Genomic DNA, 113,585 nt, shown 5'->3' with positions numbered 1-113,585 from the left:
TCATGAGGGCCTTCCGTTGTGCGGAGGTCAGCGTCTTCCCAGGACTCTTCGGATCAGCCGGAAGAGGAAGAACAACACCGCCGCCCAGAGGATGATGCCGATGAGCGAAACGCCGCCCCCGTATCCGCCGTAGCCCCCGAACCCGAACGGGTTCAGCAGGCTGCCGAGGAACGTGCCCGCCGCCAGGCCGCCGAAGAAGCTGCCGAAGCCCGTCCGGCCTGGAGCGGCCGGCGTGCGGGTACCCGGCTGGCCGGCGCCGGGCCGGGTCACGCCCGCTCCCGGCGTCACGGCACGGTTGCCGCCCCGGTACCCGCCGGCCGGGGACCGGTAGCTGCCGCGGCCGGAGCGGTAAGCCTGCGGCTGCAGGCCGTCGTCCTCCGCCGGCTCGTTCACCAGCGGAGGCGGCACGACCGGAGCCGCTTGGACCGCTCTCGGCGTCTCTGCCGCCGGTATGGCGGATGCCGGGGACGTCCAGGCCCCGTTCATTAGAAGCAGCAGGAAAATCGTAAAAACGGCTGCTAAACGCATAAAACTAACCCCCTATCCAATTGGCCAGGATAGGGGTAGTATTTGTCACTTTCTCCTGCTTATTCCGTTCCGCTCCGGCTGTAGACGAGAGGATTGAGCTCGGTCGCGGCGATTTCCCCGGGGGCCGTTCCGGGAAACCAGGTCTTGAGATCGTTTTGTCGTGCAACGCTGTCCGGCTCGATGGCGCGGGTTCCATCCGCATAGTAGATGATGGTCATGACCTCCCTCATCCGGTCGGTCGGATTTCCCGGGGCGCTGTGCAGCGTCCAGCCGGCATGAAACGTAGCGTCCCCTGCGGCCATGGCCCCATACGTCACCGTCTCCAGCTTTTTGCCTTCGATGTAGCTTTTGAAGGTGCGGTGGGATTCATCGGAGATCTGCTCCCGGCTGAGAAAACCGTTCTTGTGGGAGCCGTTGACGAAGGTCATGGAGCCCACCTCCTCCGTTACCGGAACAAGCGGCATCCACATGGTGATGGTGTTCATCGTATCGAGCGGCCAGTAGATCTGATCCTGGTGCCAAGGGGTATGGCCGCCTCCCGGCTCCTTGAAGAGAGCCTGATCGTGATAGATCCGCACCCCGTCCACCCCCATCAGATCGGCGGCGATTTTGCCGAACCGGCGGGCCAGAACGAACCGGCGGACGGCCTCGCTGCGGCGCCACAGGTTGCCGATCTGGATGAAAGCCTTCCCGTACGTGTCCCTTTCGCCGACCGGCTTATCGTGGTAATTAAGCTCTCGGACCAAACTCGCGATAAGCGGCTCATACGAGGCTATCTCCTCCGGAGACGCGGTGCCGGGAAGGTAGATATGGCCTTTGTCGCGATAAGCAGCAAGCTGCTCCTTTGTCAGCGCATATTCCTCGGTCAGGGCGGGCAGGTCGTTGGCTTCGGACTTCCTGATCATGGGCATCCCTCTTTTTCCAATGGTATACTTGTCTTATCCAAGCGAAGCGGTAAGATGCTTCCTGAATTCCATGCTTCCATTATACTTACGGTCATTGGGTTTGGCTTTGTACAACCCGCCTGATCTATTTGTCTAAACCGACTGCCCAAGGAGGCTTCCATGTCCTCTTTATCCGAGTGGATGGCGCGCCATCCCATTGTCCCTTATATCCGCGAAAGCGATTATGCCATTCGGCTTCCCTGGTCATACCCGGAACGCCGCCTTCTCGATTACCTGCTCATCTACATCCAGGAAGGCGAATGCTTGTTTACCGTGGACGGAACGGACCATTCCTTCGTCAGCGGGGAATGGTGCCTGATCCAGCCGGGCAGCCGGAACGCGCTGAAGGGGCTGACCTCGACGATCACCCCCTTCGCTCATTTGGATCTATTCTACAATCCTCTAAGGGAGCAGAGCTTTCCGACACGTGCGGGCCAGATCGACCTGTCCGCCTATTCCGAGCTCATGCAGCCGCGGCTGAACGACATGACGGGCATCCATCTTCCGGTGCGGCTCGTCCCGCGAAATCCCCTTGCCTTCCGGGACCGTTTCTTGGAGACGATCCAGTGCTGGATGCAGCGCTCCCCCTTGCAGCAGCTTAAGGCCCAGTCGCTCGCGACGGACCTGATTCTGACTATGCTGGAGGACCATACGAACGAAGAAAGCGTCAGCCGGACGAATCCGGAATCGATGAACGGAATAACTTCCTTCCTCTCGCTGCGATTATCCGAGCCGCTTTCGGTTGCCGAGATGGCCCGGCGGGCCAACCTGTCCCCGTCCCGATTCACGGCTGTGTTCCGGAAGCGGTTCGGCACCTCTCCCCACCAGTACCTGCTTGAATTAAGAATCCGCCATGCGAGGGAGCTGCTCGAAACGACGCCGCTCAAGCTAGAAGAAATCGCCGAATACTGCGGCTTCTCGGACATCCATCACTTCTCGAAGGCCTTTAAGAAGAGAACGGGAATCTCTCCGGGAAACTGCCGCCCCTCTCAAGGGGATCGGCGGTAAGCCGAGGTTTGTCCCCGTTTACGGCCTGTCCTCCATAGCGCGGGACACGTAGTCGAACAACAGAGCTTTGGACAGAATGGCGTTATGCTTGCCGGCCAGCGCTTTACGGACAACCATGACCAAGTCCCGGGAGGGAACGACGAACAGGTACTGTCCTCCGAACCCCAGAGCGAAGTAACAGTCGAATCGCCCGTTATGGTCCTCCGGTGACACCCACCAGTGGTAGCCGTAATGACCGTAGATGGGCGGTTCGTAATGAACGAGCCCCTTGTGCTGGATCGAGGTCGATTCCCGGACCCACGCCTGCGGAATCAGCTGATTCCCGAACCAGTCGCCCTCCCGTAAGTAGAGGAGGCCGAATTTGGCCAGGTCCCGCGAGTAGAGCTGAAGGCCCGCTCCTCCTTCGTTCACGCCGTCATGGCTCTTCCACCTGGGCGACCGGAAGCCTAACGGACCGAACAGATGCTGGCGGGCGTAGGCCAGAGCGCCAAGCCCGGTAGACCGGGTTAGAATATCCGAGAGGAGCTGGGAGGCGCCGGAATTGTAGGTGAACGCTTCGCCCGGCTCGTGCCCGATCGGCTGCTGCAGCACATAGCGGGGCCAGTCCGCTTCCTTCCGCATCTGGAAATAGGGCTTGTCAAAATCCGGCCACTCGAAGCCGGGCGTCATCGTCAAGAGGTGCTTCAGCCGAATGGAGGCCAGCCGGGGATCCGCTTCTTCCCGCGTCCATTCGTAGAACTCGCCCAAAGACCTATCGAGATCTTGGATTTCTCCCCGTTCCATCGCGATTCCGATCAGGGCGGACAGGAAGCTCTTGGTCATGGAATACACCTGGCCCGTCCGGTCCTGCCCCTTGTCGTGCCATTCCCACACCAGCCGTCCGCCGCGAACGATCAGGACGTCTCTCATTTTCCATTCGCGGAGACGTCCTTCCATCTCCTTAAGAATCTCCGGCCGTAACCCGGCGTCTTCCGGCCGTCCCTCCGGCAGAAACGGGTCTTCCCGTTCGCTTATCATGCGGCTCTCCCCCTATGCGTTACTCTCGATTCTCCTTATTACCCGTTCTTTCTTCTCCTTCGTTCATTCGTCTCGAGCCCCGCAGCTTGTTTTCCGTCTAGCGATAATGGGTAAAATTAAACGGGACAAGCGTTTTGATACAGGCAGGATCCCGATTGGAAAGGAGCGTTACCTCATGGACAAATTATACACAGCATCCGCCACCGCCGTACATGGCGGACGGACCGGTTCGGTCCGCAGCTCGGATGGAAAGCTGGACTTTAAGCTCAGTATGCCCAAGGAACTGCAGGGAGACGGAGGAGAAGGCACGAACCCCGAGCAGCTGTTCGCCGCCGGATATGCCGCCTGCTTCGAGAGTGCCCTGCTGATGGTGGCCCGCCAGAAAGGGCAAAAAATCGAGAACGCCGAAGTCACGGCCCAGGTCAGCATTGGAAAAGACCCGGCAGATGGAGGCTTTCAGCTCGCAGCCGTCATGGAAGTGAAAATACCGGGAATGGACCAGGCGACGGTTCAGGAATTGGCAGAAGCCGCCCATCAGGCGTGCCCCTATTCCAAGGCCACGCGCGGCAACATTCAGGTCGACGTAAAGGCGGCGGAATAACGCAGCCGAAGGGGACGAATGCCCAACCGTTCGGCGGAAGCGCGGAATGCGGCGGCACTCGTCCCGTCCGTGCCGAACAGGCTTTACCGGGAGGGGCGGGCCGGATAGGTGGCTTCGCCTGACCAGGCAAGTGGCGAACGAGGCACTGCCCCATCTCCCCGGTAGCCCGTGCCTTCAGCCCTTCGGGCTTCTGATCCAGAAGCCCGAAGGGCTTTTTGGCCCACGCGCTCTTCTCGCCCAACCGAAAAAAGCCCCCGTCTCCTGGAGCTCCAGGAGACGGAGGCATTCGGTACACACGAGAGGTCGGCCGGACGAGAGGCCGGGCTCCCCGAGGATAACGGCCCTGCTTACACCGGGGGGAGCCTATTCGCCGCTCGGGCGGGACATTCTCCACCGGTTGAAATCCAGAAACTCGCGGAACTGCTGTTTGTCCACGCCGGAAGACATCGCTTCCCGGACAATATCATACCATTCCGGGTCTAACTCGATTCCCGGCCTTCCTTCTTCTTCCCCGTCGATCAGGCGATCCACGGGAACTTTAAGGACGGCCGCAATTTTCTCAAGAAATTGGATGGAAGGATTCTTCTGGATGTCCCTTTCCAGGCTGCTTATATACGATTTGGCCACGCCGGCCCGTTCGGCCAGCTCCGTGAGAGACATCCCTTTCTCTTTGCGTAACTGTTGAACTCGTTTACCGATCATTCCGATCTTCCCTTTTAGCATAATGGTAACTGAACAGGTCAATGCTTGCATTATACCAGAGTTCTTTGTAACGAACAATTAGGATTCTGAAGAAAAAGACCCTTTACAGACAGAACTCTCCTACTTTTTGCCCATGTCCTGTTCCCTGCAACCGCTGCCAATGGTTATTCGGGTTGAGTGTTGGACGACTCGATCTTATTCTGTTTGTACCATTTCATAAAATCTATGATAATCTTATATTCATGAATCTGGTCCTTGTCTATTCCCGACCTCTTCAAGGCATAGATAAAGTCCATCCATTCTTTCTCGAATTTATGAGGACTTTCGGCATCCGCGGCAAGCTTCAGCAAGGTTTTGAGATCCACCTTCAGCACCGAAGCAATCTTCTCCATCACATGGATCGAAGGATTCTGCTTAAGATTTCGTTCGATGTTGCTTAAATACGATTTCGAGATTCCGGTTCTCTCCGAAAGCTCGGACAAGGTATACCCTCGCTGCTTCCGGATATCGGAAATGTTTTTACCGATCATGGCGTTAATCACTCCACCGTTATCTTATAATTTCGACCATCCTCTTGCCTTTTAGTAGGTAAACCCGAAACATCTCACCCCCTTTTGGCCAAAGCATACGTACGAAAGCTTTAACATAGGGTTACTAGTAAAGGAGGCTTCCAGCTATGTACGAGAGTATGATTTCCTTTATGAAAAGGTCAAAAACGGCTTACCATAAAGTTATGCATCTTTATCATTCCGTGCTATATAACGATTGCCGGGACCAAGACATGCGGGAAAGCCTGTATATCAAGCTGAAGCAACATGAAAGCAAAATGACCAACCGCTCTTGACCGGTTCGGTGGGGCGGGCAGAATCCGCGTTTAATAGGAATGCGGCTTCCCCAAGTCTTTCTTATCGGACCCCTGCGCGCCCGCGGGCAAGTGTACGAAGAACACACTCGATGACCCTCGTCTGGTCGGGCTCGCTCATGTTCGAGCCGGACGGCAGGCATATTCCCCGCTCAAACAGCCTTTCGGCTACATTCTCCTTCTCGGTGTGCGTGTAGTACCGGGCGCCCCGGAATACCGGCTGCAGGTGGAGCGGCTTCCACACCGGTCTGGCCTCGATGTTCTCTTCCGCCATCATTCCTAGCAGATCCTGAACGGTCCCTTCCGCTTCCTCCTCCAAGGTGAGGGCCGTCAGCCAGCGGTTCGACCGCGTGCCTTCGAGCTCCGGCATGAAACGGATACCGGGAACCGAAGCCAGCTCCCGCCGGTACCGCTCGAAGACGGCACGGCGCGCGTTCACCCGTTCGGGGAGGACCTCCAGCTGCGCCCTTCCGATTCCCGCCAGCACGTTGCTCATGCGGTAGTTGTAACCCGTTTCGCTGTGCTGGTAATGCGGGGCCGGGTCCCGGGCCTGGGTGGCGAGGAAACGGGCTTTACCCATCGCCTCGGCATCGTTCGAAACGAGCATCCCTCCACCGGAGGTCGTGATGATCTTGTTTCCGTTAAACGAATAGATGCCGAAGGTGCCGAAGGTGCCGCTCGCCTTCCCGCGGTACTCCGATCCGAGGGATTCCGCCGCGTCTTCTACGAGGGGAACGCCATAGGACCGGCACAGCGCCACAATTTCGTCCATGCGTGCGCTCTGCCCGTACAGGTTCACGACGATAACCGCTTTGGGAAGGCGGCCGGACCGCTTGGCGTCCTGAAGGGCTCTTTCGAGCGCTGAGGGGGACAGGTTCCAAGTGCCCGGCTCCGAATCGAGGAACACCGGCTCCGCTCCCTGGTACAGAATCGGATTGGCGCTGGCCACGAACGTCAAGGTGGAGCAGAACACCTGATCCCCCTTTGTGACGCCGAGCAGCCGAAGAGCCAGGTGCAGAGCCGCCGTACCGGAGCTGACGGCCGCCGCCGCTTCCACATCGACGAAGGCAGCGAGCTCCTTCTCGAAGGCATCCACGTGCGGACCGAGCGGAGCGATCCAATTGGAATCGAACGCCTCCGTCACGTAGTCCCTTTCTTTTCCGCTCATGTGCGGGGAAGATAAATAGATTTTGGGCTTGTCGCTTGCTGGCATGTGGGTTTCCTTCCTTTCCCCGGGTACCCCGGTTTCACGATACTGCAAATGGCTGAACGGCTAGCGTCGGAGCCGGAACCCCTACAATCCGGGCGGGCGTTCCCACCGCGGTAGAAGCTCCGGGCAGGTCGCACACGACGGTGGCTCCGGCCCCGACCAGGGTCCACTCTCCTACGCTCATGCCCGGAATCACGGTGGCCCCGGCCCCGATCAGGCTGCCTTCCTTCACATTAACGGCGCCCGTGAGCGTAGCCCGCGGGGCAATGTGACAGTAATCCTGAACCCGGCAATCATGTTCGACGATCGCTCCCGAGTTGATAATGGCATGGCTGCCGATTCGGGCATCGGCGTTAATAATGGTGTTCGCCATGACCACGGTCCCCCGTCCCAGCGTGGCGCTCGGGCTGACGACGGCCGTCTGGTGAACCAAGGAAACATAGCTTTCCGGGGGCAGGCCGAGCTTGGCTACAATGGTCTTTCTTACGGCATTATTGCCGATGGCAATCACGACCTGAAAGGGGCCGGCCAGCTCAGAGAGCTGCTCCATAGAGGCAAGAGGGCCGGTATACCGTCCCTGGTCCAGCACCAGCCTGTCGTACCGGTCGTCGAGAACCGCACACAGCCGGTAATGCCGGCTGGCGCGGATCATGTCCTGAATCACCTTGCTGTGTCCGCCATCGCCGATCACGGCAATCTTCATTCGTCCTTCCCCTCTTTTCCTCCCGGATTACGATCCCATAAACTTCTCCATCGTGACGTGATTTCCATGACTGATTCCTTCGGATTTAAACACCTTGCGGACCGTCATCAGCAGAATGGTCAGGTCGAGCCGGAAGCTGCGGTTGTCCACGTACCAGACATCCAGCTTGAATTTCTCTTCCCACGAGAGGGCATTGCGGCCGTTCACCTGGGCCCATCCGGTAATACCCGGCCTCACCTCGTGCCGTCTTGCCTGCTCCTCTGTATAGAGGGGCAGGTAGTCCATCAGCAGCGGCCGGGGCCCGACGAGGCTCAAGTCCCCTTTCAGCACGTTGACAAGCTGCGGGAGCTCATCCAGGCTGTACTTCCGCATCCTCTCCCCAAAAGGAGTCAGCCGAAGCTCATCCGGAAGTTCCCGGCCGCTTCCGTCCCGGGCGTCGCGCATGGAACGGAACTTGTAGAGTACGAAGGGCACCCCGTTTCGTCCCGGACGCTGCTGCTTGAACAGGACAGGCGCCCCCAGCTTCTTCCGGACCAGCACCGCCACCACCAGGATGACCGGGGACAGAAGGAGCAGGAGACCCGCTGCAACGAGGATGTCAAAGATACGCTTCACCTGGGTTCCTCCTTATGGTAATCAATAGATAAGCTTGGCGATCCATCGGCTCAGCTTCCAGGCCGGGTAGCTCATATGCGAGCAGCGGTGGCCGTCCACCGCCACAAGCCACCGTCCGTCCGTGAGCCTTAGCTGGTCGACATGGTGCATGCCGTCCTTGTGCCAATCGCCTTCCCGGTTCGTTGCGCCAAGAACCCGGCCCACTTCCTCTTCTTCATAGTCGTCTACCGTCAGCTTGAGGATCCGGAAAGCGCTCACCGATTCTCCGTAATCCGGATACGCGGATTGGGTATACCGGTAAACCGTCTTTCCGTCCCGAATCACCCTTCCTCCCGGACGGCTGATTCTCTTGTTACGGGTCACAATCGGGCTACAGGCATGTTCGGACCATGGGCCGAACAGGTCCTCGGCATGAAACAGCCGAAGGTCGCCTTCTTCCGTGCCCGCGAACATCCACCAGCGTCCCTCCGAGAAGAAAAGAGAAGGATCCAGGTACCGGACATTCCCGAGCAGCTCCCCGGCCGGCTCCCATTCATAGGGGAAGCTCTTGGCTTTGTAAAGCTGAACCCGGTTGGCTTCAATGGACTCGGGAAGCATATACATCTCTCCATTATGCTCAAAGACTTGCGGATAGGAGAGGTGAAAGCTCTCCTGCAGCACAACCCTTTCGTAAAACCATTCCCGGCCGTCCGAGCTCGAGGCTACCGCAATTTCTCCCCGGCCTGAGGCCTTGTTCAGGACTTCAAAGAACAGATAATACTCCGACTGATGCTGAACCAGGAACGGATCCGCGACGAATTCGGCCGGAACATCTGTGACGTCGGTTGCTGCTAGCGATGGCCGGTGCAATAGGGCGTCATTCGGAGAGGCCGTCAAGCCATTCCCGGCCGGGAAGACGTGTATGGACCAAACCGCCACTTTCATTCCTTTTCGCACAAGTGTTACCCAATGGTGAATCTTCCGGATGCATGGTGCCTGGATGCTTCTCACAAAACTCCTCCGATGTCTACACTGGAAGCAGATACTGTCCGGAATCCGTTCCATTTCGCAGTATGATCTAGTGTCTTATCCGGTACCTTGGTAGGCCGAACCTTAGACGACTACCGCCCCATAGGAGCGGGTCTTTTCACGGGCGATTTCGGTCCCTGGGCTTCGGTAGCCCGCCGGATTGTTCGCCTGCCACCGCCAGGCGTCGACGCACATTTCCTCGATGCCTCTCTCGGCGCTCCATCCGAGCTCTCTCTCGGCTTTGAACGGATCCGCGTAGCAGACCGGTGCGTCTCCCGGCCGGCGATCCGTAAGCGTGTAGGGGATCTTCGTTCCGGTCATTCTTTCGAAGGCGGCTACCAGCTCGAGCACGCTGTACCCCCTGCCGGTTCCCAGGTTATAGGCTTCGATGCCTTTCCCGCCCATTACCTTCTCCAGCGCCTTCAGATGCCCTTCCGCCAGGTCCACCACATGGATGTAATCCCGTACGCCCGTTCCGTCCGGCGTCGGGTAATCGCTGCCGAATACTTTCAATTCTTTATGGCGGCCCGCCGCCACCTGCGTGATATAGGGCATCAGGTTATTGGGAGTCCCGTTCGGGTCCTCCCCGATCCGTCCGCTCTCGTGAGCCCCGACCGGGTTAAAGTAGCGGAGCAGCGCTATGCTCCACTGGGGATCGGAAGCGGCAACATCCCGCAGCATATCTTCAATCATCAGCTTCGTCCGGCCGTAAGGATTGGCGGCACCGAGCGGGGAATCCTCGCGGATCGGCATCTGTTCCGGTCTTCCGTACACGGTGGCGGACGAGCTGAAGACCATGGTCTTCACGCCGTATTTCTCCATGACTCGGCTCAGCACCAAGGTACCGGCCAGGTTGTTGTGGTAATACCAGAGGGGCAGCCGCACCGACTCTCCCACCGCTTTAAGCCCGGCGAAGTGAATGACCGCCTCGATCCGGTTCTCCGCAAAGACATGATCCAGCTCTTTTTCGTCGAGCAGATCGACCAGATAGAAGCTGAAATCCTTGCCGGTCAGCTCCCGGACTCTCTTAAGGGCCTCCAGGCTGCTGTTGTACAGGTTGTCAACCACCACCAGGTCATAGCCTGCGTTCAACAGTTCCACGCACGTATGGCTGCCGATATATCCCGAGCCTCCGGTTACGAGAATGGCCATTCGACGACACCTCCTATTGGATTAAATTCCGTAAACCTTTAACAACTGATTTGAAGAACTTAAACTGTCGTAACCCTTTTGATGAAAGATTTTTTTGATTTGATGAATATCATTCAACTTCGAGGGCTTTGCCTCAATGGCATCAATCCACCTTTGCTCGTCATCCAATGGCAAAAATTGAACCAAGCCCAGCCCAAGATCTGTTCTTAAAGGCACTTTTTCAGACAACAAACATGGTACTCCTCTGGCCTGTGCCTCAATTGCTACAATCCCTAATCCTTCAAAAAAAGAAGGGAGCATGAATATGTCAAATATACTCATCATTAAATGAACATCATCCCGATTTCCAGTCAATCGAACATGTTCCCCAAGGTTTCTTTTACTAACTTCTTCTTCAATTACTGGCTTTAATGGCCCTTCTCCGACTACCACAACCATGATGTCCTTATGTACTTCACATAGTTTTTCTAGTAAACCTATAAAAAAAAGAGGGTTCTTGACCTCTACCAACCGAGAAACGAGTCCGATAACGTAACGATTCTCCGATATTTGAAGTTCCCTCCTTATTATGTCAACTTTTTGCGTTTCAACTTCCAAAAATTTACTCAAATTTATCCCGTTATTAATTACCCTTACTTCACCCGCTTCCACCCTCTTACTACCAAAAAGAAACTGGGCTGCGGTTTCGCTACAAGCTGCATAATCGGTCGAAAACAGCTGAACACAGAGGCGCATAATAAACTGAAAAAGTTTTCGTGATAAGCCGACGAATTCAGCCTGATCATCGGTGCTGTGCGAATGACATACCCTTTTTCGGATACCGACAAGAAATGCAGCCAGCATAACGACCCCAGCATTGAACATAGCATGAGCATGGATGATATCCGGTCTTATTTGTTTGAGGGTCCATATCAAATGCCAAAGGTAGCGGATCGTCCCAATTTCCGTTCTGTCCGGAATTCTATAGATCCTTCCTCCCAGGGACAGAACCTCGTCGTCATAATGGGCCTTGGCCCTTTCGTGAATCAAAAACTCAAACTGAACCTTTTCCCGGTCGATGGATCGGAACATGTTCATGACATATGATTCAGTCCCGCCGCACCACAATCCGCCCATCACATGCAGTACCCTTACTTTCTTCATCATTTCGCACCTGTCTCCAACTGCTTTAAAATTTAAGGAAATCGCTTTTGTAAATAATATTCAAACTAACTACATTCTCGTAATAACAGTAAACAAAGTAGAAAAGTACAATGAGATAATAAATCAGCCTCTGCTCTTTGCGAACAAAAAGCTTCACGATCCAAGGAATCAGAAGAAGATTATACAAGCCGAAGTAGAAGCTAAACCGGGCGAATACCCATTGTTGGGTAGCGATTAACATAATGACGACATTAATTAATGACAAATTCACGATATAGTCAGCTTTGGGGAACAGTTCTCTTAATCGGTGTCTTCCCAGAAAGGCGATGACAAGAGGAACGGCCGTAACGATTACTCGAAGGAAATTTGCTCCATTGGTTTCCAAATTCTGATATTCGCTATATTTGGTATCTTTAATAACGGTGAATAAGGCTCCAGAAAACTGAGCGAAGCCGATCACGAAGATGATCGCGAGCGAGAGCAAAATAAAGGTCTGATAGGTCCATGCCTTTCGTCTTACGATAAAATAAATCGGGATTAGAACCAAAGCGGACTGATGAATGGTGGCAGCCAGTAAGATAACAAGAATGTATTTGTGCCAACTGCCTTCGAAAATGAATTTAGTTGCGGCGAAGGCCAGAGCAGCGGCAAGAAATTGTCGAATCCCATTCATGGACATTAAATAAAGCCCAGTCGTAAAGTACAGATATAAGCTCAATTCGAACAAATTGGAGTATTTATACAAAACATAAATAATGAAAACATTAGTTATCAAAGCTACTGTGAAAATCAATAACTGGGCGTCTTCTGATATCTTTTGCAGCAACAACTGCATCAGATTAAACCCAAAATCAGCTTCAAACTTAATATCTGACCATTCCAATGGGAAATTGTTATAGGAATACATGTAAAAAAAAGTATCGCCTATATTGTTACGTAAGCCTGAAACTACAGCCATGAGAAGCATGGCAAGCAGCATCATAAATCGGTTTGGCTGGAAGGTAATAAACCCGTTGGAAACCGGTTTAGCCAGAAATCTCGAGTAGAAGGCCAATAGAAAAACCAAAAAAAGAGTGATCCATAAAATCCCCATTATATTCCCTCTTATCCGCGGGCAATCTTACCCGAAACGGCAGCTTTGTTAGTATTCGAAATATATAGGTAAAGCAGCACTCCCAAGGGCATGGCCAGCAGCGTAATAAACTTACAAGGAGATTCTTTAAGAAATCCGTATTTTTTGATTAACAAGCTGCTCGAGACATAATGGACCGATTCCCTAAACTTCTCCTTATAGGTCGGAGCGTACCTCATGGCCGCTTGCCGGAAAAAGAGAAAGCCGCGCGGGTTACGCTTGTACTGCCGCAGCATGTTCAAGCTGGAGCCGTCCGTCAAATACTCCACGTGGCAGAGCACCTCGTTCATGACAAGCAGCGGGTAATCCTGATCGATCAGCAAATATTTATAGCTGAGCGGGCAATATTTCTCACCGGGGAACAAGGGATACGGCGGATACCGTCGGGTCAATTCGGACCGGTAAACGAGCTTCTTGTCCCCCTTCACCTTATGAAGGCCGTATAAGCCGGAGAGAGTGGACTCCTTCAGCTCAGCAGGCATTTGCGTTCCAATGATCTGTCCATCCGGTGTGGCGTCCAGCCCGACCAATCCCGCATAACGGTCGCTGCCGTGCTCTCTCCAGAAGGTAACAATCCGTTCTACGGCGTAGTCCGACAGGTAATCGTCGGAATCGATACAGACATTAAGCTCCGTATCGATCAGCTCGTAGGCGGTATTATGAGCCCCGTGCATCCCTTGATTAGCCTGGTAATGGTACCGGATGGGAACGATTCCCTCCGTCATCCATCCCTTCACGAGCTCCTCGGTTCCGTCGGTAGAACCGTCGTCAATGATCAGCCAGACGAAATCCCGGGAGGTTTGACGTTTTAAGCTTTCGTAGCATAGCGGCAAGGTATAAGCCCGGTTATAGGTCGGGGTGAACACCGTCAGTGTAGGTTTCATCTTGAAGTCCTCCCGTCTAAGCCTGCCCGGCCGGCTGGCCTTGGCCCAAATAGAAGCCGGTCAGCCATTCGGCCATCGACCGGGTATCGTAACGCTTTCTCCGCATCATCTCAGCCGTGTCCGCGTGCTCGTAGGTAGAGCCCAGAATGGCATCCGCCCATGCTTCCGGGGAACTCTTCAACGGAGTGAACCGAACCCTGCCCGTCACATCGGTTTCCGGCGTGATGGTATCGGATACCACACAGCGCAAGCCGGCGGCCTGAGCCTCGACCAGCACCACCGGAAGTCCCTCGAACAGGGAAGGAAAAAGGAACAAGTCCATCCCCTGCATCAGATCGGGGATGTCTCCCCGAACACCGAGAAATTTGACGTGGGGGGTCAGCCCCAGCTTCTCGGCCTTCTTCTCGATCGCCGGTCTCAGATGCCCCTCTCCCGCCATAACCAGCATGGCGTCGGGCCGGCGGTTGTGGACGGCCTTGAAAATATCGAGCAGCAGCGTATGGTTCTTCTGCTTGTTGAACCGGCCGACGTGACCGATGACCAACCGGTCCCCAGCCTGCCATTCCTTCCGGATCCGCTCCCGGGCGGCCGGATCGTACCGGTAGCTATCCACATTGACGGCATTGTTTAGGACAACGACCTCTTTGGATGCGGCGGGATCCTTGCCGAACAGCCACTGTCCCGCATGACGCGAGCAGGCAAAGAACCGGTTCGGATGATCCTTCATTGCATAACGCGCGTAGAGCCGGAAAGGCAGCTTCAGGTCGAGCCCCAAATCGCTCAAGTGGCTGTGGGCGATCCGGCATGGTACCCCTGCCTGCTTCGCCGCCCGTAGAACGAAGGAGCTGTTCTCGTTAATATGGGAATGCACAACCGGGTAATTCGGATGCTCCTTGAAGAACAAATCCAGCTTTTGAAAATATAGCCGGTAGCTGCCCGGACGAATGGCCGGCATACGGAAGATGCGGCCGCCCAGGCTGATAATCTCGTCATCATAATGACCCTTTTCTTCCCGGTGAACCATAAAGTCGAATTGGATCCGGCTGCGGTCCATCTGACGGTAATAGTTCATCAGCATCGTTTCCAGACCGCCCCGGTTCATCACGGTCACGACTTGAAGCACACGTATCGTTTTCAGAAGAAGTCACTCCTATTTGACAATCTTTCGTAGCCTTTCCATGGTCACCAGCATGACGTAGAAGCCAGCCGCAAACCGGAGCTTTGCACATAGATAGAACGTTCTCCATACCGCCGGACAGTACGCCATTTCGAACGCCCGGAAAGCCTCCTGGATCCGTTCGTCGTTCAGAATATCGTTCAGCTTGCGGACCTTGGCCACAGCGGCTGCTGTATTACCAGCTCCCACTGTATTCAATCCCAGTCCGAGCGTATTGAGACAGATCCGGTTGTTAAGCGCCTCATAATAGGAAGCGGGAAGTCCGTTTTCGTTCAAGAAGCCTTCGATCATCCCGTACAGACGGAACCATTGGTCCTTCAAGTCCGGCTTATAACCGGAGGTGACAGAAGAGGCATTGGCCCGCCAGTAATGGTAGAACGGCTTGTTCAGCATGACGAACTTCTCTGCATGATAGAAAGCGTGGATGTTAAAAAGCGAATCCTCGTTCGTTCCCACCAAGTGGAGATCCACAAACTCGAGCACGTTATCCTTAAGAAGATCGCTACGGTACAGCTTCGACCAGACGGTTCCCCAAGCATCGAGATAATCGGGCTGGGCGAGTTCTTCCTTGAGAGGGCCCACGAGCCTTCTCATTACTGTTTCCCTCAGCTCCTCCCGGGCATAAGTTACCTTCGCCGGCAGATCGAAAACCTTTTCCTTGCTGTGGGTACCGAACTCCCGGGTGTAGGTGCACATAACAATATCCGCGCCATCCCCCACCGCAGCCCCCAGCATCTCGGCGTACATATCCGGTTCGACCCAATCATCTGGGTCCACGAACCCAATGTAGTCCCCCTGGGCTGCTTCTATGCCGCGGTTACGGGCCGCCGACACGCCGGCGTTCTCCTGTTCGAGGACCACGATCCGCGGATCCCGTTCGGCATACTCCCGGAGAAGGGCTCCCGTCGAATCCGTGGACCCGTCGTTTACGGCAAGGATCTCAATCGGCTTCAGCGTCTGGGCAAGCAGGCTGTCCAGGCACCGGGCCAGATAGGGCTCCATGTTATAGATAGGCACCACTATACTTACCTTCGGCTTCATGCTTATCCTCCAAAGAATAACGCTTGTATATACCGGTCAGTTCTTCCTTGACCTGACGGAGCGAATAGAGTTGAACCCTTCTTGTATTCTCTTCCCCCATCCGACGGCACAGCTCCGGAGATCGGATCAGCTCTAGCAGCCGTGAGGCAAACCGCTGGTCATTCTCATCTGGAATGAGAAAGCCGTTCAGTCCGTCTTCGACGAGCTCGGAATGCCCCCGGTTGACACTGGCCACAACGGGAAGTCCGCAGGCCATGGCCTCCATAATATTGACCGGCAGCCCTTCCCTTCTGCTCGAGGCAACCGCCGCATCACACAAGGGAAGAAGCACGTCGATATCTTTGCGGTGGCCCAGGAAATCCACCCGGTCGGCTACTCCAAGGCGGATAGCGGCGGCTTGGCAAGCTTCCTTCATGGGGCCGTCTCCCGCCAGCAGCAGCCGGGCTTGAGGCGCTTCCTTACGAAGGGCAACCATTGCCCGGATCAGAAGCTCCTGGTTCTTGTTCCCATTGAATTCGGCCGCATAGAACAGCAGGAATTCCTCTGGCCGGAAGCCAAAGGGCTTTCTTGCTTCTATCCTCTTCTCCTCGTTCAGCGGGCGGAACCGCTCCGTATCCACGCCGACCCCATGGACCCGCTCCAGTCGGCCGGCATGAAGCCGTCTCCGGGCAAAAGCGTAATCCTCCTCATTGATGGTAATCAGGCAGTCGGTATACGAGGAGAGGAATTTCTCGATTGGGAAATAGACGAGCCAGTTCAGAAGCGGAGCCCCTTTGCAGAAGTGAAACCCGTGAGCCGTGTACAGCACGCGGGTTCCTTTCTTCCGTTCCCTACGCGCCGCCAAGCGGGCGAGGACTCCTCCCATCGGCGTATGGCCATGAATGAGGTCGTATCCATTCTCCTCTATGATGGTTTTCAGCATGGAATAGGCCTGGAGGTTCTCCCGGCGAAAAGGCGAACGTTGAACGGGAAGCTCGAACTTGCGATCGACATAGGGAAGCTCGCGGGAGCCGCTGGCGGCCACGTGAACCTCCCAGCCCTGCTGCCGGAACCACTGCAAATACGGGAGATGGAAGGCCTCGAAATGATAATCCACTGTCGCACAAAACAAAACCTTTCTGCGCATGCCGGCCATCTAGCGGATCAATTCCTTCTCTACGACCTTGGACAAATAGTCCAGCAGGCCGTACCGCAAATCCTCGCGCCTTAACGCATATTCCAGAGTCGTCTGGATAAAGCCCATCTTCTCCCCTACATCGTACCGGGTTCCTTGGAACTCATACGCATAGACGGCCTCATGCCGGTTCAGCTCGGCAATGCCGTCGGTCAGCTGAATTTCTCCACCCGCGCCAGGCTTCTGGCTGCCGAGAATATCGAAGATAGCCGGGGTCAGAATATACCGGCCGAGAATGGCCAGGTTCGAGGGAGCTTCTCCTTTGGCCGGCTTCTCCACCAAATGACGAATGCTGTGCAGCCCTTTCTCGATCTCCGTTCCATCGACAATCCCGTACCGGGAAACCTCTTCATCGGAAACAGGCTGAACGCCCACGACGGAGGATTCGAAGCGGTCGAACTGCTCGATCATCTGCTTCAGGCAGGGCTTCTCGGCATGAACGATGTCGTCTCCAAGCAGAATGGCGAACGGCTCATTGCCGATGAATTTGCGGGCGCACCAGATCGCATGCCCTAGCCCTCTAGGTTCCTTTTGCCGGATATAATGGATATCCGCCATGGTGGAGGACTCCTGGACGGCATTCAGCAGGTCTAGCTTGCCTTTCTCGAGCAGATTATGCTCGAGCTCGAAGGAGCTGTCGAAATGATCCTCAATCGCCCGCTTGCCTTTCCCCGTCACGATGATAATGTCTTCTATTCCGGATTCAATGGCTTCTTCCACAATGTACTGAATGGTCGGCTTGTCAACGATCGGCAGCATTTCCTTAGGCATCGCTTTCGTGGCCGGAAGGAAACGGGTACCGAGCCCGGCCGCCGGAATAATGGCTTTTCTCACTTTCATACGGTCAACACTCCTTCTAGGCCGATAGGCATCGGTTTCGGTTGGGGGGCCGGCTTCACGCGGTTGTTCGCCAGGTCGAGCAGCCGGGTTCTCAGCGCAGCTTTATCGAGCGACGGGTAGGTCGAGAGAATCTCCTCAATCTCGTCTATGTACAGCTTGGCTGTTTTGCCGATGTAAATTTTGGGGTAAACCTGCTTGTCATGTACCTCGTCCGCCTTCAGCAGCTCCTCGAACAGCTTCTCGCCGGGGCGGATCCCGGTAAACTCAATTCCAATTTCCTCCACCGAGTTTCCGGAGAGCAGGATAAGGTTCTTAGCCAGATCGACGATCTTGACGGGCTCCCCCATGTCCAGGACAAAAATCTCCCCTCCACGAGCCAGCGAGCCGGCCTGGATGACGAGCCGGGAGGCTTCCGGGATGGTCATGAAATACCGGACCATGTCCGGGTGCGTGACCGATACAGGACCTCCCCGCTCAATCTGCTGCTTGAAGCGGGGGATAACGCTGCCCCGGCTTCCCAGCACATTGCCGAAGCGCACGGCGACGAACCGGGTCGCGCTTACCTTGTCCATATGCTGGATCATCATCTCAGCGAGACGTTTGGTCGCCCCCATGACGCTCGTCGGGTTAACGGCCTTGTCGGTAGAGATCATGACGAAGGTCGTGACACCGCATCGGCTGGCCGCCTGGGCTACGTTCATCGTTCCCATCACATTGTTGCGGATCGCTTCATCCGGATTCCGTTCCATAAGCGGTACATGCTTGTGAGCTGCGGCATGATAGACGACGTGGGGACGGTGGGCGTTCATAACCCCCATCATCCGCTTGGCATCCTGGATATCGGCGATCTCGGTAATGAACTCAATCCGGGTGCCGGCGTACAGGTCTTTCAGCTCCATCTCGATGGAGTAAATGCTGTTCTCGCCGTGACCCAGCAGAATCATCTTCTCAGGCTTGAACTTAGCCACCTGCCGGCAAATTTCCGACCCGATCGAACCGCCTGCTCCCGTAACGAGAACCACCTTCCCGGTTATCGACTCCGAGATTCCGTTAATGTCGAGCTCCACCGGCTCGCGACCAAGAAGATCCTCAACCTGAACGTCCCGGAACTGGTTGACAGAAATCTTACCCGTCATGAGATCCTCGAGCATGGGAAGGATTTGCGTTTTGGCGGCCGTCTTGGCGCACTCCTGGGAAATCGCGGATAAGTTTTTGCGGCTCAGCGACGGAATGGCGATCACGATATGATCGATGTTCCATTCCTCGACCGCCTTCTCAATGCACTCCACTCCTCCGATAACGGGAATCCCCATAATATCGAGATTGTGCTTCTTGGCATTATCATCGATAAAGGCCACGGGAAGCAGCCTTGAATCTTGGTTGCGGACCAGATGGCGGGCCACCATGGTGCCGGCCGCGCCCGCCCCGATGATCATCGTCCGTTTCATGTGCGGGTCTTGCTTCGTGTATGTGTCGCGGATCACCCTCCAGCAGAACCGGGAGCCCCCGATCAACAGCATGTGGATCATCCAGGTGACCGCAAGCAGCCGGAAGAACGCTTCATGCACCACGAGCAGCTGAACGGTAGCGGTGATCAGAATGGAGAACGTGACGGCCTTGAAAATCGTCAGAAGTTCTCCGACGCTTGCATATTCCCAGGCTTTTTTGTACAGCTTGTAAATAAAGGAAAAATAATGATGGCTGAGCAAAAGAACGATGGAACTGACGACGACCGGCAGCGTGATGACGTTAAACGTAGCATTGACGAGGAAACGGCTGAAGAAAATGGCAGTCAGGACAATGGTTGAATCGAGCAGGATCAACAGCGAGAATCGTTGGCGGTAAGTCAAGAAGCTCACCCTTTCATCTAGTGAGAATCATTAAAGTTCTTGATTATGGGTTTCCCATGGCAAAACCCATAATCAAGAACTTTATAGAACAAGGGCATTGAACCCATCCTCACACCACACTACCGACGACTCGCGTCTAAGGCCCGAAAGCCCACAGCATGGCCGAGTGACTCCTTGGATAACGGCTAGGAGACATCACCGAATGATTTGGTATGCTAGAGAATTGATTGTTCTTTATACAGAACGTCGAGGCAAAAAAAAACGACAACTCGCTTATTAAATGATCAAATCGCCATTTTCGTCAAAATGACGGGAATTTCCCGAAAGTTCTTACCAATAGTGTAGTTCTTTATAATGAACATGTCAATATGCTTATCGTTTCTCTTGAGCGGCCGCATGCCGGGGCAGTTCGATCAGCTGGCCGGGTGTTATTCTTCCGCTTGATACTTGGACATTGTTGGCTGGAGCTTGCTTGTCCGTCACAATAATGCGGGCTTCCGAGCGATAGGTATATTGTCCTGCTTTAATAAGTGCCATGAGAATGGTCCCCCTCAGGAAAATTTTCGTTCATTAAAAAGAACGTTCTTTATAAAGAATATTTCATTCTCCCCCTTTTTGCAATCTTTATTTTCCTTTTCTTCTGCAATCACCCTCATTTTTTGAGAAGAAATTGACAATCCCAGCAAGAAATCGACAAAAAAAGGAAAAAATATATTGAAATTCGACCCAATTGCCGATAAAGTAAGCAACGGGAGGTAAGATATGAAAACAATTTCAAAGGCAATGCTGTCGTCGCTCTTGGTCCTTGGTTTGCTTCCTGCCGCTAATGCTTCCGCTGAACCCCCGAGTACAAGCCTTACCGCAAGTGCAGCGGTAACCGCTGTCGGGGCTGATGCTCTGCCCCAGAAGATTTACGAGCTGGAGCTGTCCCGCTGGGGAATCTACAACAACAATACCCACCCGGCCGAGACGACCGACGGCCTGAATAAGGCGTTGAAGTGGGCGTCGGAGCAAGGTTATACCGTATTTAAGGTGCCTGCGGGGACCTATCTGATCCGCAAGGAAGATGGAAAGACCTTCGATGATCCCAAAGCGCGCATCAACATGGTCTCCAACATGACCTTCCTGATGGACGATAAGGCCGTTCTCCAGAAGGAGACAAACGGATATCCAAGCTACACTCTCTTCAAGATAGGCCCGGGGGTTAAGAACGTTACCCTTAAGGGCGGGACATACCGGGGAGACAAGGATACTCATAACTATTCCATAAAAGGTACACATGAAGGCGGCTACGGAATCATTACCAGCGGTGCCGAGAAGGTGACCATTGACGGCATCAAGGCCGTTAACTTTACTGGTGATGGTCTGTCGGTCGGATCCATGGGAAGCCTGATAGATGAATATTATGCAGGCGAATTCAAGTCAGGTTCGGTCGATGCCAAAGGCAAGCTCATTCCGGATTCCAGCAAGACCCGATTGGAGAAAATTTCGCTCACCCATCCCTATTTCCAGATTCAGAGAACTTTTCAATTGATGCACCAGCAGAATCTGGCACAAGAAGCGGTGAATTATATCGCTTACTTCTATAAATCAGACGGAACTTTCCTCAGCAGCCTGGATACGAAGGCCGTTAACCGGCCGATGGGCTGGGGAGTGAACGATATTCCCGCGGGTGCGGCCTATATGAATGTGGTCTTCCCAATCGCCAAGGTAGATCCGAAGGTTTACCTGGAGTTCTGGATGCAGGGCGTATCCCGCAATGTGGTGGTCCGGAATTCCGAATTCGCCTATAACCGCAGACAAGGCATCACCGTAGGCGGCGCCCAAAATGTGAAAATCGAGAATAACCGCATTCACGACATGAAAGGAACGGCCCCGCAATCCGGAATTGATCTGGAAGCCGGCTATCTTCTGAATGACGGAGTGCATATCAAAGGTAATGACTTCTATAACAATCAGGCGTACGACGTTGTTCTCTATGATGGACGGAATGCCATTGTGGAAGGTAATCATCTGGGCTCTAGGTCGATCGGACTTGCCACAACAGAGCATTTCAAATATGCTACCATCGTTAATAATCATTTTGACGGATCTAATATAGTTACGTATAACAATGCAGCCTTCCTAAACAACCGGATGAATGACGGCATGGCCTCTTTCCTTGGAAAGGACCTCGTGTTGGATGGAATGCAGTTTACAGATACGCTTGTTAATCTCACCAGTACGGTGCCGTTCGGTATTCAAGTAACGAACATTGCCGTTACCAACACCAAGAAGAAAAATACCCCGTTAACCATTAATATTAACCCATTGAAGTTGACCAACGTGACGATCAAGGGGCAGGCGGCATTTGACAGCCTTTCGGGAAATGCGGCTGACGGAAGTGTCTTTGACCGATTGTCCATTACCGACTTCACCAGAACACAGCTTCCCCGAGGCACTTATAACGACTGTATTTTCGACGCGGCGCTAGGTCAGGTCGGAGCTGCCGTGAACAATACGGGATCTTATGAGTTCAACCGTTGTACATTCACGGCTGCCAAGAATCCCCTGGAGATCAACAGCTATCACGGCATGCCGGATTCCGTCAGTGTGAAAGGATCCACCATTAATGTTACCGGGGATAACAGCATGGCGCTCTCCCTTCAAGCCGGCCGCAAGATTCTGATTGAAAACAATCGGGTCAATGCAGGCAACTATCCGTACGAGACCCTCGCTGCCGTTCAAGTAAACGGCTATTGGGACCGGACGAAGCCCAACAAAATCGGGCAGCTGACGATTAAAGGAAATACGATTCAGACCAAAGGTAAGGCTGTGGGAATTTCGACCATTTATGCAGGGACCGGAGCTCCAGCTTTTACTTTGGAGAACAACACCTTGATCGGGTCCATTGGGAAGTTTAAAGGGAACGATCGGATTACAGGGACCGTCCTTAAGTGATAAGTAAGAGGAACCTTCCATTATGGAGCGGTTCCTCTTTTTCTATACTCTAGGGGTAAGTATTTTCATAGAAAAGAACACAATTCTATCATGAGTTTATGGGGTAGTCTTCGCAGGTACAACCTCTTTCCCAACCGGTACATATATTCCGTATCCTGCTTGTAAATCGCCTCTAGATAATCCCGGGGGAAATACTTAAGGCATCCTTTGTTGTACAAGCATTCTCTTACGTTCTCATGGGTAAGGTAACGGAAAATAAGCTGTTTAATCTGGACCTTATCCAACCTTCCCACAAACAAGTTATATAGGGAACTTCTTAGTAAATTTAACAGCATGATGCAAATCCCGTCGTATTCCTTTTCCTTGGTATCGGGGTAATATCTCTCTACAACCGTTTTCTGGATTTCATAGCCTGTTATCATATCCTCAAAGAAATGGGGCATGTAACGGCAAGTTAGTCCACCCACCCGATAATAGTAAAGGGGAGTATGGATTACTTTAAGCCGTTCCGCATGCAGTAGGATTTCTAAGTTGTAATATAAGTCATCTCCAAAAAATTTGATCTTGCTCAAAAAACTTCCGTTTTCCACAACAATCCTTTTCCTATATATTTTCCCATGGAGTGTTGCAGGGAATGGATGTCCCCATAAATAGGCAGCGGCAAGCTTCTTACGAATTTCTTCCTTGTAATAGAGCTTATCTTCGTTAAAGTACCAGCTATTGTTTCTTTCCCTAGCCCATCCCAGGACCTTGTAGGTATTGCAGACAACAAGATCCAAGTCGTTCTTCACAGCCTCTTCGTACAAAATACGAATCATGTCCCGATCGATCCAGTCATCCGCATCCACGAAAACTACGTAATCCGAGCGGGCCGCTTCCACCCCTCTTCTTCTGCTGGCAATGCTTCCCGCATTTGGCTGACTAATGACTACAATCCGTTCATCCCTCGCACGATATTTCTTACAGATCGCCAAGCTTTTGTCGGTCGACCCGTCATCAACCAGAATGAGCTCCAATCCACGGAAGGATTGTTTTAGAATGGACCGGATGCATTTCTCAAGCGTTCGGGCAGCATTATAGACCGGAACTACAACACTGACTCTGTCCATTGAGTTTCACTCCCTTGGCTAGGGTATTGAATCCATCTATCGGGCATTGGCCAGATGGGGCTTGATTCTTTTGGCCATGGTGGAGAGTAAGCGAGTTATGATCCCCAAGAGATAACGAAACTCCTCCCTCTTCCGAAACAGGAGAATATAAACTAGATTTGGAATCAATGCAGCTGCGCAAGCACGCACCAGGAGCATAGGCCACGTCGAAGCGGAAAGCCAGCCGCAAATCCAGGTGGTAAGCAAGCACGTTGCCACCCCAATGCCCACATATACAGAATATGTCGCGAAATACGAACGCAGCTGACGATTAAAAACCTTACGGTAAACGAAGTACGGTGTCGTCCAGAATGGAACGGCCATGGCGCTGATCAACGTTCCCAGGAACACTCCGGCTATGCCAATCTCCTGAACAAGCCAAATGGAGAATCCCAGGTTAATGACGGCTTGCACCAGAGGGACATAGCGGTCCTCATGAAAAATTCCAGCTGTTGTCTTCATGGTCGTAATGGAATTTCTCATTCCTCTCTCGTAGAACGTGACCATTAGAACGATGAGAACCACGTTGCTCATGAGGTAGGTTGAACCGATCCATAGACGGATAAATGGCTCCAGGATAACATAGAGGAATATAGCGAAGAAGGAATATAACCAGAAATTAATTAGCCAGTAAACCTTATATACACTGTAAATCTTGTCTTTTGTTTCTTTGGCCACCAGGTTACCTATACTGTGATAGAGATTATTGAAGATTTGATTGATAAAGGTCCGGCAGATCTCAATCAGCATATTGTAGTTGGAGTATAAGCCCACCGCGGCCACACTGACAAAGGAAGATATGATAATATTGTCGGTCCCGAAGATCAGGTAAGCTCCCGCATTCTGGAGCACGATCGCTTTGATGTTCCGGATAATGCTGTTCCTTGTTTCCGGATCCAGCTTGCGGGTGACCTTCTCCTTCAAATACGGATACATCCGGTCGACTACGTAGTATAGGAACACACTGCTGATCAAGGTGACGGCGCATTCCACCACCAGGTAGTAAATAAAGTTCTTGGTCCAAGAAAGCACCGCAATCTTAAGCCCCATCGAAACAATGGAAGAGACGGAGAATACCATGGTGATGATGTAGCTTTTCTGATTGACATTCAAGAACGAGCTTTTATGCTGAAACAGGTAAGGCAGACACGTGTTAAGTAGAAAAATCAAAAAAATGAGGTGAATGTGATCAACTTGAGCATCCTTGACGAAAAAGGAGAGGAACGGCATTACGGAGACACCCAAAAGAAAGACGACGGACGCAATCACTAGATAAGCCTTCCTGTAGAGGTTCATAAGAGATTGAATGCGAGTCCGGTCATTCTCAGCTACCGGTTTATACAGGCTGTAGATAATGCTGGACCCGATCCCCGCCTCCGCAAGCGAAAGCATGGCGAGAATGTTGGTGAACAGCCCGTTCACCCCGAGGTATTCTACTCCAAGAATATGAATAAAAACAGTCCTTGAAATAAAGCTCAGCAAGGTGATAATCAGCTGGTTGGCCAGCCCGGCAGAGATGTTAATGATGGAGCTTCTAGTTCTCATAATTATTCTCCGAATCTACTAGTTTATCCAACCTTTGTATCAGAATTCATCAACCGGATGCAGAACCCTTGAGTAAAGGGAAGAATGTTGAAGTTCATGGAGTAAACGCCAATGTCCTTCGTATCCCCCTGCGAGAAATCCACCGCACCGTCTCTTCGTGTGTTCTTCATCAGGAAGGCGATCGCCTTCTCTGCGCTGGCCCGGCACGGCTCCGAAATTTCCTCCATCGCCGATGCCTTCCGCATGTACCAGCCGAGGGTGGCGGTAGCCGAAGAGTCGGGCCGGCATTCCGGCCGGGTGACCGTCCAGTTCCACCGGCCGTCCTCCTGCTGGAAAGCGATCGCCGCTTCGGCAAAGCGCTTCACGCTCGCATCGAGCAGCGGCTTGTAGAGATGATCGGCCGGCAGCTCCCCCCAGGCATCGATGAGCCCGATGGCGAACCAGCCCAGCCCCCGGCCCCATCCGAACAAGCCTAGCGGAACCTTGCTCTCCGTGTGGTAGGCATGGCAGGGAATACAATGTTCCTCCAGCATGCCGTGCTCCTCGTAAGCGAGTATTTGCCGTACCGCCAGGTCCACGCAATCCTTGTGACCATAGCGGATGCCGTAGGAAATCAGAAAAGGGCATATAAATCCGATCGTATCGACATACCGGTAGTTCTTCATAAACTTGCGGTATTGAACGGTACCATCCCCTCCGATATGCTCTCTTATCATCTCCCAGGTGGCATCCAGGGCTTTCCGGTAGTCTCCGGGAACCATTCCGTCCAGCTTCATCAAGGCGTAGGCAAGAATAGCTCCATCCACCAGCTGCGGAAGCTCCCTCCATTGGCCGTTGCCGTCGAATTTGGCATCCAGGTACTTGCCGATCTCCGCCCGGGTGGCAGGATCATCCTTCCTCTTCATCTGCTCCGCAAGGCCAAGCAGCAGGGCAGCCTCCTGCCAGTGCTGGATGGCACTTTTGGTATAGTTGCCCTTCCACATGTCAATGGCGATTAGCCGGGTATTGTCGGTTACTTTGATCTTGGGCGTAGCGTTCAGCCATTTGACTCCGCGGTCGGTGATGGCCGCATTCCAGCCTTCTTGATCCGCATACCTTCCGATGTGAATCCGGCTCACCCAATCCTTGAATATAGGCACCAGATCAATCAAGAAGAGAAGGGCCACCCCTAGAAGCAGCACCAGACTGATGATCGTTACGGCTTGCAGCATGAAGAATTCCTACCTTTCGGGCTAGTTAAACATGGCATATAATTTGTTGATTTCCGACTCGGTGCCGAGCGTTTCGTCCGCCAGACTCTGCTGAAGCCGTCTGCGGAGCCTTTCATCGTCCAATAACGTCCGAATGGCTTGGCTAAGAGCTTTCGGGTTCATCTCCGCTACCCATCCGTTGACTCCATGGGTAATCTGATCCTTGGCGGTGGGGAAGTTCGTGACCACAATCGGCTTCTGCAAAATCTTGGCTTCATCGATTGCTATGGATTTTCCTTCGAAACGGGAGGGCTGTACATAAATGTCCGCTTCCTTAATGTACGGGTAAGGATTTTCCTTAAGCCCCAGGAGATGAAAATGATTCTGCAGTCCGTATTTGTCGATTTTTCTCTGCAGCTTGGCCCGGTCTTCCCCTTCCCCAATGACGGACCATTGGACGGGGTACCCGCCCTGCACGAGTTCACGGCATGCCTCAATGGCAAGCTCGAAGCCTTTTTGGGGGTTCAACCTGCCAACCGACAGCAGGTGGACCTCTTGGCCCCGCCATTGAATCGAAGTCCCCGAAAGCTTGTGAATGGCGGCTGGGGAAATGATATTGTGCATGACCTCGACCTTATGCCGGAACTCGGGAAACCGCTCGCGAAGGATGTGGCCGCACTCTTCGGAAACAGTCACCAGGTAATCCAGCCGATGAAAATACTTCCGGTCCAGATCCGGGTCCATTCCCAGCTTGTTGTAATCGTTATGAATAAACCCTATCGTCTTCTTGGCTTTCACTTTGTCGATGCAGAAGTAAATGGGGTTCTTCTCAAGATACCCGACGGCAATGTCGTAAGTCTTCTCCAGCTGGGGAAGAGACTTGGCTATGTACTTCCAGACCCGCTGCTCGCAGCGGACGCTGTTTTTCTCGCTCTTGAACACATAACCGGCCCGTAAACGGGAGAGGGTGATATCCGGGCGGCCGGACTTCAGGCTTCCCAGCACCGCTTGTTGGATCGGCATGTCGTAGTACCGGAATTCCTTCGGCTCCGGCAGAAGGCGGACCTGGCGGGGAAGCTGAGCCATAAACATGCCCTCCTGCTTAAAAAGCAGCAAATCCACTTCGAACCGGGTATAATCCAGCGTTTCGAACAGAGAGACCAGAGCCTTCTCCGCTCCTCCGCAGTTTAAGTTGTTCATGACAAAGAGCAGCTTCTGTTTCATGGCTTCACCCGCTAACATAATTCGTAAAGTTTATGAACCTCTTCCTCGGTTCCTAGGGATTCCCGGGAAAGTCCGGTGATTAGCCGATTCCTCAACTCCGGGTCACGGAGGAGCGTTTCGATGGTGGCTGCCAATCCTTCTTCACTCCGGTCGGCCAGCAATCCGTTCACCCCGTCTTTGATTTGATCCTTTGCCGTCTCGTAATTGGTGACGACAATCGCTTTTCGCAGGATCTTGGCTTCGTCTATGGCAATGGAACGGCCTTCATAACGGGAAGGCTGCACATAGAGGTCGGCCGACTTGATGAAGGGGTAAGGATTCTCCCGGTTGCCGAGCAGGTGAAAGGTGTCTTCCAGCCCGTGCTCCCGGATCAGCTTCTCCAAATTCCCTCTCTCGCCCCCCTCTCCCAGGACATACCACTGAACGGGATAGCCCTTGGAGACCAAGTGGGAACATGCCTTAACGGCCAGGTCGATACCCTTCTCCGGACTTAGCCGGGCTACCGTTACGAGCTTCATTCCGCCCTTCTCCAAAATCTCTTGATCCAACGGTTCTTTGTCCGATAGCCTCCAAATGGTCGGAGGGGAAACGATGTTCCGAATGATTTTTATTTTGTTATGTACCTCAAGAAAGTGGGTTCTCAGCGATTCCGCACATTCATCCGATACCGTCACCACATGATCCAGCTTTTTGAAATACGGCCCGTCGAATAGGGGATCCATGCCGGAATTGGAATAATTCGTATGGATCCAGCCGATCTTCTTATGGGCTCTAACCTTATCGACGACATAATAGATCGAGGATTTCTCGAGATACCCTATGGCTGCATCATACTCTTTAGACAGTGGTTCAATGGAGCGGCTCTGGTACTTCCACGTATACTGCTCCGATGCCGAGCGGTTCCGGATCACCCGGTTCTTAACCGTAAACAGCAGACGAGAGTAGGCCAGCTTCACTTCCCCCCGACCGAGAAAATGAACGACCGATTTGCCCAGTCCTTGAGAAAATGCCTTATAACTTCGGGATGTCCGCAAAAGGTTGACCTCTTTCGGCAGAGCCTCCAGAAACAGGCCGTCCGGTTGAAAGAGATACAAGTCGACATTGTAGCGGGTATAATCCAGCTGAAGCAGCAAATTCACCAGGCTCTTCTCGCCTCCGCCTGCCTTCAGGCTTGGCATGACGAACAGCAGATTCTTCTTCATACTCCGCTGCCCCCTAATGGACCAAGGTATTCAAGTAATCAACCGCCTTGTAGGACATGGATTGAATCTCGGGAATTGTCGTCTTCAAACGCTGGCGAATCTCTTTCTCCTCGGAGACCATTTCATCAAACTTGGCGATCAGCTTCGAGCTGTTTGAGATTTCCTCAAGGGAAAGCACCAGCTTCTCCTCCCCGAAGAGATCCCGGGCGATGCCCTTGGACTTCACGCTGTATCCGAGCACCATGGTCGGAACACAGTTGGAATAGGCCGCGATGGTCGCATGGGTACGGGCTCCAATGAAGAATCTCATGCGGGCGATATAGCCTTTGTATTGGATGGCGTTCAGGTTATTCGGAAGCAGGAGGACGCGGCCAGTATCCTTCAGCTTTTCGTAGTAAGTCTGCAGCATTTCGGAATCGTCATTGCCAGCTTCAATCACGTGGGGGGTTAAGGCAATGGTCATGTCGGTCGTCTTCAGAATATGGCCGAGCAGCTTGTCTACGGCTGCCTGGGAATCCTTGTTCTTCTTCCATACAAGCGGGGAGAAATTAAAGCCTATCGTGTTGCCTTCCTGCCAGCCGAGGGGAAGCTCGAGCTCCTGCTTCTCCATCGTGAACGCCGCATCCGCGCACAATTTGACGTTCCGCAGCCCCTTGCTTCGGAGCATGTTGTAGGTCAGCGTTTCACGTGCCAGAATAAGGTCGAACTGCTTCAGATCCTCCAGCTTGCGGGGAGACATGTCTTCCTCGCCGATGGAGCACCCCCATAGGACGAGCTTCTTGCCCTGGGCCTTTACCCTGCGGTTGATTTCATACCAGCCCGGCTGTTCTCCATAGCAATAGTTGTCACCGCCAATGGACAGGCAGACGTCCATCTCCGGAATGCGTTTCACGATGTTGTTGTGAATGCGGCCAAGCGCATAGGATTCGTCCTTGAACAGCTTCACCTTGACCGAGGAGAGGAACCAGTCATAAGAAAACTTCTTGATCGGCAGGCTGGCCCCGTCATAGATTCCATCCAGTTTGGTGATGATCTTATCTGTTTCCGGCTTGCCCGAGGCCAAATAAACCTTCGCTCCGCGGATTTTCTCCTTAATGATATGGGTCGAAGACCGGACAATCGCCTCGCATCCCCGGTTCAGGCTCCCGTCATGGGCAAACATCATAATTTTCATCGTCTGGTTCCTCCGTCATCTCTTATTTCTTAACCGGCTGTAGAAGGTGGCGGCATAGAGTCCGGCCGTCGACTTCCGGCGGATCATATCCGCTAGGAACCGGTCATATCTTCCCAAGGTACCGTACACTTCTCCGTAATAATCAGGGAGGGCTTCCTGGACGAGCGGATGACGGATCATCCGGCGGACATACCCGAATCTCTTCGTCAGGCTCCACTCATCGGCGGCCTTGAAATAGACATACACGAACGACATAACGCTATGGATCAACCGGATCGACCGGAGCCGCCGGATCTTATTCTCATCCTTATAATTCGGTAGAAGCTTAGAGTAATCCGTCGTATGGACCTCCAAAGCCCGTTGGAAGTAATCCTTGTCGCGCAGATTGCGGGTTGCGCTCCCCTCTGTTTCCCGGTATTGATACCCGGTGTATCGGAGAAACTTGATTCGCTCGGCCTGTTGAAAGGCCCTCATGTTAAAAATCCCATCTTCCCCAAGCGCCATCTTTAGCGGAAATTCTACCGCGTTGTCCTGGATCATCGTTCTCCGGTACAGCTTCGTGCAAGCCGTGTTGAGCTGGTCGGTTCTTATAAAATAAGGAAGGATCTCTTCCTGAATCTCCTTCTTCCCCATCAGCAGGTCCGCAGGAAATGGGTAGTCTGTCACCACCTTACGGCCTTCCAGTTCGCTCTCGAAGGTCGACACGACAATGTCGCAACGGTCCTTCAACGCCTCCCGGTACAGGGTTTCCAGGAAATCCGGTTCCACCGTATCGTCCGCATCGACAAACCCCAGGTAATCGCCTCTGGCTTGCCGGATCCCCGCATTGCGGGCGGCGCTGACTCCTTGGTTCTCCTGGTGGATCACCCTAAACCGGGAATCCGATTCGCTAAACCGTTCCGCTACCGCTCCGCTGCCATCCGAGGAGCCGTCGTTTACGACGATCACCTCCCATTCCTTCAGCGTTTGGGCGGCCAAGGATTGAAGGCACGGAAGAAGGTAGCCCTCTCCGTTGTAAACGGGAACAATCACACTGACCCGCACATCCATGGAAACGATCACTCCGTTACTCATTGTGGGATACTTCACGAAATCCACTTGTAAAGCTTATCCAGCTCATACCCGTTGCTGTAATTCGTCTGCCGGACATAGGCCGCAAGCCGGCTACGGATCTCGTGGCTCTTGTACAGCTTCTCAATGCCATCGGCCAGGCCTTCAGGAGACGATTGGCAGATAAGGCCGTCCTTCCCTTCCTCCACCTGGCTGGGAGCGGTAGGATAATTGGTGATTAGAATCGGTTTGCCGAGGATCTTCGCCTCCGTTACGGTGACCGCTTTGCCTTCGTACCGGGATGGCTGAACGTATAAATCCCCCGCCTGTATGTAGGGATAAGGATTCGTCTGTTTGCCGAGGAGAATGAAATCCTTCTCCAGCCCATAGCTCGCGATCAGTTCTTTAATCATCGCTTCATCGCCCCCATAGCCAACGATGTACCAGACCAGATCTCGGAGTCCTCTCTCCTTCAGCAGCTTCATGGCCTTGACCGCCTGATCAATCCCCTTGGCATGAGAGAGCCTGGCTACGGTAATGAGCTTGAACCGGTCATCCGCCTGAAGCGGACCGGCATCCCCTTGAGAGGCCATTCGTTTGATGAATTCCGGGGATGTGATGTTCTCCAGGATGTCCGTCTTATCGGCCAGTTCGGGATACTTGGACAGGAAGGAGTCGCGGCACGCTTCGGACACCGCTGCGATCCGGTCGAACTTGGCCCACATTTTGAGGTCCATCGTCCGGTTCGTTTCCACCGTGGAGTAATCCGTATGAATCCAGGCAAATTTGCGCTTGGCCCGGATTTTGTCGGCGACGAAATAATGAGGCCATAGGTAGCTGATGGCGGCGTCATATTCTTCGTCAAGTTTAGGAAGCATTGGCAAGGCGTATTTCCACATGAGCTGCATCTGGAAATACCCCGGCTCCGCCGATTTGCGGAGACGGCCGATCAGGTCGGCGTTCACCTTCGATAACACCCGCGAAACCCCCAGGCCAAACTGCCGTTCCTTGAGAAGCTGGCCGATGGATTTACGGAAGGAGGCGTACTGCGGAACCTCCTCGAGCAGCCGTGCCCTCCGGTTCAGCAGCTCCATAAACTCCCCTTGGTGCTTATACAGCATCAGATCCACCGAGTGGCGGTCATAATCGAAATGATCGAGCATGCTCACCAGGCTTCGTTCGACTCCGCCGACCTCCATATCGTAGGAGGCGATCAGGATTTTCTTCATGGTTCCCTCCCCGGCTTCCGTTCTCTCGGATGCCGCCTACGTTCTTGATACCAGTCTGCGAATGCGGGCGATGTTCTCTCCGCCTATGAGCTTCGAGGCCGCCTTCTTGATCCTTCCCTTCCACCGAGTCGAAGGAGGCAGCCAGCTTTTGTAGAAATGATGCATGGCATACGTCCGGTCCGTCCGGAAGGTTCGGCAGTTGATGTAATCGTAAGGGGAGAAATACGTCTGCGGGTAAAAAGCGCCAAGACCGTCGATCTCCTGGTATTCGCCGTTCGCCTGGATGCCGTATTCCCCTAGAATACGGGTGATCAATCCGACATTCGTGCCGCTGTCGAAGCTTCCGTCTTCCTTTAGAAAGGGCTTGGCGGCATAGGCATCCAGAAACACCTTAATCAGCCGGTTGCCCGGGGCACTCCCTATCGTGCTGGTGGCGATATAATTCTCCTGCTCGAAGCCCCAGAAGGAGTCGTGATGCAGCAAATCGTCAAAGGGACGAAAGACCTCCACATCGGTATCCAGGTAGATGCCCCCGTAATGATAGAGGGCGTAGACGCGGGCGTAATCGCTCACAAACGCGTATTTCCCGGCTGCATAGGCTTCCTTGACATAGGTATTGCTCTCCAGATCGGTATTGGATTCGTTCCACTCCATGAAGGTGTAGCCGGGAAGATGAGCTCTCCAGCTCTCCATGCATTCCCGAACAATATCCGGCTTCTCCCCTCTTCCGAACCAGCAGTAATGAATAAGCTTCGGGATCCGGACCTCGGTCCCGGTACCGGTGGACATTGGGCATTCCTCCTGCAGGAAAGGTTATAAATCGGCGTACCTGGTCCGCATTCTTTTACAACCCCGATTAATTCTTTATAAAGAACAGTCATTCAAAAAAAAGAGGCAATGCCTAAACACTAAAAAGAACAAGGGATAACCGTGTATTTCCTGTATCTAATTACCATAGTAGTTCTTTATAGTGAACATGTCAACTCGAAAAATGTCGATCCTCCGCACGGCCGGTCATCGGCTACCCAATCGCAGCAACCGGCGTATCCTTGGCCTGCTTGCCAAGCATCCGGGAGAACAGGCCTGCCTGCTCCTCCGCCAGTTGAAGATAGCCGCCCTGCTGGACGACCCTCCCCTGGTCCAATACAATGACCTGGTCCGCACTGCGGATGGTGGAAAGGCGATGCGCGATCACGATCAGGGTTAGCCGACCCTTCAAGCTCTCCAGCACCTGCTGGATCTTCGTTTCGTTCTCCGTATCGAGTGCGCTCGTCGCTTCGTCCAGCACCAGGATCAACGGTTGGCGCAGAAGGGCACGGGCCAGAACCAATCTCTGCCTCTCTCCTCCGGAAAGCCGGATTCCCCGGTCTCCGATGACGGTATCCAGTCCCTGGGGAAGCTTCCTCACGAAGTCCGCCGCGGCCGATTGACCGAGTGCTTCCCACATCTGTTCCTCGTCCGCTTCCGGGAGCATCATCCGCAGGTTCTCCCTGATCGTCCCATTAAAGAGAAACGGATCCTGCGGGACATAGCTCATCGACTGGCGGAGCGAGAGGATCCGCTCACCTGTCAGCTTCTGTCCGTCCATGGTAACCTCTCCGCTTTCCGGCTCGAGCATCCCCATCAGCAGGTCGACCAGCGTGCTCTTGCCCGCTCCCGACCGCCCTACGATGGCGGTCATTTCATGGGGCCGGATGCGGACCTGAATGTCCTTAAGAGCATAGCCTCCTTCGCGACTATACCGGAAGGAGACATTCCGGCATTCCAATCCGGTTTGCAGCGGGATGGGGACAGCATTCCCTTTCTCCGTTCCCGTACCGTTCTGTTCCTCGGCTTCTCGTGCCTCCCTTTGCAGTTCGCGGAGGGATTTCAGTGCCGGGATGGAGGCGGCCATGGACTCCAGATTGGATTGAATGCCGGTAAACCGGGGCCACAGGCGGGAAAAGATTAGCATGACGACCAGAAGGGACTGGCCTTCGGAATGGAATAGCATCACAGAGCCGTACAGAAAAAACACAAGAAGCATGGCGGCGGAAAGCTTGTAGAAGAGCTGGGAATCAAGCTTTACCCTAGCCTGGGCCTCACGCTCTTCCCCCATCTGCTTGCACCAGTTCCGCATCCAGGCTTCCTGGGTCCCTTCCAGCCTGTTGCTCTTGATATCTTTGATTCCGTTGAAATGGTCTGACATTCCTCCCATGTAGGAACGGGCTAGTTCGCTCATCCGGCCTCCATGATGTCTGGATTTGCGAATAAAGGTCCGTGAGAAGAAGGCAAGCGCTAAGCCGCATATCAGAACAAATAACGTCAGCTTGGCCGAAAGCCAGAAGGCTATCCCAATCTGGATAACGGTGAACACGAGCGACGTAAGAAACTGCAGAAAGGTGTACGTTCCGTTGGATACATAGCCCAGCTCTTCCGTCATAGAGGTGATAAGGTCCGATTTCCTTTTGCGAATAAAAAAGGCCCAATTGGCCTTAAGCAGAACCCGGTACGTTTCCAGCCTGACGTGGTTAAGAAAGCCGGTATTCAGCCGGCTGTCCCGCATGGATAAATTTCGCTGGATGAGAATCTGGCCGGTTACCAGAACCATATAGCTCCCCAGAATGATAAGCAAACCTGATGAGAGGGGAAGCTCGGCAAGGAAATCAAGCCCGCGGATGTAAGAGGGTAAGCCAGACTCTTGCCCCAGGATGCCTGTCAGGTTTAACAGGGGGATCAGAAGCAGCATCCCTATCCCATCCAGCAGGCTGACAAGAGCCATTCCCATCAAGTTAACGTAAAGAATCTTACCGGCATAATGGTGTAATTGGCGTGTAAAGTATAGAACGGGTTCCATGGCTTTCTCTCCCTATGAAATAGCTGGCTTCTTGGTCTTTCTCCACATCCAAAGAACGGGACGCAGAGGGAAATATAGAAAGTGAAGGGACTTAGGAAGCTTAACTATGGCAATATCTTCCGGGTAAGGATATAGGAAGCTTAATACGAATAAGATCTTTTGTTGGCCGGACATTAGGGAAAAGAGATGACCTTTGTGATACTTCGATACATCTTCCGGAACAGGCTTGTTATGAAGATTCACCATGCGTCGGAGGTAGAATAGGGCCTCTTCCGCCAATTGCCAAGCCCTTTTATGGGAGGTCGTCTTCCGAAGGCCATCGGGTATCGGGGTTCGAAGCAATTCGGAAGCGAGTACCAAGGCTTGGGCGCCGGTGTGCAGTTGACCGTTCTGCTTAAGCAGGTAGATCAAAGCTTTGCTGTCAAGCTCCTGGTGGACCAGCAGGGAGATATCCATCAGCCAGCGCAGGCGGGACCATCCATGCCGGGCTCCATGCGCCGTCAGGAACAGGAACAAGTCTTCCCTGCCCAGGTAATAAACGGGCTCCTGTGTAACGGAACTGCACCTTCTTCTTGCCCACAGAAAATCAAAGTCGGGTTCCTTCCCCGGCCCGGGGCTAAGTCTCCAATGAATTTCCAATGTCATTTTTTTGGCCGCATGATAGAACGTCACATGATGATGTCTCCATTTCCAATCGTTAAGGGTCATGTCAGGTGCTTCCATCTTCTCATACCCCGCCTCGACTAGAAGCTCCTCCGCCTGATCCAAATCGGCTAGAGGAATGAGCAGATCCAGGTCACCGGACGTTCGCAGGGACAAATCCCCATAAAGATCCGCCGCGAGCACTGGACCTTTCAAGGACAGGCAGCGAATGGAAGCCTGGCTAAAAAGCCTAAAAATTTGATCCATTTCCGAACATAGGGTAAGCATTTTGAACGTGTTAGCCTGGTAATCCTTGCGCAAATAATCTATTACATAAGCGGGAATCACCGATGGATCCACTTTGCGAATTTTCGTATACAGGAGGGGAAACAATCTATGGTGCCTTGCTAATTCCAGGAATAATCCCCAATCGAAATCTTCTAGTTCTTCCTTGTGTAAAGCATGAACCAAATCCTGCTCTTTCCGAGATCTGACGATGAGGAGAATCAAGTTTAACTCTTTAGGAAATAAACTCAGATCCAAATGAAGTTCTTTATTCATTCTGGTTCCCTTCATTCCTATTATTTGTCAATCACCTTAGCGAACTTACCGACGACTACGTAGTTGTCCATGCTTTCGTACCCGGTTATGTAATAGGGGCCGCAGCGAAGCCAGGCATGGGCGGCCATCTTCCCCTGATCATCCCGGCCAACACCAAGATACAACGTGCTTTCCAACCCTCTTCTTTCCAGCATTTTCAGGGCGGCAATCGCTTTGACCAGGCAGCGGCTATCCCAGAACGTGTGACGACTCATGAGCAGGATCGCATCATGAACAGGAGACAATACTTTCTTCTCTCCCGTCAACTCCCTGCTGGTCTCTTCCTGTATGACCCCGAGGATAGGGGCTACCCGGGAAAAGGGAAGCAATATTAAGATCCGCGCCAAGGCTAGATAAAAGCAAGCCTCCATTAATCGGAGCATGGTTCTTCTATCTAAATGAAAGAACCGGTACATTCTTCTTACTCGATTCATGGCATCTCCCCGAACTTTAATGCTTACTTGCCGGCTATGGCAATCAATTGTTCATTAATCATATGCTCCAAGAAAGATTGGGTCTGCTCCCGGCAAAGCGCGGCATCCACTTCATATTCGGAAACCAATTCGGCTACCACTTCCTCCATGGTACGCGGCTGCTCCAGCAGCTCCCAGATCCTTCCGCCGATCTCACCCAGATTGTAATACTTCCCGTTCTGGATGCTCAGCATCACTTTCTCTTCTCCCATGTCACTAACGATATTCCCAGGGACTTGACTGAACCTATCACTAAGCGTGTTGATGGAATTGATTTTCACGTTGTACCCCTCCCGTTATAACAGAATCCATAAAGACCCGGACAAGCTCGGTAACCGTAACTTTTGACTCCGGACGCTGCAGCTGGAACATATCGATTCGACCCGCCAATTGGGCGGAGGCTTCAAAGTGCCATCCAGCTAATCCGAGCGGTGGAATGAGAAAAGGTCGGAACGTGTGCCGTCCTAACGTTGGCAAGCGCTCCAATCCGTCTATCTTCCGGATGGACACCTCTTCTGCCCCATTCTTGACCAGCTCCACGATTCCGGCAAGCGGCTGGGGAGTATTCAGAAATTGGCCATTCAGAGGAATGCGGTACTTGGTCATTCTTCCGTAGACGGATTTGTAATCATCAACAGGCATAGCAAGGTGTGCCAAGCTTTCCTGCCAAAGCTTCTGCTGCGGATAAGCAGGTGAAACACGGATTCCCTTGTCTTCGTCAAAGGATAAAGCTATCAGGTCATCACTCAGAAGAGAACAGCCCTCTCTCAATAAGGCGGCGGCCAGCGTAGATTTACCGGCGCCTGATTCCCCGACTAAGGCATATACCTTGCCATCCATCGATAGGGCGCTTCCGTGAAGCGGATAGATCCCTCTTTGCATCAACAGGGCAGCCATACAGGTTCCGAGCAGATACAAGCGGATCATATCGAATCCTTCCTCTTGTTCGCCAACCGGAGAAATCATGATAGTCCGTCCGTCCTTGATGCCATAAAAAGCATTGTCCGGGATATAAAACAAAACCTGTTTGTCCAGAACCATATAGGTATTGGGATTATCCAATAAGATCGGTTTGTAAGCCGACATCTCATCCAGAATAACCTCGGCATCCACCGGCCCCTCGTGCTGATGGTTCGTCAGCAGCTCGGGAAGCGGAATCTCACTGGATATCGTTAATCCGAAAGCGCCGTATACGGTGCCATTTGGGATAATTGACAAGCTGCTTCCCTCCATCTGACTGGGATTGTTATGGTAAAGGCCCTTACATTGTGCTATAAGGGCCTTAAACCATCCTTTATTCAATAAACCTTAGCTCCAGGTAAGCTGGTTACGAGGAGTTCCTTCCGGATAAGCATGATCGAGGTGATTGCCGTTGTTAGGATCCAGGAAAGTTTGATCCACATTCAGAACTTCCAATTCAGGAGCTTTCCATTCTTTCTTCATTTCGTTTCACCTCCTTTCAAGTGGCTTGTTTAATAAACCGGTAGAAGATTAAACTTCTCATAGCGATGCGGTAATCCGGGTCCGTAGCCATCTCAGGGCGAACATTGCTGCTCATCTTGTCGATGGCCCGGTTGACTACGCTGCTGTCCAAATAGTCCATGACTGTCCGATCCGAACGAAGGTGTCTTAGCTCTTCCGTAAGCAGCTTCCAGGACGGGATTAGGCGATGAACCCAATCCGCTCCCTGAACCCCGCGAACCCTTTGATTCAATCGGATTTTGTCAGGCAGCACGGACTCGGTTGAACGTCGGATGAGAGCTCGATCCATTCCATTCTTAACATACTGTTCATCAGGAAGGGAGAGGCAGAACCGAATGACCCGGAGATCGTTCGTTGGATCGGCATATCTCAAGGAATACCGCAAGGATAATTTGGTAGACAAAGTATTGGTAGCATTCCAGTGGAACAGTTCTCCATAATGCTTCTTCCGAAGCTCATGCATGCCGGCACCTGAGTACCATCCTGATTCATCCAATCCATGCTCCCTTAATTTATCAAACACCTTCGACCGTTCTGCGAAGGAAGGGTTTATTAAGGTCGGGAAGCGGTATGTAGTTTCCTCCGGAAAGAAGCGGTCCATTACGGGAAAAGCGGTTCGGGCGATCAAAGGAAGGCTCCGGAACCGGGCCGTTCCCACCTTGTGGCTGTATTGATGAAGCTCATTAGCCAGCTTGATCCACTGGAGTCGTTTAAGCAGGAGAGCATAATAACTTAGAGCCGATCCCCAGGAAATGGACAGGTTGCCCCTGGCCCCATTCAACAATACTCCCATCCGTTCTTGTTGGGCACTCTCGAATATTCCCCTTAACCAGAAGGAATTTTCAAAGAATTTGTAGGGCATTTCCATCATATCCAGCATGCCGTCTACTTCATCCAGAGAGTTCCTTCCATCAAAATCAAGATAATGGGCTTGGATGCCTCCAATATAATCAATGGTGGATTGAATATAAGGCCTTTCATCGGGCATTAAATATTTGGGGGTATAGTCCTTAAAGTCCTTCGAGGGGATATAACTGAAAGTATGCAGCTGCTTATTTCTTTCTTTCAGCATTCTAGCCGCAAAACCAACAATGGATCCCGAATCCAGTCCTCCGCTTAGATGAGCCCCTACCCCCCGATAAGTTCGGGTTCTGGATGAGACCGCCTGGTTGAATACTTCACGGAAAGCTTCGATGTATTCTTCATCCGACTTAAGGCGCAAGGGTTTACCTGGTGACAGGGTGCAATACCTCGTCAGCTTCACCCCGTCTGCCGATACTTGAATGCTATGGGAGGGGGGAAGCTGCTCCACATTCTCGTAGACCGTGGCTCCCATATCAATAACGTCGATGGAACCCGATATGGCAAGGTACTCGGCAAGCCATTGCTCATTTAGCTTCTTGTTGATATAAGGCAGGTTCAGGAGAGGCCGAAGAGTCGTAGAGAATGCGAACCGTCCCTGACTCCGGGTATAATACAAAGTGCGGCAGCCCGAGAAATCCCTAGCTCCAAATAACACCTTGCTTCTCTCATCCCAGATCACAAAAGCAAAGTCCCCCAGCAGATACTTCGGCGTGTCCTCTTTCCACCGTTCATAAGCAAGAAGAATAAGTCGGCTGTCCGGCATTCCCGCCCGTTCGGCATAATCGATCTGCAGCCTGTCAAAAAGCTCTTGCCTGTTATCCAGAATAGCATCAGCCGTAATGGCCAGGCGTCTGCCGCTGTCGTAATACGGCAGCTCTTCTCCCACCGATTCGGGGGTTATCCATTGCGAGCAGCAGGCGAAGAAAAGATTCTCTTGATGCCAGGACTGAATATCATCGGCGGGGAAGGGAAACCAATCATGGATGAGAATCTGCTGCCATTCCGGCTGTATAGGCTCGCCCGATAAGTTGTAGATCCCGGCAATGGCGCTCATGGTTTCCTCCCCGCTTTCTTCTATGGTAGTGTCGTTCTTTTTAAAGAACGATGAGAGATGACTAATTCCCGTCCAGGCGCATCGGCGGACCGGCTGTTCTTCAGCACGGCTTTTCCCGGCCTTTGCGTTCTGTAGGGCCTACGTTGTTGTTCTTTATAAAGAACAACGTTAGAATACCATCTTGCCTATTCGTTGTCAATCGCTTTTCTTTTTTATTTTTCGACTTTTTTTGTTCCCTGGCTCAAGGCCCGGATCAAGTGCCGCCCTCTCTGTAGATAGAGGGGAATCAAGGACCCGTGACGGCTGTCCGTCAGTCCCTTCTCCAGCTCGAAGCCGGCCTCCACGCGGGAAGGAAACAGCCACCGGGCGGCTCCCGGCAGGGCATGAAAGAAGGAGTCAAAGAGCATATGCTGCGTGACCAGCAAATTCCGGTAACGACCGATGGCCCCGGGGGGATGCTGTCCGTGTTCCGGCTCCCAATACAGCCGTTCGGGCAGCTTCCAGAGAAGCGGCTGAATGGCGTGAAGATGCGGAAATTGACGGTAAAGGACGGAAAGGGTCCATTTCAGCCTGCGCGAGGTTCGATCGACAGCCGCATCCCGTAGTAACCTGGAATAGTCCAGACGGTCCCCCAGCACATGAACGAGCTGAACCAGATCAAGCAAATATTTGGCCGAATTCAGGTTATGTTTCCAGCCGTGAAGGGCGATCATATAGAACTCATGATAATCGGAAAGCCTGCGGATATAGCGGAACTTTCCGTACGGCTCGGAAGCAGCCCAGAAGGCGTCCATTGTGAGCGCGGAAGTGTTCTCCTTCAGCAGACCCCAATGAAGCTCCACTGTCAGCGGGACCGGAGTATGCGGCAGCCTGCGGCTGAAGCTCCGGTGAAAGTGGGCGGGAATCCGCTCTTCTTCCTCGTCATATCCGAGGGAACGGACGCATTCTTCCGCTGCCTCCAGGTGAACGGGTTGGATGAGCAAATCGATATCCGAAGTCGGACGCGCACTCGCCCCGCCGAAATAACGCTCGGCAAAAGGCACTCCCTTCAGCGGAATGGCCGGAATCCCTCTCTCCTCCAGGCTCTGCAGCAGCTTCTGCAGGGAACGGCCGAGATAGAGATTCAAGTACAAAGAATCCGACCGGACCTGCTGCAGCCGATTACGAAAGAATGCCGGGACCTCCTCCAGCCGGTTCCGGCTGTGTAGAAGAGAGTACACCTGGCAGCAAATACCGGATTCTTCTATTTGCCGAAGCGCCTCCTGGTACTGAGCGGTCTCCGAAACCGGGGGAAGCTTGCCCGAAGGGTCATACAGCGATCTAAGCAGGGTATACATCAACCGGCATCGGCTCCTTATCCTTGGTCTCCTTCCGATGATGAAGACGGCGGTACAGCCCCTCCGCTTTCACCAGCTCCTCGTGGGTGCCTTCCTGCACCATCCGGCCTTTGTCCAGGACGACGATCCGGTCCGCATCCCGTACAGTGCTCAGCCTGTGGGCGATCACAATAGTGGTTCTTCCCTTCATCAGCCTCTCCAGAGCCGTCTTCACGTCCCGCTCGGTTTCCGTATCCAGTGCAGAGGTTGCCTCGTCGAGCAGCAGCACCGGAGCATTCCGAAGCAGGGCCCGGGCGATGGCCAGCCGCTGCCTCTGGCCGCCCGACAGCTTCGCCCCCAACTCCCCTATCGGAGTATCATAACCATCGGGAAGCGCCATAATCTCTTCATGGAGGCAGGCATTCCGGGCCGCCTCCCTCAGTTCCGCTTCGGTCACACCGGGTCTTGCGCCTAACAGATTCTCCCGGACCGTCCCGTCGAAAAGGAAGGTTTCCTGGGAAACAAGCGAGAAATAGGAGCGGCGTTCCGCCAAATCCATGGAGCTTCCCCTCCTGTCGTCCAGCCAAATCTCTCCTGCCTCAGGCTGCTGAAAACCGGCCAGCAGCTGCAGAAGGGTCGTTTTCCCCGCTCCGCTTGGCCCGACGACGGCCACCGTTCTTCCAGCCGGAACCGTTAGCCGGAAGTCTTCGAACAGCCGTGTTTGTCCCTCATACCGGAAGCAAAGGCCTTCGAAGCGGATGGCCTTCTTAAGCGGGGCCGGCGGTATGTATTCCGGCAGACCGGTTGCCGGGACCGGGGCGGAAAGCAGGGGAGCGATCCGGTCGAGAGCGGCGAGCGACCTCTGGAAGGAGGCCCACTGCCCGGCGAGCCCTGTCAGCGGGTAGACGAGGTGATTGACCAGGTTCAGAAAGGTGAGCAGGCTGCCTACCGTCATCATTTGACGGGAAAGAAAGTAAGCCCCCAGTCCGAGGCTGGTCATAAAAACGACCGAGCTAACCGCGAAGCCCCCCGCCTGAAAGGCTCCGCTCAACTTGGCGTTCTGTCGTTCCAAGCGGTACAGCTCCCGGTTGAAGCCGGCATACTTGCGGTAGAGCATCCTCTCCAGAGCATAGGCCCGCACCACTCCATGGCCGCGAATCGTCTCATTCAGCAAGCTGCTCATCGTGCCGAGCAGCCGCTGGACCTCACGTCCGTTGCGTCGAAGGAGCCAGCCCGACGCCGCCCCGGCGGCAAGGGCTGCCGGAGCCGCGCACAGGCTGACCAAGGCGATGGTGCCGTTAAGCTGATAGAGGTACACGAAGACGGCGGCATACACCACAGGGAGGCGGAGGATCTCCATCAAGCCGCCGCCCAATACCCCACCGATGCTGTGAAGGTCGTTGGCGAACCTCGAGACGAGGTCTCCCGAACGGTGCCCGGACAGCTCGGAGCCGGGGAGGAGAAGCAGTCTTTTGTAAAGAGCTTTTTCCATATCCCGCTTTACACCGGTAGTGGCGGCGGTTTCGGCTAACGCATGCAGGTAAGCGATGGCGGCGCTCGCCGCCAGAAGACCGGCCCCAAGCAGCAGCAGGCTTTTCAAGCGGTCCATTTGCGTATGAATCGCCGCATCGGTTAAGGCCCCGTAGTACCAGGCGTATACGAGCGTCTGGGCAAGCTCCAAGCCGTACAGCACCGCCAAAGCGGCATAAGCCATGCGGTGCCGCCAGAGGTAGGGACGCACCAGAACCATGGTCCGCCTCAGCTCTCCGCCTATTCGTTGTATCCGGGATGTGACCGCGCTCATCAAGATAATAAACGTTCCTTCCAATCCAAGTATCTTCTCATGATCGGAGAAGCGAACGGCAGGTTCATAGCGGCGAACCGCCATACGGCCGCTGCCGCTCGATCCAAGCTTGCTCCAGCGTGCCTTCGGTGAACATAAGCAAGCTTCCCCACGATGCATCGGGCTTCGACCGGTTGATCGTAACCGACATTCGCATCCCCCTTGCAGAGGTATCCGGCCTCTCCGCTATCCTTCGGCAGGCGTAGACATCGATGGGCTACGAGGCGGCCGGCTTGGTCGTGAAACAGCAGGATATCCCCCGGACTTATATCCGAAGCTTTAACGGGAACAAACCGGCAAATCATACCTTGCCGGATGTAGGGGAACATGCTGGATCCCACCGCAGGCAAATCCATGTAACCCTGGCTTCGCAGCCGTTGCCGGATCAGAGCAAGCTCCGGCTCAAGCCGCTTCATGCTCGACGAGTCCGCAGCGCACAAGATGAAGGAGGAACTCCTCCAGCTCCTCGCGGGCCGAGCCGGCCGGTACCGAATAGTGGCTGCCGAGCTTCTCCAGAAGCTCTTCTGCGCTTTGCGGTTCGGCAAGCAGCGACCAATAGAAGCCGCCGGTTTCGTTCAGCTTGGTAACCGTGAACTGATCGGCATCCAGAATGACCCATTCTCCTTCCATATGAACGGTATCGTAGTCCTTGCTCCGTACATAACGGATGGTCATGAAATCAGCTCCCAAAAGGTGTCGTTCTTCTGAAAAAACAGCTCATAAACGGGAACCGCTTCTGTAAGCGTAACCAGAAGGCTGAAGGCTTTACGCGTTTCTTCCGCATCATGGGCCCAGTAGAAAACTTTGTCGGTCAGCTGAAGAAGCGCGCTGGGCTTCGAGATCGGATTGCGGAGATTGATGGGAGACTGCTTCAAAAGCTGGATGCTCGAAAGCGGGCAGACGGGCTGGTCCGGCGCTCCGTGGAGCTCGCTCCGGAAGGGGGAATCGTACACGGTTATTTTTCTTGGCGTAATCCGGACCAGCGTGGCTTCGTCGGAGAGAAGCTCCCTAGGCTGAGACAGCCGGGCGGCGGTCGATTTTCCGGCTCCGGAAGGCCCCGCGAACACTACGGCCCGCCCGCGGTCCACCACACAGGAGGAATGAAGGAGCAGCCCCCATTCGTGATGAATCAGATAAGCGCTGTACAGGTTCATCAAAGCGTGTTTTAAGGCAAGCTCATTATAGGCCGAGATTTCGGAGTGAACGTAGTCGCTCTCCGTCTCGAGCAGGTAATCCGCACGGGCATAGGAGATCACTCCCCCCTGCTTGGTGATTTCCACATGATCGTCCACAAAAGGAACCCCATACCCTTCGTTCACTTGAACGAACAGGTCGGGCTTCCGGCTGCTTGAGAAGCTGAAGCGGAAGCTCTTCTTCAGGCCGGCCAGCAATCTTTCTGACCGGCAGACAAGCTCCACGCAATGCTCGCCGATCGTCGTATACATGGGTATCATAACATCCCCCGGATCTCCAAAAGGAAAGATGGAGGCCAACTAACAGCTGTTGGCCTCATGCTTTGCTTAGTTGCCTTTTCCATTCCCGTTGCCATTGCCGTTCCCGCCGCCGTTATGCGGCCCGGTATAAGGAGGATTGGGATAGCTGATCCCACCGTTTCCCGTCCCCGGGTGATTCAGGTTCCCATGGCCCTTGTTCCAGCTTTGAGCGGTCTCAAAGCGGATCGGCCGATGCTCCAGAACAAGCGGTCGCTGGTACTCTTTCAAGGCTAACCCCTCCATTCGACTGGACTTTTACGTCCATGTTCATTATAGCGAACAATGGCGTTCCTTGTAAAGATCACTCTGCTATTCTCCTACGGAGTGAAGGTGCCGAGCAGCCTTTCGGCTTCCCCGAACGGAGTCTCGACCGTTTCGTAGACACGCAAGGAGAAATCCCTCACGGAACGGATGGAGCGGATATCTATCGTCTGGACTCCGCTTTCCACTCTGCCCTCTCCCGTGAGCGGTAGCAGCTTGGCCCCGAGCGTATTTCCTTGGCTGTCGAGCAGCTCGACCTTCATCCGGGTAAACGTCTGATCCACCACGACCTCGTCCTGGCGGGTGACGGACAGATTCAGGTTTACCTTATACGTGAAGGTAGTAGCCTGCGGCTGGGCCTGCTCTGGAGTTACCGTCCAATCATTAAGCTTCACCTGGAACGGGTAGAAATCGAGTCCTTTGACGGACGGCTTGATTCCGGTCTGAAGAGAAGCAATGGTTGCCTTATAAGGGGCAGCCGTCACTCCGTCCAGCAGCTCCATTCCTACCCGGTCGCCTTTCTCCGATGCCGGGAGAACGAAGGAATAGTAAAGCACATACCCGACATTGGGCATGAGAGAATCGACTTTGGTGCTTTGGCGGGTTCCGGCGTATTTGTTCCCGTCGGCGCTTACCCACTGCGTCTGAAAATTCGGCAGGGGAAGGGGCCGGTCACTCCGGTTGATGAGCTTGAATTTGGCGATTCCGGACTTGAAGCCTCCCCCTTCGCTTTCATTCAGGTGAAGGTCGGCCAGGGTCACCTCCAGCTTCGGATGGATAAGCCGGTTAAGCGAATCAAAGGGGATCCGGCTGTTCCAGTCATAGGCGACGGGCTTCCGGATAAAGGGCTGGGCGTTGCTGTCCTCCGGAAGAGTGACGGCCAGCCGGCCCACATAATAGGTGACGGTCGTTTTGTCGTCAGCGGTAAAGGTTTCCGGTGTCAGCACCATCAAGCTATGAAGGTCGAGCCGATTCTCGATAGGAAAAGAAAAATGAACATACCGCTGCTCTCCGGGCTCCAGGGTAACATTCCCCTGCTCGAGTCTTTGTCCGGTGTAAGCTTTATCGGATAAAGCGTTCAGCCGGAAATCCGGGATCGAGCGCTTCTCTTTGCTCTTGTTCGTCACCAGCAACCGGACGACGGTCGTATTTCCTTGCGGGGTGATCTGCTCATCGAGTCCGTCCGCCTTGTATTCCAAGGCGGTCGTCAAATCCGGAAGGGAGAAGGAATCTCCCCATTTAACAGAAGCGGAGGGCTTGTTCCATACCGTTCCCTCCCCCCTCCATTCCATTCCTCCCACGGGAACAGACTGGATGTAGGTCTCTTTCTTCGGATAGACATACTCATCCACCTCTACCCAAGACAGCTCCTCCAACGAAAACTCGTCTTCCCGGTCAACCGCCATCATATAGCTTACTTCAACTGACGTTCGGGGCTGAATGGACCTAGGATTGGAGGCGCTTGGGCTCAAAGTATAGGAAACCCCGTCCGTCGTCTTGGCCTTCAATTCCAAGTCGGGAACACGGGTCACCCTCGTCCCCTCGTTGTATAATTTCACCACGGCTCCGATGCGGGTGCCTTCGGCCGTTTTTTCGTTCAGGACACTTTTGACAACGGCGCGAACCGAGTTCGGAAGATAATAGCCGGCCGCCTGCATGGAGGCGGAAGGACTCTCCTGGGCAATCGCCAGATATGGCGCGCCGGGCAGCAACAGGGCCCCCGACAGAATCATCACCGCGACAGTTTTGGTACCTTTTCTCTTCACTTTACCGTCACTCCATTTTATGGGCTATTCCGCAGCAGCGGCTTGAACTTTCTCCTTGTCCTTCAGCTGACCGGGATTGGAGACCACAACGGCGTCCCCTTCCTTCAGCCCGGCTACGATTTCCTGGTTGTCCTCGCTGACCCTTCCAAGCTCCACCTTGCGCTTCTCCACCGCTTCGCCGGCCATGACAAAGAGATAATGATTATCTCCTTCGTTTACGACGGCATAGGACGGAACCGCAAGACCGATCTGCTCCTGTTCCTCCGTCAGTTGAACCGCCAGCTTCATGCCGGGATTAAGGCTCATATCCGGATTCGGAACTTCCAGGTTAAGCTCGTAGGTTCTGGTTTCCGGATCCATGATTTTGGAGAGGAAGCTGATCTTTCCCTTCTTGCTTTCCGTCTGGCCCGGAACAGTATAGGTCAATTCCGTTTTGGTGCCGATCAGCTTAACATCTTTCTCCGACAGCTGGGCCTTGATCTTGATGGGATCGACCTTCTGAAGATGCCCCAGCTTGGCCCCCTGCGGTACCGGCATTCCCGGCTCGAGCGTGGTCAAGTCGGAGATGATTCCCGTTAAGGGAGCCTTAACCTTGTAATCCTCCATTCCCTTCTCCACCTGCTGATAAGACAGCTGGGCGTTCACCAGAGCCGTCTCCAGCTCCGAGAAGGAGGAAGCCGGTTCGGCCAAAGCCTGCTGCTTCTGCTTGAGCTGTTCCAGATCCGTCCGGGTATTCAAGAGACGCAGCTCCAGCTGGTACAGCTGCTCCTTCGTGGCCGCTCCCACATCATAATCGTTCCGGGTCTTGTTATAGGTACGGGTGAGCTCGGCGATCGTCTGCTCCAGCTTAACCACCGAATTGCTCATTTCGAGCTTCTGGGCTTCCCACTGCTTCTTGGCATTATCCTTGGCCCGGCTGATCGCGTCCTGGGCGGTCTTGACCGCAAGCTTCGCCCGGTCCCTTTGGGCTTCGGAGTCACCCGAGGTCAAGAGAGCGATGACTTCACCCTGCACGGCCCGGTCCCCCCGCTTCTTCGTCAGCTGGCTTATCGTTCCGCCGGCACGGCTGATGATTTCGAATTCGGCCGAAGCCGCGGCATCCGCCGGCCGCTGGACGGGGTCTCCCAGCTTCTGGCGGGAGGCTTTGATGACCTTCACGGTCTTGACCGTGACCTGCTCGGCGGAGGCGACGGACTCGGCGCTTGGCGTCGTCCCCGAGCAGCCGGACAGGAAGGCGAAGCTGAGAATCAGGATACCGGCTGCTCTCCCGCCGGCTTGGATGCGGTATGGCTTACGTCTTTTCTGCCTCATGACGGTTTAATCCCTTCTTTCTGCAGCCGGCCCGGCTGCCTAGTGCCTTATCCGTAAATGATCTTCTGCTTTCATTAGGCTAGGTATACAGGTACGCCTTCGCTTCCTGCTTACGGATTTTGTTCCACACGATTCCGAGCAGGTTCACTTTGGCGTGCTCCAGTTCGGAAGCGATCCGTTTGGCCGCGCTCCTCTTCACCTTGCCGAATTCAATAACGAGCAGCACCCCGTCGCATTGGGCCGCCACGACCCGGGAGTCGGTGGAGGGCAGGACGGAGGACGTATCCGCAATAATCAGATCGTAGTTCTTCCCGAGCTCGGCCAGCAGCTCCTTCATTCGTTCGGAAGCAAGCAGCTCCGTCGGATGGAGCGGAGGGGCGCCGGCATAGACAACCGACAGATTCTCTACCGGAGATTCTATAACGATATCCGAAACCTCACAGGGACGGCTCAGGAAGTCGGCAAGCCCCTTCCGGCCGGTTTGGCCGAATACGGCATGGAGGGAAGGATGGCGGAGATCGGCATCCACCAGGACCACCTTACGGCCCAGCTGGGCGTAGGCGGCCGCCAGGTTCACGGCGGTGGTGGTCCTCCCTTCCTTTCTTCCCGGGGAGGTGACGACAATGCTCTTCAGCCCCTTCTCCAGGGAACGGTCCAGATTGAACCTAAGCGACCGATAGGCTTCTGAAGTGATAGAGGCCGGGTGGTTCTGCATGACAACGGAGGTTTCAGCGGATGGTTGCGGCATATGTCGTTTCCCCTGCCTTTTCCCGAGATTGGACCCGGCTTGCCGGCCGCCGTTCCTTCGCTTTCATTCGCGGAATGACGGCAAGGGCGGGCTGCCGGAAAATGGTACGGACGTCCTCGTCCGTTTTCAACGTATCGTCCATGGCTTCCAGAAAGAGAATGAGTCCCACCGCCGCCACGAACGAACCGACGAAGCCGAGGAGGATGATCTGATTGGATTTCTTGTTGATGGGAACCGGATGCTCCTTGGATTTGGCCGGGTTAAGAATGGTGACGTTGTCGACCTTCATGATCTTGGGGATCTCCGTACGGAATACCTCCGAAACGGCGTTGACGATCGTAGCCGCCTTATCGTAGGAGTAATACTGCGCCGCAATGGTCATGATCTGGGTATCGTTCAGGCTCGAAACATTGATCATGCCGATCAGCTGTTCCGAGGTAAGGTTGAGGTCCGGGTATCGCTGGACAACCTTGTCCATAATGGCCGGTGTTTTAATGATCTCCTTGTAGGTGCTGATCAGGCCGATGTTGACCCCGATGGCTCCGTAATCGATCTCCTGCCGGCCGAGCTGCTCTTCGGTGACCGTTTTGTTCACGATCAGCTTCGTCGATGCCAAATAAACCGGACGGTAGTTGGTCGAGCTGTAGAGCGAAGCCAGCACGGTCCCTCCGGCAATGAACAGAACAAGAATCCAGAGACGCTTCTTCAGAATAAACAGATACTCTTTAATGTTGATGTCCACCTTCATTTCTTCTCCCTTCGACATTCCGGCTGCGCCTCATATTCTCTATAAAGAACGGCGTTTCAAAAAATAAAGGCCATTTCCATCATCGCCGCATGAAGATAACGGAAATTCCTTTCCCATTCCATACTAGTTCTTTATAGCGAACATGTCAACAGAATCTTGCAAATTTTGCAACCCAGCCGTAAATCATCGCTTTCGGGGAACTCTAGCGCTTTACCGATGCTGAACCGGTAAGTGTTTCTTGAAAAAACTGCCGGATTTCTTCTACCGTAAGACCCATACCTCTCGCTTTCGAAATAAGCTCTATCCATTCCTCATCGATCTCGATTGACTCCCACGTTTCTGCGGACATAAACATTCCCTCCTTTGCTCAGGGGCTAAAAGCAGTGTGTCCAACCGTCCTTTTCTATGTGGTTTCGAGAATGGCCTGCCGGCCGTCCGGCAGGCCTTATGTATTAGTAGCAGAACCACTTCTTCCAAATCTCGTAAGACTCGTCCAGCTGGCATAAGCGATCGTTCTTCTCGCACCAGTCTTTGGCGTCTTCTCCATTTGGCCAATTGATGTGGAATTCCCAGCTGTCGTCATGCGAGAACAAGGACCCGAGCCACTTGCTGAAAAAACCGTATTTCGCGTCAGTGACCTCCAGCCCGCCGGATGATGCATAAGCGCTTACGGGACTCAGCAGGAAGCAAACCAGCACGACAGCTGCTGCCCATCTTTGAAGTCTCCCCAATGGACATTCCCCCTTCGGAAATAACGAACAGATATTGTTCTTTATAAAGAATATACAACAAGCACAAGCTTTTGAGAAGGACTAAATTAGGTCCTTTTCACGTGTCTCGCTAGGCGTGAGACTACGGTACTTCTCCCCATTCAAAAACCGTGATTTCCGGCCGGCAGTGAAGCCGGATGGGAAAGAGCGTCGTTCCGATGCCCCGGTTCGTATAGACGTGAAATCCCTTCTCCTCGAAGGAATACAAGCCGATGGAATACTTCTGCCCGAGCTCGGGCGTGAACAGGCTGCCTACGCCGGGAATCCGGATCTGGCCGCCGTGGCTGTGCCCCGAAAGCTGGAGATCTACAGAGAATTTCATCGCGGTATCGGCAAAATCGGGTTCATGGCAGAGCAGAAGAACGAACTCCTCCTGCCTTGCTCCAATCAGCGCTTTCTTCAGATCGGGCTGCCCGTAGATCATTTCGTCCACTCCGGCCACTCGGAACCGCTCGCCCCCTTTGCTCACGGGCCGGTTTCCGTTAACGAGCACCGTGAAATCGGCCTTCTCCAGGACATCCCTAACGCTATCCGCTCCGAGCCTCATGTCATGGTTGCCCAGCACGGCGAACTTGCCGAACTCCGCTTTCAGCCGCGATAGGATGGGGATGATGCCCGGGTTGACGCGGCCGTACTGGGAATCGAACAGATCGCCTGTAAAGCAGATGAGGTCAGGCTTCTGCCGCTGAACAAGCTCGGCCATATGCGCGAGCCGGTTCACGCTGTAATATTTGCCGAGATGGGTATCGCTGAACTGAACCACCCGCATGCCGTGAAAAGCAGCCGGGAGGCGTCCGGGAGCCAGCTTGATTTTCTGAATCTGGATCCAGTAGCGTTCGCCGAATACTCCGTACAGACCTCCGGCTCCGAGCAGCATGGGCAGAGCTCCCGCCGCGAACAGGCTTTTTCTTAGAAACGTTCTTCGGGTTAACCGTGAATCGGCCATACCGGATACCTCCTTCCTGTCGGGGAATTCCCGCCGTGCCGTTGGCGTCTCAAACGGGATATTAAGGGGGAGAAAAGGCTCGCGCCGCTCCATACTCGTCCATGCGGTTTACGCCGTGCTTCATACTATAATTTACTTCCGATAAATAGGACTTCTCTCCTATACGGGATCCAAAAGGGGTGAGGCTATGTATCTTATTGAATTGAGCCGGTGGGGCATTAAGCAAGGGCTGCCCGCCAAGCCCTACACGCCGGCCGACTATGCCATGGCGGATGCCAACATTCAGGGAATCAACCGCGCGCTTCGTTACGCCAGGGACAACGGGTACCCGGGGGCGGTGCTGCCGGAAGGCTCTTATGCCCTATGCTACCCGCGTGCCATCGAAATGCAGAGCCATCTGACATTCCATCTGAACGGCTCTACTCTGAAGGTGATCTACGACTCGGACACCAAATCTCCCTTCGACCCCCGCACCACGACGGACTACTACAACTTCGGCGGCAAAAGCCTCGTCTTCGACAACGTGACAGACGCCCATCTAACGGGAGGCACGATAATCGGAGACCGGGACGACCGCAGTTTCTTGAGCCCGAATGAGGCCCGAATGGAAGGCACCTACGGCGTCTCGTTTCAGAGAAGCACACGCTTTAGCTCTATCAGCCACTGCACCGTCCGGGATTATATGGGGGACAATGTTACCTTTGCCAGCACAGCCTCTCGGGAATTAGCGGAATTCAATTTAAATCTGACGCTCGGTGCCTTGGATTATACTACAGGACAGCCTGTCCCTTCCAGCAATACGCTGACCTCCGGCTTTCTCTCCCTTCCTGCGAATCCGTCTTACTCTTCCTTTCTCGTGGCCGGCGCCGGTTACGCCCGTCTGACCGCATTGACCACAAGAGAAATCGACGTTTTCTACTACCGGGCCGATAACAGCTACATGGGGGCCCTGCGCCGAAAGAAAATCTATACCGACATCACAATCCCCGACGGGGCCGCCAAGATGCGCCTGGTGTTCTTTAATGAGACCTCTCCGGCCAAAAACATGCAGCTTACGCTGAAATTCGGTTCCATTCCCCATCACAACACGGTGGAATACAATGAGCTCTTCAACGGACACCGGGGCGGCATTACACTCGGGGGCAGCTATAACGTGCTCCAGCACAATGTTATCCGGGACAATGGAAAAGGAAGCGGCCGCTTTCTCGACGGGAAGCCTATCTTCCCCGACTCCACCCGCTATGCCGTCAACCAGGAGGACTCCTACGGAGACAACTGCGTCATCCGCCACAACCTGATGTACGGCAGCAACCACGGCATTCTCGCCGGCTGCTATTCCCTACATGTGGAGAACAATCACATCTATAACATGGATTCCATCGGCATCAACCTGTACAGTCTTCGGTTCGCCGTTCTGAAGGGCAATGTTATCTACAACTGCGGAACGACCCTCGGGCTGATGAATTCGAACTTTGCAGACGCGTACGTGGAGATTACCGGCAATTCCCTTACCGGCGGAAATCTCTCGTTTTTCGGAAACTCCACCTATCAGGTCCATGTAACGGACAATCATCTAACGGATATCCCTAACTTGAATATGGGGGCATCTGAGCTTACTGTCTTCCGCGGCAACCGCATCCGCTATTCTTCCCTGACGTCTACCCCGGTGATCACCATCAACAAGCTGGAAGGCTGTGTTCTGGACTCCTCCGTTCCACGAGACATCACCCTGAAAACCTATCGTGTGCTCGCCAGCACCTTCAACAATGTCCGGGTCAATCTCCAGACAGTTAACGGAACGGCGGCCAGCGAGAAAATCTACATGGAATGCTGCACCTTCCTCGACGGCGCTATAACTAACCACATCTACTTAACTAAAAGCCGGGAGGTCACCATCGTACGCTCCTCCTTCACCGATACCGTTCTGAAAGCCGGCAATATCAATACCCCCGGTTCCCAGGCCGTTACCATCGTGGAAGATTCCGATCTCATCTCGAACAAGCTGACCGCTCTGATAGAGACCGATTTCAACCAGCCGGGCGGCACTATCCGCCTTACCCGCTCCACGGTACTCCTCAACAATTCCAGCTTCGCCTATCTCGTCGACCATACAAAGCCAGGCGTCCGTTTCGTCTTCACCCTGTTTCTTAAGGACTCCACCATCCGCTATACCGGTTCCGTTCCATTAAGCTTGGCTTACTACGACACCGCCAATCCGATGATCCGGGTTATTTCCGTCAACACCGGCCTGGATAATGTAATCCTGCTCCCTCCCGACCCCGCCCTCTATGTGGACTATGATCCGGAAACGACCTACCGGACCACCATTTCGCTTGCGCCGGACGGGCCGGCTTTCTCCGCCACCGTCGTTTATAACCTGAATACTAACGCTCCTTATATCCTTATCCTGACTCCCGATAATCAAGTCATCCAGCCCGCTGTCAAGATTCTTGATCCTAACCGGATTCTGATTACCTCTACGACGGCCCTTCTTGTAAAAGTGATCGTTCAGAAGCTATAGAAAAAAGGACTGAACGGCAAGCTCCTTTCCGCTTTCCGTCCAGTCCCTGTCTTCTTGGTTACTCTTGCTTTATCCGAAAGCGGGACACGAGTGCCCTCAGATCTTCCGCCATTTGGGAAAGCGATGCCGCCGAATGGGTAATTTCCTCCATGGACGCCAGCTGTTCCTCCGCGGAAGCCGCTACATTCTGGCTTTCGTCGGAGTTCGTCGAAGCGATATCGGCTATGGACCGGATCGAAGCGACCATATTTTCCGTTACCATGGAAATTTCCTCCGAATAATCCGACACCTGCCGGACAAGCCCTTCCACCGACGAAATCTGGCTGTGGATTTCATCGAAAAGAACACCCGCCGCGTGAACGGCCTGCAGACCCGATCCCACTTCGAGGATAGCCGCATTCATGGCCTGGTCCGCCTGTCCCGTCTCCGTCTGAACATTCGTAATGAGGCCGCTGATTTGGCGGGCGGACTGATCCGTCTGATCCGCTAATTTGCGAATTTCGGACGCCACGACCGCAAAGCCCCGGCCCGCCTCGCCGGAGCGCGCTGCCTCGATGGCCGCATTCAGCGAAAGCAGGTTCGTTTGCTGGGCAATGGAGGAGATCATGCCGATGATGTGACCGATCTCCTGGGAGCGCTGGGACAGCCCGCTAATCGTCGCGGCCAGCTCTTGAATCAGCCTCTCGATGTTGTCCATCTGGGTTACGGCTCCCCGTACCGCGGCGTCCCCCTTCTCCGCCCGGCTTGCCGCTTCGGTGACCGCGGAGGAGGCCTGTTTGGCATGCTCGGTAATGTGGGTGATTTTATCCGTTACGTTCTCAATCATTCGGGTGCTCAGCTTGATGTTGCCGACCTGGTATTCCGCTCCTTCCGCGACGACTTGAACCGAGGAGGCGATCTGCCCGGTCACGACGGAGCTTTGCTCGGCACCCGCCGTCAGCTGCTGAGAAGAAGCCGCGAGCTGGAGAGAAGCCCCATTTACCCCGCCGAGGATTTCGTTCAGCGTTTCCGTCATCCGGTTAAAGCTATCCGAAGCCCGGCCTATTTCATCCCGGCTGGTGACAGTCACCTTCCCCGTCAAATCTCCGGCTTCCACCGCTTCAATGGCGCCCTTAAGCCGGTTAATCGGCTTGGTCAGCCCGTGGGCAAAGAAATAGGAGAGAACCAGACCGCCGACAAGCACGAGAAGGATCAAGACGATGGAATGGACCGCCATATCCTGAACCGGCTTGCCCAGTTCGCTTGCAGGAGCGCTAAGCATAACGACCCAATTCCCCGAAGTCCTGTGGGCTAACCCAAAACGGGTTTCCCCATTCTCTTGGAAGAAGAAATGCGTAACCTCCCCTTTCCTTGCCGCATCCAGGGCCTGAACGACTTCCGAGGCGTAGTCGGCGGACTTGGTCTTCATCATGCGGTCCTTGTCCGGGTGCTGGATAACCTGGCCCTGGGAATCGAACAGGACGGCATAACCCGAGGCTCCGAAGGTCGACTCCGATATGGGCTTCGTCACCTCCGCAAGCGGCAGGGAGGCCGTATAGGATCCCACGACCTTCTGTCCGTTCAACAGCGGAACGCCCAGAATGACGGACAACGATCCGTCCACCTTCGAAATGACCGGATCGGAAACCGTGGTCCGGCCTTCCGCCAGTTCCTTCATAAAAGGACGGGAGGAGATGTCGACCGCATCTCCTTTGTGGGTCACCGCCTTGGCTCCGGTCAGATCGTGGGCAAAGATAATAGCGGTAAGAGCCGGATTCTGCGCCTGTGCCTGCCGAACGAATTCCAGCTGCTTGGAGTCGCTGCCTATGTACGCCGCCCCCGTTTGGGCCAAGGTTTGCAGAATGGTCAGGTAATGGGACAGGTTGCTGTCTAGCTTCGAGGCAATCATGCCGGCCGTCGCTTCCGCGTTGCCGTTAATTTCTTCTTCTAGCTCCTTGGAGGCTTTGGACAGAGCGATGTACGAGGCTGAGACGAGAGCGGCCAGGAGCACCAGGCAGGTGAACAGCTGCAGCTTCAGCTTGATGCTGCGGAGGCGAAATCGGCTGAGGACGGACGATGAATGCTTTACTTTAGTGGCCAAGGTAATCCCCTTCTTGTTGGTTGTCAGTATTTGGTACATACAGTGTAGAATTTGTGTCGAATGTTGTCAATCGTTTAGTTCTTAAGAATCACCTTTGGAGCGGGAAGGGAAGGGGATGTTCGCTTAAGGAATCTGCCTTCCGGAACGGTAGATTCAAGATCAAAAGAAAAACCGCCACATACCAGACATAGGCAAATGACGGCTTACCGATCATTTAACGCTTATTTGACTGTCAAAAAAGCCTTCAGCCAATCCTCAAAACGGGGGAAAGGTTTGGTAGGGATAAACGGATTAGTTGAACCTAAAGCTTATCTATAGGAGTGACGGTTAGGTATCCATCTTCTGTAAGGAATAGCACTGGCAAGAAGACCGCTGATAGTTTACGCAAAGGAGAAATCTCATGACATGGCCACGAGTATCGCCACTATTATCGCCAGAATAACAAAGTCTGCCGGAAGAAAATCTGTTTATCATTTTACGAGAGCGAAAAATTTAACTTCCATCGCACATTTTGATTCTTTATGGTCAAGCTATCGTATTTTGCCGCACTCCGAAGGCGAACGTCGCTTGACAACTAACGAGGCCTATCATGGAGGGTTTGAAATAACGGTTAATCCGAATCTTCGTATTCCTGCAAATTTAATGAAGAGAGACTGCACCGTGGAACAATTCAGATCTTACCTTGACAGACATGTTTTCTTTTGGCCCACCCGACAAGATTGTTTCAAAATGTTGACTACTTATCAACGAAGAGAGCCTTCCGAACATTTTGCCGTGCTGGAACTGGAAGCGAGTCCGCTGCTGCTGGCCCACTGGAAGTCTGTCCGTTTGTCCAAGTACGACTCCGGTAGTTCGCCCCGATTTCCAAAGAACTGCAAGTACAGAAAAAGCCTCGAAATGTTTTTGCCTCTTGCCGATTTTGGCCGCAAGAACGATTACTCCATTCCCGTAATGCCTTCCGAAATCAAAGAGATCCTAATTGAAAACCAAGCATGTTTCATTAGTCGTTTTTTGAAGGGCGTTTATAGTGACAATCCTGAAGAGGTACCGATCAATTGGTTAGGCTTATCTAAGTCATTACCTGTTCTTTTTGAATGATTAGAACCTAGGACCGAAGTAACGAACACAGCGCGTTTTGGCACGCTTGGTAATGCTTTTATTATGGCCATGTTGATTCCATTGGCAACCACAAAAAAAGAGGACCACGCCAACGGGGCGGGTCCAAGTTATATATTATTAAAAAAGGGGGTCTTGTTTATTATCATAGCCTTTACACATTAAGGAAGCGTAACAGAAATATTTCATTTGTGTTACAAATTTCACCCTCCGCTGCCGGCGTTTCCTGTCGGAATCACGTACTGGGCGTAGGAGATCCACTGTCTCGAGGCGAAATCACGACCTTTTAGGACAACGGCATTCGGGAAGACCTGAACCACCAGACCTTCGCTTTCATCGCCATCCAGCGGTCCTGCTTTCACACTCCAGGGCTCTGAAGCGGAGGAGGTGTTGACCATAAGAAAACGGTCGCGGTACACGCTGTTCGGGCTGCCAAGCAGGTAGTGCGTGTGGCTGTTAAACATGATGACCTGGGGATAGGCGTCCAAGATCTGCTTCAGCTCCTTATGCTGAACCACTCCGCGGGCTTCGTTGCTTCCCGTTACCGTGAAAGGCAGCGGCTGATGAAGAAACACGAAGATCGGCTTGTTAAGCTCCGCCCCTTCCTGCAGCTTCTCCTTCAGCCAGGCAAGCTGGGTTTCCGAGAGGTAGGCGTCATCCCCGTTATCCGGATTCGACTGACGGAACTGCTCCGATCCGAGGAAGATGAAATGGTAGTCTTTGATCCAGGCGTCGTGATACAGCTTGTCCATTCCGGTAAACGTCAAGAAGCGGTTGATGGAGGCCTGCTCCGTCTCTCCGTTCGGGAAGCCGTCCGGGTTCCAGCTGTCTCCCTTTAAGTAAGCCTTATAGAACTCATGATTTCCAATGGTAAAATGAATAGGCGGATGCGCGGTCGAGTCCAGAATCTCACTAAGGACGCTATAGTCGGAAGGTCTTCCGTTTCCGAGGTCCCCGTTGATAACCAGCGTATTGGCACCCGGGTTGATTTCGCTAAGATCCTCTAACGCCGCTTTGAACTTACGCTGGGACTTGGCGTCCCCGCTCTGTACATGAATGTCGCTCAGGACGGGGAAGGATAGGATAGGATCCTCCGGAGCCGCCCCCGCCCTCACCGTAAATCCGCATAGTCCGCATAGCAGAACAGCCGCAATCCACTGTTTTTTCATCAGCTTCCCCTCCACTCGTGTTGTATTGTTATATTACCCATCTTTTCCAGGGGAAAACTCGAAAAATAGGGCATTTTGTCTGCAGAGGAAGGCGGATTGCATGCTCCGCCGGGGTAGCGTATAATGCGGATACGAACCACTTATTTCAAGCAGGGAGGCTTTTCATGTCCGATTACCACCATCTTCACCATGTCAAAGAGCAAAGCAAGTCCAAACGCACGCTGTGGACCACCCTGCTGCTCACCGCGTTCTTTACCATCGTGGAAATTATCGGAGGCCTGGTCTCCAATTCCTTGGCGCTTCTCTCCGACTCGGCTCACATGATATCCGACGTGCTCGCCCTCGGGCTTAGCATGGTCGCCATCTATATGGCTACCCGGCCGCCGACTTCCAAATATACATTCGGTTACCTGAGGTTTGAAATTATCGCCTCGTTCCTGAATGGGCTTGCGTTGGCGGTGATCGCCGTCGGAATTTTCATCGAGGGCATCAACCGGATGATCCATCCGGAGCCGGTGATGCTCGGTACCATGCTCACGATCGCGGTCATCGGGCTAATCGTCAACATAGTGCTGACTATTGTGCTGAGCCGCAGCATGAAGGAAGAAGAGAACCTCAACGTGCAGAGCGCCTTGTGGCATTTTATCGGGGATCTGCTGAGCTCGGTCGGGGTAATCGTTTCCGCCATTATTATCTACTTTACGGGTTGGACGATCGTGGACCCGGTTATCAGTATCGTCATCGGTGGTATTATTTTTGTCGGTGGGGCCAAAATTATCCGGGAGTCGTACCTGATTCTGATGGAGTCGGTACCGGAGCATTTCGACCTCGAAGAGATCCGCCGCGACATCGGCCTTGTGGAAGGCGTGGAGGATGTTCACGAAATGCACCTGTGGGCCATTTCCACGGATCATTACTCGCTCACCGCCCACGTCTTCATCGATGAGAAGATTCAGCCGTTCTGCATCATCCTGGCCATTAACGAAACGTTGAAAAACAAGTACGGCATCGAGCACTCCACCATCCAGATGGAGCATGCCAAGATTCATCCCCACGGGGAATACGGGAAGGAATTCCTGCGGCATAAGGAAGAAGAGGAAAAAGCGGAAGCGTAAGGCCTGGAGCCTTCGCTTCCGCTTTTTCTTGGTCATACCCGTCCCTGCCTCGACTGGCGGAACTCTCCGGGTGTCATGCCGGTCAGCCTGCGGTAAAGCCGGATGAAATAATTGCCGTTCCCCACTCCTACCCGGTCCCCGATCTCCTGAATCGTCAGATCCGTGTTCTCCAGAAGCTCATTCGCCCGTCCGATTCGGAGCCGGTTCAAGTACTGCAGCGGGCTTAGCCCGGTATGCTTCTTCAGGCAGCGGGAGAGATAATCAAACTGAAAATGAAGCTCCTCCTCCATCCGTTTCGCCTGAAACGGCTCTCCGGCATGACGGCGGAGGTAGTCCACGGCCTTCTCCGAGATCAGCTGGGAACGGGAGCCCTGTCCTCCTCTTGCCGCCCCCTGCAGCCGGACGAAGAATTCGGCGAGATGAGCGTGAAGAGACACCGCGCTGCCAAGGGAGAAGGCCCGGTGAAGCTCGACCATCCGTTCTAGCAGAGGACGGAGAACGGCCAGCTGGACCTTTCCATGCTTCGGGAGGTAGAGATACTGGGGAGTCGGCGTCAGGTCCCGGTCCGTGTCCTGCGGCAGCAGGCGGGACCAGGGAACGTCGCCGGCCGGCAGCCTTCGCACCGGATCCGAATGAAGAAAATGAACCCAATAGATTTCCGTTATCTCGTCTACCGGCCTGTGGCCCCAATGCTGCCGGCCCGGCTCCAGCAGAAGCATGTCACCTTCCCTCAGTTCGTACTCCTTCCCCTCCTCCGTCATATACAGACAACCTCCGGCTACAACCAGCAGGTCGTACACACGGAACATGCGGCAAGCATGCTTCATGCCTACCGGCCAATACCCATGGCCGACGGTCAGAAATTGGGGCAGGGGCGGGATGGCAAGCTCCAAGCAGTCCATAGCAACCTCCGGTTCTTAGATCGCTTCTCGAGGGAAGTCGAGAATAAGAAGAGATTTTTCGGTTTCCTTCTTTCCTAACGCCATAATACGGCAAGTCGTGGCTCTCAACAAGTCGAAAATGTGCTATGTCCATCCGGAATCGGCTCTGTACGCCTTCTCTAAGAGCGGTTACATTAGAAAGCAAGCAGACGAGTCAAGCCCCTTCCTTAGGAAGAGGATCACCCCATCAAGGAGTTGAAGAAGCATGCGTTTCCGGCAGGTTCATCTCGATTTCCATACCTCGGAGGCCATTAACGGAATCGGTAAGCATTTTGACAAATCCCAGTTTCAAAGAATGCTTCAGAAGGGACATGTGGACTCGGTCACGGTGTTCTCCAAATGCCATCACGGTTGGGCGTATCACCCTTCCCAGGCCAACACCATTCATCCCGGCCTTACGTTTGACCTGCTTGGGGCCATGATCGAAGCTGCGCATGAAATCGGCGTTTTGACCCCCGTTTACCTGTCCGCCGGCCTGGATGAGAAGCTCGCTCGCGTGCATCCCGAGTGGCTTATCCGCAACGCCCAGGATGAAACGAACTGGGTGAAGGGCTTCCTGAAGCCCGGCTACCATCAATTTTGTATGAATTCCCCCTATCTCGACGTCCTCCTCCCCCAGATTGAAGAGGTTAGCGCCAACTATGACGCGGACGGCATTTTCCTTGACATTGTCGGGGTTCGGGAATGCTACTGCCATTCCTGTGTGGCCTCCATCCGCAAGGAAGGCGGAGACCCGCGCAATCCTTCGGATAGGAAGCTCTTATGGGAGCGGACGTATGCGAACTACACGAAACGGGTGGCGGAAACGGTCCACGCGCTCAAGCCCGGGATGAAGATCTTCCACAACGGCGGGCACATCCGAAGAGGAAGGCGGGATCTCGCTCGGATGAATACTCATCTGGAGCTGGAGTCCCTTCCGACCGGAGGATGGGGCTACGACCATTTCCCGTTATCCGCCCGCTATGCCCAGCCTCTTGGCATGGAGTTCCTGGGCATGACCGGGAAATTTCACACGAGCTGGGGTGAGTTCGGTGGCTATAAGCATCCGAACGCCCTTCGCTACGAGACCGCCCTCAGCCTGGCGAACGGAGCCCATTGCTCCATCGGGGATCAGCTCCATCCGGAGGGGCTCATGGACGAAGCGACGTACGCCTTAATTGGCTCGGCGTATGAGGAAGTAGAAGCGAAGGAAGAATGGGCGCGCGGCGCGGAGAACGTAGCGGATATTGGCCTTCTGTCCGTGGAAGCCGCTGGTCCCGAAGAGAAGGAGACCCGTACCGCCCAAGCGGATGCGGGGGCCGTGCGTATCCTGCTGGAAGGAAAGTACCTGTTCGACGTGCTGGACAAGGAATCCGATTTCGGCCGCTACAAGGTCCTTATCCTGCCTGACGCGGTAGTTGTCGATGAGCCTCTGCGTGCCAAGCTGGAAGCCTTCCTCTCCCAAGGCGGGAAGCTTCTCGCTACCGGACAATCGGGACTCGATTCCGCGAACGAGACATACGTCCTGCCATTGGGCATCCGGTGGCTAGGCGAGAATCCTTACCGGCCCGATTATTACCGTCCACTGGAAGGAGGGACCGGACCGTTCAAGGACGCCGCCTTCATTATGTATGGGCCGGGCCAGCGCATTGAGCTTCTCGAGGGAGCCAGAGAGCTGGGGCGCCGAGAAGACCCTTATTTTAACCGCGACGTGTTCACCTTCTGCTCCCATCAGCATACGCCGAGCAGCGGCCGTTCCGGTGGTCCCGGCATGGTCGAAAGCGAGCAGGGCATCTATGTCGCATGGAACGTATTCACCGACTATGCCGAGAAAGGCAGCCTGGTTCTGAAGGAAATGGTCCGCTATGCCCTCGACCGTCTTCTTGCCGGACGGCATACCTTACGCACCAGCCTCCCTGCCCAAGGGGTCGCGACCGTTCAGCACCAGAAGGACCAAAGCCGTTATGTGGCCCACCTTCTTTATGCTTCTCCCGTTAAACGGGGAACGGGCATCGAAGTCATTGAGGATATTCTTCCGGTTTATGACGTGGAGGTGACCCTGCGGTTTCCTCAGCGGGTTAGTGGAGCCTATCTGGCTCCCCAGCGCCAGCCCCTTGCCTACACCGAAGAGCTCGGCTCAGTCCGCCTCCGGGTACCGAAGCTGGAGAACCATCAAATGATCGTCCTTGATTATTAAGCCGATCCGACAGGAATCCTCATTATTTCCCGGGAAAAGCCCGCTCGGCGCCGCAGAGCGGGCTTTCTTTCTCTGCTCTCTTGGTCCGTTTTCCCCGCTCTCCCTTTCCCGCGCTCCCCTCCTATCCATACGACTTCACCTTCTGTCAGCCCTTCCCTTCCATCATTCCTATAACCAAAAAGCCTCCGTCTCTCCGGAAGGAGAAACGGAAGCTTTTGGAAGGTAAAGCTCTTACATGCCGAGCCACTGCTTGAACAGGTGCTTGGTCGTATCTTTGTTCATGGCCGCGATCGAGGTCGTCAGCGGAATGCCTTTCGGACAGGAGCGGACGCAGTTCTGCGAGTTCCCGCAGCCTTCGATGCCGCCGTCGTCCATCAACGCTTCCAGACGCTCGTCCTTGTTCATCTCCCCCGTCGGGTGGGAGTTGAACAGACGCACCTGGGAAATGGCCGCCGGACCGATGAAGTCCGTCTTCTCGTTCACGTTCGGGCACGCCTCGAGGCAGACCCCGCAGGTCATGCACTTCGACAGCTCGTAAGCCCATTGGCGCTTGGATTCGGCCATCCGAGGTCCCGGACCGAGATCGTACGTTCCGTCGATCGGAATCCACGCTTTGACCTTCTTCAGCGCGGCGAACATGCGGCCGCGGTCGATAACGAGGTCACGCACAACCGGGAACGTGCTCATCGGAGCGATGCGGATCGGCTGCTCCAGCTTATCGACGAGCGCCGTACAAGCCTGACGCGGCTTGCCGTTGATCACCATGGAGCACGCGCCGCATACTTCCTCGAGGCAGTTGGACTCCCAGCATACCGGAGTGGTCTTCTGCCCGTTCGAGTTCACGGGATTGCGCTGAATCTCCATGAAGGCGCTGATGACGTTCATGTTCGGGCGATACGGGATTTCGAATTCCTCGGTGTAAGGCTTCGCATCCGCACTGTCCTGTCGGGTGACAATAAACTTGACCATTTTTTTGTCGGCTGCTGCTTGCGCCATGATCAATGTCCTCCTTTTTTCTTATCCGTGGTGTAGTCACGCTTACGAGGCGGAATCAAGGACACGTCGACGTCTTCGTATTCGATTTGAGGGCCGTTCGCCGTGAACTTGGCCTTGGTCGTCTTCAGGAAGTTCTCGTCGTCGCGCTCCGGGAATTCCGGCTTATAGTGAGCCCCGCGGCTTTCGTCGCGCATAAGGGCGCCAAGCGTCATCGCTTGGGCAAGCTCCAGCATGTTGCCGAGCTGGCGGGTGAACGCCACCCCTTGGTTGTTCCAGCGGGACGTATCGGTGATGTTGATCTTCTTGTAACGCTGCTTCAGCTCCTGGATCTTGTCCAGCGTCTCCTGCAGCTTGCTGTTGTAGCGGACGACCGTCATGTTGTTGTTCATCCACTCGCCAAGCTCCTGGTGGATGACATAGGCGTTCTCGCTGCCGTCCATCTTAAGCAGGCCTTCGTATTTCTCGGTCTGTCTCTTCTTCTCGCTGTCATAGACGCTTGAGGAGAGATCTTCCGCATGCTTGTCGAGCCCTTTGATGTACTCGATCGCTTTCGGACCGGCCACCATCCCGCCGAAAATAGCGGAAACGAGGGAGTTCGCGCCGAGACGGTTCGCCCCGTGAATGGAATAATCACACTCACCCGCAGCGAAGAGGCCCGGGATGTTCGTCATTTGGTTGTAATCGACCCAAAGTCCGCCCATGGAATAGTGAACGGCCGGATAGATCTTCATCGGAACCTTGCGCGGGTCGTCGCCCATGAACTTCTCGTAGATCTCGATGATCCCGCCGAGCTTGATGTCGAGCTCTTTAGGGTCTTTATGCGACAGGTCAAGGTAAACCATGTTCTCGCCGTTGATGCCGAGCTTCTGGTTTACGCACACATCAAAAATTTCCCGCGTCGCAATATCCCGCGGAACGAGGTTTCCGTAAGCCGGATACTTCTCTTCCAGGAAGTACCAAGGCTTGCCATCCTTGTAAGTCCAGACCCGTCCGCCTTCACCGCGCGCGGATTCGGACATGAGCCGGAGCTTGTCGTCCCCCGGAATGGCCGTCGGGTGAATCTGGATAAATTCGCCGTTGGCGTAGTAAACGCCCTGCTGGTAAACGGCGCTGGCCGCCGTACCGGTGTTAATGACGGAGTTCGTCGTCTTCCCAAAGATGATCCCGGGACCGCCTGTCGCCATGATAACGGCGTCGGCACGGAACGTATGAATCTCCATCGTGCGGAGGTCCTGGGCGCTGATCCCGCGGCAGGCTCCGGTTTCGTCGAGGACGATCCCCGTGAACTCCCAGTGCTCGTGCTTCGTCACGAGACCGGCCGTTTCCCAACGGCGTACCTGCTCGTCAAGAGCGTACAGAAGCTGCTGCCCCGTAGTAGCGCCGGCAAAAGCCGTCCGGTGATGCTTCGTTCCCCCGAACCGGCGGAAATCAAGCAGACCTTCCGGAGTCCGGTTGAACATAACGCCCATCCGGTCCATCAGGTGAATGATGCCGGGAGCCGCTTCGCACATCGCTTTGACGGGAGGCTGGTTAGCCAGGAAGTCGCCACCGTATACGGTATCGTCGAAGTGTTCCCACGGAGAGTCGCCCTCCCCTTTTGTATTGACCGCCCCGTTGATGCCCCCTTGGGCGCATACGGAGTGCGACCGTTTAACCGGCACTAGGGAGAACAGGTCGACCTGCACGCCCGCCTCGGCCGCTTTGGTGGTTGCCATCAGGCCGGCCAGACCGCCGCCGACTACGATTACTTTAGAATTAGCCATGATTTCGGTTCCTCCTTAGCCGTGCTTAATGGATGCTGTGTCTTGGAATTCCGTTCCGGTGAAGGCGCTCAGGGACAGCACGAACATAACGGCCATCACCACGAACACGCCCATCCACACGTAGCTGGAAACGCGCTGCGCACGTGGGCCGATCGTAATCCCCCAGGCCACCAGGAAAGACCACATTCCGTTCGCAAAGTGGAAGGAAGCCGCTACGATTCCGATTACATACAGAGCGAACACGATAGGCTGGGTGGCGATTTCGTGCATCCGGACGCCCAGATCTTCATGCGCCACATTGCCGAGGGCTACCTGAATGCGCGTTTCGAAGATATGCCAGGCAATAAACAGAAACGTAATAACCCCGGTAATCCGCTGCAGCGTAAACATCAGGTTGCGGAAATATCCGTAGTTCGTCACGTTGTTGCGTGCGGTATAGGCAACGTACAGGCCATAAACGCCATGGTAAAGCAGCGGCAGGTAAATGCCGAAGATCTCCAGAGCGAGTACGAGCGGCAGGCTGTTCAGCCAGTTGATCTGGTCGACAAAGCCCTGATGCCCTTCTTTGAACGCGGTATAGTTGGTCAGCAGGTGCTCAATCAGGAAAAACCCGATCGGAATGACCCCGAGCAAAGAATGAATTTTGCGGTAATGATAAGAATTGGCCCTCATCGTTTACATGTTCCCTCCCTTAAATGGTGAAGCGGCTTTAGAAGCAAAACCATCTAACATTGTACTCCCGCCGGGTACAAGCGTCAATAAAATGTCAAATTTTATCGAAACCTAACAACCGGGTCAAGTGCAGCGTTCATTCTTGTGAACGGATTGTGACATGCTTTAATAGTACTCTTCCCAAGCTTATAATGGAAATACTATTTTCTTATAATTACTTATAACAAGAAAACATAAGCAGGAGGATGTCCTTGCATGGAAAATATGGACGTATTCGCGGATGTCGTGGAGCAGCAGAGCCTGAATCGGGCCGCTCAGCTTCTGAACATTTCCCAGCCGGCGCTGTCTCGCAAAATTATGAACCTGGAGGAGTCGCTCGGCGTCCGGCTCTTTGAACGGAAGGGCAAGCGGCTCGAATTGACCCGGGCGGGCCAAATCTGCTACGAGTACGCGATCCAGATGCGCCAGCTCGACCGGGAGTTCATCCAGGCCATGAACCGCTTTAAGATCGGGGAGCTACCCGCCAGCCTGACCATCGGGGCTAGTCTCACTACGCTCCAGTCCACGCTGCCCGATCTCATCTCCTTCTACACGGGCGGCAGTCCCAACACCGACATCAAGGCGCTCACAGGCAAGACGCATGAGATTGTCTCCCTGGTCAAAGACCATAAGGTCGATATAGGCCTCGTGGCTTCCCATATCGAGCAGCCGGGGCTTCATTGCGACTCTCTTTTTGACGACCATCTCTGCCTGGTGCTCCCCGCCCTGCACGAGCTGAGCTCGGCTTCCTCCGTAGGGATGAGGGAATTGGATCACCTCCCGATGATCCTATTCTCCAAAGGGACGTGGTACCGCATCATGATGGATGAGATTTTTCACCGCCACAACGTGTTTCCCAATGTCAAAATGGAAATCGACTCCTTCGAAGCGATTCTCCGGCTGGTCTCGACGATGGGAACGGCCACCCTGCTGCCCATGTCCTATCTCCGCAGCCGCCTCCTGGAGAACAACGACCTGTGCATCCGCCAGCTGCCGGAGCTGATCCAGACCAAGCGGACGACCTCGCTCGTCTATACCGACGAAGCGGCCCGCGACGGCGCCATCCGGTTCTTCGTGGAGAAGGCGAAGGAATATTTCGCCCGAACGGATGCAGGCTGATGGACCCGGGAAAGAAAAAAGACCCAATAGCCCCTATAATTCCACGGAGAGGATGGGATATACATGAAAGCCTGATGTTTTGACCATTTTGGAGAGCCGGATGTGCTGGAATGGGAAGTCAATCGTTCCGGGTCAGCCGTCCTCCGGTTAGAGAGGTCCCTCCCCTTCTATAGTAGAAAGGACGAGTTCCCCAGTCGTACAAGGGATTCTCGTCCTTTCTTCTAAAGGGTCTCAGCGTTCGGCTCCCTCTTCCAGACCAAGCCGGCGGGCGGCATAGCCGGTGGTGCTTGCCTGAAGCAGAATGGTAATAAGAACGGCCAGGAACGTAACCGAGGCGATCACGTCGGCATGTGCGATTCCCGTGGCGGCGATCATGCCCGAGAGAGCGGCCGGGATAACCCCGGTTTCCCGCACCCAGAACATGAACGCGATCTCTTTCCACGTCCAGCCCGCCCGACGGTCCGGAAGCGTGGAGGCGAGAACGGTCAAAGGCCGGGCGATCAGCAGGAAAACCGCGAGCACCGCAAGACTCGGCCACAGGTACTGCCCGATCACCGCGAAGTTGACCTGGCTTCCGAGCAGAACGAAGATCAGCATTCTCATGATAATGGTGACATTCTCGGAGAAATGCTCCATCTCCTTCTGTTTGTCCTCCATATCGAGCCGGAACAAGGAAGCGTTGCCCCAAAGAAGACCCGCCGTGAAGGTGGCCATAAAGCCGCTCACATGCAGGGACTCGCCCAGCAGGAAAGCGGCGAGCGCCGTCACGATCATGGCGATGGTCGTATAGTCCCGCAGAACCCCGAGGTTGATGTGCGCCACCAGGAACGAAGCCAGAAAGCCGATCAGGCAGCCCACCAGAATCCCGCCGACGGCCGTTGTGAGGAAATCGGCCACTCCGGAGGCCAGGGTGACCTGCTTGGTTCCGGTTACGACAGCGAGAATCGAGAAGGTGAGGATGGAGCCCGTCGCGTCATTGAAGGCAGATTCGCTCTCCACGGTCTCCCTGACCTTCGGCCGGATTCTCACCTGCTTGAACACCGGGATGAGCGTGGCCGGGTCGGTGGAGGAAATAATCGCTCCCAAGAGGAACGAGTAAATCCAATCCAGCCCGAGAAGGAAGTGGACCGCCGCTGCGGTTACCGCGCAGGTGATCAGCACCCCCGGCACACTCAGCAGGGAGACCGTCAGCCAGACCCGGCGAAGCCCCCCGAGCCGGATGTTTCGTCCCCCGTCAAACAGGATGAGGGCGGAACCCGCCGTTAGAATAAACTGATTCGTAAGCGAGCTGCTCGACTCGTTAATCCAGTGCAGCCCTTGACCGACCAGCATGCCGGCAAAAAGAAAAAGCGCCACGTCGGGCAGCTTAAGCTTGCTGGCGAGTTTGCCGGCGGTCATGCCCAAAAGGCAGATGGAGATGAACAGCAGAAGAATATGATGAATCATGACCGTAGTGTGGCTTTCCATGCCGGGCGCCTCTTTTCTGGTTTTATGCGTTTACCGCATTCTCGAACGTTTCGATCTGCTCATTGGTGCCGATGACGACCATAATGTCGTTCTCCTGCACAACATCCTCGGCGGTCGGGGCGATGATGACCCCGTCCTTCTTGTTGATGGCCACGACGCTGCAGCCGAAACGGGCCCGGGTGTCCAGCTCCTTGAGCGATTTGCCGGATAGTTTGCGGGTGGCCGAAAGCTCGGCGATCGTATATTCCTTGGACAGCTCGATGTAATCCAGCAGGTTCGGGGAGACGAGCTGATGGGCCACCCGGACCCCCATATCCCGTTCCGGGTAGATGACCCGGTCCACGCCCACTCTTTCGAGCACTTTGCCGTGAAGGGCGGAAAGAGCTTTGCCCACCACCTTCTTAACCCCGAGGTCCTTTAGAATAATGGCGGTCAGGATACTTGCTTGAATGTCGTCTCCGATCGCCACCACCGCGCAGTCGAAGTTGCGGATGCCGAGTGAGCGCAGCACCTCTTCATCATTGGAATCGGCTACCACGGTATGGGTCAGGTAAGCATCCATTTCGTCTACGATCTCTTCATTTTTGTCGATGCCGAGAACCTCATAGCCCAGCTCGACCAGTTCCTTAGCAAGACTGGAGCCGAAACGGCCCAGCCCGATGACAGCATACTGACTTGGTTTCATACGTTGTCTTCTCCTTCTCCCTGCGGGACATTATCCTATCGTTACTTTGCCTTCCGGGTATCGGTATAATTCCTTCTCCGGTCTAGGCCCTAATGCATAGGCCAGCGTCAGCGGGCCGAGGCGGCCGATGAACATCATCAGGGCAATGAGGATTTTGCCGATGGTGCTGAGATCGGGGGTAAGCCCCATGGAGAGCCCCACCGTACCGAACGCCGACGTGACCTCGAACAATATTTTAAGGAAGAAGTAATCCTCCGTTGTCGAAAGCAGCATGGTGACGAAGACCACCAGGAACAAGGCGAAAAAGGTAAGGGTAATGGCTTTGTAGATGCGGTCCTTCGCCAGCCGGTTGCGGAACAGGACGATGTCTTCCTTCCCTCGAATCATGGCGATCATGGCTCCGATAAGAATGGTAAAGGTCGTCGTCTTCACCCCGCCCCCCGTTGATCCGGGTGAGGCCCCGATAAACATAAGAATGACCGTAAAAAACTGGGTCGCCTGCCTCATGCCCGCCACATCTATCGTATTGGCTCCCGCCGTCCGCGGGGTTACCGAGGCGAACAGAGATGCCCAGATCTTGCCCGCCGGGCTCAGCGGCCCGAGCGTAGCGGGATTCGTGAATTCGAAGGCGCAGATGACCATCGCCCCGAAGACGATCAGGAAAGCGGTGGCGGACAGCACGACCTTCGAATGCAGGGAGAGCTTCCGCGTTTTGCGGAATTCGTGAACGTCGGCGATAACGATAAAGCCCAGTCCCCCCAGGACGATCAATGCCATAACCGTGAAGTTCACAATGGGATCGTCCACATAGCCGGTCAGTGAGCTGAACTTGCCGTTGATTCCGCCAAACAAGTCGAAGCCGGCATTGTTGAACATGGAGATGCCATGCCAGACCCCATAATAAAGGGCCTTGCCGAACGGCATATCGAACGACCAGCGGATCGTCAGAAGCGCCGCTCCCGCCGCTTCGATCGTTAAGGCATAAAGAAGGACCCGGCGGATCAGCCGGACGATGCCCTCCATGCTTCCTTGGTTCATCGCCTCCTGCAGGATAAGCCGCTCCCGTAAAGAAATCTTTTTGCGGATGACCAAGGCAATCAGGGTTCCCATGGTCATGAAGCCCAAGCCGCCGATCTGAATGAGAAGAATGATGACCACCTGCCCGAACAGGGTCCAGTGGGTGCCGGTATCCACCACGACGAGACCGGTTACGCAGGTAGCGGAGGTGGCGGTGAACAGGGCGTCCAGGAAAGGGGTGTGGATGCCGTCCGTCGAGGCAACCGGCAAGGTCAGCAGCGCCGCTCCGGTCAGGATGATAATGGCGAACCCGATCACCAGAATTTGCGGCGGGGTCAGCCGGAACAGACTGAATTTTCGTTTGGACACGTTCATTCTCCTCTTGCTTACATGGAATTGGGCAACAAAAAAAGACACTGGAAAACCAATGCCCGACTGGTATGGCTCCTGACATTCAGCCTACGAGGTTAGCTGACGGATTCGGGTCGACAGGCCCCCTATTCGCATAACATGCGAAATTCACCCCATGGTACAATGGTTCCCCCGTTTTCTATAAGAAATTCGGCTCTATTCAATTGATTTCGATTATAGCCTGCTTCCGTCCGATTCACAAAGTCAATATTAACGGAAAAGAACGGATTTTCATGAAAATTGGACTTAATCTTTCATAAGGCGGGGAGCTAGCTTTCATTTGTTCTTCTTTGCCCGCTCTTGCCCTTGCGCACTGCTTTTCCCCGCCTCTCGCCCGGGTCAAGCGCGGCCGGTTGTACCGCCCTCAAGCAAACAGGTATAATGATTTGTAACATTTCCATAAAAAGGGGACATGAGATTGCTTCCATTCAGACTGAACCGGAACCTGCTTCTGCTTGCTCTTGCCGGGGTGCTGATGTACTTCGGGGTCATGGCCTGGAACGCTCTGGCCGGCGGTGGCGGGGTCGACGAGGAAATGGGCCGTCCGCCCGTTACCGAGGAGGCGGCCCAAGCCGCAGCGTCTGCTTGGGCCGCCCGCCAGTTCCCCGGCTTTACGCCCGGAAACAGCAGCGTCACCTACCAGAACGACAAATCCATGAGCGCCTACGTGGAGAAGAACGACTTAACCGCCGAGTACAAGAAGACCCTGTCCGACAAGGTCCCCCTCGACTACTGGCAGGTGGAGATCCGCGAGCAGAACGGAAGCCGGCAGCTGTCCGTCCGGGTCGGGATGGAGCAAGCCGTCGTGACCGGCTGGAAAACGACCGGCCCGAGAACCGGCCCGGCGGCCTCCGACCGCACCCAGGCGGACCAGGCGTTGGCGTCGGCCGGCTACGAGCCCGCCCGCTTCACCCCGGTCCCGGAAAAACAAAAAACCCCCGGCAGCTTCGTGTACCAGGGCAAGGACACGGCTGTGGGGGAAGCGCGGCTGGTGCTGAATGTAGAGGTCGGAGGCAGCGAGGCTCTGTCCCTTCTTCCTTCGTTCGAACTGCCGGATGCTTTCACGGGGTACATGGATAAGCAGAGCCAGAGCACGAAGTGGATGCTCGGCGGCTCCCTCTTTTTTACCTTTGTGCTTGGGGTGGCCGCTATCGTCTACACGATCCGCCGCCGCAAGGAAATCTCCTTCTCCCGGGGCATCCTGCTGACCTTCCTGTTCGGGGGGATTTATGTCATCCATTCCGTTAATACCCTTCCGCTGATCGCCGCCCAGTCGGGAAGCGGGAATCTGATGGCGGTCGCCATCGTCACCCTCGTCTTCACCGCGATCGTCACTCTGCTGCTTGCCGCAGCCAACTATTTCTCCCTCCTGGCGGGAGACGCTCTGTGGCGGAGAGAGGGACGGAACTACTGGCCCCGGTGGAACGAACCGGGCTTCGGGGAGCATGTCTACTACAGCATGGGACGCGGGTATCTTCTGTTCTTCTTTCTAATGGGATCCCAGCAAATTCTGCTCCTCTTCGCCGAGAAGTCCTTCGATGCCTTCGGGGTCAACGACCCGACCCAGTCGGTGTACAATATGCTCTGGCCCGGCTTTCTCCCCCTTCTCGCCTGGGTGGCAGGCATCTCGGAGGAGGTCACCTACCGGTTCTTCGGCATTGCCCTGTTCAAGAAGCTGCTCCACTTCGAGTTTCTGGCCCTCCTGGCGCCAAGCCTTCTGTGGGCGCTCGGGCATACCGGTTATACGATCTACCCGAGCTATACCCGGCTGTTCGAGGTCGCGGTGCTCGGTCTGCTGTTCGGCTATGCTTTTCTCAAGTACGGCTTCTATACGGTCATGTTCGCCCATGTCATCATGGACAGCTTCATGATGAGCTTCTCTGTCATGACGACAGAGAAGACCGCCGGCTTCGTCCTGCTAGGCCTCTTCTATATCGCCCTGCCGGCGCTCGCCGCCGCAGCGGTTCTGCTCCTTCACCGCCGGTTCAGGAAAGACCCTCCGGAGATTCCTTACTCTCCGGCGCCGGTTCCCCCTGGAGCGCCTCAATAATCGTGCGCGCCAGCTTATCCCCGAGTCCGAGAGGCCGGAAGTCTTCGACTGCCGCCTCCCGGATTTTTTTAATGGAGCCGAAATGCTTCAGGAGCTGCTTCCGCCGCTTCTCCCCAATGCCCGGAATGGCATCGAGCTGGGAAGCGACCATCGACTTGGCGCGGGTGTCCCGGTGGAAGGTGACGGCGAAGCGGTGAACCTCGTCCTGGATGCGCTGCAGCAGGTAGAATTCCTGGCTGTCCCGGGGAATCGGCACGGGGGCGGGCGGATCGCCCATCATGAGCTGAGCGGTCTTGTGCTTGGCGTCCTTCACGAGGCCGCATACGGGCACGAACAGCCCCAGCTCATTCTCGAGGACGTCGACCGCCGCCGAGATCTGCCCCTTGCCGCCGTCGATTACGATGAGATCGGGGAACGGCAGGTTCTCCTTCAGCACGCGCTCGTAGCGCCGGCGGATGACCTCCCTCATCGTCTCGTAATCGTCCGGCCCTTGAACGGTGCGGACCTTGTACTTGCGGTATTCGCGCCGGTCCGGCTTGCCGTCCGTGAACACGACCATCGCGGATACGGGGTTCGTCCCTTGAATGTTCGAGTTGTCGAACGCCTCGATGCGGCGGACGATGTCCGTCCCGAGCCAGCGGCCGAGGTTCTCGACCGCCTTCGTCGTCCGCTCTTCGTCGCGCTCGATCAGGCGGAACTTCTCGTCCAGGGCGACCCGGGCGTTCTTCGCCGCCATGTCGACCATCTGCTTCTTCAAGCCGCGCTGCGGAAGATGCACCTTGATCTTCAGCCACGATTCCAGCGTCTCCTTGACGTCCGCCTTCTCCCCGGCCGGGCCGGCGCCTGACGGAGCCTCATCCTCGGCCGTCGGCTGCTCTCCGGATGCGTCGAAGACGGCCTCATCCGGGTCCGATGCCAGCGCCTGTTCCGCCGCCTCCAGCACCTCCGCCTCCGCAGGTCCCACCGGCAGCAGGACTTCCTTCGGCAGCGCCGGGTTGTCGCTGTAGTACTGCGTCACGAAGCTGAGGAAATCGTCGTACTCCTCGCCGTAATACGGGAAGACGGACGCGTGACGCTCGATCATTTTGCCCTGGCGCATGTAGAAGATCTGCACACACATCCAGCCCTTGTCGACGGCATAGCCGAAAATGTCCCGGTCCGTCATGTCGCTCGTCGTGATTTTCTGCTTCTCGATGACCGCGTCGATGTTGACGATCTGGTCGCGCAGCTCCTTCGCCCGCTCGAAATTCAGGCTCTCCGCCGCCTCGTGCATCTTCTTCTCGAGCTCCTGGCGGATCTGCAGCTGGCCGCCGCTCAAGAAGCGGTTGATGTCCGGCAGCATCTTCTCGTAGGTATCCTCGGGCACGTCGAACTCGCAGGGAGCGACGCACTGCCCCATATGATAGTACAGGCATACCTTCGGAGGCAGCGTGCGGCATTTGCGCAGCGGATACAGCCGGTCGAGCAGCTTCTTAGTCTCATGAGCCGCGTAGGCGTTCGGGAACGGCCCGTAGTACTTCGCCTTGTCCTTGTGGACCTTGCGGGTCACCTCGAGACGCGGGTGCTCTTCATTCGTTATTTTGATATACGGATAGGTCTTGTCGTCCTTCAGCAGGACATTGTACCGGGGGGAGTGCTTCTTGATCAGGTTGCATTCCAGAATCAAGGCCTCCATGTTGCTCCCCGTCACGATATATTCGAAATCGCGGATCTCGCTTACCAGGCGCAGCGTCTTGCCGTTATGGCTGCCTGTAAAATACGAGCGCACGCGGTTCTTCAGCACCTTGGCTTTGCCGACATAAATGATCTTGTCATCGGCGTTCTTCATCAGGTAGCAGCCCGGCTGGTCCGGCAGCAAGGCAAGCTTGCGTCGGATCGCTTCCGATACGGCTTCCGGCATGGTCCTTCTCCCCTCTCCCTTAACCCCCAGAGAACACGTCTTTCGTCTCCACAACAAAAAGGCTCTCTTCCCGGAACTAGCAGAAAAGAGCCTTCTTTACACGGTAAGAGGATTCCCGACATCGGGTTCTTACTGGTGTTTGGTCACCACGTTCTTCAGCGCATCCTTGGATTGGAAGCCTACTACTTTATCCACCGGCTGGCCGTCCTTGAATACAATCAAAGTCGGGATGCTCATGACACCGAAGCGGGATGCGGACTCCGGATTGTCGTCCACGTTGACCTTGGCGATCTTGACGCTGTCGCCCAGCTCTTTATCCAATTCTTCCAGCACCGGCGCAATCATTTTGCACGGACCGCACCATGGTGCCCAGAAATCAACCAGAACCGTTCCTTGTCCTTCGACTTCACTCGTGAAGCTTTGGTCGGAAACATTTACGATAGCCATGGTAAATCCTCCTCTATAGACGTTATGAATGAAATGCTTTTCTTATATTATCTTACCTTTTTCAAGTCGACAAGTCAAAGTATGCCAAGCTTCCGGTCTGTTTGATACAAGACAAATAAAGGAACACCGGGTTCACAAATCTGTCAAAAAGATCCGCCAAGCCCTTCCGGCTCCCCGCTTTACAAGCTTGCGCGCATTTGGGTATACTACAATAAGGTAACGTTTGCGAACTAGGTTTAGGAGGGAAAGTCATGAACGAACCGAACCATCCGGAGCTGCACGTGCTCGAAGAACCGACCAACGACTTTATGGACGTGGCTATCGGATTTGGCGCTATGTTCGGATTTCTGTTTCTGATCGGGATCATCGCCACCATCATCACCCTGTTCTAAATCCATCCCACATGGAAACAAAGCCCGGTGCACCCGCACCGGGTTTTTGCTTGCTGCCCGAAAGCTTCCCTCCCCATCGTGTCCATCCAAAAAAAAGGCGCCGGAATAACTCCGATGCCCCTTCTAAGCCCCGATTTCCGGCGCTTCCTTATCTTCCCCGCTTGTTAGCCCCGGTTACCGCAATCACATCCACGAAATGGCGGATTCGGTCCATGATGCGCTGCCCCTTGAACTCCTCTTCCCCGTCCCGGCTCGTGAAGCTGAAATGCTTTTCGAGCCCGTCCAGGTCGTAATTGGAGGTGAAGAAGGTGGGCTTGCGGTTCATCCGGTAGTTGAGGATGGTGCCCAGCACATGATCGCGCAGCCACGGGTTCATGTTCTCCGCCCCGATATCGTCGAAGATAAGCAGGTCCGTGTCCTTCAGCATGTCGATCGTATCCTTCAGCCGGGCCGGCTCGTTGAACATGGCCTTCAGGTCCTCGGAAAAATCCGGCATGTACACGATCGCCCCCGTGTAGCCGGCTTTGGCGAGCTCGTGAAGCATGTAGCACATCAGGAACGTTTTGCCCGTGCCGAAGCTGCCCGACAGATACAGCCCCTTCGCCAGCAGGCCGTTCTCCTTCGTCTCGTCGATGTATTTCATCAGCGCGTTGACGGCCTTGACCCGCTTGCGGTCCATCGTCAGTATTTCATCCGCCGAATACCCCTGCTCCAGGGAACGCTCGTCCACATAGAAGCTGCGGATCCGGCTGCGGATGGCATCCTGTGCCTGCTTGGCCATGAACTTCTTGCAGGACACCTTCTGGTCGTAAATATGGGTAGCCCCGTTGACCGTCTCGGCCGAAAGCAGCGTATAATGCCCCTGCATATCGTTCGGGCAATCCTCTAGCCCCGGGCAGCGGGAGCAGCTGTTGTATTCCTTGATGTATTGATAGACCCGGTTCATGTTCAGCTTCAGCTCCGAATCGGTCACCTGGGGATATTTCATGCGCCATTTGACGACAAGCGGATCCGCCAGCAGCTGCCTGCTCTTCTCCTCCGCCTGCTGCAGACGGGAAGGGTCCAATACCGATTTCAAAATCTCCGACAACGACTCCATTCGTCCGTCTCCTTTCCTTGTGCCCGGTCATCGCCTTCCAGGGAGACATTCCTGCCTTTACTCTCCTCCGTCTTGGCCGGGCCATCCGTCTAGAGCTTGCCGTCCAGCTTCTGGGCGAGTCTTCTCATTTCTTCAAATTCCTCCGCCGACACGGGATCGTCCTCCGTCGTATCCTGCCGTACAATGGGGATGCGGGGCTTCGGCTTCGTCCGGCTCTTGTAGCCGGTTTGGCCCGAAGCTTTGGCGGCCGCCTGCTCCTTGTAGCGGATCTGGGCCCGTATGTACTCGACTGCCGACTCGTACGTCGTAACCTGGTTAGCCAGCATCTCGGCCGCCACGAACTCAATGGAGGCCTTCGACCAAGAACGGCGTTCCGTATGAATGTAATGAATCAGAACGTTGATGACTTCCTCGCTCAGCTTGTAATTCAGGTCGACCTTCTCGAAGATATCGAGGATCCGGTCCGGAATCTGCCCCTGGGAGAAAAATTTCTTAAGCAGCACCGTGTAAGGCTCGTTGCGCAAAATCATGTTGTACTGGTGCACGTCGCACTGATCCTGAAAAAGAGCCGGCACCTCCAGGTAGTAAGCCATCTCCACCGGCTTCTCCTCGGCGGGAACGGTCTCGTCGGAGCGCAGCGGGACTACCTTCTGCAGGTGGCGCTCCACCTGCTCCTCTCTCTTCTTGCCCTGCCGGTAAAACAGGTTCGCCTTGTACTGGAACGCGTCCTTGCGCAGTGTCCCTTCCTCGTCGAAGACGGAATCCTCATCGAGCAGCCGGCACGTTTCCTGCAGGGAGAGATCGTATTTCTTCGCCATGATGTTGATTTCGACGAGCTGGTCCTGGCGGTCGTTCAGCGCCTCCACGAAAGCCCGGTTCCGGGATCCGCGCGGGAAACGCATGATGATATCCGAATAGGTAAAGCCCTTGGTCGTCACATCCAGCTTCGCTTTGGAATCCCGTGTGGAAGCCGTCTGGTGAAGCGCCTGCTCCAGCTCGTAATCGATCACCTGGGTATTCAGGCGGAACAGCTCGTAGAACGGAACCGACAGGTTCTCCGCATTCGAGCCCTCCATCCCGCCAGGCTCCGGTGCCACCAGCTCGTCCTTCAGGGACAGGAGCATGTACTTGCCGACTTTGTCGCGCAGCAGCATGGTGAGGTGCTGGTTTTTGAAAAATTCCCCCGGCGAGAGGGGCTCGTACAGCTGGTATTCATAAATATAATCGTCCGCTGCGGGAAGAAACCGTCTTGTCGTCTGCAGCAGGCCGACCGCTTCGAGCTTCGAGGTCTGTTCGATGAAGAACTTCCGTCCCCGCTCGCCCGGCTCCAGCTCAAGCGACAGGAACAGCGAACGCTGCTGCTCCAGGGCCGAGAAGCCGGCCCGGTCCGCCGCAAGCTGCTGGCAGAGCGTGCTGTACACGCTTATGGCATAAGCGCCGACCATGGGCTGGTAGATTCCGCCTAACATGCGGTAATCGAGGCTGCTTAAGGAAAAATCACGATAAACGCAAAACCGGTGGTTCTCGGTGAAATGAAGCAAATTGGTAATTCTCATCATGCCCAACCCCAATGTTCAATTAAGACTTGTACCCTTCATTGTAACACAGCCCGGCCGTCCGTTGGGAGAGAAAATGCTGGACGGATAAGAAAGGGAGAGGAATCAAACGGACCTCCTCCGGCCAAAAAGAAGAACCTCTCCGCTCCAGGAGAGGTTCCGCGTTCATTCGCTGCTGATGATCTGCCGGATCAGCCGCTAGAACATTTTGAAGCCCTTCAGCCTCAGCATCCGGATCGTATAGCCGCTCACAATGGCGCCGCCCAGCCCGCTGATCATCGGAAGAATATCGGCGATCGAATAGCCGGTCAGGTTGTTCCAGAACGTATCGGAGCCCCAGCTCCAGTAGACGAGCCCGATGACGAAAACCACATAGCCGTAAATGGGAAACCAGGTCGTCTTCATCAGCATATTGATGATAAAGCCGAGCCCGAAGAACATGACGAACGCAAGAATGATCAGAACAACGTTCTGTAAAATATCTACGATCAGATTGCCGCCGGTTGATGCTGCACTCACAGGTCTTCACTCCTATTGCTGTCTTTCGGGGCTGCGAGGGCAATCCATCGGACCGCACGTCGCTTACCGCACACTTCCTTATATTGTAGCGCACGGCCTAAGCGGATGTAAAGGTTTGCCTGCCCGGCAGGGAAGCTCCCGGGTACGACAATTGTGTGACGGCGGAGGAAAGACGATTTGGTGACGGAGGGGGGGCCCGTTTGCCCTTTGGGTCGAAGTTGGCTACAATAAATAGAGCCAAATCACACTGCTTAAGGGGTGTAACCTAACATGAGTGAAGCCGTACAAACGTTGGAGGGCTGGTATGCTCTTCACGATTTCCGCACGATTAACTGGTCTTCCTGGAAATATGTTTCGGATGAAGAAAGAGCCCGCTCGCTGGACGAGCTGAGGTCCTTCCTTGAAGAATGGAAAGCCATCGGCGAAAGCAAGACCGGCAGCACGGTGGTATACAGCATCGTCGGGCAGAAGGCGGACATCGTCTTCATGCATCTGCGCGAAACGCTCGAGGAGCTGAACGAGCTCGAAACCGCCTTTAACAAGACGACCTTCGCCCAGCACACGATTCCGGTCTACTCCTATGTATCCGTCGTGGAGCTGAGCAGCTATATGGCGAAGCCGGGCGTCGATCCTATGCAGGATCCGGAGATTGTGGCCCGCCTGAAGCCCCAGCTTCCCCAAACGAAGCACATCTGCTTCTACCCGATGAACAAGCGCCGCTCCGGCAATGACAACTGGTACATGCTCGGCATGGAAGAGCGCCGGTCCATGATGCGCAGCCACGGAATGATCGGCCGCAGCTACGCCGGACGAGTGAAGCAGATCATTACGGGCTCCGTCGGCCTCGACGATTGGGAATGGGGCGTCACCCTGTTCTCCGACGATGCCCTTACCTTCAAGAAGCTCGTCTATGAGATGCGGTTCGATGAAGTCAGCGCCCGCTACGGAGACTTCGGCGACTTCTATGTCGGCAACCGGCTTGATGCGGAGAAGTTCGAGAACATGCTGCAGGTGTAACGCCTGTCCCATGCTTCACGGGAGTGAGATAAATGGAAAAGGAGAGCCGGGCGGCTCTCCTTTTTTATGTTACTATCCCCCGCTTGCCTGGGAAGCGCGTCAAAGGCGCTTCTTCTACCGGGACGTCTCTTCCTGCCCGCCCGATTGCGCGGACGGGAGCAGGCTGACGGCCAGCAGGTTCACCAAGGCGATTCCCACGAGGAGAAGGAAGACCATATGAATCCCTGTTGCCAGCTGCTCCGGGGCATGGTCCGTCGCATAGCGGTTGAACAACGCCCCGAACACCGCCACCCCCACGGTCTGGCCGAAGGCGTTCATCAGGGAATTGGTGGAGGTGGCCACCCCGCGTCGGGAGGCCGTCACCGAGGTCTGGATCAGAACCATGGCAGGAGTCGTCATGCAGCCCATCCCGAAGCCGATCAGAATCAAGACGCCTGCGAGAAACCAGTAAGGGGACGCCGTGGACACGAAAGCGAGCCACAAGGAGCCTCCCGCTACGAAGGCGGCCCCGGTGACCACAAAGGTTTTCGGGCCGAGCCGGTACATCAGGCGTCCCGACAGGTTGGCCGCGAAGGGCCAAGCGAGGGACATCGGCATCAGCGTGAGACCGGAGCTCGTCGCACTGCGTCCGAGAAGCGTCTGGATCCACATCGGGATATAGATGGACACCCCCGAGACGACGCAGAAGGCCAGAAAAGCCATAACATACAGCAGGGTCATCCGCCGGCTGCGGAACAAGTCCAGGGGCAGCATCGGTTCCGGGGCACGCTTCTCAATCCCTATGAAAGCAAGCAGGAAGACAAGAGCTAGAACCAACAGCCCGATCTCCACACCCGAGCTCCACGAATAGTGGATGCCGCCGCTTAACAGGGCATACAGCAGAGCGGTGATCCCTATGGTGAAGGTCAGCGCCCCGGCGTAGTCAATGCTTTTGGTCTTCTTCTCGAAGGGCTCGTGCAGAGCGCCGACCACCAGCCCGAAGGCGATGATTCCGACGGGAACGTTCATATAGAAAATCCACCGCCACGTGACGACATCGACGAAATACCCGCCGACCAAGGGTCCTAGAAGCGCAGCGACCGACCAGACGGAGGCGAAAACCCCCTGGACCCTTCCTCTCTGCTCCCCCGGGTACAGATCCCCGATAATGGTAAAGGTAACGGGCGTCAGGGCTCCCGCCCCGATCCCTTGAATAGCCCGGAAGATGATCAGCTGGGGCATCGTCTGGGCCGCTCCGCAAAGAATGGAGCCCAGCACAAAGAGAGCCAGGCCCCACACAAAGACGGACTTCCTCCCGAAGAGGTCGGCGAGCTTGCCGAAGATGGGCGTCGTCACGCAGGTGGCCAGCGTATAGATGGTGAAGATCCAACTCACCAGGGCCAGCCCCTTCAGCTCGCCCATGATGTGTGGCATGGCCGTACTCACGACCGTCGTATCCAGCGCCCCCACAAACAAAGCAAACAGCAATCCTACCGTTACCAAGGACCGGTTGGTCCTGCGGGCTTCCTGCATGGCGGCCCCTCCTTTCCTTCGCTTCTATAAGTCTTGCCTTTCCCGGATCAAAATAAAGGGACCGCCTGAGCTGTGTCAGGCAGTCCGCGTATCACTCTTCCTCATCCTCTTCCTGCCGGTTCAAGCCGGCCAGGTAAGCTTCATCCGCCTTGTCCCTCTGACGGCTCTTGTCCTTCAGCCTTTCAATGGCGGGGAGGATTAAGGTATCGATTTCCTTCTGCACGGTATAGACGAGGTCGTACCGGTTCTGGCTTTCCAGAAAATGACCTACATCCATCAGAGCATTATACCGGTCCAGCTCATCCCGGGTCAGCAACCCTCTTACTTGCACGCTGCAGTGTCTCATCGCTTATCCTTTCATCAGAGCCATCTGAAATCTCTAGAAACGGCCCTTCTTAAGCACGAGCGGAATTCCGCCGATAATGTACAGATACCGCATATCGATCAGCTTCTTCATCATCGCAGCGGAATAGCCTTTGATCTTGTACTTGCCGACGATGCCGATGGCCTCTCCCCTGCCGAGGGAAGCGACGGTTCCCTTGTTGGAGAACTTGAACTCCCTCGGGGAGGAGTTACGGATGGCGGCAATCAGGTTGTGCGCGCAAACGTCGGCCTGCTGCATCGCGATCTGGGCGGTCGGCGGATAAGGGCGTCCCTGGTCGTTCAGGACGATCGAGCAGTCCCCGATCACATAAATGTTCTCGTATTCCTTCGTCCGCAGGAACGAGTCCACGACCACGCGTCCGCGTGACGTTTCGAGCCCGGCTTCCTCGAGCATGCGGTTGCCGCGGATTCCGCCGGTCCAGATGACCGTAGCGGCCTTGATGACTTCACCTGTGGCCAGAATAACGCCGTCCGGCGTGCATTCCTTAATGGCCGTGGCTATTTTGAACGTGACACCCTTGTCCTTGAGAACGCCCATCGCGTATTCGACGAGCTCCGGGTCGAATCCGGGCAGGGCGGTAGGCGCCGCCTCCACGTTAATGATCTGAACGAGCTCGGGATTCACGTCAAACTCCCGGCACAGCCTCGGAATGCGGTCGGCCAGCTCGCCCAGGAATTCGATGCCCGTAAACCCGGCGCCGCCTACGACGAAGGTCAGGTAATCCTTGCGGGTCGGTTCTTTCTTGAACCGGGCGAACTGGTATTCGATGTGTTCGCGGATGAAGCGAACGCTGTTGATGCTGCGAATGTTGAGCGAATACTCGAGAAGGCCCGGAATGCCGAACGTTTCAGGCTCTCCTCCCAGTCCGATCACCAGATAATCATAGGAGAGGGTGCTGTCCTCCAGAATGATTTTCTTCTCCTGGGGCTTGATTTGGAGCACCGTCGATTTGACGAAATCCACCTTGAACTCATCGATCAGCTTGGAAATTTCCACGCGGGCGTTCTCGGGATTGTCCGTCCCCGCCGCAGGCATATGAAGATGGGTGGTTATATAATGATAATCGTGTTTATTGACCAATGTAACGTCCGCTTCATTATAGTTCAGCTGTTTCTGCAGGCGGATGGCGGTCACTATCCCTCCGTACCCCGCTCCCAGGATGACTATTCTAGGTATTCGGCTCATCTCGTATCCCTTCCATCGCATAATGTATGATATCTCTATTTACCCGTTGGCCGTTAGCTTCAAATCGCCATTGATTTTTATGGTTTACGCCTATCGGCTGATCCGGAACGGCACTCGAACGGCAGGTTCCGGATTATGCGGATCCGTTCCGCCGTACAGGAGAAAGTAGGCAGACTACTCCCCTATTTTCATTAATCATATGAAATAATAAACGTTACCCCTGGAAATAGCAAGCGCTAAATTGCCCGGTTTTCCCTATTTGTTACAGGTGGCCGGGACAGGGCCGGGACGTTCACCGGAAAACAGCCTTTTACTTCCATTTAAGAAGAATAGACGTTTAGGGCCCCTTATCCCCGGATAACTCCGAATGATCGCAGATGGACCTGGTAACGCCGCCTGGCTACTGCTGGAAGCGAATAAGACATCCTTGGACAACCCATCAGAGAGTTTTATACCCCTAGGGTTTCTTTTTGGTTTATCGTTTGTATATAATGGGTAGGATTGGAACTAGCTGCGGAGGTGTCAAGAAAGTGTCTGAACTAACCAACCAAGAAGAAATTGTCGATATTCTGATTATCGGGGGAGGCCCGGCCGGCATGTTCGCCGCGTTCTATGCGGGAATGCGCCAGGCATCCGCCAAAATCATCGAAAGCATGCCCCAGCTCGGCGGACAGCTTTCGGCCTTATATCCGGAGAAATACATCTATGATGTAGCCGGCTTCCCGAAGGTGCGCGCTCAAGAGCTTGTCGATAATCTGAACGAGCAGATGAAGCATTTCCCTATCGAGGTGTGCCTCGAAGAGAAGGTCACTCAGGTCGTCAAGAAGGAAGAGCGTCTCTTCCAGATCACGACGGACAAAAAGGTGCATTACAGCCGCGCCATCATCATTACGGCCGGGGTAGGCGCCTTCGAACCGAGAAAGCTCGAGCTTCCCGAGGCTGCCCGCTTCGAGAAGAAGAACCTTCATTATTTCGTCAACGACCTGAACGCCTTCCAGAACCAGAAGGTGCTCATCAGCGGCGGCGGCGATTCCGCTGTGGACTGGGCGCTCATGCTCGAGCCGATTGCCGAAGAGGTCACGCTTATTCACCGCCGGGACAAATTCCGGGCTCATGAGCACAGTGTCGAGAATCTCATGAACTCGAAGGTCAAGGTCGTCACGCCTACGGAAATTACGGCGCTGCATGGAGACGAGAAGATTGAGCAGGTCACCCTCAAGCACGTCAAGACGGGCGAAGAAACCGTTCATGATGTGGATGCCGTTATTGTCAACTTCGGGTTCATCTCTTCCCTCGGCCCGATTGCCGAATGGGGCTTCGAGATCGATAACGGCTCCATCGTCGTCGACTCCCGGATGGAAACGGACATTCCCGGCGTTTTCGCCGCCGGCGATATTACGACTTACCCCGGCAAGCTGAAGCTGATCGCCGTAGGCTTCGGGGAAGCGCCGACCGCCATCAACAACGCGAAGGTTTATATCGATCCGACGGCCAAGCTGTCCCCCGGCCACAGCAGCAACATGAAGAGATAAAAGGACCGGCACCGGCCGCGGCCGAGCTTAGCCTGCCACATATTCCTATCCGCCAAGGGTATCCTACCTGTAGATCATTCCGACAGGAGGGATACCCTTGTCTTATGCCTGCCCCGTGTGCAACGGCTTTGAATCCGTGGATGCGCTCTGCCCATCCTGCTCTGCTTCCGCCCTTGACCAGGGGAAGATCCATGACTTCTTCGGCCCTTACTCCCCTTACCGCCCTACCGACGAGATGGCGTTGACGAACGGCTTCCGGGATGCGGCCTGGCACCAGTGTGTCCACGTCTTCTGGTGCCCTTCCTGCGGCGAAACCTTTAACCGGATGATCGAGGAGTGGCGGGTTTCCCGATAAGAACGTAAGTAACGGCGTACGTCGTTCCCGTAACCAGAGTGAACAGGGAAACGAAGAAAACGGGGTCATCCGTTCCGATCCGGCTCAAGTCGCCCAAGAGCTTCCCGGGATCGAGCAGCGCATCCCAGCTGTTCCAGCGAAGGAACCGGCCCACGTACACCCCGATTCCGCCCAGCAGCAGACCAAGGACGGCAAATCCCCAGCCGGTAACCGCTCCCTTCGCCCGGCAGACCAGATCTTGAAGAAGATAGAGGGAAAAATGCCCCAGCATGAGACCATTCCACGCGCAAAGCGTAAGAAGGAGTAGGTCGAACCAGGCGGAGGTGCCGTCCTTCCAATAGGTGAAATGGATAAAATCCGTGATCACATAAGAGGCGTTGGGATAGAACAGAAGCCATAGAAGAGCGAGTGGAATCGTCAGGCCCCTGCTGGCAGCCCCCTTCCAGGACAACCGGACATGCCGAAGCCCTATGGCAAAGAGGAATGGCAACCAGGCAAGAAAGAGGTTCCACGTGAGAAAGGCATAGAACCGGTTTCCGGAGGTCTCGACCCGGTACAGGATTAAACAGTAAGCGCACAGCGTCATGACCGCCGATACGATCAACCATCTCCAGACAGGCTCTTCCGCCCCCCGGCTTTCGTTTTCCAAACGCTTCCGCCTCCAATCGATGGGTTGTCGTGTTTCTACTTTAAGTAGGACGTTTAAAAAAGAGTAAGGTTTCATGTTACAGAAAGGAAGTGCCGATCATGTCCAAAGAACCGTTATTACCGGCGGAGCCTGTCCGGGTGGATCATCAGCTTACCCGGTATGAGCATCAAACGGATGAGGAGTATGTAAACGCCAATTTCTGGGCCAAGATGAAGAAGAGCGCCTCCAAAATCCCGTTTATGCTTGATGCGGTGGCCATGTTCTATGCGGCGACCGATCCCAAAACGCCGAAGTGGGCGAAAGCCGTCGCGTTCGGTGGCCTGGCTTACTTCATCCTTCCCATCGATGTCATTCCTGACTTCCTGCTTATTGCCGGATGGACCGATGATGCGGCGATTCTGGCGGCCACCCTCAAGACACTGGCCTCCCGCGTAACCGACGAGCACCGGCAGAAAGCCCGGGAATGGGCGGACGGGGAGAAACATCGCTATTAAATGCGCCCATCTAAATCAAACAGCTCCCGGCCGATCCGGGAGCTGTTTTCATTTCCTTATTATTCGTTCCGGCTCCGCCGCAAAATCAAGGATTGGAAATGCGGGGTTCCTTCACCAAGAGACACCGTGCGGAATTCTTCCACCTCGAATACTTTCTTCACGACAGCGGTCAGGTCATCATCCGGGTACATGGAGAAGTATCGTTTGAGCTCGTACGTATCCTTCTCCCAAACCCCATCCGAATCCACCCCGCCGTACACCCCCATGAAGAACAGCCCTCCCGGGACGAGGATCCGGCGGATTTCCGCCAGAACGTCCGGCAGATCTTTTTTGGGAACGTGCAGCAGGCAGTTTAGGGCATAGACGGCCTCGAAGGCTTCCTCCGCAAAGTCGAGCCGATAGAAATCCATGACACGGGCGTCCAGCCCCTTCTCCCGGCAGAGGGCCACCATTTCTTCCGACAGGTCCGCAGAGGTAACCTGAAGCCCGGCTTCCTGGAAAAACAGGCTGTCCCGGCCGGTTCCCGCCCCGATCTCCAGCAGCCTGCCCCGCTTCTCCTCCTGCAGTTTACTTAAATAGCGGCTGCGCTCGACAATCTTCCATTCCTGAAGCTCCGACCGGTCCCGTTCCCGCGCCATTCGGTTGTAGGCTTCTCTCAACGGTTCTTTATATAAGGAAATGACCGCTCTCTCCCTTCGAGTTTTGCGTCATTATACCCGGATCTTGGTCCATCGGCAAGCAGGAAAAAAGGGCCGCCGCGGCTAAAGGGCTCCCCTGTGAAAACGGGTTGCGTCCCGTTCTGGCCGGTAGGTCAGGTGCAGGTCAGCCTGGTCAGCCTGCCTGTCCCTTCGCGTCAAACAGCCCAAGGCGGTGAAGAATCGTCACGAAACGGTAGAAGTCGTAGCTTCCCCCCGTGGTGGTGTCCAGAATTCCGGCCGCCGCGGCTGCCTGAACGGCCTCCTGCGCCCAAACCGGAATCTCCGTCATGGCCTTCTGCTCCCGCAGAGCGCGGACCTCCTCCTGCAGCAAGCGAATTTGCTCCATCAGCTGCTCCAGCATGTCATCCACCTCCTTGTCGTACCGGGTCAAGGCATACTGCTCCGTCAGTTGGTCCAGCTTCTTGGCATAATCCGGATCTGTCGCATACCCGCCGGCCAGCAAAGCCTTGATCTGCTCTCCCGGCGTCTTGGCTTCTCTTACTCTCCGGTAACGCTCCAGATCAAAGAGCAGGTCCTGATCGCGGAAGCTGTCCTCCACCGAATCGTAAGCCCGGAAATCCGCCCGTACCCGCGTCTCCCCCCCGTCATAGACCTCCCAGGTCGACTTGTTGACGCTCCGCCCCTTCCAGTAAGGGGTCAGCACGCCGCTTCCGACTTTATAGCCGACGAGGTTGTTCCAGGCCGGAATAACGCCTCCCGTCTCTAGGATGGCTTGGGCTATCCGTACCGACGGAAACAGCGGAGAGCCTTCCAGCCTCAGTTTGACGGCAGCAGGAGCAATGGCTGCAATAAATTCTTCTCTTGTCACGGCCGGTCCCCTCTCCCTTAATTAATCTTAGAGTTAATTTATTCCGCCGGTCCTTCTTTGGCTTGGGACCCCGCCTGTACAAAAAAACCTTCCGTTCTGTACCTGCATACAGTCCGGAAGGTTCGTTCCCGCGCCAGGGGGCGCTTAAGCTCTTAATCGTCGCATTTCTCCGCCAGCTGTTCTTCCTCCGGCTTCGTCCGGAAGGAGCTTCCGCAGCCGCAGGTGGCGATAGCGTTAGGATTGTGAATCGTGAACCCTCCGCTCATGCCTTCGTTCTTGAAGTCGATCTCGACACCGTTCAAGTATTTCTTGCTCTCCTCGTCCACCACTACCTTCAAGCCGTTCAGCTTCAGCTCTTCGTCGGTCTCCTTCTGCTCGTCATCGAAGCCCATGCCGTAGGAGAAGCCGCTGCAGCCGCCCGCCTTCACGCCGACGCGGAGGAACAGGTTCGGAGCTTCTTCCGCCGCGAGCATTTTCTTGATCTGCTCGACAGCCGATTCCGTTATGTTAATCATGAGATGACCTCCCATCCTAATTGCCATATGGCGGAACCTTGTTGGTTCCTTCTATAAAAGTATACTCCGTTCTGCCCTGCTTCTCAAGGGCACAGGAGGTTAGACGCGCTGCTCCACCCGGTTCATCCGATAAAATTCCAACAGGAGCTCGTCCAGATTCTCGCTGCACTTGACCACATCCGGATGAAGAAAACCAAGCTCGTTGGTCAGATGGACCATCTTCTGCCGGGCCAATTCAATCTCCGAGTTAATCCTCTGGTTTCTTTCCATTAGAAGTGTCATTGCTTAAACACCTTGCCTTTGAAAATAATCATTGGAGCTTATACAACCATTATACGAAAACCGGAGAAAAAAGGAAACGGAAAACCGCCAAAAAGTTCCATAAGCTGTCAATGAAATCCTCATGATTCCACAGTGCGCACGTATTGCCCCCTCCACCGCCTAGGTTTATAATAAGAGGGTTGATTGCAACAAGTTTCACATGGACGGCGAAGACGACAGGACTGGCCGCGTTCCGGCAGGCAGCAGGCTATGCTTAACGCGAGGATCGTTAATTATTAAGGTAGCGGGGAGTGAATGGAGTGGGAATTGTTATACCTACACCCGATAAACGAATGCAGGAGATTGCCACCAAGGTGGAGCACGGTGAACGGCTCACGTTAGAGGACGGGCTTTTTCTTTATCAATCTGACGATTTATTGTCCATTGGTCAAATGGCCGACAAGGCGAACCAGCGGCTGAACGGCAAGAAGGTTTATTTTATCGAGAACATGAGCCTGTATTTCACCAACGTTTGCGAAGCCCACTGCGCGTTCTGCCATTTCCGCAGGGATGAGGGGGAGGAAGGGGCTTATACCCTGACGCCCGAGCAGATGTTCGAATTCATTGACAAGCATCAGCAGGAAGGGATGCGGGAATTCCACATTACCGGCGGGCATAACCCTCATGTTCCCTTTGATTATTATGTAGGGTATGTAAAAGCTTTGAAGGAGCGCTACCCGCACGTCACGATCAAAGCCCACACCGCCGCGGAGATCGAGTTCTTCTCGCGCATCAGCGGCCTGAGCTACAAGGACGTGCTGCAGACGCTTCTGGATGCCGGGCTTGGAACGCTGACCGGGGGCGGCGCCGAGATCCTTACCGAACGGTACCGGGAGAAGATGGGCGTAGGCAAGGCGACCTCCGACCAATGGCTCGAGGTCCAGCGGACGGCCCATGGCCTCGGCATGAAGACGCATGCCACGATGCTGTACGGGTCCATCGAGACGCTGGAGGAACGGCTTATCCATATGATCCGTCTCCGCGAGCTGCAGGACGAAACCGGAGGCTTCCTAGTCTTCATCCCGAATGCGGTGCAGCCGGCGAGCGTGAACGCCGGGATCAAGCGCCGGGTGGCAGCCTTCGACGATCTGAAGACGATTGCCATCTCCCGCCTTATGGTGGACAACATCCAGCATATTAAGGCGTACTTCATTAATCTGGGTACCCAACTTACGCAGATCGCCCTTTCCTTCGGCGCCTCGGACGCCCACGGCACCATCGTCAAGGAGAAGATCAGCCATGCGGCCGGAGCTTTGTCTCCCGAAGGGCTGACCAAGGAAGAGCTGGTGTGGCTGATCAAGGGAGCCGGACGGATTCCGGTCGAACGGGATACCTTTTATAACGAAATCAAGGTGTACGAATAGCTTGGCGAACGACAATAATGGGTATATTATTTGTAATTCGAGCCTTTCGGGAATACACCCCTTAGAAACGACGTCTGAATCATAATGTAGAGAGGGGTTTCATTCATGAGGAATTTGGTTGTATTGGGTGGAGGATACGGCGGCTTGACCATCGTTAATGAGCTGCTGGAGAAGGAGTGGCCGAGCGACATCGAGGTCACCCTGATCGATCGTATGCCCTACCAGGGATTAAAGACGGAATATTACGCACTCGCCTCGGGAACGGTATCGGATGTGGACATTCGGGTCGAATTCCCGACGGATCCGCGCATTACGAAAACCTACGGGGAAGTATCCGAGGTGGATTTGAACAAGAAGCTGGTTTATTTGCAGGGTCAGGACCCGATCAGCTATGACTGGCTGGTCGTCGCCTTGGGCTGCGTGGACAAGTTCCATGGCATTCCCGGAGCCCAGGAATTCGCGCATGGCATTCAGACGCTGTCGCAAACCCGGATGACGTACACCCGGGTAAATGACGTTATGCCGTACGGACAGGTGACGATTGTCGGGGGAGGACTGAGCGGCGTGGAGATGGCCGCCGAGCTTCGCGAAGGCCGGCCGGATCTCAATATCCGTATCCTGGACCGCGGGGCCAGCATCCTTTCCTCTTTTCCGGAGAAGCTGCAGGTGTTCGTTAGGGAATGGTTCATTAAGCACGACGTGGAAATGATGTCCCACGTTTCGCTGTCCCGTGTAGAGCCGGGCATTCTGCACAACCAGAACGAGCTCATCTACACGGATGAGACGATCTGGACCGCCGGCATCCAGCCGAGCCCGGTCGTGCAGAAGCTCGACGTGCCGAAGGACATGACGGGCCGCGTGCTGCTGAACGAGTACCACCAAGTGCCGCTCCATCCTGAGGTGTACGTAGTAGGCGACTGCGCGAGCCTAACCTTCTCCCCGAGTGCCCAGGCCGCAGAGGCCCAGGGCAAACAAGTCGTGGAAGTGCTTCGCGCCCTGTGGAAGGACGAAACGCCGCACCTTGGCACCATCAAGCTGAAGGGCGTACTCGGCTCGCTCGGGAAGAAATCCGGCTTCGGCCTCATGGGCAAGAAGACGGTTATGCTCGGCAAAGTCCCCCGGGCTCTCAAGAGCGGGGTTCTCTGGATGTCGAAGCGTCACTTCGGTTAACCGACCGGACGCGGGACGAAAAGCGGTTTGACCGGGGGACGACCCGCCCGGCTTACAGGTTGTCGAACAGCTTGTCCAGCTCTTCGAGCTCCTTAAGCTTGCGGCCGATCTCCTTCTCCAGCTCATCCACCGTCGCAGCGGCAACCACTTCGCCGTTTACGAGCGCGTAGGGCTCGGCGTAGCATTGCCCGCAGTTGCCCAGGCAGCCGTATTCCAGGACATCATAGTCCGGGTTCTGCTCCAGCTTCTTCATGAGCCGATCGGTGCCGTGATGCATATTATTGGTGCAGAATTCAATGATGGGTCTCATGCCGGGTTCACCTATTTTCATTTTGTCGTTATTGTACTATAATAAAGTAAGAAAGGAGTTGGAGCAAATGAGCGAAAACGCACAAGATACCATGTACGATGAAGTGCTGGAGGTTCTCGATAAGCTTCGCCCGTTTCTGCAGCGCGACGGCGGCGACGTAGAGCTGGTTGACGTGGAGGACGGAATTGTGAAACTGAAGCTGATGGGTGCCTGCGGAAGCTGCCCAAGCTCGACCATCACCTTGAAGGCCGGGATCGAACGCGCTCTTCTGGAAGAAGTGGAAGGCGTTCAAGAGGTCATGCAGGTATTCTAATTCCGTTAACCGATTCCCGTTAAGCTTTCTTTAACGGATATACAGAAAGCCCTGAGCGACTCGACTCAGGGCTTTCTTGCGTGTTCCGGGTGAACCCGGATAGCTGGCTAAAGCTTGACGCCTCCCTTAAGAGAACGGATGGGATCGAGCCCGCCCGAGACGTCGATGATATTGCCGGTAAGGAAATCCGATTCGGGCATGCAGAGGAAGGCGATGACCCTGGCGATGTCTTCTCCTGATCCGGGTCTGCCGCGCGGGGATTCCTCGTCCGCCAAATGCTCCACCTCGCGGATCAGCTTCTCCTTGTTCTCCCCGCGGATATCCCCGGGGCAGATCATGTTGACCGTAATGCCGCTGGAGGCTTCCTCGACGGACAGCGTCTTGGTGAAGGAAACGAGCCCCACCTTCGCCGCGGCATAGACAGCCCGGTGAGGCCAGCCGGGGGCCTCCGCCGCATGACCGAAGCCAAAATGAAAGATGCGTCCCCACCGGTTCCGGCGCATAAGCGGAAGAACCAAATGATCGAGCGCGATGACCCCGGTCAGGTTCCCGCCCAGCAGATAGGAGATTTCCTCTTCCGTGTAGTCCGCGAACAAGCGGCGCTCCCGGATGAAAGGCCCCGCATTGTTAACCAGGATGTCGACGGCTCCGAGCTGCCTCTCCGCTTCTTTCACAAGAAACCGGATGTCCTCCGTACGGGTCACATCCGCCTGAATGGCGGTACAGCGTACCCCCATCCCCCGAATCTCCTCACAAAGCCGTTCCGCCTCTTCCCTGCTGCGGACATAGTTCAACACAATGTCGCAGCCTTGCCCGGCCAAAGCAAGAGCCGTCCGTTTGCCCAATCCCTTGGCACTGCCCGTTATCAGAGCCACCTTGCGTCTTTCCATCCTCGCCCTCCCGCTACCTCTTTCTCTCTATTCAGTATAGAGGAAAAGCGCCGGAAGTCCAAACCCGGTGAGCCCCCGCTGAAAAAGATTCGCGAAAAAAGAGCCTGCCTAGGTTAGGCAAGCTCCGCTTTTCCTTCCGGCCGGGACTGGAATCCATCCGCTTCCGGCTCAACCCTTCTGGCTCGAGGCAAGCGATTCAAAAACGGTGCTGACCGTCAGGCAGACCATTTCGAAGCCCTGCTCCATGTCCTTCAGGTTATCTTGAATGTTCTCCACCGGAGACTGGGCCTCCGGCGACTCCTTGGCGTTCCATACATCGTCCACGAGCTCCTCGTTCATGGCGTGAATTTCCGTGTTCCGCTGCTGCCGCAGGCGGTTCAGCGGCCCTTTGCAGCTGTTCTTAAGATCGAACAGCTTCTGCTCCAGCTCGGACGCAATTTCCCTCTCGTGCATTTGCCGCAGCACCGTAAAGTACGAAAAACGCGGCATAACCTTACCGGTTTCGAGCTTCAGCAGGTCATCGAGAAAGGAGCCCATCTTGTCCAGAATGGAGAACAGCCGAATGAGGGCGTTTTTGTAGAAATAGACATGCCGGTGATAGTTGTCGAGCTCTTCCTCTTCCATCTCCTCGATAAATTCGTGGGAGACGAGCTCGCTGTATTTGCGGCTGCAGTACAGGCTTTGCTCCAGCTCGTCGAGGGAACGGGTGAAGCCTTTTGCCCACACCTGGAGGCAGCGGAGCCGCGAATCGGCTTCCCCGCTCCGGTTCTCGATCTTCTCCAGCACTTGCTCATACCGCTTCAGTGAAGCGTTGGCATCGGCCAGCACGCCGCTGTCTTGGCGTCTTTCTTCGTTGAAATAAATTCGGAACATAAGCCTCCCCCTCCTTTATGCTTGATTGGATTTCCCCGCAGCCGCCGGCATAATGGGCTTGGGAGGCCGCTTCATGGCCTGCATCCGGTCCCGCTGAACCAGATACATGGCAACGAGAACGCCCGCCCCTCCGAGCACCTGGTTCCAGGAAATGCTCTCTCCGAGAAGGTAAATACCGGCGATGGCGGACGTGACCGGCAGAAAGTACCCGTACACAGAGGATTTGAACGGTCCGAGCTTCCCCAGGCTCCAGTTGTGAACCGAGAAGCCCACCAGGGTGGCGAGAAACGCCGTGTACAGCAGGCTGTACCACCCGGCAGCCGGCATGGCGGCCAAATAGCCGGGCGTGACCTTCCAGAGAACAACCGGAAGCAGGGAAACGGCGCCCGCGGTCATTTCCAACGTGATGAGCAAAGTCAGCGGGTAACGATTAACGAGCCGGTTCATCCCGATGAGATAAAGCGCCCCGAGGAAGCTCCGGAAAAGAAGGAGGACATCCCCTCTCAGGGTGTCCGGTCCGAGATGAAAGCCCTCGTTTCCTCCGGTCACAATCACAATGACCCCCGCAATGGCGAGAGGAAGCCCGAGAAGGATGCGCCACGTCAGGCGCAGCTCCCGCATCAAGAGAGCGAGAATAACCGTCACCACCGGCATAAAGCCTCTTCCGAGCACCGCCCCGTTCGCGGCGTTCGAATACTGCAGGGCGTAGGACAGAAAGGCCTCCATCCCGACAGCCGACACGGCTCCGAGCAGAAGAATCCGCCCCAGGTCTCCCTTTTTCATGCTCAGGCGGATGCGTCCTTTGCGGAATCCATAATACGTATATACCCACAAAAAAGGCAGAATGATCAAATAACGGAGGCCGTTGAAGACAAAAGAGTCCCAGGCCGCTCCTCCAATCTTCATGGAGGAGATGTTGATGCCCCACAGCAGGTAGACAAGTACGAACCCCAGATGGGGAAGCATGCCCCGCAAGGCGTTTGGCTTCATCCTTCTATACCCGGCTTCCCGCAAAATACTCGCTCCAGCGGCCGTCCACCAGCTTGACGATGTCCTCACGCGGGAACAGCTCGTCCGGATATCCCGGCTTCATCCGGGCATCGATCACGAGCGGAAGCTCGTAAGCGATATGATGCCGGTTGAGGCTCGAACGGGCGTAAATATCCGCGGCCGGATTGAAACGCGTGAAGACGGTCCAGAGGAACGGCGTCTGTCCGCGGGCGATCGCCGTGTCGTCCGCCAGAATGACGAGAGGCCAGGAGGACAGCCGGTCGCCCGCCTCTTTTACGAGCCGTTCGGCGAGCTGGGGATCCTCCTCATAGGATGCCCCCGAAACGACGAGACAGCCCCGGCAGTACACTTCCGCTGCCCGGATGCCCGGCAGCTCCCCTCCCTCGTAGGCGGAAGGCAGCGTGCGGACCGGTTCCCCTACGCCGAGCAGGACGGCCTTGCTGCCGTGGTTAAGCTGATGACCGGTATAATCCAGTGTATCGTGAGAGGTATAGTTGAACAGGAACAGATCCTGCCTCGGGTCGAAGCGCTCCAGCACCGTTTCGAGCAGCTGCGGGAAATTTGACAGATCCACCGGCCGGTCGGTGAGGATCAGGAACTTGGTCAGCGTGAGCTGCCCCTCCCCCAGGATGCGGAAGGCCGAGCCGATCGCTTCCCGCTTGTAGCTCTCCCGGACGACCGCCGCGGCGAGGGGGTGAAAGCCCGTCTCGGCGTAGGTCCACAGCTCCTTGACCCCCGGCATGACAACGGGAAAAGCGGGCGACATCAGCCGCTGCAGGAATTCTCCCATGTAGTAATCCTCCTGGCGCGGCTTGCCCACAATCGTTGCCGGATAAATGGCATCCTTGCGGTGGTACACGCGGCTCACCTGAAAGACGGGAAAGTCGTGAGTAAGGGAGTAATAGCCGTAATGATCTCCAAAGGGCCCTTCCGGCCGCCTCACATGAGGCGGCACTTCCCCGCAAATGGCGAATTCCGCCTCAGCGACGAGCCGGTGGCCTCCCTGCGGGTTCCGGGTTACGGGCAGCTTGCCGCCGAGGATGAAGGAGGTCATTAAGAGCTCCGGAAGATGCTCTGGCAGCGGAGCGATAGCGGAGGCAATCAGGGCGGGAGGCCCTCCGAGGAAGACGGTCACCGGCAGAGCCTGGTTCCGCTTCTCGGCTTCGTGGTAATGAAAGCCCCCGCCTTTGTGGATCTGCCAGTGCATCCCCGTTGTGTGGCCGTCATACACCTGCATGCGGTACATGCCTAGGTTGTGCTCCCCGTTGTCCGGGTGCTCCGTGTACACGAGAGGCAGGGTAACAAAGGGACCCCCGTCCTCCTGCCACGACGTAATCACCGGCAGCTTCGCCATGGGAGCCTCCGTGTCGCATACCTGCAGAACCGGCGCTTCCTCCGGCGAAACGTTCTTCGTTCCCACCTTCATCAGGTTCCACAGAAGGTCCTTCTCGTTCCACAGCGCTTTCGGGGTGGGCGGGACAAGCGTATCCTTCGCCGCCAGCACCCGCTTCATGAACTGCTCGGGCCGCGGCCCGAAAGCGAGGTCCACACGGCGGCTCGTGCCGAACAGGTTGGTCGCCACGGGAAAAGCGCTTCCTTTTACATTCGTGAATAACAGGGCCGGCCCTTCTTCGTCGATGACGCGGCGGTGAATCTCGGCGATTTCGAGGTTGGGGTCGACTGGAGCGGAAATGATATGCAGTTGGTTCTCCCGACGGAGAACCTCAAGAAATTGGCGCAGATTGCTATGTACCATCGGTATATCCCTCTTCTTCCCATGATAAGGTAGGCAGACCCGATAAAACAGGTTTCGCTCCCCTGCCGGATAAGCAAGGGAGCGAGGGTCTTCGTTATAGAGCGGCGGCTGTCTTCTGGGGCCCCGTGACCCACAGCGCGCACAGGTAGCTTAACGTGGAGAACAGGGCGGCGATAATCACGGTGTGCAGCAGACTGGCGAACAGATAGCTGTCTGTTCCCAGGGCAAAGGTAACGAGTGCCCCGCTGAACACCTGAATGACCACCAGCTGAAAGGCCACCCGCCCCGCCTTCGCCATATCCGGGCGATCCGTCTCCCGGTTAAGGCGGTACATCAAGTAAGCGATGAGGACGAACAGCAGGACGGCTCCAAGCCGGTGAATGAACATGATGCCGGTGGCTCCCGTCAGGCTCGGCACGACCTCCCCCGCGCACAGCGGCCAATCGCGTCCGCAGCCGCCGGAGGAGTCGGTATGGCGGACATAAGCCCCGAGATAGACGACCACATACGTGTAGGCCGCCGTCACCCACAGGAGGATGCTTGTCCCCATGCTCAGGCCTCCCGGCCGGCTTCCTCCCCCTTCCGCTATTGGAAGGCTGGGCTTCGGCTTGCGGGCAGGCCTTGACACCTTCGGAGGATTCATCCCCGAATCAGGCAACCGCCGAAGGGCCATCACGAGCAGGAAAGTGCTTGCGAAAGCTAGGAGCGAGAAGCCGAAATGAAGCGCCAGCACGGAAGAGGATTGGGGCCAGATGACGGCCAGAGCTCCCATGGCGGCCTGAATGACCGTAAAAAAGAGTGAGGAAGCCGCATAGAAGCGGGCATCCTTGCGCTTGGTATAAAGATAAACACCGACGGTGGCCCCGAGAACGAGCAGGCCCTCGATTCCCGTGACGAACCGGTGGGAGTATTCGATCATTGATTCGACGGTATAGGCCGGGATGAACTTTCCGTTGCACAGCGGCCAATCGTCACCGCAGCCGCGTCCCGATTCGGTCTTCGTCACGAGCGTCCCCATCAGGAGCACGAGAAACATCCCGATGCAGCTGGCTAATGCGAGTTTGCGCAGCATATATTTCATTAGAATCCCTTCTTCTGTCTTGTGGTTTACCGCTTGTGAAAATTCTTACACAAGACTCATTATAGCCATTCTCCCGGGCTAAAGCTATTGATGAATTGTGAACAAAGCACCTGATGTCACCGAAAAAAAAAGACCAGGAGCATCCCCCCGGCCCAAAAAAGAAAACCGCCCGCCCGATACGGGCAAGCGGCATACGGTCAGGAGCGCATCGCGGAGGCAACCTCCAGCGACCGGTCGAGGAACTGCTCGATTTCCTCGCGGGTTTTGCGGAGTTTGCTGACGAAGCGGGTCAGCTCCTTGCCTTCGCTGAAGACGATAAAGCTCGGGATGCCCAAAATGTTAAGCTCGCTGCACAGGTCGGGCAAGTCGTCACGGTCCACTTGAAGGAAGGATAGCCGGTCCCCGTACTCTTCGATCAGGGAAGGCATAAACGGCTCGATGTAATGGCAGTCCTTGCACCAGGTGGTTTTGAACACGGCTACGGTCGGTTTCACGGCCGCGGTAAGGTCTCTGAACTGCTGCTCGGTTTTCACTTGTTCCATGGTAATCCCTCCGCCATCTTTGGTTAGTCCCTGTTATAGCATGCCCCGAACGGGAAGTCAACGGCGGGCGGCTTCGCTTCATCGGGAGCCTCCCTCTTGTCATAGGGCAGGCGGCTTTCGCCCACAATAAGCGGGACACGGAAAGAGCGGACGGTAAGCCTATTTGAAGGAGGTCCCCCTACATGCTAAGACCAACCGGAAGAAGCCCGCAAGGGTTCACCGAGCGGATCAAACACGCCGCCGGCGGCTGGCTTCACCTGCTTTACGGGAAAGCCGGCGATTTCCTGCAGTCCCTGCATCTCGTCTCCGGGTCGCGCAAGCTTACCGTATCCGCCGCAGCGCGCAAGAGGCTGCAGGCCCGCCTGGAGCGGGAGCTTTCCTGGGCAGCGGCGGCCGCTGAAGGGACAGCCGCCACCGGGCCGGGAGACCCTCTCCGGGCGTGCCGGACACCGGGGGCCCCGGGGGCTCCCGGGTCGCCCGGCGCTCCAGGCGCTCCCGGTGCGCCGGGCGGGTTCGGGATGCCCGGGGCGGGCGGCTTTCCCGGCGCCGCCGGCGCTCCCGGTGCTCCCGGAAGCGGCGGCTTCCCGGGCTTCCCGGGCTTCCCGGGCTGGCCCGGAGGCGGGCACGGCGCGGCGGGAGCGGGCAGCGGCGGAGGTCCCGGCCCGGCCGATCCGGGAGAGGACGACCCGGGAACGGGCGGTCCCGAGAATCCGGGAAGCCCTGCCCCCGGGTCGTCCCGCCCGCTGACGCCCGAGCAAGCGGAGCGGCTCCTTCGCCGGATCCGCCGGGAGACCGCGGAAGGCAACCGCAGCAATGTGACACGGACGGCGGCCTATTGGACCTTTTACCGGCAGCACCCGGAGCTTCATTGGGCGTTCCTGGCCCATATGGTTTCCCGCAACGGCGGCTGGAACATGACCGACCTGAAGGGGGATTTTCTCCCCCGTCTTATCGGTGGGGCCCAGCGCGAGCGCATTTTTGAGATGCTGGAAGCGGCCAATGCCCTGATCTTCGGGGATGCCTATCCCCAGCTTCTGCTTTACCAGGAGAGCCTTAAACGCGGCACCAACCTTTCCGGTTATCTTCGTGATCTCGGGGTTTCCCTTTTCATGAAGGCGGTATGGGACGACTTCTGGGAAAACCGCGACCCGATCGTGCTGACAATCGGTCTTATTGTAAACGAGCAGAACTACATCCAGGGCCGCGTGGTGGAGGATCCGCATTACCGGAAGCATGTGCTGGAGACCCCCGCTTTTCAAGCCCAGGCTGTTCTTCAGTTGAATCAGGTTCTCTTTCCATACCGCTCCTCCGGGCCCGACGGTGACAGCACCGGAGCGGCCGCTGCTCCCCAGGCGGACGGTCTGGTCGGCCTCATTCTGGAGGACTTCATGGACCTCGACGAGCGCATCTCCTTCGGAACCAAGCTGTATGCGATTCTCTTCGGCCTTGCCGGGGCTGGCGAAGACGTACGCCGGTTTGCCGCCGGCATACCCCATACCGGATCGCGCTCGGACTATTGGCCTCAGGTGTTCGCCCCCCATAGAAAAACCCCTCCGGTCCGGTTCCCGAAGGAAAGGCTGGAGGGGTGCGGGGTGGTAAAGGGCAGCGAGCGGCTGTACAGCCCGGCTCTGGCGGACGCCTGGCCGGACCGTCCGGTTACCGACCCGGCCGTTCACGATTGGTGCGGCGGCACGTCCATGCTGCGCTACTTCCGGAGCATCCAGGCGCCCTTTCCGGTCGAGATCACGCACGAGCAGTGCCTGGCCTTGAAGAAGCTGGAGCTTGCGGCTCTGGCCGGCAAGCTCATCTCCCCATGACCCGGGCGCCCTTCCTGACGAGCTTGCGGATAGGAGCCGGGTAGCTCTCCAGGTCCTCCGCCGTGACCACTTTGGTCAGGGCCAGGAGCACCAGGTACAGCCCGAACATAACGGCGCCGGCGACCGCAGCCTGCAGCAGGTAATCGAGCTTTGCCGGGAACCACCGGATGTACCGGTGTCCCAGCCATTCTACTGCCACTCCAGCCGCGATCATGAGTGCGGCCGTTACCGTTAAGCCGATCCAGCGGCGGGTATCGAAAATGCGGAAGTCGGCCTTCTGCTTCATCGTCCGCAGGTTAAGCCCCATCATGACAATGAAGCACAGGGCGGTCGCCGTGACGATTCCGTAAATGCCGAGGATCGGGGATAGAACGTAGTTCGCGATCAGCTTGACGGCTATGCCGATCACAACATGGCCGACGAGCGGCCTCATGGCGCCCATCCCCATCAGGATGGCTCCCGACGTCTGCATCACAATCTGAAACAGAGCCGTCGCGGTCAAGAGAGCAATGATGCCGTAGCCGTTCTCGTCGGGAAAGAGCAGCCCGTTAATCGGCCGGGCGGCCACCGCAATCATAATGACGGCGGGAAGCCCCGTAAGCAGAGACAGCTGAAGAGCTTTCGCCGCCTGTCCTTTCACCTGGACGAGGTCTTTCTTCGCATACGCCGAGGAAATGATTGGCACGATGGACTGGCTGAGCGCGATAGCCAGAATGATGGGAATTCCGGCGAGCGACTGGGCCCGTCCGGCTAAGATACCAAGCTGGTCGCGCGCTGCATCCCAGCCGAGGCTGCCTTGGAGCAGTGGGATTACTGTACTGGAGTCAATAAAATAAATGAGCGGGACGGCGAGCGAGAAGAGCACGATCGGAATGGAGGTCCGGAACAGGCTCTTGTAGATCCGCTTATAAGGCAAGGCGGCCGCATGCTCCACCTCTTCTTCCGTCGGAACCTGCCCCTCCGCCGCGTCTCTCTTCTTCAGACGCATGGCGTAATACAAGAGCACGGCCACCGCTCCTACGCTTCCCATGACGCCTCCGAAGGAAGCCCCGGCCACGGCCCACACCTGTCCCCAGCCGATGGCCAGGAACAGGTAAGCGAACCCGATCGCCGTAAGGAGGCGCATGACCTGCTCGATGATCTGGGACAGGCCGTTCGGCATCATGTTGCGCCTTCCCTGAAAATATCCCCGCATGATGGCGATCAGCGGAAACAGCAGCAGGGCCGGAGCCAGCGCCTGGATAGCCAGGGCCGCATCCGGATCTCCGCTTCGTTCCGCCTGGAAAGGAGCATAGAAATACAGGAAGACGGTCATGATCACGCCCGCCACCAAGGCGAACTGGATCGCCGCCCGGTAAATCCGGTTGGCTTCCGCAAAGCGGCCGAGCTCCATCCGCTCCGCCACTAGCTTGCTGAGTGCGCTTGGAATTCCCGCTGTCGCAATAGTCAACAGCAGCATGTAAATATTAAAGGCGATGGAATAGGTAGCCATCCCGCTGTCATGAATGAGATAGACTAGCGGTACCCTCTGGACGACCCCGAGTACCCGGGCCACCAGGGCGGCCGCCGCCAGGATGACGGTGCCTTTGATCAATGAGTCCTTCGACAAGATGTATCCCTTCTTTGCTGAGTAATCCGAGGAAACAAGGCCGGCCGGTGCCTGCACGGGTCCCCTATAAAGGAAAGAAAGCCGCAGGCAAGCTGCGGCTTAAGGACTAGTGCCTTATCCGGAAACTTTGTTCGCGAGAAAACCTCCGGATACGCACGAATTAGGAAAGCAGAACAGCACTAACGGATAAGGCACTTTCACCGGTTACCCCTGCGGCTGTTCTTCTCCGTGGTCCTGCTTCGGTTTAATCGGTTCCAGCGGCTCGTTGAAGCCGTAGATCGGCATGGCGCCATGCTTCGGAACGGCCCAGCGGACGGCATTGGAGATGACCCGCAGCACCTGCTCGTTGTAATAGGTCGGGTACGCCTCATGGCCCGGACGGAAGTAGAAAATTTTACCCTGCCCGCGATGATAGGTACAGCCGCTGCGGAATACCTCGCCCCCTTCAAACCAGCTGACGAACACGAGATCGTCCGGCTGCGGGATGTCGAAGTGCTCCCCGTACATTTCCTCTTCCTCCAGCTCGAAGAACAGCCCGATGTTCTCGGCGATCGGATGAGCCGGGTCCACGACCCACAGGCGTTCCTTCTCGCCCGCTTCCCTCCAGCGGAGGTCGCAGGAGGTACCCATGAGGCGCTTAAAGATTTTGGAGAAGTGGCCGGAATGAAGCACAATCAGCCCCATCCCCTGCAGCACACGCTGGTGGACGCGGGCGACAATATCGTCGGTTACCTGGTCATGCCCCTTGTGTCCCCACCAGATCAGCACATCGGTTTCCTTCAGCACTTCCTCGGTCAGTCCATGCTCGAACTGGTCCATGGTAGCCGTACGGACCGTAAAGTCATCGTTCTCGATCCCTTTGGCGATCGCCGTGTGAATGCCTTCCGGATAGATCTTGGCGATATTCTCGTCTTCTCTTTCATGAAGGTATTCGTTCCAGACAGTGACGCGTGTCTTAATCATGGAAATCATCTCCTAATGGAAAAGTGGTTTATGTAAAATTACAGCACCCAGAGGATGAAGAGAAGAATCATAATGAGCTGAAGGATGATTTTGACAATCATGCTCGAGAAGAAGCCGACCAGGGAACCGACTCCCACCTTAAGCGACTTTTGGATGTCTGAGCCTGCGAGCAGCTCTCCCGCCACCGCCCCCGCGAAGGGACCGATGATGAGCCCCGCAAAAGGGATAACGAAAGGGCCTACAATAAGCCCGATCGTACTGCCGACCACGGAGGCGCGGGAGCCTCCGAACTTTTTGACCCCGAGGGCGCTGATGACGTAATCCCCTACGAAAATGGCGGCAAAAATACTCGTCTCGAGCGCCCAGAACCAGAAGCCGAACGGTTGGAAGCTCACCATGAAGCCATAGACGAAGAACGCTGCGTAGACCGCCACCACACTCGGCAAAATCGGGTAAACCGTTCCGATCATCCCGATGACGAACAAAGCGATAACCAGAATCCAAGCAGCCCATTCCATCGTGCTACACCTGCTCTCCGAAAATGTATTCGCGGATAATGCGCGCTACCCCGTGCTCGTCATTCATGACGGTCACCACATCGGCTGCCAGCTTCACTTCCTCCTGCGCGTTGCCCATGGCCACTCCGAGCCCGGCGGATTTGATCATGGTGAGGTCGTTCTGGCTGTCCCCCATCGCAATGACCTCCTCCATCTTGATGCCGAGCAGGTTGCATACTTCCATGATACCGCTGGCCTTGCTGATCCCCCGCGGGTTGATCTCGAGGTTATCCGGATGGGAGTTCGTAATCTCGAACAGAGCCATGTCCTCCAGCTCTCCCCGGATCTTCTGCAGCACTTCCTTGTCTTCGGTAAAAAAGCCGAATTTGAGCCAGGTTTTAGAGGTGTAATCGTCGGTCCATTTGTCTTTGTTGTAAAGCCCTTCCACGGCATAAGCCCAATACCAGGTATCGTTCTCGACGGCCATGGCATACAGCCGGTCCATCCATTCCTGCTTCATGATATGACGCTGAAGCAGGTCGCCGGGCGCCCGGTACACCTCGCTTCCGTTCACCGACACCATCGGGGATTCTAGCTTTAATTCTTCGACGTAGGGCTGAATCGTCTGAACCCCGCGTCCGGTGGCGAACATGACGGTCACGCCGGCCTCGATCGCCTTGTAAATCCATTCGCTGTTCTCGGGAGATATCTTCTTCTCCTCGGTCAGCAGGGTTCCATCCATGTCGAGTGCAAGCAGTTTATACGGTCCCATCTCTATTCCTCCGTTTGGTCTAATGCTTATCTATTGGGTTAATCGGCAAGACCGGTTTACCCGCCGGGCTCCGACGGCTTCCGTCCTAAGAAAAGCTTACGCCGGCCAAGCTCCCCGGAATAGCCTTAGACCGCGGCAAAAGCACGGCTCGGCATCTCCTGCATGTAGGTGGCATGCCACAAGGCGAACACGTAGATAACCCAGATGCGGCGGGCGTAATCCCCTTCGCCGTTCCGGTGCTTCGTCACCATGTTCTCCACGGCCGTCAGGTTCACGTAATCGCCGATGCCCCCCGCTTGAATCTGCTCGAGAATAAGGCCGCCCTGAGGACCCTTCAGCCAGTCGCGAAGCGGCACCGGGAAGCCGAGCTTCGGCCGGTTCAGGATCGGATCCGGAATGATTCCTTCCATCGCCTTACGGAAGATGTACTTCGTCGTCCCTTCGGCCAGCCGGTATTCCATCGGAATGCGGCGGGTCAGCTCGAACAGCTCTTTGTCCAGGAACGGCACGCGCAGCTCAAGGGAATGAGCCATCGTCATCTTGTCGGCCTTCATCAGAATGTCGCCCGGCATCCACAGGTTCATGTCAATGTACTGCATGCGGGTGACCGGATCCTGATGCCGGGTCTTCGAATAATACTCGGACGCAATCTGAATCGGATTCCGGTAGTTGCTGAGCAGCTCCCGGCCGGAGTTCAGAATCCCCGCCTTCATGTCTTCGCTGAAAATTTTCGCGTTCCCAAGGAAGCGCTCTTCAAGCGGAGTCGACGCCCGCAGGAGGTAGTTCCGGCCCTTGACACTTGACGGAAGGGCGGACGCGGCGCCGTGCAGCATCCGCTTGAGCGGAAGCGGCAGCCACTCGAGCGGCTTCAGGGACAGCGGCTCGCGGTAGATGCGATAGCCGCCGAACAGCTCGTCCGCCCCTTCGCCCGAAAGGACCACGGTCACATGCTCGCGTGCCAGCTGGGCCACGTGGTACAGGGCGATGGCCGACGGGTCGGCCACCGGCTCGTCCTGGTGCCAGATGGCCTTCGGCAGGACGTCGAAAAAGTCCTTTTGGGAGATCATTTTGGCATAGTGCTCGGTTCCGAGGGCCTTGGCCGTCTCGCTCGCTATGGTCGTTTCGTTGTTAGGTCCTTCGAAGCCGACCGAGAAGGTGCGCAGAGGCTCGATCCGCTTGATATGGGCCGCAATGGCCGTCGAGTCGATGCCGCTCGAAAGGAAGCAGCCCCGTTCCACGTCGCTAACGAGGTGATGAACGACGGAATCCTGCAGCTTCGCGCGAATTTCCTCGACGTATTCGCCGAAGGGGCGCTGAACGGGCTCGAACATCGGGTCCCAGTAGCGGTGCAGCGACATTTTGCCGTCCGCGGTCAATTTGATGTAGTGGGCCGGGGGAAGCTTCTGGATGCCCTCGAACATGGTGTCCGGCTCCGGGACGTATTGGAACGTCAGGTAGTTCATCAGGCTCTCGGTGCGCACCGCGCGATCGACAACCCCCGCCGCCAATAGACTCTTGATTTCGGAGCCGAAGGCGAACCCGTCCGGGTTATAGTGATAGTAGAAAGGCTTGATGCCAAAATGGTCACGCGCGCCCAGCAGCTGCCGCTTGTTCCGGTCCCAGATCACGAACCCGAACATGCCGCGGAGCATCTTGACGCACTCGTCCCCGTACTCCTCGTACAGATGGACGATGACCTCGGTGTCCGAATGGGTACGGAACACATGGCCCTTGTCCTGCAGAATGCGGCGAAGCTCCTTGTAGTTGTAAATCTCTCCGTTGAATACGATCCATACGGTTTCATCCTCGTTGCAGAGCGGTTGATGGCCCTCGGCCAGGTCGATAATCGACAGCCGGCGGAAGCCCAGTCCGATCCCCCGCTCGCTCCAGAAGCCGGAATCGTCCGGTCCCCGGTGGGTGATAATGTCCGTCATGCTCTTCAGAACTTCCTGCGCAGGCTCTCTTCCGTCAAAATGCATCAATCCAGCTATTCCGCACATCCGGTTCCACTCTCCAAACGTTATGATCTATGTAGTCCTGCCGGTGACAGGGTACGCTTCCAGCCGGGACAAACGGTCTTATTTACGATAAATAAGTATATCACAGATTAGGGGGAGGAACGAAATCAAAGGCAAATTCCTCTAACTGAACCCATTTCCTCTTTTCGAACCGGACAAAAAACGATACAGTTAAAGGGATTTGGACCCCTTAAGGAGGAGATTGCATTGATCAAAGGCATATCGACAGCAGGCATCGGCGGCTTTGCCTCTCTGGAGGACTACATAAAGAAGGCGTCCCAATACGGCTTCGGCGCCGTGGATACGAACAACGTCGGGGAACTCCGCAAGTTTATCGGGGAGAGAGGGCTCGAAGGAGCCCTGGCGTTCCTGCAGGAGCACAACGTGAGGATCGGCTCCATTGGTCTTCCTGTGGAATGGCGCCAGGACGAGGCGCGCTTCCGCTCGGACCTGACCAAGCTGGCCGCGGACGCGGAAGCAGCCGCCCAGCTCGGCTGTACGGCGTGCTGCACGTATGTGCTGCCTTCTACGGACCATGACGCCGTCCGGTTCATGGCGGTGGCCACCCGCCGGCTGCGCCAGGTCGCTCAGGTGCTGGGTGTTTACGGGCTCCGCCTGGGGCTGGAGCATGTCGGGCCTCATCACCTTCGCACCGCTTGGAAGAATCCTTTTATCTGGGATCAGGACAGCTTCCTCGACTGGTTCGAGGCGATCGGCGAGAAGAATGTCGGCTTCCTGTATGACGCCTACCATTGGTACACCTCGGAAGCCAATGTCGAAGATATCCGCCGGCTGAAGCCGGAGCAGATCGTGCATGTGCACCTGAACGACGCCAAGCCCGTTCCGGTTGCCGATGCTCTGGATAACGACAGGCTGTATCCGGGCGAAGGAGTCATTGACCTGGCCGCCTTCCTCCGCACCTTGAAGGAAATCGGCTACAAGGGCGTGGTGGCCCAGGAGATCCTGACGAAGGAGAAGCCGGAAGGCTCCCAGGATGACCTTCTGCGCCGCTCTGCGGATGGCTTTGCGAAGGTTTACCAAGCGGCCGGCTTGGAATAGGCGATAAGGAGCTGTCCGCTATGCGCATTATGGAAAATGATATCGCACCCTTTGAAGCCGGAATCCCCTGGCTCAATTCCTTGCGTGCGATGGACGAAAGCTTCTTCTTCGCTCCGATCGCGGAAGGAAAATGGTCTCCCGCTCAAATCGTGAGCCACCTCACCGCCTGGGACCGGGTGCTCAGCCGGCAGATTCTGCCCCAGGTTAAAGATGGAGCCGAGGTGGAATCGCGGGATTACCGGGATTGGCAGACCGTTAATGAGGCGGCTGCCATCTACGCCCTTGAGGGAATATCCGCGGCGGGGCTTTTGGACGAGGCCGTCGAAGCGCGCCGGGAGCTCGTCCGAGCTATACGGGAATGCGATGCGCCTCCCGAGGCCCGGTTCCGAATCGCCCATGGGACCGAAGGCTTCATGGAAGAAACCTTTTCGGGTCTGCTGCTCGACTTCACGCGGCACGACCGGCATCATCGGCAGCAGGTTGATGAGGTTTGGAAAGTAGAGAAGCCCTAACACCGGCTGAACCTTAACGATACGGAGTAACCGCCAAAGCCCCGAGTTCTCAACGAGACTCGGGGCTTTATTTGTTCCTTCCGCACCATAAAGAAAGCCAAACCCCTTGAAGGCGGCTTGGCTTGGATGTGTAATGCCCATACGTTACGTCTGACTTCCCGTTTAAGGAAGCAAAGGCTTAGGCGGGTTGGCCGGAGGCCCTTTCGGTCCCGCCGCGTCGAGCCCGATGTACTGGTCGTAGGCATCGAAGATGTGCCGGGCGATGGGCGCCGCGCCGTAACGGCCGAAGCCTCCGTCGGGTACGACCACCGCGACCGCCAGCTTGGGGTTGTCGGCAGGCGCGTAGCCGATGAACACGGCGTTGTCGATCTTGCCGCGGCCGCCGATCTCCTGCTGGGAGGTACCGGTTTTACGGGCAAGCGCATAAGGGAAGTCTTCGAAGCCTTCGACGCCGCTCTTCATCCCGTCCCTCAGCACGTTCCAGTAAGTATTGGAGAACTTCTCCTCGTTCAGCAGCTGCGGCTGGAAGCTCTGAATGACCTGGCCGTCGTACGTCTTGATTTCATTGACGAACTGCGGTTTGTAGCGCTTGCCGTGGTTCGCCAGCATAGAGGCGTACTGCGCAAGCTGAAGCACCGTGTAGCGGGCCTGCTGCCCGAACGAGCCTTGAATCAGGGAGTTCTGCACACTGGAGACCTTTCGGTTCGTATATTCCAGCGTTCCCGCGTATTCCCCGGGCAACCCGCTTTCGGTCGACACACCCAGGCCGAATTCCTTCATGTAGGTGTCCCATACGCTGATGGCCTTCTCTCCCCCGTTGTACTTGTTGTACAGCCGGGCGCCGACCATCGCCGCCATGAAGGTGTTGGAGGATTTCTCAATGGCTTTGGCCGCATTGATGGATCCGTTTCCGACCCCATCCGAGTTCGGGATTTTGGCGTTGTTGTCTTTTCCGTACAGATAGACCCCCGTATCATAATACTGTTCCCATGGGGTGAACAACCCTTCGTTCAAACCGAGCAGAACCGACAGCGGCTTGATCGTCGACCCGAGAGGCACGACGGAGGAAGGATGCTTGGCCCGTTCCTTGTCATCCAGAATATTAGGGAGCTGGTCCCGAATCGTCCCATTTGATTGTAGGTATTTGATTTTGGTCCAGACATCTTCCGCAATCTTCGCGTTCGCATACACCATCGGGTCGTAATCCGGCATGCTCGCCATGGAAATGACCTTGCCCGTATCCACCTCCATCGCGACCGCGTAACCGGATATGGCTCCTTTTCCCCTGGAGAAGAAGGAATCGTTGGCATGCTGAAGGAAGGAAATATGATCCGTAATGGCCTTCTCCGTGGCCAATTGAACATCCTTGTTAATGGTGAGAAACAGATTCTTTCCCTTCTCGGGAGGCGTAATCTCCACCTGGCCGACGATCTGGTTCAAGGAGTTGACCGGATAATTTTTACTCCCGTTCTTGCCCCGGAGGACGTCTTCATACATCAGCTCCAGGCCGTCGGTTCCGACAAACTCATCCTGCAGGTAATCGTCCTGCTTCTCGCGGTAGTTGTTATACAGGGTGCTCTTCGTCGTGACGACGCCCTTGAAGGGACGCAGGTAGCCGATGAGCTGAACCGCCACACTGTCCTGATCGTAAACCCGGGTGCTTTCTTCGCTCGTTTCCACGCCCGGCAGCTCGTCCTGGTGCTCCGCAATATATGCGATTTCCTTACGGTTCAGGCCCGACTTGATCCTCCGCGGCTGGTAGTTGTAGAGCTTGGCCCCGCTTTTGCGCTTCGTCCCATCCAGGTTATAACCCGTATCCATCAAGTCGAAGATTTCTTCTACGGTCAGCGGATCGGCGGTCTTGTCCCCGTAATTCTTGAAAATCTCCTCCAGCTTGTGCGCGATTTCAATCTGCTGCTCCACATCCTGTCCCGGGGTAATCTGGTAGAAGAGGGACTGGGTGGAGGTCGTCCAGGCAATCGGCTTGCTCCCGGAATCATAAATATTGCCGCGGATCGGCGGGATCGTGACATCCTTGCGCGTCTGCTTGATCTGCTTGGCGTTAAGAGCCGGCCCCTCAATAAACTGGAGGTAGGCAAGACGAACAATCAGAACGGAGAACAGCACGAACGTGGCAAAGAAAAACATATTGATGCGTATGGAAAAATGGCGGCGCATCCGGCCTTCCTTCTTCTGCGCCTCGTCCATGTTATCGGTATGTTTCATGAGGCCCTTCCTTTCTTTCCCTAAAGCAATTCCAGAAGAGAGCGGATTCCCTCCCCTTCCATATAATCGTACCGTTTGATCTTGACCGCGTCAATTCCGACCTGGGCGGGTGCCCACAGATCGTTGTGCTCATGGTCTCCTATATACAGAACGTCCTTGGCTTCGAGACCGGCCTCCTCCAGCGCGAGACGGAAGATAGAAGGATTGGGCTTCTCGATTCCCACTTCCGTCGACACGATGACCGGGTCAAAGTACGACAGAATGCCCTTTGCCTCCAGAATATGCCGAAGTGTCGGAGCAAAATTGGAAATGACCCCGAGCCGGAGCCCCCGCTTGGAGAAGGCCTCCAGGCTCTCCTCCACATCCTCGAACAGCTGATATTGCTCAGGAGCCGTAAACACATCGTACATCTCGTGGCAGCAGGCGTGAATTTCATCCTCCGTCCATTCCTCCTCGGCTCCAAGCCGGTCCAGAATGAACCGGTACAGCTGGATCCAAAACTGCCGGTCGGATTCCGGCGAGCAAACCTCGTCCGGATTGAGCTGCTTGCCGTAATAGAACAGCTGAAACGCCTCGTGAAAAAGCCCCCCGATCTCGTCCTCCTCCCGGTGGAAAGAACGCTGGGCGAGAAATTGCCTCATGATCAGACGGGCGGCGGGAATCGTCATCAGCGTATCCCCCACATCGAAGAACACCGCCTTGTAGGCCGTAAGCGGCTTTGGAGCAGAGCCCATGGCGCACGCTTCCTTTCTCTTTTGGGATAACCGCTTCCTTGCCGCATCCGGCGGAGGAGAGGTAGAAAGAGAGCCCCGCTTCTTCCTTAAGGAAAAAGAAGGACTCCCGAAAAACGTTCAGGCATGGCCAGACAAGCTCAGAGAAACGGCCTGCTACACCTGACGGATGTGCGTTTCGTCAAAGTTGGCCGGGTTGAACCAATTGAGGCCGCTCGATACCCAGGTGGAATCGAGGGGAACCCAGCCTTGCGCCAGCTTAACCTCGTTCCACGCATGAGGGCCGTAACCGCCCTTTCCGTCGTAGCCGAGCCCGGTCACGACCTTGCTCTCCAGGCCGACGGACTTCGCCATGACCGAATAGAGACGGGAATAATCGATGCAGACGCCCTTGCGCGTTTCGAACGTGTCCTCCGGGGTCTGCTCCTTCCAGATTCCCTTCTGCTCATACAGGTCGACTTTGCCGTAATCGTACTGCACCCGGGTTCCGATCCACTGGTAGAGGGCTCTCGCCTTCTCCTCATCCGTCTTCGCCTTGGCCGTCACCTCTTGGGCCGCCTCTGCGATATTATCCGGAATGTTGGCATCGACCACCTCGTACTTGCGCTGAAGGATCTTGTTGAACTCGGATTCCATCGAACGGGTCAGCACCGGAAGCTGCTCGGAAATCCACTTGCCGGTCACCGGCTTGATCACGGCGGTAGCTCCCGCCTGGTACAGGCCGGATTTCTGGATGTACTGCGCGGCTCCGCTCTGAGGGAAGAGGGACGTGACCACGAAGAGACACGCAATCACCAAGAGCGCCCTACCGATTCCGGCCACGGACCCAAGGATCGCTCCCGATAAGCTGCTGAGAAAGCCGCGGACGCCGCCTTCCGACCGGCCCTGACCGGTTGCCACGCCCATGCCCTCATGAACAAGGAGGTAAAGGATGCGGCTCGCGATCAGCTTGACGACCGAGTAAACGATCAGGAAGAGAATCGCCGACCGCATCAGGGAGAAATCCCGAAGCCCGGTCACGAATGTATAGTAAAGCTGGCTCAGGGCATCCAGTTCCCGGTTCGGAACCTCAATGCCTTTGGCCGTCAGCCACGCCTGCACCTGCGGGGACAGCCACCCCGTAAGCTTCCAGGCCAACAGGATGCCGAGCACGGTGGCGGCCAGCTCCCCAGCCGCGTAAACCAGCTGGCGTGCCGAGCCGGCCGCCCCCCTGCGGGCGCCTTGGATAACGGAAGCCGCTACCACAAGCACGATAGCGGCCGACAACAAATTAACGGGAGGAATCGCCTTAAGCCATTCCGCCATAAAGCCTCACCTCTTATGCAGGGCACGCTGAGCCATACGGAGTTCGGCATGCCCTATAATACGCCATGATGCCGGAGGATAGTCTTTCCTTCCGGTTTTTATTGATTTTGCTTGGCGGTGTCGATAAATTTCTGCACGGTCTCGTCTATTTTCAGGGTAAAGGTCTGGTTCATGACCGTCACCTTCGCTTCATTCGACCCCGGGGTGCCTTCGAGCTTGACGTTCTTGCTCGCGACGGTATAGCTTCCGTCCGGGTTCTTCGTGTACTTGGCTTCCTTCGCCTCGTTGATGATCAGGTTAAGGGCCTGGTTCTTCACCGATTCGGTTACGGCCGCCGCCGCTGAGCCGTTCACTACCGATTCGCCCAGTCCCGTCAGCTGGTCCTTGTAGGTGGACCCGTAATAAAGCACGACGCCGATCACGGCGAGGACGATCACCCATTTCAGCACCGTTTTGACCAGCTTGATCACGAGAACCAGCACGAGGAAGGCGATGATCAGCACGAGCCATTTTTCCTGCAAAAAAGCGGTCCATTGTTCCACAATCCATACCCCCATTTTCTTATCGCCTTGTTCTGACGGGACAGGTTATCTTGGCCGCGGGCCAGCGCCTTATCGGGTCACTTGGCACTGGACGTCCTGTTATCTGTTTACCCAAGCCGGCGCTCTGTTCATACTCTCTTACACGGAAGCAGAATCCACTTCAGGCTAAACGAGAACCGTGCGGCTCCCGCCCGCTTCCCTCTATCATACTACAGGTGCGGAGGCGTCTTCATCCCTTTTTCGCGGGGCTCCCCTTTTGGTGTGCCCTTTCCCCACCCTAGGGAACTTGTTCGGCCGGATCAGGTCTAGCCCGGGGACAAGTCGCGTAAACGTAAGGAGAAGACTAAAGAGACAGGCAGGTGTTTTCCGGTGAAAACCGCGGTTTGGCTTTATTTGTTCATGTTCGTCGCCATTTTCGACTTGCATGCCCAGTACCCGATCCTGTCGCCGTTCGCCATTTCCCTCGGGGCGACTCCGTCCTTCATCGGGCTCATTCTCGGCGTGTACTCCATCACCCACCTGCCCGGCAACCTGCTGGCCGGCGTCGGCGTTGACCGGTACGGAAGCAAGACGTTCATCGTGGTCTCCCTTATCGCCGCCGGTATAGCGCTGCTGTACCAATCGCAGGTCACCGACCCGTGGCATCTGCTCATCATCCGCTCCATCAGCGGCTTCGTGCTCGCCTTCCTATCGCCCGCCTGCCTGGCCCTCCTCGCCAAAATCGCGAAGGACCGCATCCAGCAGGGCAAGCTGATGGCTGGCAACGGGCTCGTGCACACGCTTGCCTCCGTCGTATCCCCCGCAGCGGGTGCCTACCTCGTGGCGAAGCTAGGCTTCTCCACGTCCTTCACACTGCTCGGCTGGGGCCTCATCCTGACCGGTCTATTGGCCATCCTCGGCGTGCGGGAAGCGCCCGCCGCCGATGCGCCTGCGGCTCATGCGGACCGGCTGCACCTGCCGCAGGCGGCCATCAGCAGCACCAAGGAGAGCGCCCCGGCCGACGGCCCGATTCCGTGGCTGTTCTTCGGCATTCCGCTCGCCATCTCCTGCTCCCAGGGCATTCTCTTCTTCGAGCTGCCGCTCATGAAGGCCGCCCAGAGCTCCATCATGAGCTCGGGGCTTCTCTTCTCCATGGTGAGCCTGGGAGCCCTGTTCACGCTCAGCCTGCTCTTCCTGAGCCGGATTTCGGCGTTCCTCCGCACCTTGGGCGGAAGCCTCGCCCTCGCCCTCATCTTCTTCGGTATGTCCGTCCAATGGGGCGTCCCTCTCTTCGCCTCCCTCTTCCTGATCGGAATGGCGAAGGGCGTCATCTTCCCGGCCATCGCCACCCTGCTCGCGGGCATAACCCCCGACCGGAAATACGGCCGGGTCTTCGCCCTGCTGTCGGTCGCGTTCTCCGTCGGGGCGTTCCTCGGCCCGGTGCTCGCCGGTCAGCTTCGGCTGCAGCTCTCGCCTTATTTCATCGCGTTTCTCGCGCTGATGCTGGGGCTTACCCTGCTGCCGCTTGGAAGGCTCCGCCTCATCGCCGCTCCCTGACGGTCCGGCGCCGGAAGAGACCGGACGGGCTGCTTTCGAGCCCGAGGGCTTTTTCGCCGGAAGAATGGGTATCCGCACAGACCATCTGCCCTCCTCCGCCATACCCTATGGTATAGACCTGAGGGTCAAGAAAGGGGGACGCACCCATGTCAGCATGCGGAGGATTCGGCACTTCGATCGCCTTCATTCTGGTCCTGTATATCCTGCTCGTTATCGTGGTTGGAGGAGTTTTCATCTAAGCGGATTTCCCGCTTGTGATCGGCAGACTCTCCTGTCACCCAGACCGCCGGACTCGTTCCGCGGTCTTTTTTTATGGGATGGACTAGGTACTACGATCAGAAGGGCCTAGCCGTTTCATCCCTATTCCGCGGGGACAACCGGCCGGTTTTGGGGTATGGTATTACTAACACCGGAGCTGCGGGAGGACAAGCCATGGAAATCGCCATCATCGTGGAAGGGAAGAACGATAGAAGCCGGCTGAGGAGAGTCATCTGCGACGA

Annotated in this window: 110 protein-coding genes and 1 riboswitch (1 of these 111 cut by a window edge); of the genes, 23 read left to right on the top strand and 87 right to left on the bottom strand. The window is 55.5% G+C overall.

All coding sequences use genetic code 11. The features are described from left to right. Nucleotides 1–27: 27 nt before the first annotated feature. Nucleotides 28–528: a hypothetical protein gene (locus tag MJA45_RS06685; RefSeq protein WP_315606492.1), complete on the bottom strand. Its 501-nt coding sequence runs from the start codon at nt 526–528 to the stop codon at nt 28–30. 59 nt (nt 529–587) lie between these two features. Then, nucleotides 588–1,433 carry a phytanoyl-CoA dioxygenase family protein gene (locus tag MJA45_RS06680; RefSeq protein ID WP_315606491.1) on the bottom strand — a complete coding sequence of 282 codons (846 nt, stop codon included), beginning with the start codon at nt 1,431–1,433 and terminating at the stop codon, nt 588–590. A gap of 159 nt (nt 1,434–1,592) precedes the next feature. Here MJA45_RS06680 and MJA45_RS06675 point away from each other — a divergent pair, with 159 nt between their 5' ends. After that, nucleotides 1,593–2,480: an AraC family transcriptional regulator gene (locus MJA45_RS06675; RefSeq protein WP_315606490.1), complete on the top strand. Its 888-nt coding sequence runs from the start codon at nt 1,593–1,595 to the stop codon at nt 2,478–2,480. 18 nt (nt 2,481–2,498) lie between these two features. Here the strand turns inward: MJA45_RS06675 and MJA45_RS06670 are convergent, their stop codons facing one another. Continuing rightward, nucleotides 2,499–3,497 (bottom strand): serine hydrolase domain-containing protein, encoded by a 999-nt coding sequence (locus tag MJA45_RS06670; protein ID WP_315606489.1) that lies wholly within the window; start codon nt 3,495–3,497, stop codon nt 2,499–2,501. 175 nt (nt 3,498–3,672) lie between these two features. Between MJA45_RS06670 and MJA45_RS06665 the strand changes: the two genes are divergently transcribed. Next, a complete protein-coding gene (locus MJA45_RS06665; protein ID WP_315606488.1) occupies nt 3,673–4,098 on the top strand; it encodes an organic hydroperoxide resistance protein in 426 nt (141 codons plus the stop codon). Between the two features lie 363 nt (nt 4,099–4,461). Here the strand turns inward: MJA45_RS06665 and MJA45_RS06660 are convergent, their stop codons facing one another. From MJA45_RS06660 to MJA45_RS06585, 16 genes are all read right to left on the bottom strand, one after another. Further along, nucleotides 4,462–4,800 carry a helix-turn-helix domain-containing protein gene (locus MJA45_RS06660; RefSeq protein WP_315606487.1) on the bottom strand — a complete coding sequence of 113 codons (339 nt, stop codon included), beginning with the start codon at nt 4,798–4,800 and terminating at the stop codon, nt 4,462–4,464. Between the two features lie 164 nt (nt 4,801–4,964). After that, on the bottom strand, nt 4,965–5,330 hold the full coding sequence (locus MJA45_RS06655; protein WP_315606486.1) for a helix-turn-helix domain-containing protein: 366 nt from the start codon (nt 5,328–5,330) through the stop codon (nt 4,965–4,967). 375 nt (nt 5,331–5,705) lie between these two features. After that, complete coding sequence (locus MJA45_RS06650) at nt 5,706–6,875, bottom strand: aminotransferase class I/II-fold pyridoxal phosphate-dependent enzyme (RefSeq protein ID WP_315606485.1); 1,170 nt, start codon at nt 6,873–6,875, stop codon at nt 5,706–5,708. Between the two features lie 34 nt (nt 6,876–6,909). Continuing rightward, entirely contained in the window at nt 6,910–7,575 is a 666-nt protein-coding gene (locus MJA45_RS06645) for an acetyltransferase (RefSeq protein WP_315606484.1), read from the bottom strand. Nucleotides 7,576–7,602: 27 nt separating this feature from the next. Beyond that, nucleotides 7,603–8,190 (bottom strand): sugar transferase, encoded by a 588-nt coding sequence (locus MJA45_RS06640; RefSeq protein ID WP_315606483.1) that lies wholly within the window; start codon nt 8,188–8,190, stop codon nt 7,603–7,605. Between the two features lie 21 nt (nt 8,191–8,211). Then, complete coding sequence (locus MJA45_RS06635; protein ID WP_315606482.1) at nt 8,212–9,180, bottom strand: glucosamine inositolphosphorylceramide transferase family protein; 969 nt, start codon at nt 9,178–9,180, stop codon at nt 8,212–8,214. A 102-nt stretch (nt 9,181–9,282) separates the two neighbouring features. Further along, nucleotides 9,283–10,350 (bottom strand): UDP-glucose 4-epimerase GalE, encoded by a 1,068-nt coding sequence (gene galE / locus MJA45_RS06630; protein ID WP_315606481.1) that lies wholly within the window; start codon nt 10,348–10,350, stop codon nt 9,283–9,285. Between the two features lie 21 nt (nt 10,351–10,371). After that, the gene (locus MJA45_RS06625; protein ID WP_315606480.1) at nt 10,372–11,496 is read right to left on the bottom strand and encodes a glycosyltransferase family 1 protein; all 1,125 of its coding nucleotides are present in this window, start codon (nt 11,494–11,496) and stop codon (nt 10,372–10,374) included. A gap of 22 nt (nt 11,497–11,518) precedes the next feature. Continuing rightward, nucleotides 11,519–12,586, bottom strand: coding sequence for an EpsG family protein (locus tag MJA45_RS06620; RefSeq protein ID WP_315606479.1), 1,068 nt, complete (start codon nt 12,584–12,586; stop codon nt 11,519–11,521). A gap of 11 nt (nt 12,587–12,597) precedes the next feature. Then, nucleotides 12,598–13,509 carry a glycosyltransferase family 2 protein gene (locus MJA45_RS06615; RefSeq protein WP_315606478.1) on the bottom strand — a complete coding sequence of 304 codons (912 nt, stop codon included), beginning with the start codon at nt 13,507–13,509 and terminating at the stop codon, nt 12,598–12,600. A 16-nt stretch (nt 13,510–13,525) separates the two neighbouring features. Then, nucleotides 13,526–14,632, bottom strand: a complete 1,107-nt coding sequence (locus MJA45_RS06610; RefSeq protein ID WP_315606477.1) for a glycosyltransferase family 1 protein — start codon at nt 14,630–14,632, stop codon at nt 13,526–13,528. 27 nt (nt 14,633–14,659) lie between these two features. Then, a complete protein-coding gene (locus MJA45_RS06605; protein WP_315606476.1) occupies nt 14,660–15,727 on the bottom strand; it encodes a glycosyltransferase in 1,068 nt (355 codons plus the stop codon). Next, nucleotides 15,690–16,853: a glycosyltransferase family 4 protein gene (locus MJA45_RS06600; RefSeq protein ID WP_315606475.1), complete on the bottom strand. Its 1,164-nt coding sequence runs from the start codon at nt 16,851–16,853 to the stop codon at nt 15,690–15,692. Before MJA45_RS06600 ends, MJA45_RS06605 begins: the two co-directional genes overlap by 38 nt. A gap of 9 nt (nt 16,854–16,862) precedes the next feature. After that, complete coding sequence (galU, locus tag MJA45_RS06595; RefSeq protein ID WP_315606474.1) at nt 16,863–17,741, bottom strand: UTP--glucose-1-phosphate uridylyltransferase GalU; 879 nt, start codon at nt 17,739–17,741, stop codon at nt 16,863–16,865. Then, complete coding sequence (locus MJA45_RS06590) at nt 17,738–19,591, bottom strand: polysaccharide biosynthesis protein (protein ID WP_315606473.1); 1,854 nt, start codon at nt 19,589–19,591, stop codon at nt 17,738–17,740. Before MJA45_RS06590 ends, galU begins: the two co-directional genes overlap by 4 nt. Before the next feature lie 372 nt (nt 19,592–19,963). Beyond that, nucleotides 19,964–20,128, bottom strand: coding sequence for a hypothetical protein (locus MJA45_RS06585; protein ID WP_315606472.1), 165 nt, complete (start codon nt 20,126–20,128; stop codon nt 19,964–19,966). Between the two features lie 225 nt (nt 20,129–20,353). On the opposite strand from MJA45_RS06585, the gene MJA45_RS06580 reads away from it, so the two are divergent. After that, nucleotides 20,354–22,531: a right-handed parallel beta-helix repeat-containing protein gene (locus MJA45_RS06580; RefSeq protein ID WP_315606471.1), complete on the top strand. Its 2,178-nt coding sequence runs from the start codon at nt 20,354–20,356 to the stop codon at nt 22,529–22,531. A 65-nt stretch (nt 22,532–22,596) separates the two neighbouring features. Here the strand turns inward: MJA45_RS06580 and MJA45_RS06575 are convergent, their stop codons facing one another. From MJA45_RS06575 to MJA45_RS06435, 29 genes are all read right to left on the bottom strand, one after another. Beyond that, complete coding sequence (locus MJA45_RS06575) at nt 22,597–23,640, bottom strand: glycosyltransferase family 2 protein (protein WP_315606470.1); 1,044 nt, start codon at nt 23,638–23,640, stop codon at nt 22,597–22,599. Nucleotides 23,641–23,676: 36 nt separating this feature from the next. Then, a complete protein-coding gene (locus tag MJA45_RS06570) occupies nt 23,677–25,224 on the bottom strand; it encodes a lipopolysaccharide biosynthesis protein (RefSeq protein ID WP_315606469.1) in 1,548 nt (515 codons plus the stop codon). Nucleotides 25,225–25,247: 23 nt separating this feature from the next. Next, entirely contained in the window at nt 25,248–26,435 is a 1,188-nt protein-coding gene (locus MJA45_RS06565) for a glycoside hydrolase family 88 protein (RefSeq protein ID WP_315606468.1), read from the bottom strand. Between the two features lie 21 nt (nt 26,436–26,456). Beyond that, nucleotides 26,457–27,638 (bottom strand): glycosyltransferase, encoded by a 1,182-nt coding sequence (locus MJA45_RS06560; protein WP_315606467.1) that lies wholly within the window; start codon nt 27,636–27,638, stop codon nt 26,457–26,459. Between the two features lie 11 nt (nt 27,639–27,649). Then, entirely contained in the window at nt 27,650–28,840 is a 1,191-nt protein-coding gene (locus tag MJA45_RS06555) for a glycosyltransferase (RefSeq protein ID WP_315606466.1), read from the bottom strand. 13 nt (nt 28,841–28,853) lie between these two features. Continuing rightward, the gene (locus MJA45_RS06550) at nt 28,854–30,014 is read right to left on the bottom strand and encodes a polysaccharide pyruvyl transferase family protein (protein ID WP_315606465.1); all 1,161 of its coding nucleotides are present in this window, start codon (nt 30,012–30,014) and stop codon (nt 28,854–28,856) included. A gap of 15 nt (nt 30,015–30,029) precedes the next feature. Beyond that, entirely contained in the window at nt 30,030–31,088 is a 1,059-nt protein-coding gene (locus tag MJA45_RS06545; protein WP_315606464.1) for a glycosyltransferase family 2 protein, read from the bottom strand. A gap of 11 nt (nt 31,089–31,099) precedes the next feature. Further along, on the bottom strand, nt 31,100–32,293 hold the full coding sequence (locus MJA45_RS06540; protein ID WP_315606463.1) for a glycosyltransferase: 1,194 nt from the start codon (nt 32,291–32,293) through the stop codon (nt 31,100–31,102). A 36-nt stretch (nt 32,294–32,329) separates the two neighbouring features. Beyond that, on the bottom strand, nt 32,330–33,082 hold the full coding sequence (locus MJA45_RS06535) for a glycosyltransferase family 32 protein (protein ID WP_315606462.1): 753 nt from the start codon (nt 33,080–33,082) through the stop codon (nt 32,330–32,332). A gap of 232 nt (nt 33,083–33,314) precedes the next feature. Continuing rightward, nucleotides 33,315–35,129, bottom strand: a complete 1,815-nt coding sequence (locus MJA45_RS06530) for an ABC transporter ATP-binding protein (protein ID WP_315606461.1) — start codon at nt 35,127–35,129, stop codon at nt 33,315–33,317. Nucleotides 35,130–35,141: 12 nt separating this feature from the next. Continuing rightward, nucleotides 35,142–36,332 carry a nucleotidyltransferase domain-containing protein gene (locus MJA45_RS06525; protein WP_315606460.1) on the bottom strand — a complete coding sequence of 397 codons (1,191 nt, stop codon included), beginning with the start codon at nt 36,330–36,332 and terminating at the stop codon, nt 35,142–35,144. Between the two features lie 20 nt (nt 36,333–36,352). Next, nucleotides 36,353–36,742 carry a lasso peptide biosynthesis B2 protein gene (locus tag MJA45_RS06520; protein ID WP_407083147.1) on the bottom strand — a complete coding sequence of 130 codons (390 nt, stop codon included), beginning with the start codon at nt 36,740–36,742 and terminating at the stop codon, nt 36,353–36,355. Between the two features lie 86 nt (nt 36,743–36,828). Beyond that, a complete protein-coding gene (locus MJA45_RS06515) occupies nt 36,829–37,125 on the bottom strand; it encodes a lasso peptide biosynthesis PqqD family chaperone (RefSeq protein ID WP_315606458.1) in 297 nt (98 codons plus the stop codon). Beyond that, entirely contained in the window at nt 37,097–38,077 is a 981-nt protein-coding gene (locus tag MJA45_RS06510; RefSeq protein WP_315606457.1) for an aldolase, read from the bottom strand. The genes MJA45_RS06515 and MJA45_RS06510 overlap by 29 nt, the downstream gene beginning before the upstream one ends. Before the next feature lie 75 nt (nt 38,078–38,152). Further along, nucleotides 38,153–38,287, bottom strand: a complete 135-nt coding sequence (locus tag MJA45_RS06505; protein WP_315606456.1) for a paeninodin family lasso peptide — start codon at nt 38,285–38,287, stop codon at nt 38,153–38,155. A 16-nt stretch (nt 38,288–38,303) separates the two neighbouring features. Continuing rightward, entirely contained in the window at nt 38,304–40,244 is a 1,941-nt protein-coding gene (locus MJA45_RS06500) for an asparagine synthase-related protein (RefSeq protein ID WP_315606455.1), read from the bottom strand. Nucleotides 40,245–40,456: 212 nt separating this feature from the next. Further along, nucleotides 40,457–41,581 (bottom strand): nucleotidyltransferase family protein, encoded by a 1,125-nt coding sequence (locus tag MJA45_RS06495; RefSeq protein ID WP_315607949.1) that lies wholly within the window; start codon nt 41,579–41,581, stop codon nt 40,457–40,459. Beyond that, nucleotides 41,565–43,448: an ABC transporter ATP-binding protein gene (locus MJA45_RS06490; protein ID WP_315606454.1), complete on the bottom strand. Its 1,884-nt coding sequence runs from the start codon at nt 43,446–43,448 to the stop codon at nt 41,565–41,567. Before MJA45_RS06490 ends, MJA45_RS06495 begins: the two co-directional genes overlap by 17 nt. Next, nucleotides 43,429–43,554 (bottom strand): hypothetical protein, encoded by a 126-nt coding sequence (locus tag MJA45_RS06485; protein ID WP_315606453.1) that lies wholly within the window; start codon nt 43,552–43,554, stop codon nt 43,429–43,431. Before MJA45_RS06485 ends, MJA45_RS06490 begins: the two co-directional genes overlap by 20 nt. A gap of 251 nt (nt 43,555–43,805) precedes the next feature. Next, nucleotides 43,806–44,078, bottom strand: a complete 273-nt coding sequence (locus MJA45_RS06480) for a PqqD family protein (RefSeq protein ID WP_315606452.1) — start codon at nt 44,076–44,078, stop codon at nt 43,806–43,808. After that, complete coding sequence (locus tag MJA45_RS06475) at nt 44,075–44,857, bottom strand: hypothetical protein (RefSeq protein ID WP_315606451.1); 783 nt, start codon at nt 44,855–44,857, stop codon at nt 44,075–44,077. The genes MJA45_RS06480 and MJA45_RS06475 overlap by 4 nt, the downstream gene beginning before the upstream one ends. 66 nt (nt 44,858–44,923) lie before the next feature. After that, on the bottom strand, nt 44,924–45,124 hold the full coding sequence (locus MJA45_RS06470) for a hypothetical protein (RefSeq protein ID WP_315606450.1): 201 nt from the start codon (nt 45,122–45,124) through the stop codon (nt 44,924–44,926). 89 nt (nt 45,125–45,213) lie between these two features. Continuing rightward, nucleotides 45,214–46,923, bottom strand: coding sequence for a hypothetical protein (locus tag MJA45_RS06465; RefSeq protein WP_315606449.1), 1,710 nt, complete (start codon nt 46,921–46,923; stop codon nt 45,214–45,216). 24 nt (nt 46,924–46,947) lie between these two features. Beyond that, entirely contained in the window at nt 46,948–48,234 is a 1,287-nt protein-coding gene (locus tag MJA45_RS06460; RefSeq protein WP_315606448.1) for an efflux RND transporter periplasmic adaptor subunit, read from the bottom strand. A gap of 79 nt (nt 48,235–48,313) precedes the next feature. Next, the gene (locus MJA45_RS06455; RefSeq protein WP_315606447.1) at nt 48,314–48,982 is read right to left on the bottom strand and encodes a CpsD/CapB family tyrosine-protein kinase; all 669 of its coding nucleotides are present in this window, start codon (nt 48,980–48,982) and stop codon (nt 48,314–48,316) included. Continuing rightward, the gene (locus MJA45_RS06450; protein WP_315606446.1) at nt 48,963–49,748 is read right to left on the bottom strand and encodes a YveK family protein; all 786 of its coding nucleotides are present in this window, start codon (nt 49,746–49,748) and stop codon (nt 48,963–48,965) included. The genes MJA45_RS06455 and MJA45_RS06450 overlap by 20 nt, the downstream gene beginning before the upstream one ends. Nucleotides 49,749–49,932: 184 nt before the next feature. Then, nucleotides 49,933–50,079: an anti-repressor SinI family protein gene (locus MJA45_RS06445; protein WP_315606445.1), complete on the bottom strand. Its 147-nt coding sequence runs from the start codon at nt 50,077–50,079 to the stop codon at nt 49,933–49,935. Nucleotides 50,080–50,182: 103 nt separating this feature from the next. Next, the gene (locus MJA45_RS06440) at nt 50,183–50,461 is read right to left on the bottom strand and encodes a hypothetical protein (RefSeq protein ID WP_315606444.1); all 279 of its coding nucleotides are present in this window, start codon (nt 50,459–50,461) and stop codon (nt 50,183–50,185) included. Nucleotides 50,462–50,582: 121 nt separating this feature from the next. Next, nucleotides 50,583–51,446, bottom strand: coding sequence for a metallophosphoesterase (locus MJA45_RS06435; RefSeq protein WP_315606443.1), 864 nt, complete (start codon nt 51,444–51,446; stop codon nt 50,583–50,585). Between the two features lie 187 nt (nt 51,447–51,633). Between MJA45_RS06435 and MJA45_RS06430 the strand changes: the two genes are divergently transcribed. Beyond that, nucleotides 51,634–53,967 carry a right-handed parallel beta-helix repeat-containing protein gene (locus tag MJA45_RS06430; RefSeq protein ID WP_315606442.1) on the top strand — a complete coding sequence of 778 codons (2,334 nt, stop codon included), beginning with the start codon at nt 51,634–51,636 and terminating at the stop codon, nt 53,965–53,967. Between the two features lie 58 nt (nt 53,968–54,025). On the opposite strand, the gene MJA45_RS06425 is transcribed toward MJA45_RS06430, so the two are convergent. Next, complete coding sequence (locus MJA45_RS06425) at nt 54,026–56,047, bottom strand: methyl-accepting chemotaxis protein (RefSeq protein WP_315606441.1); 2,022 nt, start codon at nt 56,045–56,047, stop codon at nt 54,026–54,028. Nucleotides 56,048–56,452: 405 nt separating this feature from the next. Here MJA45_RS06425 and MJA45_RS06420 point away from each other — a divergent pair, with 405 nt between their 5' ends. After that, a complete protein-coding gene (locus MJA45_RS06420) occupies nt 56,453–57,145 on the top strand; it encodes a DUF7002 family protein (protein WP_315606440.1) in 693 nt (230 codons plus the stop codon). 221 nt (nt 57,146–57,366) lie between these two features. Here the strand turns inward: MJA45_RS06420 and MJA45_RS06415 are convergent, their stop codons facing one another. Further along, a complete protein-coding gene (locus MJA45_RS06415) occupies nt 57,367–58,332 on the bottom strand; it encodes a metallophosphoesterase family protein (RefSeq protein ID WP_315606439.1) in 966 nt (321 codons plus the stop codon). Nucleotides 58,333–58,496: 164 nt separating this feature from the next. Between MJA45_RS06415 and MJA45_RS06410 the strand changes: the two genes are divergently transcribed. Further along, nucleotides 58,497–59,447 (top strand): cation diffusion facilitator family transporter, encoded by a 951-nt coding sequence (locus MJA45_RS06410; protein ID WP_315606438.1) that lies wholly within the window; start codon nt 58,497–58,499, stop codon nt 59,445–59,447. Between the two features lie 32 nt (nt 59,448–59,479). On the opposite strand, the gene MJA45_RS06405 is transcribed toward MJA45_RS06410, so the two are convergent. Beyond that, nucleotides 59,480–60,349: a helix-turn-helix transcriptional regulator gene (locus tag MJA45_RS06405; RefSeq protein ID WP_315606437.1), complete on the bottom strand. Its 870-nt coding sequence runs from the start codon at nt 60,347–60,349 to the stop codon at nt 59,480–59,482. 244 nt (nt 60,350–60,593) lie between these two features. On the opposite strand from MJA45_RS06405, the gene MJA45_RS06400 reads away from it, so the two are divergent. Beyond that, complete coding sequence (locus MJA45_RS06400; RefSeq protein ID WP_315606436.1) at nt 60,594–62,564, top strand: alpha-amylase family protein; 1,971 nt, start codon at nt 60,594–60,596, stop codon at nt 62,562–62,564. Nucleotides 62,565–62,795: 231 nt separating this feature from the next. On the opposite strand, the gene sdhB is transcribed toward MJA45_RS06400, so the two are convergent. From sdhB to MJA45_RS06385, 3 genes are read right to left on the bottom strand one after another with little or no spacing between them, the layout of a single operon-like run. Then, the gene (sdhB, locus tag MJA45_RS06395) at nt 62,796–63,560 is read right to left on the bottom strand and encodes a succinate dehydrogenase iron-sulfur subunit (RefSeq protein WP_315606435.1); all 765 of its coding nucleotides are present in this window, start codon (nt 63,558–63,560) and stop codon (nt 62,796–62,798) included. A gap of 2 nt (nt 63,561–63,562) precedes the next feature. Next, a complete protein-coding gene (sdhA, locus tag MJA45_RS06390) occupies nt 63,563–65,323 on the bottom strand; it encodes a succinate dehydrogenase flavoprotein subunit (protein ID WP_315606434.1) in 1,761 nt (586 codons plus the stop codon). Nucleotides 65,324–65,338: 15 nt separating this feature from the next. Continuing rightward, nucleotides 65,339–65,995: a succinate dehydrogenase cytochrome b558 subunit gene (locus MJA45_RS06385; protein ID WP_315606433.1), complete on the bottom strand. Its 657-nt coding sequence runs from the start codon at nt 65,993–65,995 to the stop codon at nt 65,339–65,341. 255 nt (nt 65,996–66,250) lie between these two features. On the opposite strand from MJA45_RS06385, the gene MJA45_RS06380 reads away from it, so the two are divergent. After that, the gene (locus MJA45_RS06380) at nt 66,251–67,153 is read left to right on the top strand and encodes a LysR family transcriptional regulator (RefSeq protein WP_315606432.1); all 903 of its coding nucleotides are present in this window, start codon (nt 66,251–66,253) and stop codon (nt 67,151–67,153) included. 231 nt (nt 67,154–67,384) lie between these two features. Here MJA45_RS06380 and MJA45_RS06375 read toward each other — a convergent pair whose 3' ends face one another. From MJA45_RS06375 to MJA45_RS06365, 3 genes are read right to left on the bottom strand one after another with little or no spacing between them, the layout of a single operon-like run. Continuing rightward, nucleotides 67,385–68,620 carry a cation:proton antiporter gene (locus tag MJA45_RS06375; RefSeq protein ID WP_315606431.1) on the bottom strand — a complete coding sequence of 412 codons (1,236 nt, stop codon included), beginning with the start codon at nt 68,618–68,620 and terminating at the stop codon, nt 67,385–67,387. Nucleotides 68,621–68,642: 22 nt separating this feature from the next. Further along, on the bottom strand, nt 68,643–69,305 hold the full coding sequence (locus tag MJA45_RS06370; protein ID WP_315606430.1) for a potassium channel family protein: 663 nt from the start codon (nt 69,303–69,305) through the stop codon (nt 68,643–68,645). A 30-nt stretch (nt 69,306–69,335) separates the two neighbouring features. Further along, complete coding sequence (locus MJA45_RS06365) at nt 69,336–70,697, bottom strand: TrkH family potassium uptake protein (RefSeq protein ID WP_315606429.1); 1,362 nt, start codon at nt 70,695–70,697, stop codon at nt 69,336–69,338. Nucleotides 70,698–70,764: 67 nt separating this feature from the next. Next, a riboswitch (cyclic di-AMP (ydaO/yuaA leader) is annotated at nt 70,765–70,899 on the bottom strand. Nucleotides 70,900–71,151: 252 nt separating this feature from the next. Here MJA45_RS06365 and MJA45_RS06360 point away from each other — a divergent pair. Then, nucleotides 71,152–72,783, top strand: a complete 1,632-nt coding sequence (locus tag MJA45_RS06360) for a CPBP family intramembrane glutamic endopeptidase (RefSeq protein WP_315606428.1) — start codon at nt 71,152–71,154, stop codon at nt 72,781–72,783. Here MJA45_RS06360 and uvrC read toward each other — a convergent pair. Beyond that, complete coding sequence (gene uvrC / locus MJA45_RS06355; protein ID WP_315606427.1) at nt 72,719–74,683, bottom strand: excinuclease ABC subunit UvrC; 1,965 nt, start codon at nt 74,681–74,683, stop codon at nt 72,719–72,721. The two genes, MJA45_RS06360 and uvrC, sit on opposite strands and share 65 nt — an antisense overlap. 129 nt (nt 74,684–74,812) lie before the next feature. Further along, a complete protein-coding gene (trxA, locus tag MJA45_RS06350) occupies nt 74,813–75,130 on the bottom strand; it encodes a thioredoxin (protein WP_315606426.1) in 318 nt (105 codons plus the stop codon). A 251-nt stretch (nt 75,131–75,381) separates the two neighbouring features. Here trxA and MJA45_RS06345 point away from each other — a divergent pair, with 251 nt between their 5' ends. After that, the gene (locus MJA45_RS06345; RefSeq protein WP_315606425.1) at nt 75,382–75,522 is read left to right on the top strand and encodes a YqzM family protein; all 141 of its coding nucleotides are present in this window, start codon (nt 75,382–75,384) and stop codon (nt 75,520–75,522) included. Nucleotides 75,523–75,670: 148 nt separating this feature from the next. Here MJA45_RS06345 and dnaI read toward each other — a convergent pair whose 3' ends face one another. From dnaI to MJA45_RS06330, 3 genes are all read right to left on the bottom strand, one after another. Continuing rightward, nucleotides 75,671–76,621 carry a primosomal protein DnaI gene (gene dnaI / locus MJA45_RS06340; protein WP_315606424.1) on the bottom strand — a complete coding sequence of 317 codons (951 nt, stop codon included), beginning with the start codon at nt 76,619–76,621 and terminating at the stop codon, nt 75,671–75,673. 89 nt (nt 76,622–76,710) lie between these two features. Beyond that, nucleotides 76,711–78,177 carry a replication initiation and membrane attachment family protein gene (locus MJA45_RS06335; RefSeq protein ID WP_315607948.1) on the bottom strand — a complete coding sequence of 489 codons (1,467 nt, stop codon included), beginning with the start codon at nt 78,175–78,177 and terminating at the stop codon, nt 76,711–76,713. A gap of 198 nt (nt 78,178–78,375) precedes the next feature. Next, a complete protein-coding gene (locus tag MJA45_RS06330) occupies nt 78,376–78,618 on the bottom strand; it encodes a YuiB family protein (RefSeq protein WP_407083146.1) in 243 nt (80 codons plus the stop codon). A gap of 348 nt (nt 78,619–78,966) precedes the next feature. On the opposite strand from MJA45_RS06330, the gene hemQ reads away from it, so the two are divergent. Next, nucleotides 78,967–79,713, top strand: coding sequence for a hydrogen peroxide-dependent heme synthase (gene hemQ, locus MJA45_RS06325; protein WP_315606423.1), 747 nt, complete (start codon nt 78,967–78,969; stop codon nt 79,711–79,713). A gap of 114 nt (nt 79,714–79,827) precedes the next feature. On the opposite strand, the gene MJA45_RS06320 is transcribed toward hemQ, so the two are convergent. The 3 genes from MJA45_RS06320 to MJA45_RS06310 all read right to left on the bottom strand — a co-directional run bounded on the left by MJA45_RS06320 (nt 79,828) and on the right by MJA45_RS06310 (nt 82,795). Next, a complete protein-coding gene (locus tag MJA45_RS06320; RefSeq protein ID WP_315606422.1) occupies nt 79,828–81,225 on the bottom strand; it encodes an MDR family MFS transporter in 1,398 nt (465 codons plus the stop codon). Between the two features lie 91 nt (nt 81,226–81,316). After that, nucleotides 81,317–81,571 (bottom strand): hypothetical protein, encoded by a 255-nt coding sequence (locus MJA45_RS06315; protein WP_315606421.1) that lies wholly within the window; start codon nt 81,569–81,571, stop codon nt 81,317–81,319. A gap of 33 nt (nt 81,572–81,604) precedes the next feature. Continuing rightward, nucleotides 81,605–82,795, bottom strand: coding sequence for an NAD(P)/FAD-dependent oxidoreductase (locus MJA45_RS06310; RefSeq protein WP_315606420.1), 1,191 nt, complete (start codon nt 82,793–82,795; stop codon nt 81,605–81,607). A gap of 530 nt (nt 82,796–83,325) precedes the next feature. Here MJA45_RS06310 and MJA45_RS06305 point away from each other — a divergent pair. Further along, on the top strand, nt 83,326–84,327 hold the full coding sequence (locus MJA45_RS06305; RefSeq protein ID WP_315606419.1) for an NAD(P)/FAD-dependent oxidoreductase: 1,002 nt from the start codon (nt 83,326–83,328) through the stop codon (nt 84,325–84,327). A 97-nt stretch (nt 84,328–84,424) separates the two neighbouring features. Next, a complete protein-coding gene (locus MJA45_RS06300) occupies nt 84,425–84,682 on the top strand; it encodes a hypothetical protein (protein WP_315606418.1) in 258 nt (85 codons plus the stop codon). Here the strand turns inward: MJA45_RS06300 and MJA45_RS06295 are convergent. Continuing rightward, on the bottom strand, nt 84,645–85,331 hold the full coding sequence (locus MJA45_RS06295; protein WP_315606417.1) for a DUF1361 domain-containing protein: 687 nt from the start codon (nt 85,329–85,331) through the stop codon (nt 84,645–84,647). The genes MJA45_RS06300 and MJA45_RS06295 overlap by 38 nt on opposite strands. A gap of 98 nt (nt 85,332–85,429) precedes the next feature. On the opposite strand from MJA45_RS06295, the gene MJA45_RS06290 reads away from it, so the two are divergent. Then, nucleotides 85,430–85,825, top strand: a complete 396-nt coding sequence (locus MJA45_RS06290) for a YkvA family protein (RefSeq protein WP_315606416.1) — start codon at nt 85,430–85,432, stop codon at nt 85,823–85,825. 59 nt (nt 85,826–85,884) lie between these two features. On the opposite strand, the gene MJA45_RS06285 is transcribed toward MJA45_RS06290, so the two are convergent. From MJA45_RS06285 to MJA45_RS06270, 4 genes are all read right to left on the bottom strand, one after another. After that, nucleotides 85,885–86,484: a class I SAM-dependent methyltransferase gene (locus MJA45_RS06285; protein ID WP_315606415.1), complete on the bottom strand. Its 600-nt coding sequence runs from the start codon at nt 86,482–86,484 to the stop codon at nt 85,885–85,887. Nucleotides 86,485–86,656: 172 nt separating this feature from the next. Continuing rightward, on the bottom strand, nt 86,657–87,352 hold the full coding sequence (locus MJA45_RS06280; protein ID WP_315606414.1) for a glycoside hydrolase family 73 protein: 696 nt from the start codon (nt 87,350–87,352) through the stop codon (nt 86,657–86,659). 152 nt (nt 87,353–87,504) lie between these two features. Further along, the gene (locus MJA45_RS06275; RefSeq protein WP_315606413.1) at nt 87,505–87,867 is read right to left on the bottom strand and encodes a HesB/IscA family protein; all 363 of its coding nucleotides are present in this window, start codon (nt 87,865–87,867) and stop codon (nt 87,505–87,507) included. 99 nt (nt 87,868–87,966) lie between these two features. Beyond that, nucleotides 87,967–88,149 (bottom strand): aspartyl-phosphate phosphatase Spo0E family protein, encoded by a 183-nt coding sequence (locus MJA45_RS06270; protein ID WP_315606412.1) that lies wholly within the window; start codon nt 88,147–88,149, stop codon nt 87,967–87,969. 332 nt (nt 88,150–88,481) lie between these two features. On the opposite strand from MJA45_RS06270, the gene mqnE reads away from it, so the two are divergent. Together mqnE and MJA45_RS06260 are read left to right on the top strand one after the other, a co-directional pair. After that, nucleotides 88,482–89,552 (top strand): aminofutalosine synthase MqnE, encoded by a 1,071-nt coding sequence (gene mqnE, locus MJA45_RS06265; protein ID WP_407083145.1) that lies wholly within the window; start codon nt 88,482–88,484, stop codon nt 89,550–89,552. 105 nt (nt 89,553–89,657) lie between these two features. After that, nucleotides 89,658–90,722: an NAD(P)/FAD-dependent oxidoreductase gene (locus MJA45_RS06260; protein WP_315606410.1), complete on the top strand. Its 1,065-nt coding sequence runs from the start codon at nt 89,658–89,660 to the stop codon at nt 90,720–90,722. Nucleotides 90,723–90,774: 52 nt separating this feature from the next. Here MJA45_RS06260 and MJA45_RS06255 read toward each other — a convergent pair whose 3' ends face one another. Continuing rightward, nucleotides 90,775–91,032 (bottom strand): YuzB family protein, encoded by a 258-nt coding sequence (locus MJA45_RS06255; protein WP_315606409.1) that lies wholly within the window; start codon nt 91,030–91,032, stop codon nt 90,775–90,777. Between the two features lie 67 nt (nt 91,033–91,099). Here MJA45_RS06255 and MJA45_RS06250 point away from each other — a divergent pair, with 67 nt between their 5' ends. After that, nucleotides 91,100–91,345, top strand: a complete 246-nt coding sequence (locus tag MJA45_RS06250; RefSeq protein ID WP_315606408.1) for a NifU family protein — start codon at nt 91,100–91,102, stop codon at nt 91,343–91,345. Between the two features lie 107 nt (nt 91,346–91,452). On the opposite strand, the gene MJA45_RS06245 is transcribed toward MJA45_RS06250, so the two are convergent. The 6 genes from MJA45_RS06245 to MJA45_RS06220 form a co-directional block, all read right to left on the bottom strand. Further along, nucleotides 91,453–92,235 carry an SDR family oxidoreductase gene (locus MJA45_RS06245; protein WP_315606407.1) on the bottom strand — a complete coding sequence of 261 codons (783 nt, stop codon included), beginning with the start codon at nt 92,233–92,235 and terminating at the stop codon, nt 91,453–91,455. Nucleotides 92,236–92,403: 168 nt separating this feature from the next. Beyond that, nucleotides 92,404–93,108, bottom strand: coding sequence for a Cthe_2314 family HEPN domain-containing protein (locus MJA45_RS06240; RefSeq protein ID WP_315606406.1), 705 nt, complete (start codon nt 93,106–93,108; stop codon nt 92,404–92,406). Nucleotides 93,109–93,123: 15 nt separating this feature from the next. Further along, entirely contained in the window at nt 93,124–94,098 is a 975-nt protein-coding gene (locus tag MJA45_RS06235; RefSeq protein ID WP_315606405.1) for a DMT family transporter, read from the bottom strand. A 4-nt stretch (nt 94,099–94,102) separates the two neighbouring features. Beyond that, entirely contained in the window at nt 94,103–95,875 is a 1,773-nt protein-coding gene (locus MJA45_RS06230; protein WP_315606404.1) for a UbiD family decarboxylase, read from the bottom strand. Between the two features lie 94 nt (nt 95,876–95,969). Continuing rightward, nucleotides 95,970–96,956 (bottom strand): COX15/CtaA family protein, encoded by a 987-nt coding sequence (locus tag MJA45_RS06225; RefSeq protein WP_315606403.1) that lies wholly within the window; start codon nt 96,954–96,956, stop codon nt 95,970–95,972. A 197-nt stretch (nt 96,957–97,153) separates the two neighbouring features. Then, nucleotides 97,154–97,498 carry a thioredoxin family protein gene (locus MJA45_RS06220; RefSeq protein ID WP_315606402.1) on the bottom strand — a complete coding sequence of 115 codons (345 nt, stop codon included), beginning with the start codon at nt 97,496–97,498 and terminating at the stop codon, nt 97,154–97,156. A 182-nt stretch (nt 97,499–97,680) separates the two neighbouring features. Here MJA45_RS06220 and MJA45_RS06215 point away from each other — a divergent pair, with 182 nt between their 5' ends. Then, entirely contained in the window at nt 97,681–99,315 is a 1,635-nt protein-coding gene (locus MJA45_RS06215; protein ID WP_315606401.1) for a DUF2515 family protein, read from the top strand. On the opposite strand, the gene MJA45_RS06210 is transcribed toward MJA45_RS06215, so the two are convergent. The 5 genes from MJA45_RS06210 to asnB all read right to left on the bottom strand — a co-directional run bounded on the left by MJA45_RS06210 (nt 99,302) and on the right by asnB (nt 105,156). Continuing rightward, nucleotides 99,302–100,927, bottom strand: coding sequence for a putative polysaccharide biosynthesis protein (locus MJA45_RS06210; protein ID WP_315607946.1), 1,626 nt, complete (start codon nt 100,925–100,927; stop codon nt 99,302–99,304). The two genes, MJA45_RS06215 and MJA45_RS06210, sit on opposite strands and share 14 nt — an antisense overlap. Before the next feature lie 201 nt (nt 100,928–101,128). Beyond that, the gene (locus tag MJA45_RS06205) at nt 101,129–101,887 is read right to left on the bottom strand and encodes a ThuA domain-containing protein (RefSeq protein WP_315606400.1); all 759 of its coding nucleotides are present in this window, start codon (nt 101,885–101,887) and stop codon (nt 101,129–101,131) included. A 38-nt stretch (nt 101,888–101,925) separates the two neighbouring features. Beyond that, complete coding sequence (locus MJA45_RS06200; protein ID WP_315606399.1) at nt 101,926–102,405, bottom strand: DUF456 domain-containing protein; 480 nt, start codon at nt 102,403–102,405, stop codon at nt 101,926–101,928. A gap of 4 nt (nt 102,406–102,409) precedes the next feature. Beyond that, the gene (locus MJA45_RS06195; RefSeq protein ID WP_315606398.1) at nt 102,410–103,156 is read right to left on the bottom strand and encodes a Cof-type HAD-IIB family hydrolase; all 747 of its coding nucleotides are present in this window, start codon (nt 103,154–103,156) and stop codon (nt 102,410–102,412) included. A gap of 125 nt (nt 103,157–103,281) precedes the next feature. Continuing rightward, a complete protein-coding gene (gene asnB / locus MJA45_RS06190; RefSeq protein ID WP_315606397.1) occupies nt 103,282–105,156 on the bottom strand; it encodes an asparagine synthase (glutamine-hydrolyzing) in 1,875 nt (624 codons plus the stop codon). 225 nt (nt 105,157–105,381) lie between these two features. Here asnB and MJA45_RS06185 point away from each other — a divergent pair, with 225 nt between their 5' ends. Further along, nucleotides 105,382–106,233 (top strand): sugar phosphate isomerase/epimerase family protein, encoded by an 852-nt coding sequence (locus MJA45_RS06185; protein WP_315606396.1) that lies wholly within the window; start codon nt 105,382–105,384, stop codon nt 106,231–106,233. Between the two features lie 20 nt (nt 106,234–106,253). Further along, nucleotides 106,254–106,745 (top strand): DinB family protein, encoded by a 492-nt coding sequence (locus MJA45_RS06180; RefSeq protein WP_315606395.1) that lies wholly within the window; start codon nt 106,254–106,256, stop codon nt 106,743–106,745. 162 nt (nt 106,746–106,907) lie between these two features. On the opposite strand, the gene MJA45_RS06175 is transcribed toward MJA45_RS06180, so the two are convergent. From MJA45_RS06175 to MJA45_RS06160, 4 genes are all read right to left on the bottom strand, one after another. After that, a complete protein-coding gene (locus tag MJA45_RS06175; protein WP_315606394.1) occupies nt 106,908–108,971 on the bottom strand; it encodes a peptidoglycan D,D-transpeptidase FtsI family protein in 2,064 nt (687 codons plus the stop codon). Between the two features lie 20 nt (nt 108,972–108,991). Next, entirely contained in the window at nt 108,992–109,705 is a 714-nt protein-coding gene (locus MJA45_RS06170; RefSeq protein ID WP_315606393.1) for an HAD-IA family hydrolase, read from the bottom strand. Between the two features lie 153 nt (nt 109,706–109,858). After that, the gene (locus MJA45_RS06165) at nt 109,859–111,007 is read right to left on the bottom strand and encodes a transglutaminase domain-containing protein (protein ID WP_315606392.1); all 1,149 of its coding nucleotides are present in this window, start codon (nt 111,005–111,007) and stop codon (nt 109,859–109,861) included. 98 nt (nt 111,008–111,105) lie between these two features. Then, the gene (locus MJA45_RS06160) at nt 111,106–111,549 is read right to left on the bottom strand and encodes a hypothetical protein (RefSeq protein ID WP_315606391.1); all 444 of its coding nucleotides are present in this window, start codon (nt 111,547–111,549) and stop codon (nt 111,106–111,108) included. 369 nt (nt 111,550–111,918) lie between these two features. Between MJA45_RS06160 and MJA45_RS06155 the strand changes: the two genes are divergently transcribed. Further along, the gene (locus MJA45_RS06155) at nt 111,919–113,085 is read left to right on the top strand and encodes an MFS transporter (RefSeq protein WP_315606390.1); all 1,167 of its coding nucleotides are present in this window, start codon (nt 111,919–111,921) and stop codon (nt 113,083–113,085) included. On the opposite strand, the gene MJA45_RS06150 is transcribed toward MJA45_RS06155, so the two are convergent. Next, on the bottom strand, nt 113,069–113,233 hold the full coding sequence (locus MJA45_RS06150; protein WP_315606389.1) for a hypothetical protein: 165 nt from the start codon (nt 113,231–113,233) through the stop codon (nt 113,069–113,071). The genes MJA45_RS06155 and MJA45_RS06150 overlap by 17 nt on opposite strands. Here MJA45_RS06150 and MJA45_RS06145 point away from each other — a divergent pair. After that, the gene (locus MJA45_RS06145) at nt 113,232–113,324 is read left to right on the top strand and encodes a sporulation protein YjcZ (protein ID WP_315606388.1); all 93 of its coding nucleotides are present in this window, start codon (nt 113,232–113,234) and stop codon (nt 113,322–113,324) included. The genes MJA45_RS06150 and MJA45_RS06145 overlap by 2 nt on opposite strands. A gap of 193 nt (nt 113,325–113,517) precedes the next feature. Beyond that, nucleotides 113,518–113,585, top strand: partial view of a DNA primase gene (locus tag MJA45_RS06140; protein ID WP_315606387.1) — the 5' end (the start) only. The gene runs 364 nt beyond the window's last position; the window shows 68 of its 432 coding nt (coding positions 1–68); the start codon lies at nt 113,518–113,520; its stop codon lies beyond the right edge, outside the window.

The organism is Paenibacillus aurantius, assembly GCF_032268605.1.
Lineage (GTDB): Bacteria > Bacillota > Bacilli > Paenibacillales > NBRC-103111 > Paenibacillus_AO > Paenibacillus_AO aurantius.
Note: the sequence above shows the minus strand (reverse complement) of the source record. Positions and strands in the feature narration are given on the sequence as shown.

Bases quoted from the DNA above. Each gene is read 5' to 3' on its own strand.
- MJA45_RS06500 (WP_315606455.1), bottom strand. From the start codon at position 40,244: ATGAGCGCCATTGCCGGGATCTACAACTTATCGGGCGAGCCTATACAG.
- MJA45_RS06615 (WP_315606478.1), bottom strand. From the start codon at position 13,509: ATGAAACCTACACTGACGGTGTTCACCCCGACCTATAACCGGGCTTAT.
- MJA45_RS06660 (WP_315606487.1), bottom strand. From the start codon at position 4,800: ATGATCGGTAAACGAGTTCAACAGTTACGCAAAGAGAAAGGGATGTCT.
- uvrC (WP_315606427.1), bottom strand. From the start codon at position 74,683: ATGCCGGAAGCCGTATCGGAAGCGATCCGACGCAAGCTTGCCTTGCTG.
- MJA45_RS06200 (WP_315606399.1), bottom strand. From the start codon at position 102,405: ATGGAATGGGCTGCTTGGATTCTGGTTATCGCTTTGTTCGTCATCGGG.
- MJA45_RS06175 (WP_315606394.1), bottom strand. From the start codon at position 108,971: ATGAAACATACCGATAACATGGACGAGGCGCAGAAGAAGGAAGGCCGG.
- MJA45_RS06600 (WP_315606475.1), bottom strand. From the start codon at position 16,853: ATGCGCAGAAAGGTTTTGTTTTGTGCGACAGTGGATTATCATTTCGAG.
- MJA45_RS06400 (WP_315606436.1), top strand. From the start codon at position 60,594: ATGCGTTTCCGGCAGGTTCATCTCGATTTCCATACCTCGGAGGCCATT.
- trxA (WP_315606426.1), bottom strand. From the start codon at position 75,130: ATGGCTATCGTAAATGTTTCCGACCAAAGCTTCACGAGTGAAGTCGAA.
- MJA45_RS06555 (WP_315606466.1), bottom strand. From the start codon at position 28,840: ATGAAGAAGAATCTGCTGTTCGTCATGCCAAGCCTGAAGGCAGGCGGA.
- MJA45_RS06345 (WP_315606425.1), top strand. From the start codon at position 75,382: ATGAACGAACCGAACCATCCGGAGCTGCACGTGCTCGAAGAACCGACC.
- MJA45_RS06535 (WP_315606462.1), bottom strand. From the start codon at position 33,082: ATGTCCACCGGTACCGGGACCGAGGTCCGGATCCCGAAGCTTATTCAT.
- MJA45_RS06580 (WP_315606471.1), top strand. From the start codon at position 20,354: ATGAAAACAATTTCAAAGGCAATGCTGTCGTCGCTCTTGGTCCTTGGT.
- MJA45_RS06480 (WP_315606452.1), bottom strand. From the start codon at position 44,078: ATGACCATCCGTTATGTACGGAGCAAGGACTACGATACCGTTCATATG.
- MJA45_RS06275 (WP_315606413.1), bottom strand. From the start codon at position 87,867: ATGATTAACATAACGGAATCGGCTGTCGAGCAGATCAAGAAAATGCTC.
- MJA45_RS06655 (WP_315606486.1), bottom strand. From the start codon at position 5,330: ATGATCGGTAAAAACATTTCCGATATCCGGAAGCAGCGAGGGTATACC.
- MJA45_RS06250 (WP_315606408.1), top strand. From the start codon at position 91,100: ATGAGCGAAAACGCACAAGATACCATGTACGATGAAGTGCTGGAGGTT.
- MJA45_RS06375 (WP_315606431.1), bottom strand. From the start codon at position 68,620: ATGGAAAGCCACACTACGGTCATGATTCATCATATTCTTCTGCTGTTC.
- MJA45_RS06475 (WP_315606451.1), bottom strand. From the start codon at position 44,857: ATGATACCCATGTATACGACGATCGGCGAGCATTGCGTGGAGCTTGTC.
- MJA45_RS06410 (WP_315606438.1), top strand. From the start codon at position 58,497: ATGTCCGATTACCACCATCTTCACCATGTCAAAGAGCAAAGCAAGTCC.
- MJA45_RS06685 (WP_315606492.1), bottom strand. From the start codon at position 528: ATGCGTTTAGCAGCCGTTTTTACGATTTTCCTGCTGCTTCTAATGAAC.
- MJA45_RS06245 (WP_315606407.1), bottom strand. From the start codon at position 92,235: ATGGAAAGACGCAAGGTGGCTCTGATAACGGGCAGTGCCAAGGGATTG.
- MJA45_RS06170 (WP_315606393.1), bottom strand. From the start codon at position 109,705: ATGGGCTCTGCTCCAAAGCCGCTTACGGCCTACAAGGCGGTGTTCTTC.
- MJA45_RS06545 (WP_315606464.1), bottom strand. From the start codon at position 31,088: ATGAGTAACGGAGTGATCGTTTCCATGGATGTGCGGGTCAGTGTGATT.
- MJA45_RS06205 (WP_315606400.1), bottom strand. From the start codon at position 101,887: ATGATTAAGACACGCGTCACTGTCTGGAACGAATACCTTCATGAAAGA.
- MJA45_RS06225 (WP_315606403.1), bottom strand. From the start codon at position 96,956: ATGAAATATATGCTGCGCAAACTCGCATTAGCCAGCTGCATCGGGATG.
- MJA45_RS06560 (WP_315606467.1), bottom strand. From the start codon at position 27,638: ATGAAACAGAAGCTGCTCTTTGTCATGAACAACTTAAACTGCGGAGGA.
- MJA45_RS06415 (WP_315606439.1), bottom strand. From the start codon at position 58,332: ATGAAAAAACAGTGGATTGCGGCTGTTCTGCTATGCGGACTATGCGGA.
- MJA45_RS06645 (WP_315606484.1), bottom strand. From the start codon at position 7,575: ATGAAGATTGCCGTGATCGGCGATGGCGGACACAGCAAGGTGATTCAG.
- MJA45_RS06550 (WP_315606465.1), bottom strand. From the start codon at position 30,014: ATGAAAATTATGATGTTTGCCCATGACGGGAGCCTGAACCGGGGATGC.
- MJA45_RS06380 (WP_315606432.1), top strand. From the start codon at position 66,251: ATGGAAAATATGGACGTATTCGCGGATGTCGTGGAGCAGCAGAGCCTG.
- MJA45_RS06310 (WP_315606420.1), bottom strand. From the start codon at position 82,795: ATGAGCCGAATACCTAGAATAGTCATCCTGGGAGCGGGGTACGGAGGG.
- MJA45_RS06240 (WP_315606406.1), bottom strand. From the start codon at position 93,108: ATGTTCCGAATTTATTTCAACGAAGAAAGACGCCAAGACAGCGGCGTG.
- MJA45_RS06435 (WP_315606443.1), bottom strand. From the start codon at position 51,446: ATGGCCGATTCACGGTTAACCCGAAGAACGTTTCTAAGAAAAAGCCTG.
- MJA45_RS06165 (WP_315606392.1), bottom strand. From the start codon at position 111,007: ATGGCGGAATGGCTTAAGGCGATTCCTCCCGTTAATTTGTTGTCGGCC.
- MJA45_RS06665 (WP_315606488.1), top strand. From the start codon at position 3,673: ATGGACAAATTATACACAGCATCCGCCACCGCCGTACATGGCGGACGG.
- MJA45_RS06255 (WP_315606409.1), bottom strand. From the start codon at position 91,032: ATGAGACCCATCATTGAATTCTGCACCAATAATATGCATCACGGCACC.
- MJA45_RS06150 (WP_315606389.1), bottom strand. From the start codon at position 113,233: ATGGGTGCGTCCCCCTTTCTTGACCCTCAGGTCTATACCATAGGGTAT.
- MJA45_RS06365 (WP_315606429.1), bottom strand. From the start codon at position 70,697: ATGAACGTGTCCAAACGAAAATTCAGTCTGTTCCGGCTGACCCCGCCG.
- MJA45_RS06650 (WP_315606485.1), bottom strand. From the start codon at position 6,875: ATGCCAGCAAGCGACAAGCCCAAAATCTATTTATCTTCCCCGCACATG.
- MJA45_RS06270 (WP_315606412.1), bottom strand. From the start codon at position 88,149: ATGACACTTCTAATGGAAAGAAACCAGAGGATTAACTCGGAGATTGAA.
- MJA45_RS06605 (WP_315606476.1), bottom strand. From the start codon at position 15,727: ATGAAGCCGAAGGTAAGTATAGTGGTGCCTATCTATAACATGGAGCCC.
- MJA45_RS06525 (WP_315606460.1), bottom strand. From the start codon at position 36,332: ATGAATAAAGAACTTCATTTGGATCTGAGTTTATTTCCTAAAGAGTTA.
- MJA45_RS06405 (WP_315606437.1), bottom strand. From the start codon at position 60,349: ATGGACTGCTTGGAGCTTGCCATCCCGCCCCTGCCCCAATTTCTGACC.
- mqnE (WP_407083145.1), top strand. From the start codon at position 88,482: ATGCAGGAGATTGCCACCAAGGTGGAGCACGGTGAACGGCTCACGTTA.
- sdhB (WP_315606435.1), bottom strand. From the start codon at position 63,560: ATGGCGCAAGCAGCAGCCGACAAAAAAATGGTCAAGTTTATTGTCACC.
- MJA45_RS06520 (WP_407083147.1), bottom strand. From the start codon at position 36,742: ATGGAGGCTTGCTTTTATCTAGCCTTGGCGCGGATCTTAATATTGCTT.
- MJA45_RS06570 (WP_315606469.1), bottom strand. From the start codon at position 25,224: ATGAGAACTAGAAGCTCCATCATTAACATCTCTGCCGGGCTGGCCAAC.
- MJA45_RS06585 (WP_315606472.1), bottom strand. From the start codon at position 20,128: ATGGCACTTATTAAAGCAGGACAATATACCTATCGCTCGGAAGCCCGC.
- MJA45_RS06620 (WP_315606479.1), bottom strand. From the start codon at position 12,586: ATGGGGATTTTATGGATCACTCTTTTTTTGGTTTTTCTATTGGCCTTC.
- MJA45_RS06530 (WP_315606461.1), bottom strand. From the start codon at position 35,129: ATGGAACCCGTTCTATACTTTACACGCCAATTACACCATTATGCCGGT.
- MJA45_RS06490 (WP_315606454.1), bottom strand. From the start codon at position 43,448: ATGGCGGTTCGCCGCTATGAACCTGCCGTTCGCTTCTCCGATCATGAG.
- MJA45_RS06675 (WP_315606490.1), top strand. From the start codon at position 1,593: ATGTCCTCTTTATCCGAGTGGATGGCGCGCCATCCCATTGTCCCTTAT.
- MJA45_RS06420 (WP_315606440.1), top strand. From the start codon at position 56,453: ATGGCCACGAGTATCGCCACTATTATCGCCAGAATAACAAAGTCTGCC.
- MJA45_RS06495 (WP_315607949.1), bottom strand. From the start codon at position 41,581: ATGTATACCCTGCTTAGATCGCTGTATGACCCTTCGGGCAAGCTTCCC.
- MJA45_RS06505 (WP_315606456.1), bottom strand. From the start codon at position 38,287: ATGAAGAAAGAATGGAAAGCTCCTGAATTGGAAGTTCTGAATGTGGAT.
- MJA45_RS06485 (WP_315606453.1), bottom strand. From the start codon at position 43,554: ATGTCGGTTACGATCAACCGGTCGAAGCCCGATGCATCGTGGGGAAGC.
- hemQ (WP_315606423.1), top strand. From the start codon at position 78,967: ATGAGTGAAGCCGTACAAACGTTGGAGGGCTGGTATGCTCTTCACGAT.
- galU (WP_315606474.1), bottom strand. From the start codon at position 17,741: ATGAAAGTGAGAAAAGCCATTATTCCGGCGGCCGGGCTCGGTACCCGT.
- MJA45_RS06260 (WP_315606410.1), top strand. From the start codon at position 89,658: ATGAGGAATTTGGTTGTATTGGGTGGAGGATACGGCGGCTTGACCATC.
- MJA45_RS06290 (WP_315606416.1), top strand. From the start codon at position 85,430: ATGTCCAAAGAACCGTTATTACCGGCGGAGCCTGTCCGGGTGGATCAT.
- sdhA (WP_315606434.1), bottom strand. From the start codon at position 65,323: ATGGCTAATTCTAAAGTAATCGTAGTCGGCGGCGGTCTGGCCGGCCTG.
- MJA45_RS06385 (WP_315606433.1), bottom strand. From the start codon at position 65,995: ATGAGGGCCAATTCTTATCATTACCGCAAAATTCATTCTTTGCTCGGG.
- MJA45_RS06430 (WP_315606442.1), top strand. From the start codon at position 51,634: ATGTATCTTATTGAATTGAGCCGGTGGGGCATTAAGCAAGGGCTGCCC.
- MJA45_RS06540 (WP_315606463.1), bottom strand. From the start codon at position 32,293: ATGAAGAAAATCCTGATCGCCTCCTACGATATGGAGGTCGGCGGAGTC.
- MJA45_RS06215 (WP_315606401.1), top strand. From the start codon at position 97,681: ATGCTAAGACCAACCGGAAGAAGCCCGCAAGGGTTCACCGAGCGGATC.
- MJA45_RS06320 (WP_315606422.1), bottom strand. From the start codon at position 81,225: ATGCAGGAAGCCCGCAGGACCAACCGGTCCTTGGTAACGGTAGGATTG.
- MJA45_RS06670 (WP_315606489.1), bottom strand. From the start codon at position 3,497: ATGATAAGCGAACGGGAAGACCCGTTTCTGCCGGAGGGACGGCCGGAA.
- MJA45_RS06145 (WP_315606388.1), top strand. From the start codon at position 113,232: ATGTCAGCATGCGGAGGATTCGGCACTTCGATCGCCTTCATTCTGGTC.
- dnaI (WP_315606424.1), bottom strand. From the start codon at position 76,621: ATGGAGTCGTTGTCGGAGATTTTGAAATCGGTATTGGACCCTTCCCGT.
- asnB (WP_315606397.1), bottom strand. From the start codon at position 105,156: ATGTGCGGAATAGCTGGATTGATGCATTTTGACGGAAGAGAGCCTGCG.
- MJA45_RS06180 (WP_315606395.1), top strand. From the start codon at position 106,254: ATGCGCATTATGGAAAATGATATCGCACCCTTTGAAGCCGGAATCCCC.
- MJA45_RS06450 (WP_315606446.1), bottom strand. From the start codon at position 49,748: ATGTCGAAGGGAGAAGAAATGAAGGTGGACATCAACATTAAAGAGTAT.
- MJA45_RS06445 (WP_315606445.1), bottom strand. From the start codon at position 50,079: ATGTCCGCAGAAACGTGGGAGTCAATCGAGATCGATGAGGAATGGATA.
- MJA45_RS06335 (WP_315607948.1), bottom strand. From the start codon at position 78,177: ATGAGAATTACCAATTTGCTTCATTTCACCGAGAACCACCGGTTTTGC.
- MJA45_RS06575 (WP_315606470.1), bottom strand. From the start codon at position 23,640: ATGGACAGAGTCAGTGTTGTAGTTCCGGTCTATAATGCTGCCCGAACG.
- MJA45_RS06680 (WP_315606491.1), bottom strand. From the start codon at position 1,433: ATGATCAGGAAGTCCGAAGCCAACGACCTGCCCGCCCTGACCGAGGAA.
- MJA45_RS06315 (WP_315606421.1), bottom strand. From the start codon at position 81,571: ATGAGACACTGCAGCGTGCAAGTAAGAGGGTTGCTGACCCGGGATGAG.
- MJA45_RS06460 (WP_315606448.1), bottom strand. From the start codon at position 48,234: ATGAGGCAGAAAAGACGTAAGCCATACCGCATCCAAGCCGGCGGGAGA.
- MJA45_RS06330 (WP_407083146.1), bottom strand. From the start codon at position 78,618: ATGTTCTTCGGGCTCGGCTTTATCATCAATATGCTGATGAAGACGACC.
- MJA45_RS06565 (WP_315606468.1), bottom strand. From the start codon at position 26,435: ATGCTGCAAGCCGTAACGATCATCAGTCTGGTGCTGCTTCTAGGGGTG.
- MJA45_RS06510 (WP_315606457.1), bottom strand. From the start codon at position 38,077: ATGGAGGGAAGCAGCTTGTCAATTATCCCAAATGGCACCGTATACGGC.
- MJA45_RS06625 (WP_315606480.1), bottom strand. From the start codon at position 11,496: ATGATGAAGAAAGTAAGGGTACTGCATGTGATGGGCGGATTGTGGTGC.
- MJA45_RS06235 (WP_315606405.1), bottom strand. From the start codon at position 94,098: ATGAAGCCAAACGCCTTGCGGGGCATGCTTCCCCATCTGGGGTTCGTA.
- MJA45_RS06220 (WP_315606402.1), bottom strand. From the start codon at position 97,498: ATGGAACAAGTGAAAACCGAGCAGCAGTTCAGAGACCTTACCGCGGCC.
- galE (WP_315606481.1), bottom strand. From the start codon at position 10,350: ATGGCCATTCTCGTAACCGGAGGCTCGGGATATATCGGCAGCCATACG.
- MJA45_RS06230 (WP_315606404.1), bottom strand. From the start codon at position 95,875: ATGGTACATAGCAATCTGCGCCAATTTCTTGAGGTTCTCCGTCGGGAG.
- MJA45_RS06370 (WP_315606430.1), bottom strand. From the start codon at position 69,305: ATGAAACCAAGTCAGTATGCTGTCATCGGGCTGGGCCGTTTCGGCTCC.
- MJA45_RS06195 (WP_315606398.1), bottom strand. From the start codon at position 103,156: ATGGGACCGTATAAACTGCTTGCACTCGACATGGATGGAACCCTGCTG.
- MJA45_RS06455 (WP_315606447.1), bottom strand. From the start codon at position 48,982: ATGCCGCAACCATCCGCTGAAACCTCCGTTGTCATGCAGAACCACCCG.